The 88,270-nt window shown below is 58.2% G+C and carries 68 protein-coding genes and 8 pseudogenes (1 of these 76 cut by a window edge); 34 read left to right on the top strand and 42 right to left on the bottom strand.

Features of this window, described 5'->3' with window-relative positions:
* Nucleotides 1–141 precede the first annotated feature (141 nt).
* Nucleotides 142–513, bottom strand: coding sequence for a YajD family HNH nuclease (locus ACYZTS_RS26030; RefSeq protein ID WP_028624492.1), 372 nt, complete (start codon nucleotides 511–513; stop codon nucleotides 142–144).
* Between the two features lie 60 nt (nucleotides 514–573).
* Nucleotides 574–1,260 (bottom strand): spermidine synthase, encoded by a 687-nt coding sequence (locus ACYZTS_RS26025; protein WP_092271720.1) that lies wholly within the window; start codon nucleotides 1,258–1,260, stop codon nucleotides 574–576.
* Between the two features lie 93 nt (nucleotides 1,261–1,353).
* Here ACYZTS_RS26025 and ACYZTS_RS26020 point away from each other — a divergent pair, with 93 nt between their 5' ends.
* Nucleotides 1,354–1,644, top strand: coding sequence for a hypothetical protein (locus ACYZTS_RS26020; RefSeq protein WP_461993071.1), 291 nt, complete (start codon nucleotides 1,354–1,356; stop codon nucleotides 1,642–1,644).
* On the opposite strand, the gene ACYZTS_RS26015 is transcribed toward ACYZTS_RS26020, so the two are convergent.
* Both ACYZTS_RS26015 and ACYZTS_RS26010 read right to left on the bottom strand, forming a co-directional pair.
* Nucleotides 1,641–2,114, bottom strand: coding sequence for a cyclic nucleotide-binding domain-containing protein (locus ACYZTS_RS26015; RefSeq protein WP_028624495.1), 474 nt, complete (start codon nucleotides 2,112–2,114; stop codon nucleotides 1,641–1,643). The two genes, ACYZTS_RS26020 and ACYZTS_RS26015, sit on opposite strands and share 4 nt — an antisense overlap.
* 216 nt (nucleotides 2,115–2,330) lie before the next feature.
* Entirely contained in the window at nucleotides 2,331–4,385 is a 2,055-nt protein-coding gene (locus tag ACYZTS_RS26010; protein WP_461993068.1) for a S9 family peptidase, read from the bottom strand.
* Between the two features lie 260 nt (nucleotides 4,386–4,645).
* On the opposite strand from ACYZTS_RS26010, the gene ACYZTS_RS26005 reads away from it, so the two are divergent.
* From ACYZTS_RS26005 to ACYZTS_RS25995, 3 genes are read left to right on the top strand one after another with little or no spacing between them, the layout of a single operon-like run.
* Nucleotides 4,646–5,143 (top strand): hypothetical protein, encoded by a 498-nt coding sequence (locus tag ACYZTS_RS26005; RefSeq protein WP_028620806.1) that lies wholly within the window; start codon nucleotides 4,646–4,648, stop codon nucleotides 5,141–5,143.
* 26 nt (nucleotides 5,144–5,169) lie between these two features.
* Nucleotides 5,170–5,946 carry a class II glutamine amidotransferase gene (locus ACYZTS_RS26000; RefSeq protein ID WP_461993066.1) on the top strand — a complete coding sequence of 259 codons (777 nt, stop codon included), beginning with the start codon at nucleotides 5,170–5,172 and terminating at the stop codon, nucleotides 5,944–5,946.
* A gap of 12 nt (nucleotides 5,947–5,958) precedes the next feature.
* Nucleotides 5,959–6,501 carry a DUF2937 family protein gene (locus ACYZTS_RS25995; RefSeq protein WP_461993064.1) on the top strand — a complete coding sequence of 181 codons (543 nt, stop codon included), beginning with the start codon at nucleotides 5,959–5,961 and terminating at the stop codon, nucleotides 6,499–6,501.
* A gap of 117 nt (nucleotides 6,502–6,618) precedes the next feature.
* Here the strand turns inward: ACYZTS_RS25995 and ACYZTS_RS25990 are convergent, their stop codons facing one another.
* Entirely contained in the window at nucleotides 6,619–7,533 is a 915-nt protein-coding gene (locus tag ACYZTS_RS25990) for a LysR family transcriptional regulator (RefSeq protein ID WP_461993062.1), read from the bottom strand.
* Between the two features lie 158 nt (nucleotides 7,534–7,691).
* Here ACYZTS_RS25990 and ACYZTS_RS25985 point away from each other — a divergent pair, with 158 nt between their 5' ends.
* The 4 genes from ACYZTS_RS25985 to ACYZTS_RS25970 are packed head-to-tail and all read left to right on the top strand — an operon-like array spanning nucleotide 7,692 to nucleotide 11,399.
* Complete coding sequence (locus tag ACYZTS_RS25985) at nucleotides 7,692–8,978, top strand: MFS transporter (protein WP_461993060.1); 1,287 nt, start codon at nucleotides 7,692–7,694, stop codon at nucleotides 8,976–8,978.
* A 44-nt stretch (nucleotides 8,979–9,022) separates the two neighbouring features.
* Nucleotides 9,023–9,775 (top strand): 5-oxoprolinase subunit PxpA, encoded by a 753-nt coding sequence (locus tag ACYZTS_RS25980; protein ID WP_461993058.1) that lies wholly within the window; start codon nucleotides 9,023–9,025, stop codon nucleotides 9,773–9,775.
* The gene (gene pxpB, locus ACYZTS_RS25975; protein WP_461993056.1) at nucleotides 9,772–10,476 is read left to right on the top strand and encodes a 5-oxoprolinase subunit PxpB; all 705 of its coding nucleotides are present in this window, start codon (nucleotides 9,772–9,774) and stop codon (nucleotides 10,474–10,476) included. The genes ACYZTS_RS25980 and pxpB overlap by 4 nt, the downstream gene beginning before the upstream one ends.
* Nucleotides 10,473–11,399, top strand: coding sequence for a 5-oxoprolinase subunit C family protein (locus ACYZTS_RS25970; RefSeq protein ID WP_461993054.1), 927 nt, complete (start codon nucleotides 10,473–10,475; stop codon nucleotides 11,397–11,399). The genes pxpB and ACYZTS_RS25970 overlap by 4 nt, the downstream gene beginning before the upstream one ends.
* Before the next feature lie 124 nt (nucleotides 11,400–11,523).
* Here the strand turns inward: ACYZTS_RS25970 and ACYZTS_RS25965 are convergent, their stop codons facing one another.
* On the bottom strand, nucleotides 11,524–12,702 hold the full coding sequence (locus tag ACYZTS_RS25965) for a vWA domain-containing protein (RefSeq protein WP_028620814.1): 1,179 nt from the start codon (nucleotides 12,700–12,702) through the stop codon (nucleotides 11,524–11,526).
* 18 nt (nucleotides 12,703–12,720) lie between these two features.
* A complete protein-coding gene (locus ACYZTS_RS25960) occupies nucleotides 12,721–13,566 on the bottom strand; it encodes an AAA family ATPase (protein ID WP_028620815.1) in 846 nt (281 codons plus the stop codon).
* A gap of 238 nt (nucleotides 13,567–13,804) precedes the next feature.
* On the opposite strand from ACYZTS_RS25960, the gene ACYZTS_RS25955 reads away from it, so the two are divergent.
* Together ACYZTS_RS25955 and ACYZTS_RS25950 are read left to right on the top strand one after the other, a co-directional pair.
* Nucleotides 13,805–13,999 carry a DUF4160 domain-containing protein gene (locus tag ACYZTS_RS25955; RefSeq protein WP_461996551.1) on the top strand — a complete coding sequence of 65 codons (195 nt, stop codon included), beginning with the start codon at nucleotides 13,805–13,807 and terminating at the stop codon, nucleotides 13,997–13,999.
* Complete coding sequence (locus tag ACYZTS_RS25950; RefSeq protein ID WP_461993051.1) at nucleotides 13,987–14,490, top strand: DUF2442 domain-containing protein; 504 nt, start codon at nucleotides 13,987–13,989, stop codon at nucleotides 14,488–14,490. Before ACYZTS_RS25955 ends, ACYZTS_RS25950 begins: the two co-directional genes overlap by 13 nt.
* Here the strand turns inward: ACYZTS_RS25950 and ACYZTS_RS25945 are convergent.
* Complete coding sequence (locus ACYZTS_RS25945; RefSeq protein ID WP_461993049.1) at nucleotides 14,487–15,563, bottom strand: DUF748 domain-containing protein; 1,077 nt, start codon at nucleotides 15,561–15,563, stop codon at nucleotides 14,487–14,489. The genes ACYZTS_RS25950 and ACYZTS_RS25945 overlap by 4 nt on opposite strands.
* Before the next feature lie 126 nt (nucleotides 15,564–15,689).
* Here ACYZTS_RS25945 and cysK point away from each other — a divergent pair, with 126 nt between their 5' ends.
* Both cysK and ACYZTS_RS25935 read left to right on the top strand, forming a co-directional pair.
* On the top strand, nucleotides 15,690–16,667 hold the full coding sequence (gene cysK, locus ACYZTS_RS25940; protein WP_028620819.1) for a cysteine synthase A: 978 nt from the start codon (nucleotides 15,690–15,692) through the stop codon (nucleotides 16,665–16,667).
* A gap of 207 nt (nucleotides 16,668–16,874) precedes the next feature.
* On the top strand, nucleotides 16,875–17,813 hold the full coding sequence (locus tag ACYZTS_RS25935) for an aspartyl/asparaginyl beta-hydroxylase domain-containing protein (RefSeq protein WP_461993047.1): 939 nt from the start codon (nucleotides 16,875–16,877) through the stop codon (nucleotides 17,811–17,813).
* Between the two features lie 82 nt (nucleotides 17,814–17,895).
* Here ACYZTS_RS25935 and ACYZTS_RS25930 read toward each other — a convergent pair whose 3' ends face one another.
* The 5 genes and pseudogenes from ACYZTS_RS25930 to ACYZTS_RS25910 form a co-directional block, all read right to left on the bottom strand.
* Nucleotides 17,896–18,372, bottom strand: a complete 477-nt coding sequence (locus ACYZTS_RS25930) for a hypothetical protein (RefSeq protein ID WP_461993045.1) — start codon at nucleotides 18,370–18,372, stop codon at nucleotides 17,896–17,898.
* Between the two features lie 19 nt (nucleotides 18,373–18,391).
* Entirely contained in the window at nucleotides 18,392–18,643 is a 252-nt protein-coding gene (locus ACYZTS_RS25925; RefSeq protein WP_028620822.1) for a bacteriocin immunity protein, read from the bottom strand.
* Between the two features lie 7 nt (nucleotides 18,644–18,650).
* Nucleotides 18,651–19,997, bottom strand: a pseudogene (locus ACYZTS_RS25920) (S-type pyocin domain-containing protein).
* Between the two features lie 179 nt (nucleotides 19,998–20,176).
* A pseudogene (locus tag ACYZTS_RS25915) lies at nucleotides 20,177–21,004 on the bottom strand (LysR family transcriptional regulator); the annotation flags it as partial.
* A pseudogene (locus tag ACYZTS_RS25910) lies at nucleotides 20,995–21,078 on the bottom strand (hypothetical protein); the annotation flags it as partial. The pseudogenes ACYZTS_RS25910 and ACYZTS_RS25915, both read right to left, overlap by 10 nt.
* Before the next feature lie 2 nt (nucleotides 21,079–21,080).
* Between ACYZTS_RS25910 and ACYZTS_RS25905 the strand changes: the two are divergent.
* Nucleotides 21,081–21,269, top strand: a pseudogene (locus tag ACYZTS_RS25905) (aldehyde dehydrogenase (NADP(+))); the annotation flags it as partial.
* 128 nt (nucleotides 21,270–21,397) lie between these two features.
* On the opposite strand, the gene ACYZTS_RS25900 reads toward ACYZTS_RS25905, so the two are convergent.
* Nucleotides 21,398–22,303: a DMT family transporter gene (locus ACYZTS_RS25900; protein WP_461993043.1), complete on the bottom strand. Its 906-nt coding sequence runs from the start codon at nucleotides 22,301–22,303 to the stop codon at nucleotides 21,398–21,400.
* Between the two features lie 179 nt (nucleotides 22,304–22,482).
* Here ACYZTS_RS25900 and aceK point away from each other — a divergent pair, with 179 nt between their 5' ends.
* From aceK to ACYZTS_RS25885, 3 genes are all read left to right on the top strand, one after another.
* Nucleotides 22,483–24,204 carry a bifunctional isocitrate dehydrogenase kinase/phosphatase gene (gene aceK / locus ACYZTS_RS25895; RefSeq protein WP_461993041.1) on the top strand — a complete coding sequence of 574 codons (1,722 nt, stop codon included), beginning with the start codon at nucleotides 22,483–22,485 and terminating at the stop codon, nucleotides 24,202–24,204.
* A 190-nt stretch (nucleotides 24,205–24,394) separates the two neighbouring features.
* Nucleotides 24,395–28,306, top strand: a complete 3,912-nt coding sequence (gene hrpA / locus ACYZTS_RS25890) for an ATP-dependent RNA helicase HrpA (protein WP_461993039.1) — start codon at nucleotides 24,395–24,397, stop codon at nucleotides 28,304–28,306.
* 340 nt (nucleotides 28,307–28,646) lie between these two features.
* Nucleotides 28,647–29,768 carry a beta-ketoacyl-ACP synthase III gene (locus ACYZTS_RS25885; RefSeq protein WP_028624404.1) on the top strand — a complete coding sequence of 374 codons (1,122 nt, stop codon included), beginning with the start codon at nucleotides 28,647–28,649 and terminating at the stop codon, nucleotides 29,766–29,768.
* A 368-nt stretch (nucleotides 29,769–30,136) separates the two neighbouring features.
* Here ACYZTS_RS25885 and ACYZTS_RS25880 read toward each other — a convergent pair whose 3' ends face one another.
* Nucleotides 30,137–31,453 carry a putative porin gene (locus ACYZTS_RS25880; RefSeq protein ID WP_028621588.1) on the bottom strand — a complete coding sequence of 439 codons (1,317 nt, stop codon included), beginning with the start codon at nucleotides 31,451–31,453 and terminating at the stop codon, nucleotides 30,137–30,139.
* A 279-nt stretch (nucleotides 31,454–31,732) separates the two neighbouring features.
* Between ACYZTS_RS25880 and ACYZTS_RS25875 the strand changes: the two genes are divergently transcribed.
* Nucleotides 31,733–32,857 carry a GNAT family N-acetyltransferase gene (locus tag ACYZTS_RS25875; protein WP_461993036.1) on the top strand — a complete coding sequence of 375 codons (1,125 nt, stop codon included), beginning with the start codon at nucleotides 31,733–31,735 and terminating at the stop codon, nucleotides 32,855–32,857.
* Nucleotides 32,858–32,871: 14 nt separating this feature from the next.
* Here ACYZTS_RS25875 and aqpZ read toward each other — a convergent pair whose 3' ends face one another.
* From aqpZ to ACYZTS_RS25850, 5 genes and pseudogenes are all read right to left on the bottom strand, one after another.
* Nucleotides 32,872–33,567 (bottom strand): aquaporin Z, encoded by a 696-nt coding sequence (gene aqpZ, locus ACYZTS_RS25870; RefSeq protein ID WP_028621590.1) that lies wholly within the window; start codon nucleotides 33,565–33,567, stop codon nucleotides 32,872–32,874.
* A 161-nt stretch (nucleotides 33,568–33,728) separates the two neighbouring features.
* Nucleotides 33,729–35,561: an ABC transporter ATP-binding protein gene (locus ACYZTS_RS25865; protein WP_461993034.1), complete on the bottom strand. Its 1,833-nt coding sequence runs from the start codon at nucleotides 35,559–35,561 to the stop codon at nucleotides 33,729–33,731.
* Between the two features lie 84 nt (nucleotides 35,562–35,645).
* Nucleotides 35,646–36,203 (bottom strand): peptidylprolyl isomerase, encoded by a 558-nt coding sequence (locus tag ACYZTS_RS25860; RefSeq protein WP_461993032.1) that lies wholly within the window; start codon nucleotides 36,201–36,203, stop codon nucleotides 35,646–35,648.
* Nucleotides 36,204–36,206: 3 nt separating this feature from the next.
* A pseudogene (locus tag ACYZTS_RS25855) lies at nucleotides 36,207–37,012 on the bottom strand (alpha/beta fold hydrolase).
* A gap of 14 nt (nucleotides 37,013–37,026) precedes the next feature.
* Complete coding sequence (locus tag ACYZTS_RS25850; protein WP_028621594.1) at nucleotides 37,027–37,950, bottom strand: LysR family transcriptional regulator; 924 nt, start codon at nucleotides 37,948–37,950, stop codon at nucleotides 37,027–37,029.
* Nucleotides 37,951–37,998: 48 nt separating this feature from the next.
* On the opposite strand from ACYZTS_RS25850, the gene ACYZTS_RS25845 reads away from it, so the two are divergent.
* The 3 genes from ACYZTS_RS25845 to ACYZTS_RS25835 all read left to right on the top strand — a co-directional run bounded on the left by ACYZTS_RS25845 (nucleotide 37,999) and on the right by ACYZTS_RS25835 (nucleotide 40,341).
* Complete coding sequence (locus ACYZTS_RS25845; protein ID WP_461993030.1) at nucleotides 37,999–38,313, top strand: 3-phosphoglycerate kinase; 315 nt, start codon at nucleotides 37,999–38,001, stop codon at nucleotides 38,311–38,313.
* Nucleotides 38,314–38,542: 229 nt separating this feature from the next.
* Nucleotides 38,543–39,142, top strand: coding sequence for an FMN-dependent NADH-azoreductase (locus ACYZTS_RS25840; protein WP_028621596.1), 600 nt, complete (start codon nucleotides 38,543–38,545; stop codon nucleotides 39,140–39,142).
* A 332-nt stretch (nucleotides 39,143–39,474) separates the two neighbouring features.
* Nucleotides 39,475–40,341, top strand: coding sequence for a carboxylate/amino acid/amine transporter (locus ACYZTS_RS25835; protein ID WP_461993028.1), 867 nt, complete (start codon nucleotides 39,475–39,477; stop codon nucleotides 40,339–40,341).
* Between the two features lie 109 nt (nucleotides 40,342–40,450).
* On the opposite strand, the gene ACYZTS_RS25830 is transcribed toward ACYZTS_RS25835, so the two are convergent.
* Nucleotides 40,451–41,749 carry a mechanosensitive ion channel family protein gene (locus ACYZTS_RS25830; protein ID WP_461993026.1) on the bottom strand — a complete coding sequence of 433 codons (1,299 nt, stop codon included), beginning with the start codon at nucleotides 41,747–41,749 and terminating at the stop codon, nucleotides 40,451–40,453.
* Between the two features lie 192 nt (nucleotides 41,750–41,941).
* Between ACYZTS_RS25830 and ACYZTS_RS25825 the strand changes: the two genes are divergently transcribed.
* On the top strand, nucleotides 41,942–43,288 hold the full coding sequence (locus ACYZTS_RS25825; protein WP_028621599.1) for a DEAD/DEAH box helicase: 1,347 nt from the start codon (nucleotides 41,942–41,944) through the stop codon (nucleotides 43,286–43,288).
* A 190-nt stretch (nucleotides 43,289–43,478) separates the two neighbouring features.
* On the opposite strand, the gene ACYZTS_RS25820 is transcribed toward ACYZTS_RS25825, so the two are convergent.
* Complete coding sequence (locus tag ACYZTS_RS25820; protein WP_461993024.1) at nucleotides 43,479–43,754, bottom strand: hypothetical protein; 276 nt, start codon at nucleotides 43,752–43,754, stop codon at nucleotides 43,479–43,481.
* A 198-nt stretch (nucleotides 43,755–43,952) separates the two neighbouring features.
* On the opposite strand from ACYZTS_RS25820, the pseudogene ACYZTS_RS25815 reads away from it, so the two are divergent.
* Both ACYZTS_RS25815 and ACYZTS_RS25810 read left to right on the top strand, forming a co-directional pair.
* Nucleotides 43,953–46,778, top strand: a pseudogene (locus ACYZTS_RS25815) (DUF637 domain-containing protein); the annotation flags it as partial.
* The gene (locus ACYZTS_RS25810) at nucleotides 46,771–47,049 is read left to right on the top strand and encodes a hypothetical protein (RefSeq protein WP_461993023.1); all 279 of its coding nucleotides are present in this window, start codon (nucleotides 46,771–46,773) and stop codon (nucleotides 47,047–47,049) included. The pseudogene ACYZTS_RS25815 and the gene ACYZTS_RS25810, both read left to right, overlap by 8 nt.
* Before the next feature lie 146 nt (nucleotides 47,050–47,195).
* Here the strand turns inward: ACYZTS_RS25810 and ACYZTS_RS25805 are convergent, their stop codons facing one another.
* The gene (locus ACYZTS_RS25805; RefSeq protein ID WP_461993021.1) at nucleotides 47,196–47,936 is read right to left on the bottom strand and encodes a DUF899 domain-containing protein; all 741 of its coding nucleotides are present in this window, start codon (nucleotides 47,934–47,936) and stop codon (nucleotides 47,196–47,198) included.
* Between the two features lie 177 nt (nucleotides 47,937–48,113).
* On the opposite strand from ACYZTS_RS25805, the gene ACYZTS_RS25800 reads away from it, so the two are divergent.
* A complete protein-coding gene (locus ACYZTS_RS25800) occupies nucleotides 48,114–48,503 on the top strand; it encodes a transcriptional regulator (RefSeq protein ID WP_150579919.1) in 390 nt (129 codons plus the stop codon).
* Nucleotides 48,504–48,627: 124 nt separating this feature from the next.
* On the opposite strand, the gene ACYZTS_RS25795 is transcribed toward ACYZTS_RS25800, so the two are convergent.
* The 3 genes from ACYZTS_RS25795 to ACYZTS_RS25785 form a co-directional block, all read right to left on the bottom strand.
* Nucleotides 48,628–49,497, bottom strand: coding sequence for a DUF6279 family lipoprotein (locus ACYZTS_RS25795; protein ID WP_461993019.1), 870 nt, complete (start codon nucleotides 49,495–49,497; stop codon nucleotides 48,628–48,630).
* A 65-nt stretch (nucleotides 49,498–49,562) separates the two neighbouring features.
* Complete coding sequence (locus ACYZTS_RS25790) at nucleotides 49,563–50,279, bottom strand: TorF family putative porin (protein ID WP_028621607.1); 717 nt, start codon at nucleotides 50,277–50,279, stop codon at nucleotides 49,563–49,565.
* A gap of 216 nt (nucleotides 50,280–50,495) precedes the next feature.
* Nucleotides 50,496–50,684, bottom strand: coding sequence for a hypothetical protein (locus ACYZTS_RS25785; protein WP_028621608.1), 189 nt, complete (start codon nucleotides 50,682–50,684; stop codon nucleotides 50,496–50,498).
* 350 nt (nucleotides 50,685–51,034) lie between these two features.
* On the opposite strand from ACYZTS_RS25785, the gene ACYZTS_RS25780 reads away from it, so the two are divergent.
* Nucleotides 51,035–51,871 (top strand): CvfB family protein, encoded by an 837-nt coding sequence (locus tag ACYZTS_RS25780; protein ID WP_461993016.1) that lies wholly within the window; start codon nucleotides 51,035–51,037, stop codon nucleotides 51,869–51,871.
* A gap of 86 nt (nucleotides 51,872–51,957) precedes the next feature.
* Here ACYZTS_RS25780 and ACYZTS_RS25775 read toward each other — a convergent pair whose 3' ends face one another.
* Nucleotides 51,958–52,092 (bottom strand): transposase, encoded by a 135-nt coding sequence (locus ACYZTS_RS25775; protein WP_461993014.1) that lies wholly within the window; start codon nucleotides 52,090–52,092, stop codon nucleotides 51,958–51,960.
* Between the two features lie 112 nt (nucleotides 52,093–52,204).
* On the opposite strand from ACYZTS_RS25775, the pseudogene ACYZTS_RS25770 reads away from it, so the two are divergent.
* A pseudogene (locus ACYZTS_RS25770) lies at nucleotides 52,205–52,385 on the top strand (serine/threonine protein kinase); the annotation flags it as partial.
* Nucleotides 52,386–52,432: 47 nt separating this feature from the next.
* Here ACYZTS_RS25770 and ACYZTS_RS25765 read toward each other — a convergent pair.
* From ACYZTS_RS25765 to ACYZTS_RS25750, 4 genes are all read right to left on the bottom strand, one after another.
* The gene (locus tag ACYZTS_RS25765) at nucleotides 52,433–52,690 is read right to left on the bottom strand and encodes a hypothetical protein (RefSeq protein ID WP_461993012.1); all 258 of its coding nucleotides are present in this window, start codon (nucleotides 52,688–52,690) and stop codon (nucleotides 52,433–52,435) included.
* Complete coding sequence (locus ACYZTS_RS25760) at nucleotides 52,690–54,534, bottom strand: S-type pyocin domain-containing protein (protein WP_461993010.1); 1,845 nt, start codon at nucleotides 54,532–54,534, stop codon at nucleotides 52,690–52,692. The genes ACYZTS_RS25765 and ACYZTS_RS25760 overlap by 1 nt, the downstream gene beginning before the upstream one ends.
* Nucleotides 54,535–54,754: 220 nt before the next feature.
* Nucleotides 54,755–55,917 (bottom strand): IS3 family transposase gene (locus tag ACYZTS_RS25755; RefSeq protein ID WP_461991109.1). Its coding sequence is split into 2 segments (ribosomal slippage): nucleotides 54,755–55,662 and nucleotides 55,662–55,917, totalling 1,164 coding nucleotides; the frame shifts between segments, so codons are not numbered across the junction.
* The gene (locus tag ACYZTS_RS25750) at nucleotides 55,886–56,413 is read right to left on the bottom strand and encodes a hypothetical protein (RefSeq protein WP_461993008.1); all 528 of its coding nucleotides are present in this window, start codon (nucleotides 56,411–56,413) and stop codon (nucleotides 55,886–55,888) included. The genes ACYZTS_RS25755 and ACYZTS_RS25750 overlap by 32 nt, the downstream gene beginning before the upstream one ends.
* 688 nt (nucleotides 56,414–57,101) lie before the next feature.
* On the opposite strand from ACYZTS_RS25750, the pseudogene ACYZTS_RS25745 reads away from it, so the two are divergent.
* Together ACYZTS_RS25745 and ACYZTS_RS25740 are read left to right on the top strand one after the other, a co-directional pair.
* Nucleotides 57,102–57,251 (top strand): annotated as a pseudogene (locus ACYZTS_RS25745) (EamA/RhaT family transporter); the annotation flags it as partial.
* A gap of 181 nt (nucleotides 57,252–57,432) precedes the next feature.
* The gene (locus tag ACYZTS_RS25740) at nucleotides 57,433–57,561 is read left to right on the top strand and encodes a PA1414 family protein (protein ID WP_257737111.1); all 129 of its coding nucleotides are present in this window, start codon (nucleotides 57,433–57,435) and stop codon (nucleotides 57,559–57,561) included.
* A gap of 88 nt (nucleotides 57,562–57,649) precedes the next feature.
* Here ACYZTS_RS25740 and ACYZTS_RS25735 read toward each other — a convergent pair whose 3' ends face one another.
* The 5 genes from ACYZTS_RS25735 to speB form a co-directional block, all read right to left on the bottom strand.
* Nucleotides 57,650–57,901 (bottom strand): phosphopantetheine-containing protein, encoded by a 252-nt coding sequence (locus ACYZTS_RS25735; protein WP_028624251.1) that lies wholly within the window; start codon nucleotides 57,899–57,901, stop codon nucleotides 57,650–57,652.
* Between the two features lie 155 nt (nucleotides 57,902–58,056).
* Nucleotides 58,057–59,436, bottom strand: a complete 1,380-nt coding sequence (locus ACYZTS_RS25730) for a sodium:solute symporter family protein (protein WP_461993006.1) — start codon at nucleotides 59,434–59,436, stop codon at nucleotides 58,057–58,059.
* A 101-nt stretch (nucleotides 59,437–59,537) separates the two neighbouring features.
* Nucleotides 59,538–61,049, bottom strand: a complete 1,512-nt coding sequence (locus ACYZTS_RS25725) for a purine-cytosine permease family protein (RefSeq protein ID WP_461996550.1) — start codon at nucleotides 61,047–61,049, stop codon at nucleotides 59,538–59,540.
* 51 nt (nucleotides 61,050–61,100) lie between these two features.
* Nucleotides 61,101–61,508, bottom strand: a complete 408-nt coding sequence (locus ACYZTS_RS25720; RefSeq protein ID WP_461993004.1) for a YybH family protein — start codon at nucleotides 61,506–61,508, stop codon at nucleotides 61,101–61,103.
* A gap of 9 nt (nucleotides 61,509–61,517) precedes the next feature.
* Complete coding sequence (gene speB / locus ACYZTS_RS25715; RefSeq protein WP_028624255.1) at nucleotides 61,518–62,468, bottom strand: agmatinase; 951 nt, start codon at nucleotides 62,466–62,468, stop codon at nucleotides 61,518–61,520.
* Nucleotides 62,469–62,830: 362 nt separating this feature from the next.
* Between speB and ACYZTS_RS25710 the strand changes: the two genes are divergently transcribed.
* A complete protein-coding gene (locus ACYZTS_RS25710) occupies nucleotides 62,831–63,727 on the top strand; it encodes a LysR family transcriptional regulator (protein ID WP_028624256.1) in 897 nt (298 codons plus the stop codon).
* A gap of 13 nt (nucleotides 63,728–63,740) precedes the next feature.
* Nucleotides 63,741–64,337, top strand: coding sequence for a tRNA-uridine aminocarboxypropyltransferase (locus ACYZTS_RS25705; protein ID WP_461993001.1), 597 nt, complete (start codon nucleotides 63,741–63,743; stop codon nucleotides 64,335–64,337).
* 137 nt (nucleotides 64,338–64,474) lie between these two features.
* Here the strand turns inward: ACYZTS_RS25705 and ACYZTS_RS25700 are convergent, their stop codons facing one another.
* The 3 genes from ACYZTS_RS25700 to ACYZTS_RS25690 all read right to left on the bottom strand — a co-directional run bounded on the left by ACYZTS_RS25700 (nucleotide 64,475) and on the right by ACYZTS_RS25690 (nucleotide 69,491).
* Nucleotides 64,475–65,842: an HlyD family type I secretion periplasmic adaptor subunit gene (locus ACYZTS_RS25700; protein WP_028624258.1), complete on the bottom strand. Its 1,368-nt coding sequence runs from the start codon at nucleotides 65,840–65,842 to the stop codon at nucleotides 64,475–64,477.
* Nucleotides 65,843–65,851: 9 nt separating this feature from the next.
* Complete coding sequence (locus ACYZTS_RS25695; RefSeq protein ID WP_461992999.1) at nucleotides 65,852–68,011, bottom strand: type I secretion system permease/ATPase; 2,160 nt, start codon at nucleotides 68,009–68,011, stop codon at nucleotides 65,852–65,854.
* A gap of 121 nt (nucleotides 68,012–68,132) precedes the next feature.
* Nucleotides 68,133–69,491: a TolC family outer membrane protein gene (locus ACYZTS_RS25690; RefSeq protein ID WP_028621784.1), complete on the bottom strand. Its 1,359-nt coding sequence runs from the start codon at nucleotides 69,489–69,491 to the stop codon at nucleotides 68,133–68,135.
* 576 nt (nucleotides 69,492–70,067) lie between these two features.
* Between ACYZTS_RS25690 and ACYZTS_RS25685 the strand changes: the two genes are divergently transcribed.
* From ACYZTS_RS25685 to ACYZTS_RS25675, 3 genes are all read left to right on the top strand, one after another.
* On the top strand, nucleotides 70,068–78,011 hold the full coding sequence (locus ACYZTS_RS25685; RefSeq protein WP_461992997.1) for a retention module-containing protein: 7,944 nt from the start codon (nucleotides 70,068–70,070) through the stop codon (nucleotides 78,009–78,011).
* Nucleotides 78,012–78,341: 330 nt separating this feature from the next.
* Nucleotides 78,342–80,333 carry a hypothetical protein gene (locus ACYZTS_RS25680; protein WP_461992995.1) on the top strand — a complete coding sequence of 664 codons (1,992 nt, stop codon included), beginning with the start codon at nucleotides 78,342–78,344 and terminating at the stop codon, nucleotides 80,331–80,333.
* Between the two features lie 264 nt (nucleotides 80,334–80,597).
* Nucleotides 80,598–82,805, top strand: coding sequence for an autotransporter outer membrane beta-barrel domain-containing protein (locus ACYZTS_RS25675; protein ID WP_461992993.1), 2,208 nt, complete (start codon nucleotides 80,598–80,600; stop codon nucleotides 82,803–82,805).
* A gap of 54 nt (nucleotides 82,806–82,859) precedes the next feature.
* On the opposite strand, the gene ACYZTS_RS25670 is transcribed toward ACYZTS_RS25675, so the two are convergent.
* From ACYZTS_RS25670 to ACYZTS_RS25660, 3 genes are all read right to left on the bottom strand, one after another.
* On the bottom strand, nucleotides 82,860–84,923 hold the full coding sequence (locus ACYZTS_RS25670) for a hypothetical protein (protein WP_461992991.1): 2,064 nt from the start codon (nucleotides 84,921–84,923) through the stop codon (nucleotides 82,860–82,862).
* A gap of 142 nt (nucleotides 84,924–85,065) precedes the next feature.
* Entirely contained in the window at nucleotides 85,066–85,461 is a 396-nt protein-coding gene (locus ACYZTS_RS25665; RefSeq protein WP_028621788.1) for a YbaN family protein, read from the bottom strand.
* Between the two features lie 10 nt (nucleotides 85,462–85,471).
* Nucleotides 85,472–86,059, bottom strand: a complete 588-nt coding sequence (locus ACYZTS_RS25660) for a UPF0149 family protein (RefSeq protein WP_461992989.1) — start codon at nucleotides 86,057–86,059, stop codon at nucleotides 85,472–85,474.
* 400 nt (nucleotides 86,060–86,459) lie between these two features.
* Between ACYZTS_RS25660 and recQ the strand changes: the two genes are divergently transcribed.
* Nucleotides 86,460–88,270, top strand: partial view of a DNA helicase RecQ gene (gene recQ, locus ACYZTS_RS25655; protein ID WP_461992987.1) — the 5' portion only. Its footprint extends 316 nt past the window's final position; the window shows 1,811 of its 2,127 coding nt (coding positions 1–1,811); its start codon is at nucleotides 86,460–86,462; its stop codon lies off the right edge, out of view.

The raw sequence follows: 88,270 nt of genomic DNA, 5'->3' as shown, positions 1-88,270 counted from the left end.
ACCGGCGGCGCCTGTACCACCGCTATCGCCATCAGGCTCGCTCCCACGTTGGATTACCACCAGACGCAAACTACCTTCTCGCCACTTACCCCGGTGGGAGCGAGCCTGCTCGCGATGAGGCCGGATCAGGCAGCGAAAACCTCAGTCCTCCTTCTTCATCAAGCCCGCCAACGCCGCGAACGGGTTGTGCGTCGCCTTGGCGATCTTCGGCGTGCTCAGCGAGCCTTCGTGGAAATACTGCTGATCGGTGTAGCGCGAGTGCTCGTTGTCATGGCAATACAGGCACAACAACTCCCAGTTCGAGCCGTCCTGTGGGTTGTTGTCGTGGTTGTGATCGCGGTGATGCACGGTCAACTCGCTCAGACGCTTGCCGGAAAATTCCCGGGCGCAGCGGCCGCAAACGTGCGGGTACATCTTCAGGGCCTTGTCGCGGTAACCCATTTCCTTGTCGCGCTGGTTGTCGGCGAGGATGCGGTCCAGTTTCGACGTGTTGGTCGGCGTTGACGAACTCATGGGTTCACCTTTGTAAAAGACTAATGACGGTTATGAACACATTACCCGTAGGAGTTTAGCTCAGCCCTTGAGCTTCTCGGCAATCCAGATGGTGTGGCGGGTGCCTTTGTTGCCGTGGGCAAACACCTGCACTTCCTCGGCCTTGAAGCCGGCCTTCTTCAGTTTTTCAGAAAACTGCTTGTCGGCGCTGGCTGACCACACCGCCAGAACACCCTTGGGCCGCAGCGCTTTGGCGCAGGCACTCAGCCCACCTGCGGAGTAGAGCCAGCTGTTGGCCCGTTGCGTCAGGCCTTCAGGGCCGTTGTCGACGTCGAGCATGATTGCATCAAAACCTTGTGGCTCGGCCTGCAGGACTTTCGCCACGTCTTCCATGCGGATCACCGTGCGCGGGTCGAGCAACGGATTGCCGGATTTCTCCCCCAGCGGCCCGCGGTTCCATTCCACGACGCCAGGCACCAGTTCGGCGACCACCACTTCGGCCGTTTTACCCAAGTGCTTGAGGGCCGAGGCGAGGGTGAAGCCCATGCCCAGGCCACCGATCAACACCCGCGAGTTCGGGCGTCCGGCAACCTTGCGACAAGGGATTTCCGCCAAGGCATCTTCCGAGCCGTGCATGCGTGTATTCATCAGTTGCCCGCCGTCGCCACCCTGGATCTTGATGACGAAATCCTCACCGTATTCGAACAGGCAAAGGGCACCGCCGTTTTCAGGAATGGGCGCGGTGTCGAGCAGAACGAAACGTTTCATGGGGCTCACTTGAGAAGAATGGGCATTGGGTAGGGCAAACGAACGTAGTTGGGAGTAGCCTGCAAACAGACAACAAGGCCAACGGAGCCATTGATGAAGCGCACTATTCTAACGGTCATTGCCTTGGCCGCGCTCTCGATAACTGCAGTGCAGGCTGCGGATCTCCAAACCATCCCGACCACACCTGCACCGTCGCCCGGCTCGCCTGGCACGGCAACGCCCACGCCATACCCGCAAATCACGCCCAACAGCGTGCCCAAGGCTGGGCCGGGAAGCGGTGGACCGCCGCTGTTGCCGCCGATCAGCGTGCCCAATCCACCCAAGGATCAGCCGTTGCCGGGCCTTGAGCAGGACGGCACGAAGATCAAATCGCCGGGCGGTTAAACCTGTTGAGAAAGCAACTGGCCGTCAGCCATGCGCAGGCGTTTGGACAGCGAGACCGCCAGCGCACGGATAATCTTGGCGGCAATTTTGGGCGCATCGTTGAGCATTTTTTCCAGCGAATCCTTGCCCAGATTAAGCAGCTGGCAATTGCTCGCCGCCACGCAAGTGGCCGAGCGCCGTTCACCGTCGAGCACGGCCATTTCGCCGAACGCGCGACCGCTGCGCAACGTGGCCATGGTCACTGCTTGCCCTTCGCTGTTGGTTTTTTGCACGGCCACCTGGCCGGTGTGGATGATGCACATGAAGCTGCCGGCATCGCCCTCATGGAAAATCTCTTCGCCTTCAGGCACGGCGCTGATGCTGAAATAGCCCGAGGCCGCTGCAAAGTCAGCAGGCAGCAGCTGATCGAACAGGCCGCAGTCCATGAGCCAGTAGCGGATTTCGTTGTTCAGTAAGGTCGGTTCTGACATGTCGTCACGTTCTGGTTTTTGTGGTTTGTCGCGGTTCAGGCGTTGGTGCTCACTGCCAGTCCCTTGTGGGAGCGGGCTTGCTCGCGATGGCGGTGTACCAGACAACAATGATGTCGACTGACACGCCCTCATCGCGAGCAGGCTCGCTCCCACAGGGTCTGTGTTTTATCGCGCCAAGCGTTCTGGTGTTGAGACCAGACCACCCGCCCAAGTTCCTCAGGCAATACCCAAAACCTTGAAAACAAATGCGTATTCGAGTGCTACGTCACGCAATCCCTGATAACGCCCGCTCATCCCGCCATGTCCGGCGCCCAATTCGGTCTTGAGCAGCAAAGGATTCGTGTCGGTTTTGGTGGCGCGCAATTTCGCCACCCATTTTGCCGCTTCCCAGTACTGCACGCGACTGTCGTTGTAGCCGGCAATCACCAACGTCGGCGGATATGCCTGCGCGGTGACGTTTTCGTACGGCGCGTAGGCCTTGATCCGATCATAAACGTCCGGCTCTTCAGGATTGCCCCATTCGTCGTATTCCGTGACGGTCAATGGCAGGTCCGGGTCGAGCATGGTGTTGAGCACATCCACGAACGGCACTTCGGCGATCGCTGCGCCGAACAATTCCGGACGCATATTGAGCACTGCGCCGATCAGCAAACCGCCGGCGCTGCCGCCGCTGACCGCCAGTTGTTTTGGGGTGGTGTAGCCATTGTCGATCAGGTGCTCGGCGCAAGCGATAAAGTCGCTGAACGTATTGTGCTTGTGTTCCTGCTTGCCGGCGCGATACCAGGCTTCACCCAGTTCGCCGCCGCCGCGCACGTGCGCGATCGCAAAAGCGACACCGCGATCCAGCAGACTCAGGCGGGCGTGGGAAAACCACGGGTCGAGGCTTTCGCCATAGGCGCCGTAGCCGTACAGATATAGCGGCGTTGGCTGACCGAGTGCTTCACGTTTGACCACCAGGCTGATCGGCACTTGCGTCCCGTCCGGCGCGGTTGCCCACAAGCGCTGGCTGACGTAGGCATCCGCATCGAAAAGGCCGAGCACCGGCGTTTGCTTGAGCACAACCTGCTCACCGCTGGCCAATGCCAATTGACGGATCTGCGCCGGACGGTTCAACGCCTCGTAGCGCAAACGAATCCTCTCGCTGACGAATTCCAGGCTGTTTTGCACGTGCAGACTGTAGGCGGCATCCGGCAACTGAACGCGATAACTCGGCAGATCCTGCGGGTGGACTTCGATGATCGGCAAGCCGCCTTCGCGCAGGCTGAGGGTCATGGCGCCGGCATTGAGGCTCATGCCGTCGATCATTGTCGAATCGCGATGGGGGATCAGGTTTTGCCATTCAGCCTCGGTCGGCGCGATGCCGGTATCGACCGCCGTGTACAGCGCGAAATTGATGCCGTCGCGGTTGGTGCGGATGAACCAGGTCCATTCGCCATCCCGTACGCCGTGATCGACATCGTATTCGTGGTCCTCAACCCTTGGCGCAATGCAGGTAAACGGCTGATGCGGCTGGAAGGCGTCGAGCACCCAAACTTCGCTGGTGGTCTTGCTGCCCAGGGCCAGCAGCAATTGCTGCTCGGAGCTTGAACGGTAGCAGTGCAGAAAGAAGCGACCGTCCGGCTCGTGGAACACTTCTTCGGCCGCCGTGCCGTCCAGCCGATAGCGGAACAGCTTGTGCGGGCGATGGGTCTCGTCGAGGACACCGAAGAACAGGGTCAGGCTGTCGTTGGCCCAGGTCATGCTGCCGTCGCAATCCTCGAACTCCAGTTCGCTGACGCGGCCGCTGGATAATTCCTTCACGAACAGCGTGTAAATCTCATCGCCCGCCGCGTCGATGCTGTAGGCCAGGCGCTGATGGTCCGGGCTGATGCTGAACGCGCCGAGGGAGAAGAAGCCGCCGTTGGCCAGTTCATTCGGGTCCAGCAGCAGTTGCTCGCGACTTTCGTCGAGCTGCAGGCTGTCATCGGCAGGTCGCGGGCAACGGTAGTGACGGGCGTATTCATCGCCGGCGGTGGTCCGCGTGTAATACAGGTACGGACCCCAAGGGGAGGGCAGCGACAGATCGGTCTCGAGAATGCGCCCCTTGATTTCTTCGAAGAGGGTTTCACGCAACGCTGCCTGATCGGCGGTCTGCGCGTGTTGATAGCTGTTTTCCGCTTTCAGGTAATCGAGCACCGCAGGGGTGTCGCGCTCCTGCAGCCAGGCGTACGGATCAGAACCGTCAGCCTTGTGGGCAATGGGCGCGCTGGTGACGTTGGCGGGTACGGGCATGAATGGCTCTCGAACAATGAACGGAATATGGGTTTTGCACCGTGCTAATGCGGGCTTGTGGCGATGGGGCTTGCCCCCGCTCGGCTGCGAAGCAGTCGTTAACCGGTCACCGCCATTGGACGATAGGTTGAGGTGACTGTTTCAGGGCCGCTTCGCGACCCAGCGGGGGCAAGCCCCCTCGCCACATTGCCCGACTGGCATTGGGACAAGCCGGGCAGGCGAAAAGTCGTTACTATAAGCGCCTCTTTGCCTGCCTTGCCATGGACACCATGACCGAGAACGACTATCTGATCGCTTGGGGCCTCTACGCCTTTGCCGCTTTAGGCTGCCTGCTGGTGTGGATGCGCATTACCCGCTGGACGTGGCGCTGGCTGCGTGAGCCGCTGCGGCTGCTGGTTGCCGTGTTGCTGTTCACCCCGACCATCATCGACCCGGTGAAAGAAAAGATCGCGCCGGCCATCGCCATTACGGCGCTCGACCTGATGTTCAAGGTCGGCAACAACGCCTGGCGGGCGATCTCCGATCTGTTCATGTACGGCATGATCGCCTTCGGCATCTACCTGGTTTTCGTCGCGATCCGTTTCCCGATCGAGCGCGCCTCCAACGCTCGCAAGGAACAGGCCGCCGCTAACCAGGCGGCCGCGCGCGTCGACGAATCCGAAGACGATCAACCCTTCGGCGGTGCCGGCGATGATCGCTACGGTCGCCCACCGGTGCCGAGCAACCCCCAACGCATGCGGGTCGAACCCCGTTTGTAAGCCGGCCCTGAAGCGAGAGTCCGAACATGTGTGAGTTATTGGGCATGAGCGCCAACGTGCCGACCGATATCGTGTTCAGCTTCACCGGGCTGATGCAGCGCGGCGGCCGCACCGGGCCACACCGCGACGGTTGGGGCATCGCCTTCTACGAAGGGCGTGGCCTGCGCTTGTTCCAGGACCCGGCCGCCAGTTGCGAATCCGAAGTGGCCAACCTGGTGCAGCGGTATCCGATCAAGAGCGAAGTGGTGATCGGGCACATCCGCCAGGCCAATGTCGGCAAAGTCTGCCTCTCCAATACCCATCCATTCGTCCGCGAATTGTGGGGACGCAGTTGGTGTTTCGCGCACAACGGTCAGCTCGCCGGTTTTGAACCGATCAAGAGTTTCTACCGTCCGGTCGGCGACACCGACAGCGAAGCGGCATTCTGCGACCTGCTCAATCGGGTGCGCGGTGCGTTCCCGGAGCCGGTGGACATCGAAGCGTTGCTACCGGACCTGGTAAACGCCTGCGCCGAATACCGTGGCAAAGGCGTCTTCAATTGTCTGCTCAGCGATGGTGACTGGCTGTTCTGTTATTGCTCGACCAAACTGGTTCAGATAACCCGCCGCGCACCGTTCGGCCCGGCCCGCTTGAAGGATGTCGATGTGATCGTCGACTTCCAGGCCGAGACCACGCCCAATGATGTGGTGACGGTGATCGCCACCGAACCGTTGACCGAAAATGAAACCTGGACCCGTTACGAACCGGGCCAATGGAGCCTGTGGCGACGCGGTGAATGCGTCAGCCAGGGCAAGACCGAATAAGGACTCTGCCTCATGTTGCTCAGTTATGTACGGCTGGTGTTGTTTGCGGCGGGCCTGTTGATCGGTGTCCAGGTGCCGGGTTTCACCAGCGACTACGCCAAGCGGGTTGAAGCGCATCTGCTCGAAGCGCAGACCAGTCTCAGTGGTTTCCAGGGGACGGCCAATCAGTTTTTCAAAGGTGACATGCAGGCGTTGGTCGCGCATTACCGCGCCAGCGAAGACCCGATCTTTCGTAGCGATGCTGACAGCCTGAGCAATATGCTCAACCGTCAGTTGGCGCTGGATAAGCAGTTCCAGGCCATGCAGGGTCCGTGGTACATCCGCTTTCTGCAGGTGGTGTTGGCCGCTGATCCGGATATTCGCAAGGAAACCTGGAACGGCTACAGCTACCAGATCCTGCTCACCCCGGAAGCGATGATCTGGGGCATGAGCGGCGCGTTGTTGCTGTCGTTCGGCATTGAATGCCTGTTCCGGCTTATCGACTGGGTTGTACTGGGCGGCAGGCGTTTGCGTCAGAGCCGGCCGATTGAAGATCGGGATGTGCGGGGGTTGTAACGCTCGACGCGGTCTATGTGGCGAGGGGATTTATCCCCGTTGGGCAGCGAAGCGGCCCCAAAAAATGGGACTGCTTCGCAGCCCAACGGGGATAAATCCCCTCGCCACAGGATGCGATCAGTCAGCGAGGACGATGTAATCCTCACCCACCTTGGCCGCATACCCCTCCAACACCTGCTGACACAACGCGACAATCTCCTCGACCCATTCCACCCCGGTCCGCCACGACACCACCACCTGCAAGTCCGGTGGTCGCTGGTCGATATCGAGTAACGTCAACTCCCCACGCGCCAGTTCCTCAGCCACCAACACCGGCGGTAACGCGCCGATACCGAAGCCATCACGCAGCAACCGGGTAATCGCCGACACCGAATTCACGCAGTTCAACCGTGGCGTCATCACGCCGTTCGCCTGCATCAGGCTCAAGATGTCCTGATGCGGGTGGGAGTTTTTCGAATAGGTAATGATCCGCTCACGCGCCAGATCGGCGATGCCAGCATACGTGCGGTTATAGATGGATTGACTGGCGACGATCCAGCCCATCGGATGGCTGGCCAATTCCAGGCTGCGCACACTTTCCTGGCGCAGCAGATCGGTTTGCAGAATCAGATCCAGGAAACCTTTTTGCAGCTGATCACAGAGGTTAAGTGAGGTATCGGCGACCAGCTCGATCTCTACCAGAGGATAGTGATCCATCATCTGCGCCACCAGTGGGCTCAGCCAGGTATGAATGACTGTGTCCATTACGCCGATCCGCACCCGACCGACCTTGCTTGAACGGGTCTCGATCGACTGCTTGAGCGCCTGCATGGTGTCCATCATCTGCTCGGCGTAGTCGAGCACTTTCAAACCTTCCGGCGTCAGGCTCACACCGCGCGAATCACGCAGAAACAGCTTCACCCCGAGCTCGCCTTCGAGCACCGCGATGCGGCTGGAAATCGAGGCCTGGGTGGTGAAGAGTTTGTCTGCCGTGAGGCGGAAACTCTTCAGCCGGGCGACCCAGACAAAGGTCTCAAGAAACTTCAGATTCATCGGTCAGGCCTGCGAGATAAATTTTTCTTATGTCTGGAGCGCGGTTTTATTAGTTGGACGCGACAGGGGCGGGCGCCCAAAAATCAGGCTATCCGGTTCCCACGATAGGCGTCGTCGGGGCTCAGAACAATACCAATAAAATTGCGCGGAGATTTGCCATGAGTGCGCCCGACACGCTCGACATCCCCAAGGTCACGGCCCGCCCGGGACCTTTCGACTGGTATCGCAACATCAATCAGCAGGAGCGTCGCACGTTCTGGAGCTGCAAGATCGGCTACGGTCTGGACGGCATGGACACCCAGATGCTCAGCTTCGTGGTGCCGACCCTGATTGCAATGTGGGGCATCACCACCGGCGAGGCCGGGCTGATTCACACCAGCACCTTGATCGCCTCGGCCATCGGCGGCTGGGTCGCGGGGATTCTCTCTGACCGCATCGGTCGCGTGCGCACCTTGCAACTGACGGTACTCTGGTTCGCGTTCTTCACGTTCCTTTGCGGCTTCGCACAAAACTACGAACAACTGCTGATCAGCCGGACTTTGATGGGCTTCGGTTTCGGCGGCGAGTGGACCGCCGGCGCGGTGTTGATGGGCGAAGTGATTCGCGCCAAAGATCGTGGCAAAGCGGTGGGCATGGTGCAATCGGGCTGGGCACTGGGCTGGGGTTTGACCGCCATTCTGTACGCGCTGCTGTTCTCGGTGTTGCCTCCGGAAGACGCCTGGCGTGCGCTCTTCATCCTCGGCATCGTCCCGGCGATTTTTGTGATTTTTGTCCGTCGTCTGGTCAAGGACCCGGAAATCTATCGCGAGGCCAAGGCCAGGCAGGAGCCGAGCAACCCGGCAAAATTTTATGAGATTTTCGCCCCGGGCATACTTTCCACCACCATTCGCGCGTCGATCCTGACCACCGGCGCACTCGGCGGTTATTACGCGATCACCTCCTGGCTGCCGACGTTCCTGAAAAACGAGCGTGGTTTGAGCGTACTCGGCACGGGCGGATATCTGGCGATGGTGATCGTCGGTTCCTACGTCGGATATGTCATCAGCGCATATTTGACTGACATTCTCGGTCGCAAGAAAAACTTCATTTTGTTTGCGGTCGGCTCGTTCACCATCGTGCTGCTCTATACGCAGCTGCCGGTCAGCAACGGCGTGATGCTGTGGCTGGGCTTTCCGCTGGGCTTTTTTGCTTCGGGGATTTTCAGCGGCATGGGTTCCTTCCTGACGGAACTGTTCCCGACGCGCATTCGCGGTTCAGGCCAGGGCTTTTGCTACAACATCGGGCGGGCACTGGCGGCGTTGTTTCCGCTGCTGATCGGTTTGCTTAGCCAGACGGTACCTTTGAGCGTAGGCATCGGGGCGTTTGCGGCGGTTTCCTACGGCGTGGTGATCCTGGCGGCGCTGAGCCTGCCGGAAACTCGTGGCAAAGAACTCGACGCGCAGTAATCTGCCTGCATCGAAAAGAAATAAAACCTACAGGAGTGTTCACCGTGAGCCGCCTGCTATTGAACTGCGACATCGGCGAGAGTTTCGGCAACTGGACCATGGGTCTGGACGCCGAAGTGATGCCCTTCATCGACTGCGCCAATGTCGCCTGCGGTTTTCACGCCGGCGACCCGAGCATCATGCGCAAAACCGTCGGCCTGGCCTTGAGTCACGGCGTGCAGATCGGCGCGCATCCGGCTTATCAGGATCTGGTCGGTTTCGGCCGGCGTTCCATGGCCTACAGCACCCAGGAACTTCAGGACATTATGCATTACCAGATCGGCGCCCTCGACGGGATCTGCCGGGCCCAGGGCGGACGTGTCAGTTACGTTAAACCCCACGGCGCGATGTACAACGACATGATGGCCAACCCGGCGCAATTGCGCGCTGTTCTGCAAGCCGTAGCGTCTTATGACCGGACGTTGCCATTGATGCTGATGGCCACCCGCGACAACAGCGCTGCGCAACAACTGGGTGATGAATACGGCGTAACGCTGTGGTTCGAAGCGTTCGCCGATCGCGCCTACGACAGCGGTGGGCGGCTGGTTTCGCGTGCGCTGCCGGGCGCGGTGCATCACGAGTCAGAGGTGATCATCAAGCAGGCGCTGACGATTGCCCGTGGCGACAACCTCACGGCCAGCGATGGCAGTGCCTTGCACCTGCAAGCCAACACCCTGTGCGTACACGGCGATAACGCCAGTTCCGTGGCAGCGGTGCGGCGTATTCGCGAAGCCCTCGACCAGCAGAGCGCACCATGAAACTGCGCGTGGAAGTGGTGGCGCTGGATTGCCTGATGGTGCGGCTGTTCGATGAGATCAGCGAAGACAACATGCCGTGGATGCTCGCGGCCAGTGAAAACCTGCGGACGGCGTTCGCGGCGCATTTGATCGATCTGGTCCCGTCTTATACGACGCTGATGGTGCATTACGACCTGACCGCGCTGAACCCCACACAGGCGCGGGAATTGATCGCCGCCGCCTTGATCGACCTGTCACCCAATGCGCGCATTCGCGGCAAATCTCACGTATTGCCGGTCTGGTATGACCTCAGCGTCGGCCCGGAATTGAGCCTGTTGGCGCAGCGCAGCGGGCTGGCGGTGGCTGAGGTGATTCGCCGTCACAGCGAGCGTGAATACCAGGTATTCGCTTTAGGCTTTGCGCCGGGTTTTGCCTTCATGGGCCTGGTGGAAGAAGTGTTGGCCGCACCGCGTTTGAATACACCACGGAAAAAAGTCGCGGCTGGCAGCGTCGGCATCGCCGAGAGGCAAACCGCTGCCTATCCAGTGGTGTCGCCGGGTGGCTGGAACCTGATCGGCCGCACGCCGACGAAATTGTTCGACCGCGAACGCGACGGTTACAGCCTGATGCAACCAGGCGATACCGTGCGCTTCGCGGCGGTCAGTCATGCCGAATTCATCAATCTGGGCGGTGATGACACGCCGCTGGAGGTGCAGGCATGAGTCAACTGACGATTGAAGCGAGTACGCCGTTATGCCTGTTGCAGGACGCCGGTCGCTTCGGAGTTCGCCATTTGGGGGTTACCCAAGGCGGTGCGCTGGATTGGCCATCGATGGCATGGGCGAACTGGTTGCTGGGCAATGCTCTGAATGTGCCGGTGATTGAAATCACTCTCGGCGGATTTGCCGTGGTGGCCCAGGAAGACTGCATGCTCGCGCTGGCCGGCGCGGACCTTGGCGCGCAACTGGACGGCCAGGCACTGGCACCGTGGCGCAGCTTCAAATTGAATAAAGGTCAGCGTTTGCACTTCACTCAACCGCTGCTGGGAGCGCGGGCTTACCTTGCCGCACCGGGCGGGTTTGATGCGCCGAAGGTGTTGGGCAGCAGTGCAACAGTGGTTCGTGAAGAACTCGGAGGTCCGGATGGTCTGGGCCGGGCGCTGACCAAGGGAGCCTCGCTTAGTTACTCGATGGCAGCGCCGTTGCTGATGCGTGAAATACCCCGTGATCGGCTGCCTGATTTCAAGTCCGACGCGCCGTTGGACGTCGTGCTCGGGGCGCAGATTGGTCATTTCAGTGGGCAGAGTCTGTTCGATGCATTCAACAGTGTGTGGACCCTCGACAGTCGAGCGGACCGGATGGGCATTCGTTTACTGGGTGCTGCGCTGGAATATCAGGGTCAACCGATGATTTCCGAAGGCATCCCGTTGGGCGCGGTGCAGGTTCCGCCGGACGGGCAACCGATCGTGTTACTCAATGATCGGCAGACGATTGGCGGTTATCCGCGGCTGGGCGCGTTGACACCGTTGGCGCTGGCGCGGTTGGCGCAGTGCCTGCCGGGGGCGACGGTGCGGTTGCGGCCGGTGGTGCAGGAAATGGCGCATCGGGAGCATGTCGAGTATCTGCGTTGCTATTTGGATCGCTAGAAGCTTCGCGGGCAAGCCTCGCTCCTACAGGTCCCGGGCTAGTTCACAAAGTTTGTGACCGGCATCAATAACCTGTGGGAGCGAGGCTTGCGCGCGAAGGCGGCTTTCCAGACAAGGAAAATCTCTATTTGGAAAGAAACCGCATCCCTTCCTCCAACCCTCGCAACGTCAACGGATACATCTGATCATCAATCAAATCCCGCACAATGTTGGTTGACGCTGTATAGCCCCACGTATCTTTCGGGTACGGATTGATCCAGATGAGCTTCTTGTATTTCTCCTTGAACCGCTGCATCCACATATAGCCGGCTTCTTCGTTCCAGTGCTCGACACTGCCACCCGCCTGGGTGATTTCATAAGGCGCCATCGCCGCGTCGCCGATGAAAATCACTTTGTAATCAGCGCCGTACTTGTGCAGCAAATCCTGGGTAGAAGTGCGTTCCGACGTGCGACGCATGTTGTTCTTCCACACCGACTCATAAACGAAGTTGTGGAAGTAGAAATACTCAAGATGCTTGAACTCGGTCTTGCACGCCGAGAACAACTCCTCGCAGATCTTCACATGCGCGTCCATCGAGCCACCGATGTCGAACAACAGCAACAACTTGACCGTGTTGCGGCGCTCGGGTCGCATCTGGATGTTGAGCAGGCCGGCATCTTTGGCGGTGTGATCGATGGTGCCATCGATGTCGAGCTCTTCCGCCGCGCCTTGGCGAGCGAATTTGCGCAGACGACGCAAGGCCACCTTGATGTTGCGCGTGCCGAGTTCCACCGAGTCGTCGAGGTTCTTGTACTCGCGCTGATCCCAGACCTTGACCGCTTTGCCCTGGCGTTTGCCGGCATCGCCGACCCGGATGCCTTCCGGGTTGAAACCGCCGGAACCGAACGGGCTGGTGCCACCGGTGCCGATCCATTTGTTGCCGCCAGCATGGCGTTCTTTCTGTTCTTCAAGACGCTTTTTGAATTCTTCGATCAACTTGTCCAGTCCGCCAAGAGACTGAATCGCCGCACGCTCTTCATCGGTCAGTGAACGCTCGAATTCCTTGCGCAGCCAGTCTTCAGGAATCAATGCTTGAAGGTGATCGTCGAGTTTTTCCAGACCGTTGAAATAGGCCCCGAACGCCCGATCGAACTTGTCGAAATGCTTTTCGTCCTTCACCAGAATCGCTCGCGACAAGTAATAAAACTCGTCCATGTCGGCAAAGGTCACGCGCTGTTTCAGCGCGTTGATCAGGTCCAGTAGCTCGCGCACCGAGACGGGCACCTTGGCTGCGCGCATTTCATTGAACAGGTTGAGCAGCATGGCTATCTTCTCAAATGATCAGCGAGTGCCGCGACGGCTCATGAATGCCAGACGCTCAAGCAATTGCACGTCCTGTTCGTTCTTCACCAACGCACCGGCCAACGGCGGAATCGCTTTGGTCGGATCGCGTTCACGCAGCACCGCTTCGCCAATGTTGTCGGCCATCAGCAACTTCAGCCAGTCCACCAGTTCCGACGTCGATGGCTTCTTCTTAAGGCCCGGTACTTTGCGCACGTCGAAGAACACGTCGAGCGCTTCGCTGACCAGGTCCTTCTTGATGTCCGGGTAGTGCACGTCGACAATCTTCTGCAACGTGGTGCGATCCGGGAACGCGATGTAGTGGAAGAAACAACGGCGCAGGAAAGCGTCCGGCAATTCCTTTTCGTTGTTCGAGGTAATGATGATGATCGGGCGTTTTTTCGCCTTGATCGTCTCGTCGATCTCGTAAACGTAGAACTCCATCTTGTCGAGTTCTTGCAGCAGGTCGTTGGGGAACTCGATGTCGGCCTTGTCAATTTCATCGATCAGCAGAATCACCCGTTCTTCCGATTCGAAGGCCTCCCAGAGTTTGCCCTTTTTCAGGTAGTTGCGAACATCGTGGACCTTCTCCGTGCCGAGCTGCGAATCGCGCAGGCGGCTGACGGCGTCGTACTCGTACAGGCCCTGATGCGCCTTGGTGGTGGATTTGATGTGCCAGGTGATCAGCTTCGCGCCAAAGGACTCGGCCAGTTGTTCGGCGAGCATGGTCTTGCCCGTTCCCGGCTCACCCTTGACCAGCAACGGACGCTCCAGGGTGATGGCGGCGTTGACCGCAAGCTTCAGGTCATCGGTGGCGACGTAGGCCTGGGTGCCTTCGAACTTCATCTGCTAATCCTCGAACGGTGATGCCGACCTGAGCGAGGCAGGGCGGGGCGCAATAAAATGGAGTACCCGACTATAACGCGCCGCCCCGTCGACTGTGAACGCAGACGGCCTATTCAGTCTCTGAATGGCGCGTCACATCTTGACTTGATCTCGAGCCATTGCCAGTATTGAGATATCGCCATTTTGGCGATAGCTTGCACGGCATGTCTACCAATACAGATTTCGCGATACCTACCGCATTCAATTGCGCGAGAAAGGCCACCCGCCGCCCCATGTTCATCTGACCGGGGGAGGCGTGGATGTAATGCTTAGCCTGGAAACGGTGCAGGTCATTATTGGCAAGGCGCCGCCGTTGATCATCAAGGAAGCGCTGGCATGGGTCAGAGACCATCAGGCGCAATTGCTCGAGGACTGGAAACGATGCTACCCATGAAGAGACCGCGGTTGTCTGCGGTAGAGGCATTGCCGGACTATCGTCTGGCCCTGACGTTTATCGACGGTCAAAAGCTAATGCTCGATCTGAGGCGGGATCTGGAAGCTTATTCCGGATTACGACCGTTGCTGGACGAACATGTCTTCGAGGCGGCGATTTTGGGTGATGACGGCTGGAGCGTCGAATGGCCTCAGCAGGATATTCAGATCGGCGCCGACACCCTTTACCTGGACGCGCTCGCGCAAAACGCTGCAGATGACAACACCCGGATCTTCATTGACTGGCGCGCGAGAACCGGGTTGCCGCTGAACCAGGCGGCAGAGGCATTGGGCGTCAGCGCTCGGAGTATCACGCGTTACAGCAGCGGTCGGGAAGCCGTACCTCGTTCATTGGCGCTGGCTTGCCTGGGTTGGGACTGGTTGCAGCAGCAAGCTCAGCCGGCAAAAGCGGCCGAGGACACCGGCCGCTACACCGTCACCCGCAAACGTTAACCGGCATCCGGTTTCGGCCGCTCATAACGGGCATTGAATGCCTGCACAAAACCATTACGCAGAATCTGCAAAAACGCCTCAAACGCGTTGACGTCTTGCTGGTGCACATTGCCGCTCAGTTCAACGCGAGTGGCGAACTGGTTTTTCTGTTGGTTTTTGAGCACGGTTTCGGTGCCACCGACCAACGCTTCCCAGACAGAGCGGAACAAGCCTTTATTCTTGTTTTCGACATCCTGCTGCCAGTTGAAGACGTCTACATCACGCAACAGCGGTTTGATATAGCCCTTCAGTTGGGCATTGTTGGCTTCGGCTTCAATGACCACATCACCGTGGCCGGCATTAAAGTCGAATTTGCCATAGGCAGAAGCAAAGTCGTTCATGCGCTTGAGCTCAATGCCTCTGGCACGCAAGCGGAAATCGAAGTCTTCAAAGTCGCTCAACGGGTCGAATGTTGCCGTGGCTTCCAGCGGCGCATGTCCCAACAGCAAGGCCTTGCCTTCGAAGCGGGCATCGCGCTTGCCTTCGGTGTCGACGACGTTGGTCAGGTTGAAAATGCTCGCGTTGATCTGCGTCGCGTTCATGTTCACCGGGGGCTTGGAATTGAAATTGCGGAAGCTGACCTTGCCGTCGTTGATGCGCACCTCGTTCAGGGTGATCGGCGCCAGCTTGGCCAATTGTTCACGCCAGTCTGTGCCTTGACCCGTCTGGGAGTTCTGCTTGTTGGCGCCGCCGTCGACGAAGTTCACTTCAGGGTTAAAGAACTCTACTTCGGCCACCACAGCATGGTCATACCAGAGCGAGTGCCAGCTCACGGCCAGTTCGATCACTGGCGCATTGACGAAGGGCACCGGCACCTTGCCGTCGACTTTGACGATCTTCAGACCGTTGATCCTGTAAGCGCCGCGCCACAGGGCCAGATCGACGTCCGTCACCTGGCCACGGTAATCGCCCATGTCGGCCAGCTTGTCGTTCAGGTAATCCCGAACCAGATAAGGTAACGCGATATGCAGTGCGATCAGCAGCACGACGAGGCCGGCGAGGACCCACAGGGGCCAACTGTATCTACGTTTCATAATTGCAATTCTCCAGCGGTGTAAAAGCATTGACTGCGCTGTCGGCCGGACGTTCGACTGACTGGACGCCCACGGGCAACAGGCATACCGTTATGGGCTTCTCCAACGCTGTACAAGGACCCAGCCATGAGCCGTATCTTTGCTGACAATGCCCACTCCATCGGCAACACGCCGCTGGTCCAGATCAACCGTATCGCCCCGCGCGGTGTGACCATTCTGGCCAAGATCGAGGGGCGTAACCCCGGTTATTCGGTCAAGTGCCGGATCGGCGCCAACATGATCTGGGACGCCGAAAGTACCGGCAAACTCAAGCCTGGCATGACCATCGTCGAGCCGACCTCGGGCAACACCGGCATCGGCCTGGCGTTCGTCGCAGCCGCGCGCGGTTACAAATTGATGCTGACCATGCCAGCGTCCATGAGCATCGAACGGCGCAAGGTGCTTAAGGCCTTGGGCGCCGAACTGGTGCTGACCGAGCCGGCCAAGGGCATGAAGGGCGCCATCGAAAAGGCCGCCGAAATCGTCGCGAGCGACCCGTCCAGCTACTTCATGCCGGGCCAGTTCGATAACCCTGCAAACCCGGCGATCCACGAGAAAACCACCGGCCCTGAAATCTGGAACGATACCGACGGTGCCGTCGATGTATTGGTGGCGGGCGTGGGAACCGGCGGAACCATCACCGGTGTGTCGCGGTACATCAAGAATACGCAGGGCAAGCCGATTCTGTCGGTCGCGGTTGAGCCGGTGTCTTCCCCCGTTATCACCCAGGCGCGGGCGGGTGAGGAAATCAAGCCCATCGCACCGCACAAGGTCCAGGGCATCGGCGCCGGGTTTGTGCCGAAAAACCTCGATCTGTCGATGGTTGACCGGGTTGAGCTGGTCACTGATGAGGAGTCGAAGGCGATGGCCCTGCGCTTGATGCAGGAAGAAGGAATTCTGTGCGGCATCTCTTGCGGCGCTGCGATGGCAGTAGCCGTTCGATTGGCGGAAACGCCGGAAATGCAGGGCAAGACAATCGTAGTGATCCTGCCCGACTCGGGTGAGCGCTACCTGTCGAGCATGCTCTTCAGCGATCTGTTCACCGAGCAGGAGAACCAACAGTAACCGCGAACAGACGGTATTCGATGGGGGATTGATTTCACGTCAGCCCCCGTTCAGCCAGCCTGTGTTATCAAGAGCTTTATTGCGCTTTCATCAATACAGAATATGAAAAGAGCAGGTTATTCCGCCGGCCTTGAATGTCTATCATGGCCGGCTGCCGCGTCGGGTAAATGGCGTTGAGTAAAGTTGTAATTGATCAAGGAGTTGTTGATGAACGTTTCCCTTGCCGCGAAGGCGTCCGTGTTGCTGCTGTTTCTGGGCAGCACGCTGTATGTGCATTTGCGTGGCAAGGCGCGCTTACCGGTCCTGCGTCAGTTTGTTAACCATTCAGCGCTGTTTGCCCCCTACAACGCCTTGATGTATCTGTTCTCCCGTGTGCCCTCTGATCCCTATCTAGACCGCAGCAAATTCCCCGAACTTGATCTGCTCAAGGACAACTGGGAAGTGATCCGCGACGAGGCCATGCACCTGTTCGACGAGGGCTACATTCGCGCCGCCGAGAACAACAATGACGCCGGGTTCGGCTCATTCTTCAAAAAAGGCTGGAAGCGTTTTTATCTCAAGTGGTATGACAAACCGCTGCCGTCGGCCGAGGCGCTCTGCCCGAAAACCGTGGCATTGGTCAGCAGCATCCCCAACGTCAAGGGCGCCATGTTCGCCTTGCTCCCGGGCGGCAGCCATCTCAATCCGCATCGTGATCCGTTCGCCGGTTCACTGCGTTATCACCTGGGCCTGTCCACGCCGAACTCGGAAAACTGCCGCATCTTTGTCGATGGCCAGGAATACGCCTGGCGCGATGGCGAAGATGTGATGTTCGACGAGACTTACGTGCACTGGGTCAAGAACGAAACCGGGACAACCCGGGTGATCCTGTTTTGCGATGTGGAACGGCCGCTGAACACTCGTGTCATGACCCGCATCAACCGCTCGATCAGCACCTTCCTCGGCCGCGCCACCGCGCCGCAAAATGTCGAAGAAGAGCGGGTTGGCAGAATCAATCAGGTTTACGCGTGGAGTAAACGCTTCAGTGACACCTTCAGCGGCGCGGTCAAGCAGTGGAAACGTCGCCATTCCAAGGCGTACCGCGTGATGCGGCCGGTGCTCGCAGTGGTGGTGCTTACGTTGTTGGGGTATTGGTTGTTTGGGTAACGATTTTGCACAAAAAAACCGCTCGAATTGAGCGGTTTTTTATGTCTGGATTCTAGCGCCGTCCGGCACGCACGTTGACTTGTTAAAGCAACACATCTCTATCATTCAACGCAATTTCTATTACCTGCTCTGGCGATAATCTCTGCGAGTAATCCGCATCACCGAAGTATTCGTCTGGCCAGAAAATCAAATCGGATACGCGTTCATTGGGTATGTTGATTGCCAGCATGTTTAACCAAAAATCGATGTCATGCTCGGACCCATCGCACTCCATCACCCTTCGAGCGAGCTCTATCAGCTCATGCTTGGTTACATCTGCCACGCGCCGTTCATACGGTGTTGCTAAGACCTTGCGAACCCAAGTGTCGTGGTCCTGGCCTCCATAAATACCTTGAAAGTCGATGTACTCAAGCTGGGTCATGGCCTCTCGATTGAACGCGGCCAACTGCTCCCGAGTTTGTTCGGGATGTCCGCAATCAATTTGCTCAGACAATATCGTCAGCCGAGCGACTAAGGATTCATCCAGCAGCGGGGGCATCAAATCAGGGCGAAGTTCCATATGTTTTCTCACGATCCATTTAGTCTTTGAATCCCGGCAGGCCTTGGTCAGCACGCCAGTCTTTTACTGTTTTAGTAACGCCCTCGGCGGAGTTGTCCGCACCGGGTTCCGGATGGAAAATTAGGTCGTAGCCATCAGGATGGCCTGCAAGCCGACTGAATTTCTCAAGTAACTCGCCAAGCTCTTCGTCCGTACCGCCTTTGTTAACGATACGTATGTTCTTGATGAAGGCAATGAATGCGGCTTCGGTAAAATCAGAAATATTGTCCATGTTGTGTCTATTTCCTTCTGTGAAGATCAATGTGATTTCGTGGGGTGTTAACCCTCAAGTTATCCACGTCATATACCGCGCCGCCGTCTTTAATTAGTTCGACGTGGTGTATTTCATAGGTGACGCGTTTCCCCACCGAGTCCCTGAATCCAACAGTAGGGGCGTTCCCATTTAGAGCACGCGCCTGATCGTCCTCACTCAGCTGGCTAAATAGCTCAGGATCGTTGCTTACTGCCCTCCAGAACGCACCCCTGAAAGAATCGAAGCTGCTAAAGCCTTTGCCGCTGAGTTGGCTGGCAATTCTTGTTGGTATCGGGGCACCGAGTCCAGAACTCGCCCCAGCTAACCAGATGCCGGTCACGTCTTTTCCTTGCCCCGTCACGGTGCCGGGATCAAGGCGAACATTCATCACGATGTACAACGGCTGCACACCAGACCCAGCCGGGAACACCAGAATGAAATCTTTGTAAGCGTCTGGTTAAATCGGGCTGACGATGATGTTATCAGCCTGTTCGGTGGGCGGATAAATCCAGATCTGTGGCGCCTGTGGTGCGCCTTCTAATGCTGGAATCCCTGGGGTGCTGGACGGGTCGGTGGCGGGTGTCCATATCAAGGTTACGCCGTCACCAAAGTCAGCCACTTGCTGGGAGCCTCGGGCAGCGAACTGCACTACGGGGATCATTTCCCAATCACGCCGCTTCTGGGTGTTGTACCCGTAGCCCTTTAAGGTGCCATCGGCCTGCTGCTCAACGGTTAGTCGGACACGTGTGCGTCCTACTTTGAGCGACTGGAGCTGTTCTTCTGTGTATAGGCTGCTGTCGCCCAAACTGGATGGCCACAGCAATGCAACCACTCCCGCCAATGCACCAGCAGCAACACCCGTGATAGCACCGGACGCCACAGCACCGGCCGTATACAAACCGCTACAAGACACACCGCCAGCGGTGGCAGTAGCAGCGCCGCCTAATAAAAGTGTTCCCAAAGAGGCAGGTAGGGTGCCACTGATTTTCTTGAGAGGAATGTTTCCTTGTGCATCGGTTTCAAACCCACCCAGCAAGGCAAACTCGCCATATCGGCTAATCGCATCGGTGGGAATAGCTGCGCTGGGGCTGGTGTAGTTAATGGCCCCGTCTGGCAGCGTGCAACTCTTGGCGAAGACGCATCCGTGTGGGGCCACTTCATCTCGCTTCTTGATCGCACTCCTACGTGCGTCGGCTTCTCGCTCGTTTCTTTCGTTCGCCGCCAGTGTTCTGTTCCAAGCCGCCTGCGCTGCCTGAGTCGCCTCGGCATGTAGCCGGTTGCCGTCTCGCCCATTACATCCCAGATAATTCGGAAACAGGTTTTCAACCGCCATAGCACCCCCTGTGCAAACTGACGATCCATGTCTCGCCGTTTAGATGCCGGAGGACACTACGCCATGCTGGTTTGGGGTGTATGTAGGACGGTTCCCAAGTTTATGAAAAGTTGATCCGGATAACATCGACAGGACTCACGGTGCACGCCTTCCTTGATGGGAACGCGAGTGTTGAACCCTCATTTGCTCAACGCATGCTCCGCGCGCACCGAATTCATGAACGCCTGCATCGCCGACGACTGAATGCGATGGCGCCGGGTGATCAGGCCGAACGGTGGCAGACGCGCTTCGAATTTGATCGGCAACACCGCGAGCAACTCGCGCCCGGGATAATCCTCGACCACCGACACCGGCGTGACGCCCAGCATGTCGGTCTGCTGCACCAACGACAGCAAGGTCATGATCGAAGTGGTTTCGACGATGCTGCTAGGGATGTCGACCCGCGCATTGTGGAACACCTGATTGATGATCGCGCGCATTGGGCTTGGGTGTTGTTGCAGCACCCAGGTCATGTTCTGCAACTCTGCCCAGCTCAGGTGTGTTTCCTTAGTCAGCGGATTTTGCGCACCGGCGATCACGCACAAGGCTTCTTCGCCGAGGCTGTCGAACAGCAGTTCTTCGGCCCGAGCACCAGCAGGAATTCGTCCCAGCACAATGTCCAGCTGATCTTGCAGTAAGGCTTGCACCAGCACGTCGCTGGTGTCGACCTGGATGCTCATCGACAGGCGTGGATGACTTTGCTTCAGGGTGGCGATGGTGCGCGTCAACAAGCCCGAGGCGAGGGCCGGGATGGCGCCGACCGCGACCCGGCCAAGGTTGCCGGATTCGAGCGCCACCAGCTCTTCGCGCATGCCACTGAGTTCGGCGAAGACCATGCGGGCGTAGTACGTGACGGTTTCCCCGAACGGGGTAGGGCGCATGCCACGGGGCAGACGCTCGAAGAGTTCAACGCCGAGCAGGTCCTCGGCTTCATGCAGCATCTTGGTGGCGGCCGGTTCAAAATCACCATCGGCGTGATGCGCGCATGCTCGCCGCGAAACACCAGGCCTTCCTCGATAGTGCAGAGGATTTCACCGATGCCGCGGGCCCTATCCGGCGACGTCGGATGCGCGCGGGACGTCAGTGGGGACGCTGGCGATCGATCGATTCCTGCGGCCGGTGTGCTTCCAGAATTATCCGGATGGGTTGCTGCCGCAGGCTTTGCAGAATGCCAATCCGCTGGGGATTCGGCGGTTGGTGGACGGGGAGGTGAGTGCTTCGGCCTTGTTGTGACTGGGCTGACGCCATCGCTGGCAAGCCAGCTCCTACAGTGTTTCAGGTGTATCAGGATTTTGTGAGCACTTCCGATCCCCTGTGGGAGCTGGCTTGCCAGCGATGGCGTCTAGAGCCTCACCGCATGATTAACCGGCCACCCCAACCGGCTTCACCACCGCAGGCTTCAACACCAGCCACAACGCCGCCCCGATCAACACCCCGCCATAGATATGCGCCATCGATAACGGCTCATCCAGCAGCAGCGCGCCCCACAACACGCCGAACGGCGGAATCAGGAAAGTCGTGGTCATTGACTTCACCGGCCCGATCGAACTGAGCAGACGGAAATAAATGATGTACGCCAGCGCGGTACACATCAGCCCCAACCCCAGCAGCGACAGCCAGACACTCCAGCCGCCCCAGCTCGCTGGCGGCTGAGTGATCACGCTGTAGCCGAACAGCGGCAACAGGAACAGCGTTGCTCCGAGCATGCTGCCCACCGCCGAAAGTCGACTGTCCAGACCACCGGCCTGATCCAGCCAGCGCCGCGCAAGAAAACCGGCAAAACCGTAGCAAGTGGTCGCGAGCAGGCAGGCGAGGGCGCCCATCAGCAGTTCCATGTCGAACGCCACCGGCCCGGCGCGCGTCAGGATGCCCACCCCGAACAGTCCCAGACTCACCCCGCCAAGTTTGGCTGCAGTGAGTTTTTCATGGAAGAACAGGCCGCCGATCAACACGCCCATCAGCGGCGTCGTCGCATTGAAAATCGCCGAGTAACCGGCGGGCAGCACTTGCGCTGCCACGGAGTACAGGGTCGCCGGGATGCCGGAGTTGATCACCCCCAGCAACATCACGGTCTTGAGTTTGCCTTTGAAATCCCAACTGATGCGCATCAGGCCGAGGATCACCAGCAAGCCGGCCGCCGCAATCGACACGCGGAAAAACGCGGTTGGCACTGTGCCGATGACCGGCGCGATGATGCGCATGAACAGGAAGCTCGCGCCCCAGATCGCTGCCAGCGACAGTAATCGGACAATATCGACAGGGCTCACAGTGCACTCCTTCCTTGATGGGGACGAGAGTGTTGCTGAGTGTGTCTTCTATCGCAACCGAAAAACGAGCATTCAACTTCCCAGGACCGCGCCTGTAACGCGCCGCAAAAATTCCCCTTCTCCTGCACCCGGTTCACTGGCTAAGCTCAGGGCTCAAGAATTCCCGCAGAGGTCTCACCATGCCGCAGCAATGGCCAGCCACCGACATCGCCCGCAGGATCCTCGATGGCTTTGACGATTACCGCGAGCATTTCCGGCAGATCACCGACGGCGCCCGGGCGCGGTTCGAGCAAGCGCAATGGCAGGAGGCGCAAACGGCCTCGGCAGCGCGCATAAGCCTGTACGAAGAAAAAGTCGGCGAGACCGTTGGACGGCTGCGCGAAGCTTTTGAAACCGACACGTTGATGGACGTCAGTTGCTGGCCATTGGTCAAAAGCGCCTATATCAGCCTGATCGATCTGCGCTTCGACGATGAGTTGTCCGAGACCTGGTACAACTCGATCTTCTGCGTGCTGTTCAGCCACGACCTGATCAGCGACGGCTGCATGTTCATCCACACCACCCGGCCGAGCCTGCGCCGGGCCCGCGCTGCGCAAACCCGAACCTACAAGCCTCAGGGTCAATTGTCGGTGATGCTGGCAAGCATTTTTGCCGACTACCGTTTCAGCGAGGACTACGCCGACTTGCCAGGCGACCTCAGCCGCCTCGAAACGCAACTGCGCGAGAACCTGCCGGACTGGGTCTGCAAAGACCCTGAGCTGAGCGTCGAACTGTTTTCCTCGGTGCTCTACCGCAACAAAGGCGCGTACCTGGTCGGGCGGATTTACACCCGGGACGAACAGTGGCCGCTGGTAATACCGCTGCTGCACCGTGAAGGGCGCGGGATTCAGATCGATGCGCTGATCACCGATGAAGCGGACGTGTCGATCATTTTCTCGTTCACGCGCTCCTATTTCATGGTCGACGTGCCGGTGCCGGCAGAGTTCATCGGTTTCCTGCGGCGCATCCTGCCGGGCAAGCACATTGCCGAGCTGTACACCTCGATCGGTTTCTACAAGCACGGTAAATCGGAGTTTTATCGCGCGCTGATCAATCATCTGGCCAATACCGACGACCAGTTCATCATGGCCCCCGGCGTGCGCGGCATGGTCATGAGCGTGTTCACCCTGCCGGGTTTCAACACCGTGTTCAAAATCATCAAGGACCGTTTCTCTCCGTCGAAAAACGTCGACCGCGCCACGGTGATCGAGAAGTACCGGTTGGTGAAAAGCGTTGATCGGGTGGGGCGCATGGCCGATACCCAGGAGTTCGCCGATTTTCGATTTCCGCTGAGCAAGTTCCAACCGGCGTGTCTGGAGGAGTTGCTGGAAGTCGCCGCGTCCACGGTGTCGGTTGAAGGCGACACGGTGTTGATCCGCCACTGCTGGACCGAGCGGCGGATGACACCGCTCAACCTTTATCTGGAAAACGCCAACGAAGCGCAGGTGCGCGAGGCGCTGGAGGATTATGGACTGGCGATCAAGCAGCTGGCCGCGGCGAATATTTTTCCCGGCGACATGCTGCTGAAGAATTTCGGCGTAACCCGTCACGGCCGCGTGGTGTTTTACGACTACGACGAAATCTGTTTCCTGACCGAAGCCAACTTCCGCCACATCCCGCAGCCGCGCACGCCGGAGGATGAGATGGCGTCGGAGCCGTGGTATTCGATCGGGCCGCTGGATGTGTTCCCTGAGGAGTTTCCGCCGTTTTTGTTTGCCGACTCGGGGCAGCGCAAGTTGTTTGATCAGTTGCATGGCGAGTTGTACAACGCCGATTACTGGAAAAGCCTGCAGGCGGCGATCCGAGAGGGGAAGGTGATCGACGTATTCCCGTATCGGCGCAAGGGCCGGGATACCGAGTAGGAATTTGCGTCCGCTGCGCGGCCGAATCGCGAGCAGGCTCTCTCCCACAGTGGATCTACAGAGAGCCGGTAAACTGGCGGCGTCGCAGTCAAGTGTGGGAGCGAGCCTGCTCGCGATTCGGCCGCGCAGCGGTCGTAAAATCTGCGACAATCGCACCTCTGCGCCACTAGACGACTGAATTGCGTACCCGATGACCGACGAATCGCCCTCCATCGACACACTGCTGAAAAACCTCGATCACGCCATGCTCGCCGACCGCCACCGGCTGCGGCGGCAGTTGCTTGAGCTGCGCAAGAAACCCGATGAGGCCAGGCTGGCCCAGTGGGTCGCGCGCATGCAGGCATCCTGTGATCAGGTGTTGGCGCGGCGGGCCAGCCTGCCGGTGGTGCGTTATGACGACAGCCTGCCGATCGCCGCCAAGCGCGACGAGATCAAAGCGGCGCTGCTCAAGCATCAGGTGCTGATCATCGCCGGCGAAACCGGTTCGGGTAAAACGACTCAGTTGCCGAAGATCTGCCTGGAAATCGGTCGCGGCCAGCATGGCCTGATCGGCCACACCCAGCCGCGTCGAATTGCAGCGCGCAGTGTCGCCAGCCGGGTCGCCGAAGAACTTGGCACGCCGCTGGGCGCGCTGGTCGGTTATCAGGTGCGGTTCGAGGATCAGAGCGATTCCAACACCCTGATCAAACTGATGACCGACGGCATTCTGCTCGCGGAAACCCAGAATGATCGCTACCTCGAACGCTACGACACGATCATCGTCGACGAAGCCCACGAACGCAGCCTCAACATCGACTTCCTGCTCGGTTACCTGAAAACCCTGCTGCCGCGTCGCCCGGACCTGAAAGTCATCATCACCTCGGCCACCATCGACCTGGAGCGCTTTTCCAGGCATTTCGACGATGCGCCGATTGTCGAAGTCTCCGGCCGCACTTTCCCGGTGGAAACCTGGTACCGCCCGTTGACGCTGGAGCAGGACGAAGAGGGCAACCGCGTCGAGGATGACCTGACCGTGGATCAGGCTATCCTTGCCACCCTCGACGAAATCGCCGCGTTCGAACGCAGCGAGCGCAAGAGCCCCGGCGACGTGCTGGTGTTCCTGCCCGGCGAGCGCGAAATTCGCGACGCCGCTGACATGCTGCGCAAGGCCCAGCTCAAACACACCGAAATTCTGCCGCTGTACGCGCGTTTGTCGCCGGCCGAACAGCAGCGAATTTTCCAGTCGCACCCGGGCCGTCGTGTCGTGTTGGCGACCAACGTCGCGGAAACCTCGCTGACCGTGCCCGGCATTCGCTACGTGATCGACAGCGGCACCGCGCGCATCAGCCGTTACAGCTACCGCGCCAAGGTCCAGCGTCTGCCGATCGAAGCCATTTCCCAGGCCAGCGCCAATCAGCGTAAAGGTCGCTGCGGCCGGGTTGAACCGGGCATTTGCGTGCGCCTGTTCAGTGAAGAAGATTTCCTCGGGCGCCCGGAATTTACCGATCCGGAAATTCTGCGCACCAACCTCGCTGCGGTGATCCTGCAAATGCTGCATTTGCGTCTCGGCGAGATTACTGATTTCCCGTTCATCGAGCCGCCGGACGGCAAAGCGATCAGCGACGGATTTAACCTGCTGCAAGAGCTGTCGGCAGTGGACCGCAACAGCCAACTGACCCCGCTCGGTCGTCAGTTGGCGCGGCTGCCGGTCGACCCGCGCATGGGTCGCATGCTGCTGGAGGCGGCCAAGCTCGGCAGCCTGCAGGAAGTGCTGATCGTCGCCAGTGCCATGTCGATTCAGGACCCGCGCGAGCGTCCGCCGGAGCGTCAGCAAGCGGCGGATCAGGCGCACGCACAATGGAAAGACATCGATTCGGACTTCGCCGGGCTGGTCAATTTGTGGCGCGGTTTCGAAGAGCAGCGCCAGGCGCTGACCGCGAGCCCGCTGCGTAATTGGTGCCGCAAGAATTTCCTCAATTACCTGCGGCTGCGCGAATGGCGCGACTCGCACCGTCAACTGAGCCTGATCTGCCGCGACATGCAGTTGAGCCTGAATAAAGAACCGGCGGATTACCCGAAACTGCACAAAGCCGTGCTGTCCGGATTGCTCAGCCAGATCGGGCAGAAAACCGAGGATGGCGATTACCTCGGTGCTCGGCAGCGGCGCTTCTGGATTCATCCGTCATCGGGCCTGGGCAAAAAGCGCCCGCAATGGCTGATGACTGCGGAACTGGTGGAAACCACCAAGCTCTATGCGCGCATGGTTGCCAAGATCGATGCCGACTGGATCGAGCCACTGGCCGGGCACCTGATCAAGAAAAACCACTTTGAACCGCATTGGGAGAAGAAGCGCGGCCAGGTCGTCGCGTTCGAGCAAATCACTCTGTTCGGGCTGATCGTGGTCGGTCGGCGGCCGGTGCATTACGGCCCGATCGACCCGGTGGTGTCGCGCGAGTTTTTCATTCGCGAAGGCCTGGTGCGCGGTGAAATTCAGTCCAGGGCCAAATGCCTGACGGCCAACAAACAGTTGCTCGAACAGCTCGACGAACTGGAAGCCAAGGCCCGTCGCCGTGACATTCTGGCGGACGAAGAAACCCTGTTCGCGTTTTACGACGCGCGCCTGCCGGCGGAGATTCACCAGACCGCGACGTTCGACAGCTGGTATCGGGTCAACAGCCAGAAAGATCCGCAACTGCTGATCATGCGCGAAGAAGACGTGCTGGCCCGCGAGGCCAGTGAAGTCACCGCGCAGCATTATCCGGACACCTTGCACATCGGTGATCTGGAACTGGCGCTCAGTTACCATTTCGAACCGAACCACCCGCGTGACGGCGTGACTCTGCGCGTGCCGGCGCCATTGCTGCCGATGCTGCCGCCGGAACGTCTGGACTGGCTGGTGCCCGGCGTCATCGAAGCCAAGTGCATTGCACTGGTGCGCAACCTGCCGAAGGCACTGCGCAAAAACTTTGTGCCGGTGCCGGATTTCGTCAAAGCCGCGTTGCAGCGCATGACATTCGCCGAGGGTTCGCTGCCGCAAGCGTTGGGCCGTGAACTGCTGCGCATGACCGGTGCACGGGTCAGCGATGAAGCCTGGGCCGAAGCAGCGCAACAGGTGGACAGCCATTTGCGGATGAACCTGGAAATCGTCGACGGCCAGGGCAAGTTTCTCGGTGAAGGTCGCGATCTGGCCGAGTTGACCGCGCGTTTCGCCGAGGCCAGTCAAGCTGCGCTGGCAGTGCCGCAAACCGCGAAAAGTCAGCAGCCGGTGGAGGCGAAAGTCTTCGCGGCGGTGGCGGAAAAAACCCAGCAGAAGATCGCCGGGCTGTCGATGACGGTGTATCCGGCGCTGGTGGAAGAAGCAGGCACGGTCAAGGAAGGGCGTTTTTCTACTCCGGCCGAAGCCGAGTTCCAGCACCGTCGCGCCTTGCAACGTTTGCTCATGCAGCAATTGGCGGAACCGGCAAAATTCCTCCGTGGCAAGCTGCCGGGTCTGACGGAACTGGGCCTGATGTACCGCGAGTTGGGCCGCATCGACAGCCTGGTGGAAGACATTTTGCTGGCCAGCCTCGACAGCTGCATCCTTGAGGGCGAAGACCCGCTGCCGCGTGACGGCGCCGGTTTGGCGGCGCTGGCCGAACGCAAGCGCGGCGGCTGGACGGAGCACGCCGAGCGGCTGGCGAAGCTGACGCTGGAGATTCTCAAGCTGTGGCACGGCCTGCAAAAACGCTTCAAGGGCAAGATCGACCTGGCGCAAGCCGTTGCTCTGAACGACATCAAGCAGCAGCTGAGCCATTTGGTGTACCCGGGTTTTGTCCGGGAAACGCCAATGCAGTGGCTCAAGGAGCTGCCGCGTTATCTCAAAGCCATCGAGCAGCGTTTCGAAAAACTCGGCGCGCAGGTGCAGAAGGACCGGGTCTGGAGCGGCGAATTGTCCGGTCTGTGGGCGCAATACCAGGCTCGCGCGAGCAAACATGCGCAGGAAGGCAAACGCGATCCGCAGCTTGAGTTGTATCGCTGGTGGCTGGAAGAATACCGGGTATCGCTGTTTGCCCAGCAGTTGGGAACCAAGGTGCCGATCTCGGATAAGCGGTTGAGCAAGCAGTGGAGTCAGGTAGAGCCGTAGGCCCGAGGCTTGCGCAAAACCTGTGGGAGTGAGCCTGCTCGCGATGGGGCCATCACATTCAACATCTGTGTTGCATGTCAGGGCGCCATCGCGAGCAGGCTCGCTCCCACAGGTTTTTGTTTCGCCTGTTGATGGGATTCAGCCAGCAAATAGGGCGAAAACCCAACGTTTATGGCAAACTTCGCGCCTATAAACGCCGGTCCCGCTGTTTTGAGCCTTCGGCGGTTCGGACGGATCGGAATAAGCGATGCCTTGCGTGCTTCCGCCACGGGAGCAGCCCATTTGTGTGTTGGTACGTCGGTGCCAGCGCTTTCTGCCTGAACAGATTAGAGAAACGACCATGCATAACGTCGTCATCAGCGGCACCGGCCTCTACACCCCGGCCAATAGCATCTCCAATGAAGAGCTGGTGCAGTCTTTCAACGCCTATGTCGCGCTGTTCAATGCCGACAATGCTGACGCCATCGCGCGTGGCGAAGTGGAAGCATTGACCGAGTCCAGCGCGGCGTTTATCGAAAAAGCCTCCGGCATCAAAAGCCGCTTCGTCATGGACAAGGACGGCATTCTGGATCCGCAGCGCATGGCGCCGCGTCTGCCGGAGCGCTCCAATGACGAATGGTCGGTGCTCTGCCAGATGGCCATCGGCGCCGCCGAGCAAGCCTTGCAGCGTGCCGGCAAGACCGCCGCTGATATCGATGGCGTGATCGTCGCCTGCTCCAATCTGCAACGCGCCTACCCGGCCATCGCCATCGAAGTCCAGGAAGCGCTGGGCATCGAAGGTTTCGGTTTCGACATGAACGTCGCCTGCTCCTCGGCGACCTTCGGCATTCAGGCTGCGGCCAACAGCGTGCAACTTGGCCAGGCCCGGGCAGTGCTCATGGTCAACCCGGAAGTCTGCACCGGCCACCTGAACTTTCGTGACCGCGACAGCCACTTCATCTTCGGCGACGCTGCCACCGCAGTGATCATCGAACGCGCCGACCTGGCGACGTCCGCTTACCAGTTCGACGTGGTCAGCACCAAATTGCTGACCAAGTTCTCCAACAACATCCGCAACAACTTCGGCTTCCTCAACCGCGCGGCGGAAGAGGGCATCGGCTCGAAGGACAAACTGTTCGTGCAGGAAGGTCGCAAGGTGTTCAAGGAAGTCTGCCCGATGGTTGCCGAGCTGATCGCTGCGCACCTGGAAGAGAATCAGCTGAACGTCGGCGACGTGAAACGCTTCTGGCTGCACCAGGCTAACCTGAGCATGAACCACCTGATCGTGAAGAAGCTGTTGGGGCGCGAAGCCACCGAAGAAGAAGCGCCGGTGATTCTCGACACCTACGCCAACACCAGTTCTGCGGGTTCGGTGATCGCGTTTCACAAAAACCAGGATGACCTGGCCGCCGGTTCGCTGGCAGTGCTCAGCTCGTTCGGCGCCGGTTATTCGATTGGTAGCGTGATTCTGCGTAAGCGTTGATTTAATGGGCGCTTCATTGCCACAGATGTCTCTGTGGCGAGGGGGCTTGCCTGTGGCGAGGGGGCTTGCCCCCGTTGGACTGCGAAGCAGTCCCAGAATATGCCATTCAAAACATCTGTAACTTCCTGTTTACCAGTATTGGGACCGCTCCGCGCTCCAACGGGGGCAAGCCCCCTCGCCACAGATCATCCCCTGTCACAGATCATCCCCTGCCACAGATAAATCCCCTGCCACAGAATCTCACCGCAGGGGTTTTACAAGCACAAAAAAACTCGCGCTGCTGCATCGGTCAGATCAAGGACCGTCACACCAGCGCGAGTTTGTGAAAGCAGCCCAGGCATCCTTACCCAGGCTGTATTACCGCTAAATCAGAACTTGGCTTCAGCATCCAGTTGCAGGGTGTTGATTTTCGAGTCCCGCAGCGTGGCGTTGGTGTAGTCGGATTTTGCCATCAGGTAAGTCGCGCCCAGCGAGAAGTTCTTGTCCAGCTCGTAGCTGACTTTGAACTTGCTGCCACGCGAACCGGTGAAACCGTTGGCGAAGTCAGAGTCGGTGAACGCGCCGACCACAGCGTTACGCTGCACGTCGCGATAGTTGTAGTCCAGACCGAAGCCGTAGATCTTGGACTTCACACCGGCCAGCCAGCCCATGTCCTGATCGTTGCTGGCATCGTCGTTATTGACCACCTGACCGTACAACGACAGAGGCATTGGCAGACCGCCGATGTCGAGCTGGCCGAAGCCTTCGTACAATTTGAATTCTTCGTTCGGGCTGTTGCCGTTGATTGCCAGTGCGGCAGGGATGGTGGTGCCACCAGCGGTGATGTCGTCGTCGTTGTCGTAGCCGTAAACGCTGCCGCCCACGGTCAGCTTCAGGCTGTCAGTGATCGCGAAGCGAGCGCCCAACTGGCCTGCGTACAGACGCAGGTCGTGCTTGAACTGCACGCCGTCGCCGTCGACGTTGTCCTTGAGGGTGTAGTGACCGGCGCTGCCGAACAGCTCGGTGCTGCCGCCCAGTGGATATTTATAGGTGACCGCCAGGCCTTCCGGGCTGATGTCTGTGTCCCAGATGATGTCGCCCATGCTCACCCATTGCTGAGGCATCTTGCCGCCAACGATGTGCAGGTTTTTGATCGCATCCGGGTGGTAGTCGACGTAACCCTGGTCGAGCCAGATGGTCTTCTTGTCGAAGTAGTTGTCCAGGCTCTGGTTGGTGGAACGCGCGTCGTCGTTGTTACCGGTGGCAATACGGATGCCGGTGTCGACTTGCGGATTGATCTCGGTGTAAGCACCCAGACGGGCACGAACGCGTTGACGATCCTGGTCGCGGTTGTTCGACACGCCATCGTTCTTGACCGTCTCCTGACGGAAGCGCACGTCACCCTTGAACTGGGTCTTGGCGGCCCACGCCAGTTTCTGGTCGAAGTTGCTCAGTTCATTGGTCTTCTTCGCAGTGGCGGCTATTTGCTCGTTGGTCTCTTGCTGAGCCTGGCGGGCAATCTGCTGCTCTTTCTGATCGCGAGCGAGCTCGGCTTGCAGTTCGCTGTGCTGAGCGGCGCTGATCGAGCCGTTCGCCCGGAGCATGTCGAGCAGTTTGGCGTCGACTGCGGCGCTGGCCGGAACGCTAAGGGCCAGGAGCAGACCGCCACACAGGACCGCCGCAGTTTTCGTGGAAGCAAGACGCATATCAATCTCCGAAGATGAAGAGGATGAGGAATCATCCAAGGCACAACCGACCGTTGTCGGACGGAAAACAGTGGCCGGGTTAGAACCCGACGCTCTAAAAACTGGCGTCAGTATCGCGATGGTTTATGACAAAGCGGTGGCAAACTGATGGCGTCTCGATGACGATGTTGCGCGTCGGTGAACTTTTGCCCAGGGGCTCTGTCGCCGGAAGGGAGGTGTCTAAACAGCGCTGATAGGCGATACTCGCCGGGCTGCCATATGATGAAACGGAAGGTATCGATGCCATTGCAACGTCTGGAAAACATGTCCGATATCGGCGCGCACACATGGGACGCCCTGGTGCCAGAGGCTCAGCCGTTCCTGCGGCATGCTTTTTTGAGTTCGCTGGAAGACAGTGGCAGCGTGGGTCCGCACTCCGGCTGGCAGCCTGAACATCTGCTGCACATGGAAGGCGGGCGCCTGATTGCGGCGTTGCCCAGCTACCGCAAATGGCATTCCTATGGCGAGTACGTGTTCGACCACGCCTGGGCCGACGCCTGCGAACGTGCCGGCATTGACTACTACCCCAAATTGCTGGCGGCAGTGCCGTTCAGCCCGGTCAGCGGGCCGCGCCTGCTGGCGGCTACGGTTGAGGACGGGTTCGAGCTGCTGAAGAGCATCCCGGGGTACCTGGAAATCGAAGAGCTCTCCAGCGCCCACATCAATTTCACCGACCCGTTCACCGACGCCGCACTCGCCGAGCAATCGGGTTGGTTGCAGCGCATCGGCTGTCAATACCATTGGCACAATCGCGGTTACCGGGACTTTCAGGATTTCCTCGACGTGCTCAGCTCGCGCAAGCGCAAACAAATGCGTAAAGAACGTGAGCAAGTGGCGGGGCAGGGGATTGAGTTCGAATGGCTCGAAGGCCGGCAGCTGGATCAGGCGCAGTGGGATTTCGTTTACGCCTGTTACGCCAATACTTACGCGATACGTCGGCAACGGCCGTACCTGACGCGAGAATTTTTCAGCCTGTTGGCCGAGCGCATGCCCGAAGCGATTCGCGTTGTGTTGGCCAAACAAGGCTCACGCCCGGTGGCCATGGCCTTCAGTCTGGTGGGTGGCGACAATTTTTATGGCCGGTATTGGGGTTGCCTGGCCGAATTCGATCGCTTGCATTTCGAGACGTGTTTTTATCAGGGAATGGATTACGCCATCGCCAACGGTTTTCAGCGCTTCGATGCCGGAGCGCAAGGCGAGCACAAATTGATTCGCGGATTCGAGCCGGTGATCACCCATTCCTGGCATTACCTGCGCCATCCCGGACTGAAAGGGGCGGTAAAGGATTTCCTGCAGGAGGAGCGGATCGGGGTGCTGGCGTACGCCGAAGAGGCGCGGACGGCCTTGCCCTATCGGCAAGGCTGAGCCGCGTCTTCGTATCAGGTGCCTTCTTTGCCCAGCCATCGATACGTGACGCCACCGATTACCGCTCCGATGAGCGGCGCGACCCAGAACATCCACAGCTGTGCAATGGCCCAGCCCCCGACGATGACGGCCGGGCCCGTGCTGCGTGCCGGGTTGACCGAAGTGTTGGTGATCGGAATCGAGATCAGGTGGATCAGCGTCAAAGCCAAACCGATGGCAATGGGTGCCAGACCCGCGGGGGCTCGCTTGTCGGTGGCGCCAAGGATGATCAGCACAAACATCGCGGTCATCACCAGCTCACAGACGAAGCCTGTTGCCAGCGAATACTTGCCTGGCGAGTGTTCACCATAACCATTGGACGCGAGACCTGCGGAGAGATCAAAGCCTTCCTTGCCGCTGGCGATGAAGTAGATCAATGCAGCAGCAACGATGCCGCCAATGATCTGGGCAATGATGTAAGCGGGCAACTCCCTTGCCGGGAAGCGCCCCCCGACGGACAAACCGACCGAGACAGCCGGGTTGAGATGGCAACCGGAAATGTGCCCAATGGCAAATGCCATCGTCAGCACTGTAAGACCGAATGCCAAAGATACGCCTAACACACCGATACCCAACGGAGAGGACGCGGCCAGCACCGCACTGCCGCAACCTCCCAACACCAACCAGAACGTACCTAACAACTCAGTAACTGAACGTTTGAACAGCGACATGAGAGCGTCCTTGACAGGCTTCCCTGTCCCGACCGTAGCGAATAATGCATCCTGCAGACTTACTACAAGCTCATATCCAGAACCTTGGCTCAGTACAGCAGGCTTTTTGCAAAATTCTAGCGAGTAATCGACGTGCAATCGATGTTCACGCTGCTGTGCAGTCAATCAATACCCACAAACCCGCCTGTCTGGTGCTGCCACAACCGCGCATACAATCCGCCATGCGCCAGCAGCTCGGCGTGGGTGCCGGATTCGGCGATGCGGCCTTTTTCCAGAACCACAAGGCGGTCCATGCGGGCGATGGTTGAAAGACGGTGGGCAATTGCGATCACGGTTTTGCCCTGCATCAGGGTCTCCAGACTTTCCTGAATCGCGGCTTCCACTTCCGAGTCCAGCGCCGAGGTGGCTTCGTCCATGATCAGGATCGGCGCATCCTTGAGCAGCACTCGCGCAATGGCGATGCGCTGGCGCTGACCGCCGGAAAGTTTCACTCCGCGCTCACCCACGTGCGCGTCAAAACCGGTGCGACCTTCGGCGTCCGACAGCAACGGGATGAACTCGTCGGCGCGAGCCTTGTGCACCGCCTCCCAGAGTTCTGCGTCGGTGGCGTCGGGTTTGCCGTACAAGAGATTGTCGCGAATCGAGCGATGCAGCAGCGACGTGTCCTGAGTGATCATGCCGATGCGCTCGCGCAGGCTTTCCTGGCTCACCTCGGCGATGTTCTGTCCATCAATGACGATCTGCCCGCCTTGCACGTCATAGAGGCGTAGCAGCAGATTGACCAAAGTCGATTTGCCGGCACCGGACGGGCCGATCAAGCCGATTTTTTCACCGGGTTTGATCGTCAGATTGAGGTCGCCGATGATCCCGCTCTTCTTGCCGTAGTGGAAATCCACCTGCTCGAAACGCACTTCGCCGCGGGCCACGGCCAGCGGTTTGGCCTGCTCGCGATCGGTGACGCTGACCGGTTGCGAAATGGTCTGCAAACCGTCCTGCACCATGCCGATGTTTTCAAAGATGCCGGTCACCACCCACATGATCCAGCCGGACATGTTGACTATGCGAATCACCAGACCGGTCGCCAGCGCGATGGCACCGACGGTGATCAGCGACTGCGTCCACAGCCATAACGCCAGGCCCGTGGTGCCGACGATCAGCAAGCCGTTCATGCTGGTGACCACGAAGTCCATGCTGGTGACGACGCGGCCGGCGAGTTGCGCCTTGACCGTCTGCTCTTCGATGGCTTCCTTGGCGTACTGCTGCTCGAAATTGGTGTGCGCGAACAGCTTCAGCGTGGTGATGTTGGTGTAGCCGTCGACGATTCGCCCCATCAATTTGGAGCGCGCTTCCGAGGACACCACCGAACGTTCCTTGACCCGCGGCACGAAGTAGCAGAGGGCGCCGATGTAGGCGGCGATCCAGGTCAGCAGCGGGATAATCAGGCGCCAGTCGGCTTCAGCAAACAACACCAGTGCACTGATCGCGTAGATCAATACGTGCCACAGCGCATCCACGGCCTGCACGGCGGAATCGCGCAACGAGTTGCCGGTCTGCATGATGCGTTGGGCGATGCGCCCGGCGAAATCGTTCTGGAAAAAATTCAGGCTCTGCTTGAGCACGTAACTGTGGTTTTGCCAGCGGATCATGCTGGTCATGCTGGGGCTCAGAGTCTGGTGCACCAGCAAGTCATGCAGGCCGACGAAGACCGGGCGCAAGATCAACGCCACCACCGCCATCCACGCCAGTTCCAGGCCATGGACCTTGAAGAAGTCAGCGTTCGGCGTGCCTTGGGTCAGGTCGATGATGCGGCTCAGGTAACTGAACAGCGCGACTTCGATCAATGCACCGAACAGGCCGACGGTGAGCAGGACGGCGAAGCTCGGCCAGACCTGCTTCAGGTAGTAGGTGTAGAAGGGGAAAACCCGATCGGGTGGCGCGGCGGTAGGGGCGTCGCGGAAGATGTCGATCAGTTTTTCGAAACGGCGATAAAGCATCAGTTCTCCGCCCGCGTACGGGCTCTCCATTGAACAATTGAGCGGCGGCGCCACGCGCCTGCCGCTCAGAACATCCTGCGTAACTTAGTCGATGCGCTTGGCCGACTTGATGAACACAGGATCAGCCGGTACGTCTTTCATGCCGCCACGGGTGGTGGTCGGCGAGTTGACGATGATGTCGACCACGTCCATGCCTTTGACCACTTTGCCGAATACCGCGTAGCCATCACCCTGGTCGAGGAAATCGTTGTCCTTGACGTTGATGAAGAACTGGCTGGTGGCCGAATCCGGCGCCGAGGTGCGAGCCATGGAGAGCGTGCCACGGACGTTATGCAGGCCATTTTTCGATTCGTTCTTGATCGCAGATTTGGTTTCTTTCTGCTGCATCTCCTTGGTGAAACCACCGCCCTGAACCATGAAGCCAGGAATCACACGGTGAAAAATCGTGTTGTTGTAAAAGCCTTTATCGACGTACTCCAGGAAGTTCTTGGTACTGATCGGTGCCTTGACTGCATCCAGTTCGATTTCGATCTGGCCGTTGGTGGTTTCCAGCAACACGTGCGGCGCTTTGGCGGGCGTGGCGGCCATCAGGTTGGCGGCGAACAGAACGGAGCCGGCGACGAAGGCGATTTTTTTCAGCATGGGTCAGTGATCCTGATTGAGGTTTTATCGACTGCGGTGAGGAACTCGAGCAGTGTCTGGTTGAAGCGTTCGGGTTGATCCAGCGGGGTGGCATGGCGCGAATCGGCGATGACCACCAGCCGCGCATCGGGCAGCAGTTTTACATAGGTTTCTTTCAGCGACACCGGGGTGTAGTCCTGGTCTGCGCAGATAATGAGGGTTGGACAGGACACCTTGGAAAGTCGTTCCTGAACACCCCAGCCGACGATCGCATCGAAGCTGGAGAGATAAGCATGTTTGTCATTTTTTGCCCAGCGCTCGGTCATCTTTTGCCGCAAATCCGCCTGCTCGGGTTTGGGGAATAGCTTGCCAGCCAGTGCTTTGCCGACCGTGTGCAGGCTGAGCACGCGCATCAGGCTCCAGCGCTTGAACCACTGCCAGTAATCATCGCGGCTGCGCAGTTTGACTTCGGGTCCGCTGTTTACAATGCACAGGCTCTTGAGCATTTGCGGCTGATCCACGGCCAGTTGAAAACCGATCATTCCGCCCATCGAAAGCCCGACGTAATGCACCGGGCCCAGGTTCAAATGTTCGATCAGGGCGATCAGGTCGGCGCTGAAACCGGCGATGCTGTAGCGCTCGCGGGGTTTGTCCGAACGGCCATGGCCGCGTACATCCGGCACGATCACCCGATAATGGGCGGCCAGCGCCGGGATCTGCATTTCCCAGTCCAGGGTGCTGGAACCCAGCCCATGAACCAGCAGCAACGGCGTACCGTGGCCGTATTCCTCGTAGTGCAGGTTGCAACCTTCGTGTTCGAAATAGGCCATGCATTCACTCCATGTCAGGCTTGTTCAGGGGCGGCAAAAGGCGCATCCAGCGGCGCAGTGTCGAAGGTGCGCAGCAGTTCGATCAGGATCTGCGTCGCCGGGCCCAGCGGTTTGTCCTTGTTCGAATAAAGATAGAAGCTCGGATTACGGCTGCCGCCCTGATCCAACGGTAGCAGCTTGAGCGTGCCTTCCCGCAGTTCCCGTTCGATCATGTGCCGCGGCAACCAGGCAAACCCCAGGCCGCTGCTGACAAATGTCGCGGCGGTGGCCAGGCTGCCGACGGTCCAGCGCTGTTCCGCTCCGAGCCAGCCGACATCGCGCGGTTGCTGGCGGCCGGAGTCGCGAATCACCACCTGCATCTGACTTTCCAGGTCCTGGAAATTCAGCTCCCGGTTCAAGCGATGCAGGGCGTGTTCGGGGTGCGCAACGGCGACGAATTCGACATCGCTCAGTTCCGCGCCCAAGTAACCGGGAATGCTGAAGCCGGTGATCGCCAGGTCCGCGACACCTTCGAGCAGAACTTCTTCGACGCCCGACAACACTTCCTCGCGCAACCGCACGCGACAGCCGCGGCTCTGCGGCATGAAAGCGGTCAGGGCCCGTACCAGCCGCGCGCTTGGGTAGGCGGCGTCGACCACCAGCCGCACTTCCGCTTCCCAACCTTGTTCCATGTGATGGGCCAGGTCCTCCAGTTGACTGGCCTGTTTCACCAGTTGCCGGGAGCGGCGCAGCAGCACGCCGCCCGCTTCGGTGAGCACGGCTTTGCGCCCGTCGATGCGCAGCAATGGCACACCGAGTTGATCCTGCATGCGCGCAACGGTGTAGCTGACCGATGACTGCGAGCGATGCAGCGCTTCGGCCGCCTGGGCGAAACCGCCATGATCGACCACGGCTTGCAACGTTCGCCATTGATCGAGGGTCACGCGGGGCGCTTTCATGAATAGCTCCTCTTGTCTAAGCTGGCAGTCCTTATTGGAGACTGCCGAATGAGAAAATTTTGTTGTGTGGTTTTGGCGATGCTGCCGCTGACTGCGTTTGCCTATCCGATCGATGTTCAAAAACAGCTGAATGGCCTGAGCATCGATTACAACGCGTATGACACGGATGCCGACATCGCTTCCATTCAGGTGAACAACTACGGCAGCACCGATGCAATCTGTAGGGTGGTTTTCAGCAACGGTCCGGAAGCTCCGCGCAACCGCACCATTGAAGTGGCAGCCGGCAAACATAAAAACGCCACCGCCAAGTTCAACCGCACGATCATCAAGATGCGCATCAATCTGACCTGCACCCCGAAATGACTGCAAAACCTTGTAGGAGCGAGCCTGCTCGCGATAGCGGCTCGTCAGTCGATATCGATGCTCGGTGCCACCGCGATCGCGAGCAGGCTCGCTCCCACATAGAGTATGCGTAGCTTATAAACGAATTTATCGATGGGTTGCAGCAGTTATTTGCGCTTTTTCATCGATATGACACTGTTTAACCTTCACTCCATCGCCCTACAGCATTCTCAGATGGAGGCTACATCCCATGTCCCACGTTCTGATCATCGAAAGCAGTGCCCGTCAGCAAGACTCGGTTTCCCGTCAACTGACGCAAACCTTCATCAACCAGTGGAAAGCTGCGCACCCGGACGATCAGATCACTGTGCGAGACCTGGCTGCCAATCCGGTGCCGCATCTGGACATCAATCTGTTGGGCGGCTGGATGAAGCCTGCCGAGCAGCGCAGTGACATCGAGCAGATTTCGCTGGAGCGCTCCAACCAGTTGACCGATGAATTGCTGGCCGCCGACGTGCTGGTGATGGCCGCGCCGATGTACAACTTTGCAATTCCCAGCACCCTCAAAGCCTGGCTCGACCACGTACTGCGCGCCGGTGTGACCTTCAAATACACCGAAACGGGGCCACAGGGTTTGCTCACTGGCAAGCGCGCCTTCGTGCTTACCGCTCGCGGCGGCATTCATGCCGGCGGTTTGACGGATCACCAGGAACCGTACCTGCGTCAGGTCATGGGCTTCATCGGGATTCACGACGTGACCTTTATTCACGCAGAGGGCCTGAACCTGGGCGGCGACTTTCAGGAGAAAGGCTTGAACCAGGCCAATGCCCGACTTTCGCAAGTCGCCTGACCGTTAATCGCCAGATAATCGCCGATTGTTTTAGTGACCCGGCGCAACCCTTCAAGCCTGTACGCGCATCGACCTCCCTTTGCACTTGTTGCATCTGAGTGCTGTAGCCCGATTGAACGCATTAGCGAGATCGGGCTTTTTTTTGCCCGGGATTTGTCGGGTGTACTCACCTTTGTAGGAGCCGGCTTGCTGGCGATGTCGGTGTCATCTGCGACATTGGTGTCTGCTGATACACCGCGATCGCCAGCAAGCCGGCTCCTACACGGAATTGTGCGTCTCGCGATAACCGGCAAAACCCGCTATCGTCGCCGCCCATTCAGAACGAGGCGAGCATGGGCTATCTACTTTTTGTCACGCTGATCCAGGCATTTTCCTTCAGCCTGATCGGTGAATACCTGGCCGGTCATGTCGACAGCTATTTCGCCGTGCTAATCCGGGTAGTGCTGGCGGGGCTCGTGTTCATTCCGCTGACTCGCTGGCGCTCGGTCGAACCGGCGTTCATGCGCGGCATGCTGCTGATAGGCGCGTTGCAGTTCGGCGTCACCTACGTTTGTCTGTACCTGAGCTTCCGGGTGCTGACGGTTCCGGAAGTGTTGCTGTTCACCATACTTACACCGCTGCACGTGACGCTGATCGAAGATGCGCTGAACCGACGATTCAATCCATGGGCACTGATTGCAGCGCTGGTGGCGGTGATGGGCGCGGCGCTGATTCGCTACGACCGCATCAATCCGGATTTCTTTATGGGTTTCCTGTTGTTGCAACTGGCCAACTTTACCTACGCCGCCGGGCAGGTACTTTATAAACATCTGGTGGCGCGCCATCCGAGTGATCTGCCGCATTACCGACGCTTCGGTTATTTCTACCTCGGCGCTCTGGCGGTAGCGTTGCCGGCGTTTCTGCTGTTCGGCAAATCGGACTTCCTGCCCGAAGCTCCGCTGCAATGGGGCGTGCTGCTGTTTCTCGGCCTGGTCTCGACGGCGTTGGGCTTGTACTGGTGGAACAAAGGCGCGTGCCTGGTGCACGGCGGGACGCTGGCGGTGATGAATAACCTGCATGTGCCCGTGGGGTTGCTGATCAATTTGCTGATCTGGAATCAGCATGAAGAGCTCGGCCGGTTGTTCCTCGGTGGGTCAGTGATTTTGATGGCGGTGTGGATCAGTCGGCTGGGTGTGCGCCAGTCGTTAACTGCACCATGAACCCCTGTAGGAGTGAGCCTGCTCGCGAAAGCGGTGTGTCAGTTGATATTGATATCGTCTGACACACCGCTTTCGCGAGCAGGCTCACTCCTACAAGGGAAAAGCTGTGCTATATCACATGTTTTTCGGGTTCGGAAATGTGGCTTGCGCCCAGCATGGCCGGCAGCAGCCCCGCCCGCAAATCCCCGCCGCTCGGCTGCTGATACAGGCTCAAGCCAAACTCCGGCAGCACCGCCAGCAGGTAATCGAAAATATCCCCCTGAATCCGTTCGTAATCCGCCCACTCCGTGGTGCGGGTGAAGCAGTAGATTTCCAGCGGAACGCCCTGCGCAGTGGTTTGCATCTGCCGGACCATGCAGGTCATGTTCGGCTGGATGTCCGGGTGGCTCTTCAGATACGCCAGCGCATAGGCGCGGAAGGTGCCGATGTTGGTCATCCGCCGCCGGTTCGCCGACATCGCCGCGACGTTGCCCTGCGCTTCATTCCAGGCCTTGAGCTCGGCCTGTTTGCGGCTGATGTAGTCGGTCAGCAGATGGACCTGAGACAGGTTTTGCTCTTCTTCATCGCGGATAAATCGCACGCCGCTGGCGTCAATGAACAGGCTGCGCTTGATCCGCCGTCCGCCGGACTGCTGCATGCCGCGCCAGTTCTTGAACGACTCGGACATCAATCGCCACGTTGGAATCGAGACAATCGTCTTGTCGAAATTCTGCACCTTCACCGTGTGCAACGTGATGTCGACCACATCGCCATCGGCGCCGACCTGCGGCATCTCGATCCAGTCGCCGACCCGCAACATGTCGTTGCTGGTCAACTGCACGCTGGCAACGAATGACAGCAGCGTGTCCTTATAGACCAACAGAATCACCGCCGACATGGCGCCCAGACCTGACAGCAGCAACAGCGGTGAGCGATCGATCAACGTTGCAACGATGATGATTGCGCCGAACACGTACAAGACCATTTTCGCCAGTTGCACGTAGCCTTTGATCGAACGCGTGCGGGCATGTTCGGTACGTGCATAAATGTCGAGCAAGGCACTGAGCAACGCGCTGATCGCGAGCACCATAAACAGAATGGTGAACGCCATGGCCGCATTGCCAAGGAAAATCACGCTGGTCTTGCCCAGCGCCGGTACCAGTTGCAGACCGAACTGGATCACCAGCGACGGCGTCATCTGTGCCAGGCGGTGAAACACCTTGTTATGCCGAAAGTCGTTGATCCAGTGCAGCGCCGGTTGGCGACCGAGCAGTTTGGTCGCATGCAGAATCAGGTAGCGCGCCACTCGTCCGAGCACCAGCGCCACCACCAGCAACATCAGCAGTCCCAGACTGGAATGCAGGAGCGGGTGCTGATCGAGCGCACCCCAGAGGTCTTGGGCGTTGAGCCAGAGCTGTTTTATATCCATGGGTAAAACCGGTTCTTCTGTTGGACGCGACGGTCGATTAGAGCATTTAAGACGCTTTGCGTGACGGTTGAGGACAAATCAGGCAACAAAATCACCATTGTTTGCTGCCGTTTGCACAAAGAAACTCGGCCTGCGCGCTCGAAACCGGTACCCTATGCAGCTGTTTTTTTGTATTTCTTCGAGGTAGCACCCGTGTTTTCCCAATTCGCCCTGCACGAACGCCTGCTCAAAGCCGTGGCCGAGCTTAAATTTGTCGAGCCAACGCCTGTGCAAGCAGCGGCCATCCCGCTGGCGCTGCAAGGGCGTGACCTGCGGGTGACAGCGCAAACCGGTAGCGGCAAAACCGCTGCGTTCGTTTTGCCTATCCTCAACCGCTTGATCGGCCCGGCGAAAGTCCGCGTCAGCATCAAGACCCTGATTCTGCTGCCGACCCGCGAGCTGGCCCAGCAGACCATCAAGGAAGTCGAGCGTTTTGCCCAGTTCACCTTCATCAAATCCGGCCTGATCACCGGCGGTGAAGATTTCAAGGTTCAGGCCGCCATGCTGCGCAAGGTGCCGGACATCCTGATCGGTACGCCGGGGCGGATGATCGAGCAACTGAACGCCGGCAACCTCGACCTGAAAGAAGTCGAAGTGCTGGTCCTCGACGAAGCCGACCGCATGCTCGACATGGGTTTTGCCGAAGACGTCCAGCGTCTGGTGCAAGAGTGCACCAATCGCCAGCAGACCATGCTGTTCTCGGCCACCACCGGTGGTTCGGGCCTGCGTGAAATGGTTGCCAAGGTGCTCAACAACCCTGAGCACCTGCAACTGAACAACGTCAGTGACCTGAACGCGACCACTCGCCAACAGGTCATCACCGCTGACCACAACCAGCACAAAGAGCAGATCGTCAATTGGCTGCTGGCCAATGAGACCTACCAGAAGGCCATCGTCTTCACCAACACCCGCGCCATGGCTGACCGTATCTACGGCCGCCTGGTGGCCCAGGAATACAAAGCGTTCGTGCTGCACGGTGACAAGGACCAGAAAGACCGCAAACTGGCCATTGATCGCCTGAAGCAGGGCGGCGTGAAGATCCTGGTTGCCACCGACGTTGCCGCTCGCGGTCTGGACGTCGACGGCCTCGACCTGGTGATCAACTTCGACATGCCACGCAGCGGCGACGAATACGTCCACCGTATCGGCCGTACCGGTCGCGCCGGCAACGATGGCCTGGCCATCTCGCTGATCTGCCACGGCGACTGGAACCTGATGTCGAGCGTCGAGCGCTACCTCAAGCAGAGCTTCGAGCGCCGCACCATCAAGGAAGTCAAAGGCACCTACGGCGGACCGAAAAAGGTCAAGGCCTCGGGCAAAGCCGTCGGCGTGAAGAAGAAAAAAGTCGACGCCAAAGGCGACAAGAAGAAAACCGGCGCCAAGGCACCGACCAAGCGCAAGATCGCCAACCGCCCGAAGACCGACGCCCTGTCGCTGGTCAGCAAGGACGGCATGGCGCCACTCAAGCGCCGCAAGCCGGAAGCGCCGGCTGCTGAGTAACGCTTTCTTCGCGCAATAAAAAACCCGGGCAGTGATTGTCCGGGTTTTTTTATGTCTGGAGTTTGACCATGACATCCCCCGCAAGAGCTGGCGATACTTAGGCCGTCGGCTTTTCGTAGGCTCTGGCGAGCTTCAGGCCATCTCCGCTCCGTAGGAGCTGGCGAAGCCTGCGATTTTTTGATTAATCGACTCAGCTATCAGCCTTCTTCTCCGCCGTGTCCAGTTCCTTCAAACGCTGATCAATCAACTGGCACTTGTCCGGCACGTCCGCGCTGGCAGTGTCCAGGTTCATTTGCTGCAGTTCATCGTTGATCTCTTTGGCCTTGTCCGGATTCTGCTGCGTAAGTTCAGACACTCTCTTGGCCAGTTGATCGCGCTTGATCGTGGCTTCTTCGGGTGTGCATCCCCAAACGGGAAGGGCGAACGCAAAGGTGGCAGCGAGGGTGAGCTTCATAAGAGTTTTCATGGAATGGCCTCTGATCCGTATCGGGCGGTTAAGCGGTTGAGGCTGATGGTGGGGTGAAAGTTCCGTCGGTGGAGACGTGACTGGCGAAACCGCTGTCACTGCGGTTGAGCACATTGTGCAGGTCCAAACGGGCGTCACTCCCGTCGGTAATGCGGCTGGCATGCCGGAGCGGGCCTGCTGCTGTTACCAGCGTGAGGTGACCACCGTCTTGGACCGAACGGCGCCCTGATTGCCGGTAAAGACGTCAGCCTGATCGCTGGCCAAAACCTCCGCAACGTCGGCACCCTGCGCGCCACCAACAACCTGTCGGCCCAAGCCGGCATTGACCTGGTCAACAGCGGACTGATCGAGGCGGGCAATCGCCTCGACCTGCTGGCCAGCAACGACATCAACAACCTCGGCAGCGTCCTGCAAAGCGGTCGCGACCTGACCCTGAAGGCCGGGCGCGACGTCAATATCGTCCCCACCCAACTCAGCAACAGCGTGGTCCTGGACAGCAGGCACACCAGCAGCGATATCACTCAACTCGGCAGCACCGTTACCGCTGGCCGTGATCTGTACGTCGAGGCAGGGCGCGACATCAACGTCATCGCCAGCCAGATCGATGCAAAGCGCGACATTGCCATGGCTGCCACGGAAAACCTGACTATCGGCTCAGCCGCGGACGAGGAGCATTCCCTGTCCAAGAGCAAACGGTTGACGGTACAGGAAGACCACGTCGGCCAGGTCATGTCGGGCGTCACCGCCGGCGGCGATGTGGCATTGAGTGCCGGGCAAAACCTCGCGGTCATCTCCAGCCGCATCACGGCAGGCGACGAAGCGTATCTGGTGGCGGGCGATCGGCTCGACATTCTTGCAGCGCAAGACAGCGATTACTCGCTATACGACAAGAAGAAAAAAGGCTCTTTCGGCGCGGTGAAGACCAAGCGTGACGAAGTGACCGATGTGAAAAACATCGGCAGTGAAATTACCGCGGGTGGGGACCTGACGCTGGTTAGCGGTGGGGATCAGCGGTATCAGGTGGCGAAGCTCGACAGTGGCAAGGACATCGTTATCGACAGTGGGGGCTCGATACTTTTCGAAGGTGTCAAAGACCTTCATGACGAAAGCCATACCAAGAGTGATAACGACGCGTTCTGGAACTCATCCAAGGGCAAAGGCAATACCGATGAGACCTTGCGCCAGACCCAGATGAACGCCAAAGGCGACATCGTGATTAAAGCGGTCGACGGTCTGCAGATCGACATCAAGGAGGTCAACCAGCAAACCGTCAGCCAGACCATCGATGCGATGGTCCAGGCCGACCCGCAACTGGCCTGGCTCAAAGAGGCCGAAGCGCGCGGCGATGTGGATTGGCGCCAGGTCAAGGAAATTCACGAGTCGTTCAAGTACAGCAACTCGGGATTAGGCCCGGCGGCGCAGTTGATTGTTGCGATTGCAATGGCGGCCATTGTCGGACCCGCGGCACTAAGCGCTTTGAGTGCCAGCATGGGCGCGGGATGGGCCGCCGGTTTTGCAGCCGTAGCGTCCAGTGCAGCGACGAATGCGGCCACTAGTTTTATTAATAACGGAGGGGATCTGGGCGCGGTATTCCAAGATGTGACGTCTTCCGATGCGCTTAAAGGTTACGTCATTTCGGGGGTGTCGGCCGGTTTGACAACAGGTTATTTCAACGAATGGACAGGCACTACGAGGAATCCGCTCACAGGGAATATTAGCAGCCCGCCGCTCAACACAATGACGGGTGTCAACCAGTTCGCTCAAAATCACTTGCTCCAAGGTGGTACGTCCGCTTTGCTGGGTAAAGTGCTTGGGCAGGATGTGCACATGAGTGACGTGTTGAAAACGGCCGTGTTCAACACATTGGCGGCGGCCAGTTTCAATGCGGTTGGTGATTACACCGTAGGTATAGAGGACGGCTCGATGCGCAAAATCGCCATCCATGCAATGGTCGGTGGCCTGCTCGCCGAAGTCACGGGTGGCGATTTCAGAACGGGCGCTCTGGCTGCTGGAGCGAACGAGGCATTGATCAGTTATCTGGACACAAAGCTTAAGGGTGATGACAACCTGCTGACGATGAGTTCACAGATTGTGGGTGTATTGACGGCCACAACCGGGAAAGATGTCGATGCAGCAACAATGGAAAAGGCGGCCTGGGTGACGAAAAACGCTTCACAATACAACAGGCAGTTGCACAGAGAAGAGAGGGAATTGGCCAAGCAACTTGCGGCTCGAAGTAATGGGAAATTTACCGCTGAGCAAATTGAAACGCAGCTTCGTTTATCCTCAGTCAACGGAACAGGGATTACGGGTGTGACGGATATGGTCGCCAGTGGTACAGGTATTTACGATACGGGCGGCAACTGGATCGCTCTGGGCAATGGTCAATACGTTCAAAATTTCCAACCCGCGGACAGGGAGGTAATCGCGTACATAAGCTCTGCTACGGATGCATATTCATGGACGATAACAGCACAGACAGGATTCACGTCTATCAGCGATAACGCCGACTGGTCGAAAACTCCCAGCGGGCCTGGTACTAGAGACTCTTTGAGCGGTTATCCATCCGACGAAAGTGGACGTTACCGTGTGCCCGTCATTATCGATGGGGCAGCCTACGCTCCGCGGTATATGCCGTGCGCAAATGCAGAGTGCCTGGCAACGGGAGCGAATATTGACTTTGGTGATTCAGAGACGCTCAAATGGCTGAGAGCGGCAGACGTAAAGACCGTTAACGACATCGGATGGATAATGGGCGTCGCCGCCATTCCCGCGGGTGGTGTCACATCTGCGATATTATCGAACGGGTCGGTTGCAGCTTCATTACTGTCCGGCTATTTAAAAGATGAAACCCTTTCGAGCCTTGCAACCAACTTGTTGAGTGACTCTTTCGAGATGTTCGCTGTGCGCGGCGGCCTGTCTGAAGAAGCCGCTAGCAAGTTAGCGAACGGCATGGGAGCAGCAGGGGTCTGGGACGCCATTGCGGGAAAGTCAGTGGACATATTAGAGAAAGCGAATGATTGAAGCACTTAAAAAACACAGACACTGGATAGGACTGCTGCTGCTCGTCGTCGCTATAGGTGCGGGATTCATAAGGTTCGACGGCAGCTGGAAACGTTTTTTTTCGATGGTGCTGCTCCAGCTCTGGTTTGCACGGGCTGTTTACAATTATCTGTGCGGTGGGTGGGTCGGTCTGGGATTGGGGGGAATGGGCCCCAGCGGAGACCCTAAAATACGGGCTGGGACGGCGGCATTTGCGTTGCTTTTGTACTTCACCGTGTTTTTTCTATTCTGACTATGTGGACCGAACTGCTTTTCCTTGGCTCTCACCTGCAATAAGCCTGACTAAGGCAGTGCGGGTGAGCCCGCTCCCACAGATTCTCGCCTATGCACAGAGCCGCTCCGGCAGGAGCCGGTGGGAGCACGCTTGCAGATGTTCACTCACCGGCTATTCCCATGACAGCAACTGCTCGGCGCCGCCTCCTCATACCGATCGTGATAAGTCATCCAATCCATAATCTCCCGTTCATTGCGCCCCTTAGGCATCAAATCCAGGTAGTTATAAGCACCCACCAACATATCCAGCCCCCGCGCGTAAGCGGAATAAGTATGGAAAATTTCCCCATCCTCTCTGCGGTAAAACACACTCAACCCAGGAAGCTCTTCCTCGGTGGCGTCAGACTTTTCGTAGTTGTAGGTGGCTTTACCAGCAGCGACGTCCTCCGCTCGGAACGACACCCCAAAGTCATAGTTGAAATCGCAGCCTTCGGACGACACCCAATCAAACTTCCAGCCCATACGATGCTTGAACGGCTGAAACTCCAGATAAGGCGCATGGGAAACCACCACCACCGCGACGTCGTGATGTGCCAGATGCAAATTGGCACCATCGATGTGATCGGCCAGAAACGAGCAACCGGGACAGCCTTCATCCCAGCCTTTGCCGTACATGAAATGGTAGATGACCAGTTGGCTGCGGCCACCAAACAGGTCGGCCAGTTTCAGCTCGCCATTGGGGCCTTGGAAATGGTAGTCCTTGTCGATCTTCACCCAGGGCAGCGCGCGACGCTCAGCGCTGAGTTTGTCGCGCTCTTTGGTAAACGCCTTTTCACGGGCCAGATGTTGTTTGCGGGCGGCGAGCCATTCTTCCCGGGAAACCACGGGATGGTTCTGAATGTTCATCGGGATTTCTCCTGCGTGAGGCTGGGAGGTGACTTACACCTATAGTCGCGCGACCACCGGGTCATTCGACATACCGCCGGTCAGCGCCTGCTAAAAGCAGAGCTGAACGGCTAACGAGCGCACCGGTCACAACCTAGGAAGGCCATCTCACTCACAGGCTTTGGAGGTTGAATCAGGATGACGACTTACAACTGGGATTTAATAGAACGCTTGTTGCACGAAGTGCAGAACGGTGAACCCAGCTTCACGCCTCGGCCGTATGCTGAACAGTACGTGGCAGAGAAGGCATCCGAAGGTGTGCAGACTGAAAACGTCGACCATCTGAAAGCTGTGGCTGGCGAGTATGAAAGTCTGCTGGTTGAGCGCGGTTATATCGAAGCGCGCCCGGAGGAGCAGGGCGGCACGGGATCCAATTACATTCTGACGCCAAGGGGCTCGAGTCTGTTGAGCCTGATCGATAGCAGCATTCCGGGTAATGACCATCCACGTCAGGTGCTGGATGAGCAGGAAGATGCGCTGGATGAAGTGACGTTTGATGAAGTGGCATCGAAGGCGCAGATCGCCTGATTTGAGCCATGACCCATGTGGGAGCGGGCTTGCCCGCGATTGCGGTTAGTCAGCTGATAAATAAAGTGACTCAACCACCGCATTCACGAGCAAGCCCGCTTCCACATTGCATTTGCGCTCGAATTTAGCCTTGCTTGGCGCCCTTCAAACACTTCAAATCATTGAAGTCCTTACGCACCCCTTCGATTTTCTGAAGCAACCGCTGCCGTTGCTCCGGCGTGCTCTCCGCCATCAAATCCACGAACAGGGCGCGCGCCTGAGCTTCGGTATTGGCGAAAGCCTGGCGGTAAGCCGGCGTCCATAAACTCTCGCGGTTCACCAGAAGCGTCTCGATTCGCTGTGGGAATTCTGCACTTTGACGCTGCGCAACGGCTGCACTGAACTGATTCTGCCAATGTGCACGGTTGGCGATCCACTGCTTATTCTGATCGCCTAATGCGGAGGACCAGGCAGCGACTCGTTTCTGCTGGGTCGGACTCAACGGACCAAGCCAGTCGTTCATGCGTTTTTCCATGCGCTCGCTGCGATCCTCGATCTGGTCAGCCAGCGACGGTTTCACGTATTCCTGCTGACGCTTGCGCTGGTCCTTGGCGAAGGCTTCATTCATCTCCGCCACTTGCTTGTCATCCAGCCCTTTCAACAACTGGATCGCCGACGGTGTGATTTCGCGGGCGGTCTGCGCGATCGCCTGTTTGGCTTCGCGAGTGCGCTCTTGCAGCGCGGCGTCGGTGACCTGATTGGTCTCGACCATCGTTTGCAAGCGATCCAGCCAGTCCAGATAACCGGGCAATTGCGTGGAGCAATGCCAGCTCAAATGCTCCTTGAGACGATCATCGAACCAGTCTTTCTGGTCACCGCTTATGCTCAGGTAATCACTGAGCGTCCACGGAATGATCACATCGAGATTGCGATAAGCCAGGCCGACGCGGCTGCATCCACCGAGGGCGAGGCTGAGGGTGAGGAAGATAGCAAGACATTTTAACCAGCGCGACATGGGCGAGTCCTTGCGAAAGCGTAGGTTGTCATGTGATCGCAGGATGAGGCTGGCAGTTCAGCCAATCAATAAAAAGCGCGTTCTGCCTTGATGGTCACCAGGCCGTCACACCGGCTGTTGTGCCCGGAGTACGCGGAGCAATCACTACCGCTAAGGCTCGAGTCACTGTAGATCAGGTTGAGGTCGACGCCCATGAACGCCCGGGAAAGTTGCACTGACCAGTCGGTGAAGCTGCCGATATAACCGCCGTCTACCGACACCGGTGCATTGAGCTGATGGGTGGTGTATTTCATGCTGACCCCGATGCCGAACGGCTGATTGCCGCCAAGGTCGGCGAAAACGGTGCTGTTCTGTTTGTCGGGATCGTTACTGAACGCTGCACCGAAGCGGCTGCCGAGCAAGGTCAGACCACCGAACAGTTCCTGGCTGTCGAGGGTGTCGACTTCCGGGTAGCTGTAATGAATCATGCCGACTTCGTAACCGAGCGTGTGATCGAAAGGCTGTTTGAAGCCGAAGTACGAATCGACTTCAAGGTTGCTGCCGGGGCTCAGGCCCATGCTCGGTGACCATTGACCCACGTAGAAGCCGCTGCCATGGCTGAGGTCCAGGCCACCGTGGAACGAACCGGTGCTGGCCGGTTTGACCAACCCTTGGGCCATGCTGCGCGAGGGTGTTGTGCCGAGTTTGAGGTCGAAGTCGCCCAGCTCGCGCTGAAATACCTGTGCGTTGGCGACCGAACACGACAGCAAGGTGCCGAGCAATAAGCAGGAGGGTTTGAGCATGCGTCACTCCATGAACGGCGAGCGCAGGCAACAAACCTGCTGAAACGCTTGATCTAGACGTGTGCAAGGATACCGACGAATGCATGGCGCTGATGGCCGTTCGTCGATTTCTGAGAAATTGGATTAACTGCGGAGGTATTCGGGAGGAGTTCCAGTCCAAGCGCTTCGATGCTCAAAGCGCTTATGGACCAGTGATCGCGGGGATCTTGTAGCGGTTTACTTCTTGCCCAGAGTGATCTGCTTGGACGGGCCGAAAGTCTGGCCGCTGACGCCTTTGGCAATTTGCTGGATCTCGCCGCCAGACTTGAGGAACGCAGCGATCTGGTTGTTGATCGACTCGCTGGTTTCAACGGCTGGAGCTGGCTTTGCTTTGCTGGTGGATGCTTTTACACGCATGGCGGCCATTAACCTGTAGAAATTAACTTGGCCAGGCATAGTACAGGAAATACTTGACAATTGCTTGGCAAATATCCCCCTGAAATACTTATCACAGGAAACGGATTATCCGCGAGTTGTAGTCGGAAAGATAAGGCTAAGCCGCTGTTTTACATCATAAGAATGAGCACGCACATTGCTACGCCGGCCACCTGTAGCAGATAAAAACTGACCCCTTGGTCTGACGAGCGGGCATCACCGTATCTGAAACGATCAGCTAAACCGCGGCTTGCAGAGATTTTCGCCCGCCACCGGCCTGACCCGTCAACGCCGCTCGCAAAACCGGGTAGAATGCCGCCCACGCAATGAGGGTATTGGAAATGGCTTTAGTCGGGCGCTACAACAGTTTGCAAGTGGTTAAACACACGAACTTCGGTTTATATCTGGACGGCGGCGCGGACGGCGAAATTCTTTTGCCGAACCGTTATATCCCCAAAGATATTCCCAGCGAAGATGAGGATTGGCTCAACGTTTTTGTTTATCTGGACAGCGATGACAAACTCATCGCAACAACCGAAAAGCCGAAAGTGCAGGTCGGTGATTTCGCCAGTTTGAAAGTCGTTGAAGTCAACAGCATCGGTGTGTTCCTCGACTGGGGCCTGCCCAAGGATCTGTTGCTGCCGTACTCCGAAGAAAAGCGCCAGATGACCGCCGGCGAGTATGTCGTGGTGCACGTTTATCTGGACAAGCACACCCGCCGCATTACAGCGACTGCGCGCCTGGACCGGTACCTGGACAAAACCCCGGCCAGTTACACACCGGGCCAGGAAGTTGACCTGCTGGTCGCCGAGGCCACCGATATGGGTTTCAAGGCGATCATCAACAACAAGCACTGGGGCCTGATTCACAAGAACGAAATCTTCAAGTTCATGCGCGCCGGTAAAGAAGAGAAGGGCTTCATCAAGGAAGTCCGTGCCGATGGCAAGATCAGCCTGAGCCTGCAACCGGTTGGTGAGGAAGCGGCAACCAGCCTCAATTCAAAAATTCTCGCCAGGTTGCGCGAAAATAATGGTTCGTTGCCGGTGAGCGACAAGAGCGATCCGACCGTCATCACCAGCATGTTTGGCGTCAGCAAGGGCAACTTCAAGAAGGCCATTGGTGCGCTGTACAAGAATGGCCAGATCGTTATCCATGCTGATCGCATTGAACTGAGCTGATCCCCGCAGCGCAACCAGCCCTTGTAGCAGCAGGCTTTGCCAGCTGCTACGGACGCAGGCTTGGTCATGTCACCCAGCCGGACCGTCTACCCGCTGCTGTGCTGGTCAGGCACCATGCCAAAGTACGCGGCAAACTTGCGGGCACTGGGAAACCGCTCAGGCTTGGTTTCCTTGGCCACCAGTGCCGTGGCAATGACTGGGCCGATGCCGCGCACAGTCATCAGTCGCTTCGCCGTCATGTCGGCGTTGGCGGCCACTTCCAAGCGTCCCGTCAGCACGCTGATGCGCTCGCCCAAATGGCGCCACTCGCCGCAACGCTTTAACCGGTACAGTGGCTGGATGGGCAAGGTTCGCTGGGAGCGCAGCCTGGGTGCCGGCTTCGATCCACGGGTGGGTTTCTCGCCGGAAGTGGCGGCGAATTGGGCGCAGATTTGATTTTGAGGGTGCGGCGCATCCGAAAGGCAATGTTGAAGCGTTGAAGGAGATGGGGAATTTGCATAAGTTTTCGATTTAAGGGTAGGGCCACCAAGTCTAGAGACTAGGCTTGGTGGCCCTCAGACTTCAGGTATATCTTTTCTCCATGACGAATGGTGGTGCTTTCCAGTTTGGCCCTTTTGTTGCCAGCCCCTTCTCTCCCTTTGCTAAAACACCTTTCTCGAATAGTCGTGCATAGGCTTGTTGAAGCTCTCCATGTCGAAGAGCCTCAGGCTTATAACGCGCTATCATCAGGTCTAGTTGGGGTGTCGCCTTTACTAAAGCGAAGACAGTAATAATGTCGTCTATGGATTCATTGCGGACGAGCTGCTCAATTGTGTTCATTACAGCATCTCCTTCAGCATACGTTGATAGTCCCGTTCGTCCTGCTTCGCAGCTGCGGCCAGTGCTTCTGACGTGTAAAGCAAGGAGGGATCGTCTTTCATTTTGAAATCTTCCAAGGTCGCAGTATGAACATTGTTCCACACGGCAGATTCCGCATCAGGCATTTCGGTATCTCCATAGCCCAATGATTTAAACCTTTCAAACTCCCTGATTTCATGGATGTAAAAGCGCTTATCCGTGTCGGTTATCAATAGCTCTCCACGGAGAATTTTCTCCAATCGATCGATCATCACTGAGTTTGCGTCGGACGGATTAAATTTGGAAAGATGCAATTTCACGATATTGACTCCTTCTTGTGATGCCACGTCAGATATCCATTCCAGGTCTAATATCGGTCCACCTGTATTTTCTGGATTGAAATCGCGACCGCTGTGTTCCCCTGTCACCGTTGCCCCTTCATAAGGACTGTTGAATACGACAAGCAGCGGAGGGATTCCGGATGCAGCCGGAAATATCGTGATATAACCACCAAATTCATAGCTGTCCAGACTTGGAAATGGGTCAGTTCGCCCTTCAATCGGCGTGACTGTGGCTCCTTGGTAAATAGGCAGGTCGGGTTCGGCAAGAGGAAAACTGGTCGACGGGTTTTGCTTGTGTGCGACTGGCGTCCAAGTGACGACAGGACCATTAGGGAAGGTGCTGGCAGAAATATAGACATTCTTAGTCGAGTCGAAGTGCGCGAGTCTCACCGGCACATTGGCGGGTACTGCCCTCTCACTTGTTGACGCGACGATGATCTCAACTCTATTGCCTGATGTTTTTGCGCCCAAACGCAGCGGCAGATCGATTTCTCCTATTGTAGTCGCGACCTCGAATAGGGCGTCATCCGAGACGATTAGGAGTTCCGATAAGGGGACACTTACGGAATAGAGATCTCCATTGCCAAGACGTGATGGTGCAAGTAATGCCGCGAAGCCGACCAGCAGCGGTGCACCTAGGGTCGCGATTGCGCCGGTAATGGCAGATATCGCTGCGCGCAGCGAGGCTCTTAGCGCCAATGCTGCACCTGGCCCGATGTTTCTTGCACCAGTGGTTCCTGAAAAGGCAAATCCTGATGCTGCAAGGTGACCAACGTTGATAAATATCGGCGCCGAGGCCTGTCCCCGCTCCGCGTTCTTCAGTTTGATAAGTCTGGTCGCAAGTTGGGCTTGCCGTTTCGCTACAGCAATGGCGGTATCTACGATTTTTCGGCGAAGCTCCAAAATCTCGCCTTCGCGCTGAAGCTTTTGGTGTATCGCCTCAATCTGCCGTTCCATTTCACTTTCGAGACGAGATTGTTCCGCTGCGAACTGATCGGCAGCCTCTAACGAATTCGCCTCGACTTCGGCTATGGCAGCGTTTAGCTTGGCGATGCGAGCTTGATCTTCGGCAGCAATCTTCAACTGCAGGCGTCTGAGTTCTTCAGCGCTTTTGATTTGGCTCTTCTTAAACTCTTCCTGCGCTCGTTGATGCTCTTCCATATTACGGCGATTCGCGTCCACCACCGCGCGTTGAGTTTCTTCCTCCTTCAAGCGGGCCAATTCCGCTAAGACACGCTGGGCCTCCTCTGAGCTGATGCGGGCAAAGTCCGCCGCGGCCTGCTCCGCCGCCGCATGCGCGGCAACTCGGGCGTGCTCGGCTGCTATTCGTTCGCCTTCGGCCAGCGCCGCGATTCGGGCTTGCTCCGCCGCTATTCGTTCAGCTTCGGCCAGCGCCGCAATTCGGGCTTGCTCGGCTGCTACTCGCATAGCTTCGGCCAGTGCTGCAACACGCGCTTGCTCAGCCGCAGCGATCTGTTCTTGCACGTGTGCAGCGGCAAGCAGGTTTTGTACGTGTGCTTGCTGATTGTTTAATAGCTGAATCTGCTCAGTTAGCAGCTTAGCCGTGTGGGCAGACTGGTAAGAGTTTGCCCATTTTGAATAAGCAGGCCCATAGGGAGTGACTGATCTGTCCAGAGCTTGAGCTCGGATTAGATAATCCCAATAGTTGCATTGAGCGGACTGTGCCCATAGAAATCTGTAGTGGTCAACTAATCCCGGACACGACGTTAAGTTTTTCTTCGGCCCGAGCTGGCGCCAGTCCACCGTTGAATTGATGGGGTCGAATCCAGTTGTAGCGATGCATTAAGAAATGGCTGATATCGCGCTGGGCTTCTTGAGCAGTTCTGTAGCCCACGGTCGGTATCCATTCAGTTTTCAAGCTGCGGAACACCCGCTCCATCGGCGCGTTGTCCCAGCAATTTCCTCGACGACTCATGCTCTGACGCATGCGATAACGCCAGAGCCGCTGGCGAAACAGGCGGCTCGCATATTGCGACCCTTGATCCGAGTGAAACATTAGCCCTTGAGGCCTTCCACGCTGTTCGTAGGCCATGTCCAGCGCCTTGATCACCAACCCAGCATCTGGTTTTTCTGACAATGCCCAGCCCACTATCCGGCGCGTAAAAAGATCCAGCACGACTGCCAGATAGTGCCATTTCCCCTGGGCCCAAATGTAAGTGATGTCGCCGCACCACACCTGGTTGGGTGCCGGGACATCGAACTCCCGATTCAAGATGTTCGGGATATCCAACCGTTCAACCGTTGCTCGTTTATAGGCATGAGAACCAGGTTGTTTACTGACGAGATCAAGCTCGCGCATCAAGCTGCGCACTTTGAACCGACCGAGTTGCTCACCATCATCACGCATCAGCGAGAGAAGGCTACGGCTGCCGGCAGCACTGCGACTTTGTGAAAACAACTCGCTCACCCGGCTGCGCAACCGAAGCCGTTCGACATCAGGCGTTCGCCGCTTGAGGCGGTGGGCGTAGTAACTTGAGCGGTTGATTTCAAACACTTGGCACAGCCAATCAACCGGCTCGTGGACGCTCAGCTGATTGATCAGCGCGTACGCTCGTGATCTTCCGACATCAAGAGCGCGGTAGCCTTTTTTAATATCGATTTTTCCCGTTCAAGACGGGCGATCCGGGCTTCCAGCTCCTGGATTTTCTGCTGCTCCGGTGTCAGCGCTTTGCTCTGCGGAGTGACGCCTTGGCGTTCCTTCTGAACCTGGTCAACCCAACGGCGCAGGGCCGACTCGCCGACGCCGAGTGAACGGCTGGCTTCGATGTAGCTGTAGTTTTGCTTGAGCACGAGGTCGGCAGCCTCGCGTTTGAACTCAGCGGAAAAGGAACGGCGTTGTTTGGTCATCTGACACCTCGATCTGGCGAGCATTCTCGCCTAAATGGGTGTCCGGTTTCATTAGACCACTACAATCATTAGCCTGCACCGTATAAGCGTAAAGTGCGGTCGTCTTTTGCTGTATTAATATGTTTCTGATATTGACTTCGTGCTGATATGACTGTGCAGGTGTAGCCACATGCGCCGGATGTAACTCTCTTGCAGTAGCGAGCTCAACTTCGGTTAGCCTCGGCAAATCCTGAGACTTCGCCGAGTAATCGTTTTTTACCCATGCTTGCGTGACTTTTATTTTATCTCTTGTTTCACGTCTAAGGCCTTCGGTATGGGTGATGCCTGAGCCCATTCCGCCAGGGCGGGTTGGCGGAACACGAAAACCTCCACCTACTGGATTTGTTCCGGGCTTTGGATGCTTTCCGACGTAGGTGGTGTCCAGGTGGACGGTATTGTTTTCTCCGTTAACAATTGTCTGTGCCAGGTCCAGCGGAGGACCTTGTTTCTCGGTCATGATTTATCTTCCTTGAGCAACAAGTGGGTAATGCTCAATCAGATTACTTCAAGGCACATCAGGCTGGGTCTGAACTGGTTGTGAGTAGTTCGATGTAGAAGTTGACTGAAAATTCACGGATTAGGTATGCAAGTAGAATTCTCCTACGCATTAACAGATATTTCTTATGTAGTTACAGGTAGGTTCTTGTGGGATGTGTTTTAAGCACTAAGTGGAATTTTCGCTCTGCAACAAAACCATCACCCATAAAAAAGGCCGCTGCAAACGCAGCGGCCAAAGTAAGACGTGGATCAAGGAGTAACAAATCAACGTCAGGGAACATGGGGTGATGATTCGAAAGGCTTCAAATCATCTGAATCTTCGCGGTGGCGTGCGCTGAGCAGCTTCCGTCGCTTCGTGCTGGCCGCCCGGTTGGCGTGAAAGCCCGGCGAGAATAAGCCATTGTTCTTGCAGGAAAAATAGCGATTCCGACATGCACTGTTGCAGTCTCGGCAACAGTCCAGACTGTGAAATCTGCCTCTCCCGTGTAGCAGCCTGCGTCCGGCTGCGCACCAGTCGCCAATCAATCGTTTGAAAGTACACATCGCGGGTGATGCGCTGCCGGACGCAGGCTGCGCCAGCTGCTATGACCGGGTATTGCTTCTACTGAGAGTCTTACTGCCATGGATTGTGCAGTCGTGGTCTTCCAGTGAGCATCACCCGCCGCAGCGCCGACGGATTTGCACTGCAGGTGATGATCGGCCTGTGCCTGATCTGGGGCGTTCAGCAGGTCATGATCAAATGGGCAGCGCCGGACATTGCACCGGTGATGCAGGCGGCCGCTCGGTCAGGTATTTCGGTCTATCCACCACCGGTGATCGCGGTGCAGGCGATTGCTTGAACTTACACTGCGGGATTCAGATCAATTCAGTAACAGATCATTGCTTCATTTGCCGAGCATTGCGTAGGACTTCGGACTATTATCAGTGCGAAGGGGCTTCAGAATTTCAGCCGCTCAGCACTACCCTGAAGGGGGCACCATGAAAGAGAAAATCCAAAACTGGCTGCACGATCTGGGTGTTGCACTCGGTTTGATCGAACCACCTATGCAACCTGTACCTATTCGTACGGACGACGAACAGCGTCGACGCCAGCAACGCCGGCGGTAAATAGCTTCGGGTAGATGATGGGCACCGCCGAACGCAGCCTCGCGGTGCTCGACAGCTGCTACAGGGCGTTCTTCGCAAGGGGGCGGTTTTAATGCCGCCCAATCTCGATCAAAAACCGACTCAAGTCATTCGCCGTCCTGGCGGTCTTGAGCATTTGGTCCTCTTCGGCGGTAAATGCCGTCAGGCCCAACTCATCTTCCAGATGGAAGATCAATTCCTCAATATCCTCTTTGTCCAATCCCAAATCCTGCAGACTGGCGTTGTCGGCGAAGTCTTGCTGATTTTCCAGCAAGCGGCTGATGAAGCGGTGGACGGCGGCGCGAACGGCTGCTTTTTTCATGATTGTTCTTCACGAACGTTGACGTAGCTCTTCCCGCGCTCGAGTACAGCAGGCTCGATCTCGGGGGCTCTTCACAACAGCATTCTGCAGACGAAAAAAACGGGTGTGGCAACCGACGCCACACCCGTCAAAGAAAGCATCAAGTCGAGTACAGTTTAGATCGCAGTCGCCACCCCTGCCGGACGACGGGACAGCAGGCTCACCGCGACGAAGCTCACGAGGCTGACCCCCAGGCTGTAATAGATTGGCGTATTGGCGTCCATGCCATCGGTGTACATGAACACCAGAGCAGTCACGAAGCCAAGCGCCATGCTGGTGATCGCCCCGGCCGTGGTTGCACGTTTCCAGTAAATGGCGCCCATCAGCGGGATCAGCATGCCGCCGACCAGCAGGTTGTAGGCGAGGGTCAAGGCGCTGATCACATCGTTCACGACCAACGCAATGCCCAGCACCACGATGCCGGTGAGGAGGGTGAACAGCCGGTTGCTGTTGACGTTCGACGGCTTGCCGCCACGCAGTTTCGGCAGCAGGTCTTCAGACAGCGTGGTCGATGCCGCGAGCAGGCCGGCGCTGGCGGTGGACATCATCGCAGCCAGTGCTGCGGCAATGACCAGGCCGCGGATACCGTCCGGCAAAGACACTTTGACGATGGCTGCGAAAGCGTTGTTGACGTTGTCCAGATCCGGGATCAGTACGTGCGCCGCCATGCCGATCAAAGCGCAGACCAGGCCGTAGATGATGCAGTAGATCCCGGCGGAGGTACCGGCCACTTTCGCGACCTTCTCGCTGCGTGCAGTGAACACGCGCTGCCAGATGTCCTGGCCGATCAGGATGCCGAAAAAGTAGATCAGGAAGTAAGTGATGATGGTGTCCCAGCCGATGCTCGTGAAGCTGAAACTGGCCGCCGGCAACTGCGCCACCAGTTGGTCCCAGCCACCTACGCGATACATGCAGATCGGCAGCAACAGGAACATCAGGCCGACGGTCTGGATGCCGAACTGGACGATGTCGGTCAAGGTCAGGGACCACATGCCGCCGATGGTGGAGTAGATCACCACGATGCCGCCGCCAAGCAGCACCGAAACCCAGAACGGAATGTCAAACAGCACTTGCAGCACGGTGCCGATGGCCAGGATAGACGTCACCCCGATCATCAGTGCGTACGCGAGCATGATGGTCGCGCTGGCCGTCCGCGCCATTGGGTTGTAGCGCTTTTCCAGCACTTGGGTAACGGTGAATATCTTCAGTTTCAGCAACGGTTTGGCGAGGAACAGGTTGATCGCGATGATCCCGCAACCCAGTGCAGCACACAGCCAGAAACCGGAAATGCCATGAACGTAGCCCAGGCGCACGGTGCCCACGGTCGACGCACCGCCCAGAACCGTGGCGGCCATGGTGCCCATGTATAGGCCAGGGCCGAGGTTGCGACCTGCGACCAGATAATCTTCGTGGGTTTTTGCCTTGCGCATGCCGTAGTAACCCAGCACCAGCATTGCCACGGCGTAAATGATGACGACCAATAAATCCAAAGCCATGATGGCGTGTCTCCGATTGTCTTTTTTATGGTGAGGCTGAAATCAATTTCTGTGGGGAAACCCATTCCTGTGGGAGCGTTGACCACAGGTGATGCGTTTGATCAGGCGGCTTGTCGCATTGCCGGTTTAGCGAGCGTATCCGTGCCCTTGCTGCGTGGATCGTTCGGCCCGAACACGGCGGCCGGTTCCGGGAACAGACCCAGCAAGATGAGGTACAGCACCGACGCCAGGCCCAGTGTGATGGGCAGGCTGATGTCGATGCCGCCCGCCAGTTCGCCCAATGGGCCAACGAATTGCCCCGGCAGGTTGACAAAGCACAGACCGACCAGCGCGCTAGGGATCCATGCGCCCAGCCCGCGCCAGTTCCAGCCATGGGTAAACCAGTAGCGACCGCCTTTTTCGCCGCGAGTGAACACTTGCAGGTCATCCGGGCAATAGAAGCCGCGACGCACCAGCAGACCGATGATCATGATCACCATCCACGGGGTGGTGCAGGTGATGATCAGTACGGCGAAGGTCGACACGCTCTGCACCAGGTTTGCCGCAAACCGTCCGATGAAGATGAAGGCAATCGACATCACCCCGATCAGCAGCGTCGCTTTGACCCGTGACAGCACACGCGGGAACACGCTCGACATGTCCAGCCCGGTGCCGTATAGCGCTGTGGTGCCCGTGGACATGCCGCCGATTACTGCGATCAGGCATACCGGCAGGAAAAACCAGCTCGGCGACACGGCCAGCAAACCGCCGACGTAATTGTTGGCGGCGATGTAGTCCGGCGCTTTGATCGCGACGATGGTGGCGGTGGCGAGGCCGAACAGGAACGGGATCAAGGTAGCGATCTGTGCCGCAATCACCGCCAGCATGATCTGGCTTTTCGGGGTTTCTCGTGGAATGTAGCGAGACCAGTCACCGAGGAACGCGCCGAAGGAAATCGGATTGCTCATGGCCACCAGTGCCGCGCCGATGAACGCCGCCCAGAAGCCGGCCTGACCCATCGCGACAGTGCCGCTGAACTGGCTGTCGAACGTCGGCGCGAAGGCGAAGGCCCCGAGCAGGAACAGTGCACTGGCCGCCCACACCGCAATGCGGTTGACCCATAACATGAAGCGGAAACCATAGATGCAGACGATCAGCACCAGTATCGCGAACAGCCCGTAAGCCAGGCCCAGTGACAGGTCGGTTTCCGGTAGGCCGATCAGGCGTTTTGCGCCACCGATCAACGCATCACCCGAGCTCCACACCGACAGCGAGAAGAAAGCAATCGCGGTCAACAATGACAGAAACGAGCCGACGATCCGCCCGTGCACGCCGAAGTGCGCACCGGAAGACACGGCGTTGTTGGTGCCATTGAGCGGACCGAACAGGCCCATGGGTGCAAGAATCAGCGCGCCGAGCAACACGCCCAGAACAATCGCCCAGACACCCGCCTGGAACGACAGCCCGAACAGCACCGGGAAACTGCCGAGTACAGCGGTGGCAAAGGTATTGGCGCCGCCGAAGATCAGGCGAAACAAGTCGCTGGGGCGGGCGTCACGCTCGTGGTCCGGGATCTGTTCGACCCCGTTTGTTTCGATGCTGCTAAGGCTTTTGTCGTTGTTATTATTCATGATCTGCTCCGATCATAAAGGCGCGCTCATCGTGTGTGAGCGTCACCTGTTTGGCTAAGGGGGTGGCAGCCCTTCCGGCATTGCGGATAAATGTTCGTGGCAGGCCAGCCATAGGCCTTGTTGTTGTCGGCGAAACACAATGGTTTCGCGCTCCTGGCTGAAGTGATGCTCCCCTTGCATGCGCAGCTCGGTGGCCACGTCATGGATGAAAATCGCCACGTCACCCTGCAGGCTGACGTAAGCGTTGCTCGAGGTGCACGACAGCACCTCGAAGCCATCCTCGGCGCGCCAGCTGTCCCACAGCGCCTGGTAGGCATCGCGCGACAGTAGAGGCTGTTCGAGGGTGTAGAACACGAAGCTGGCATCGGCGCTGAACGCACCGAAGTAGGCTTCGCGATCGTTACGGGCAAAGGCTTTCACCAGTGCAGCGGCAGCACTTAAGACCTGATCGAGTCCGTTCATGACCGATCCTCAGCGATGGGCCACGCCCGGCAGTACGCAGAGCATTTCGTACAGCAGGTTAGCGGCCAGCAGCGAGGTATTACCGGTGGTGTCGTAAGCCGGCGAGACTTCTACCAGATCGCAACCGATCAGGTCGAGACCCTGGCAGCCGCGAATGATCTCGATTGCCTGAATAGTCGTCAGACCGCCGATTTCCGGGGTGCCGGTACCGGGTGCCCAGGCTGGATCGATGCCGTCGATGTCAAAACTCAGGTACACCGGACCGTTGCCGACTTTTTCGCGCACTTCAGCCATCAGCGGCGCCAGGGATTTGTGCCAGCACTCTTCGGCCTGCACCACGCGGAAGCCTTGTTTGCGGCTCCAGTTGAAATCTTCCGAGGTGTAGCCTTGAGCGCGCAGACCGATTTGAACGACACGATCGCAATCGATCAGGCCTTCTTCGGCCGCGCGACGGAAGGTCGTGCCGTGGGCGATTTTCTCGCCGAACATGTGGTCGTTCACATCCGCGTGGGCGTCGATGTGCACCAGGCCGACCTTGCCGTGCTTCTTATGAATCGCACGCAGGATCGGCAGCGTGATGGTGTGGTCACCGCCCAGCGTCAACGGGATCACGTTGTGTTCAAGGATGGCGTCGTAGGATTCTTCGATGATCCGCACGGCGTCCAACAGGTTGAAGGTGTTGATCGCCACGTCACCGATATCGGCGACCGACAGGGAATCGAACGGTGCGGCGCCGGTGGCCATGTTGTACGGGCGAATCATTACGGATTCGGCGCGGATTTCGCGAGGTCCGAAGCGGGTGCCGGGGCGCAGGGACGTGCCGATGTCCAGCGGTACGCCAACGAAGGCAGCATCCAGGCCGGCAGCGGTAGGCACATGGGGAAGTCGCATCATGGTGGCGATGCCGCCGAAGCGCGGCATTTCGTTGCCGCCCAGTGGTTGGTGAAGAATCTTGTCCACGGGTAGGGCCTCATCGTCGTTGTTTTATTTATGTCGGTGCACGCCTTAGAGAGAGACGGGCACCGGAGTGGGGCCGATTCTGCAAAATGTAGTGGCCGGGAAGAATCGCTACGGGCAAATACTTAGTTCAGATTTTTCTAAACTAATGGGCGTGGCGGCGATAGACTCGCAGTGCTCATGTAGCAGTTGCCGAGCCTGCGAGGCTGCGTTCGGCTGCGCAGCAGTCGTAAAACCTGAGCATGAGGTTTCCTGAAACTCCGTTTCGCCTGATGGCACGACTGCTGCGCAGCCGAACGCAGCCTCGCAGGCTCGGCAGCTGCTACAGGACCTCATCGTCTATATGTGCTTTTGCTGGAGGCCCCATGGCCAACGCTTTACCCGACCTGAAACTCCTGCGCATTTTCGTCAGCGTGGTCCGGCATCAAGGCTTTGCCACCGCGCAGCAAGAGCTCAACCTCTCGACATCGGCGATCAGTACCTACATGAGTCAGCTCGAAGCGGCGCTCGGTCTGGTGCTGTGCCATCGCGGGCGGGGCGGTTTCAGCCTGACCAGCAAAGGCGAATTGTTCCATCAGGAAACCCTGCGCCTGCTCGGTGAGCTGGAAGGGTTCGAGCAATATGCCGCTGCGCTGAAAGGCGAGTTGCGCGGTACGCTCAACCTCGGCGTGATCGATTCCACTGTTAGCGACAAGGCCCTGCCATTCGCCGAAGCCATTGGCGCCTACAGCCAGGAACACCCGGCCGTGCATTTGCACCTGTCGGTGATGAGCCCGTACGAACTGCAACTGGGCGTGCAGGACAACCGTCTAGACCTGGCCATCGGCGCGTTTTCCACGCGAATGAGCGGCCTGGTCTACATGCCGCTTTACCGCGAACAACACTGGCTGTATTGCAGCAGTCGCCATCCGCTGTTCAGCGAACGGCGCATCCCCGAGCAAGTGATCACACAGCAGCGCATGGTCGGTCGTGGTTACTGGAGTCAGGCCGAACTGGCCCGTCACGGCTTCAAGCACAGCGCCGCGACCGTCGAAAGTATGGAAGCGCAGCTGATTCTGGTGCTGTCCGGCGCCTACATCGGATACCTGCCGGAGCACTATGCCCAGGCCTGGGCTGACAAGGGCGATCTTCGCGTTCTGCTGCCGGCGACCTTCGGTTATCAGGCGCCGTTTTCGATGATCGTGCGCCGTGGCCGCAGCCGTGAACCGTTGATCCAGACGTTCCGCGACTTGCTCAAAGCGCAGCTCAATCCGGTTGCCTGAAGGAAGCCAAGCCATGCCCAGAATCCACTGCCCGCGCTGCCTGCGCCCCGACAGCCATTGCCTGTGTGCGCTGATCCCCCACCTCGACAGTCGCACCCGCGTGCTGCTGTTGCAGCATCCGAGTGAAGTGAATCATGCGCTGAACACGGCGCGTTTGGCGGCGTTGGGCCTGAGCAATGCCGAGCTGATCGTCGGGGAGGTATTCGGGAATTTGCCAGCGCTGCTGAATCAGCCCGGTTATCGCGCACGGCTGCTGTTTCCGGCGGATGATGCGCAGACGTTGCAGACTTACGCCGTGAACGATGAGCCGATGCTGCTGGTGGTGCCGGACGGGACCTGGCGAAAGGTGAGTAAAATGTTGCACCTCAATCCGCTGCTGGCAGCATTGCCGAGAGTGACGCTGGCGGCGGGCGCGGTGTCGCGTTATCGCTTGCGCAAGGCCCCGGGGCCGGGCGCGTTGTCGACGATCGAAGCGATTGTGCAGGCGTTGCAGACACTCGAAGCGCCAGCGGAATTTGACGCGTTATTGAAGCCTTTCGATGCGTTGATCGAAGGGCAGATTGCGGCGATGGGGCAGGAGACTTACCAGCGTAATCACGTGCCGCAATAGCCATGGTTCATAAGGGCCTCATCGCGAGCAGGCTCGCTCCCACAGGGATTGAGTTCCCCCAGAAAAACTGCGATCCACTGTAGGAGCGAGCCTGCTCGCGATGGCGGGAGAACAATCACCGCAACCCGAGCCAGAGATTATCTTTCCCGCATCGCCTCAGTCCGCGCTTTCAACACCGGTTTCAACAAGTAATCCAGCACACTTTTCTCGCCAGTAATGATATCGACGGTCGCTACCATCCCCGGGATGATCAGCAGCGGCTTCGCATCACCGCCCAAGTGATTTTTATCGGTGCGCACCTGAATCAGATAAAAGCTGTTGCCCTTGTCATCCGTGATCGTGTCCGCACCAATCAGCTCAAGCTTGGCGCTCAGTCCGCCATAGATCGTGTAGTCGTAAGCGCTGAACTTGACCATCGCTTTCTGGCCCGGGTGCAGGAAGGCAACATCCTGCGGTCGCACCTTGGCTTCGATCAGCAGATTCTCTTCGATCGGCACAATCTCCACCATATCGTTGCCTGGCTGAACCACGCCGCCGATGGTATTGACCTTCAACATCTTGATAATTCCGTGCACCGGCGATACCACGGTGGTGCGGGATACACGGTCGTCGATGGCAATGCTCGACGCAGTGATCTTCGACAGGTCCGTGCGTTTCTCATTGAGCTCTTTGGCGGCTTCCGAGCGAAACGCTTGCTCGGATTCGTCCATCTTGCTTTTGATCTCGTTGATCGCCGATTCCGCACGCGGTATCGCCAGCGTCGTGGCATTCAGCGAGCCACGGATTTCCACCGCACTGCGCTTGAGTCGCAGAATCTCCACCGGCGATACCGCGCCCGTGCCGACCAGCGGCGCCGACATGTTCATTTCCTGTTGCAACAATGCCAGGCTGGAGCTGAACTGACCCTGTTTGGAGCGAAACTCTGCCAGCTCCTGGGTTTTTTGCCGCAGTTGCTCGCTAAGCGTGCGTTGTTCACTGGCCAGTTGACGCTGCCGTTGATCGAACAGCGAGCGTTCGTCAGCGGCCACTTGCGGCGCCTTGGCGATCACTTCCGGCGACAGCTTGAACGGTCTGCCTTCGGCCTCGGCGGAGAGGCGTTCGACTTGCGCCGTCAGCGCGTAGCGATCCGCTTCACTTTCGCCCTTGTTCGACAAAAACCGCGTGTCATCCAGCCGCAGCAACGTGTCGCCCTTGTTTACCATCTGCCCTTCACGGACGAAAATCTCGGTGACGATGCCGCCCTCAAGGTTCTGGATCACCTGAACCTTGCTCGACGGAATCGCCTTGCCTTCGCCCATGGTGACTTCTTCAAGCACGGCGAATTTGGCCCAGACCACGGCGGTGATGATCAGCCCGGCGGCCAGCCACACGGTAATCCGCGACCAGCGAGGGGAATCCTGCAAGGCGGCGCCGGCCGTTTCCGGCATGAATTCGCTTTCGGCGGTTTTGCCGAAACTGCCGAAGTAGCCCCTGTCTTTCGATGACGCTGCGGGTGAATCAGACATGGACAACTCCTAAACCGCCGCAGAGCCGACGCGGCCCTTGCGTAGTGCATCGATGACCGCTTCTTTCGGACCGTCGGCGACGATCCGCCCATTGTCCAGCACCACCAGCCGGTCCACCAGGCTGAGCATCGAAGTGCGGTGGGTGACCAGCAACAAGGTCTTGCCTTGCATCCAGCCGTGGAGTTTCTGCCGCAGAACATCTTCGCTGCTGTTGTCCATGGCGCTGGTGGGTTCGTCGAGCAGCATGATCGGCGGATCGAGCAGCAGAGCCCGCGCCAGCAACACGGCCTGACGCTGACCGCCGGATAACAGCTGACCGCGTTCCCCCACCGGCCGGTCAAACCCTTGCGGGTGCTGACGCGCCAGTTCGGTAACGCCGGTCAATTCGGCCACTTCGAGCATGCGCGCATCGCTGATGTAGCGCGCGCCCAAGGTGAGGTTGTCGCGCAGACTACCGGCCAGCAATGGCAAGTCGTGGGCGACGTAACCGATTTGCTGGCGCAGGTCGGCGACGTCCAGTTGCCGCAGGTCCAGGCCATCGAGCAGCAACTGGCCTTCTTCCGGCGCATAAAAACCCATCACCAGCCGGGCCAGGGTACTTTTGCCGGAGCCGCTGCGACCGATGATGCCGATGCGCTCGCCAGGTTTCATGCTGAAGCTGACGTTACCCAGCGCCGGCGTGCTCTGGCCATTGTAGTGAAAGGTCACGCCGATCACGTCGAGTGCACCTTGCAACTGGGTGCGCTCCAGCGGACGTTGCTTGGCATCGCGCTCCTGCGGCAGGGTCATCAGCGCGTCGGTGCTTTTCATGGTCAGTTGCGCCTGTTGATAGCGCGTGATCAGACCGGCGATTTGCCCGAGCGGCGCCAGAACGCGACTGCCGAGCATGTAAGTCGCCACCAGTGCGCCGACGCTGAGGTTGCCGGCGATGATGCTGTACACCCCGGCGACAATGGTCGCCATGCCGGCGAATTGCTGAATGAACAGCGTGCCGTTGGTGGCCATTGCCGAGAGGTTGCGCGCGTGGCTGTCGAGGCGGGTGAGGGCGCCGTGGGTGCTCTCCCATTTGTGCTGGCGTTCACTTTCGGCGCTGCAGGCCTTGAGGGTCTCCAGACCGCCGAGGGTTTCGATCAGCAAGGCCTGGCGTTCTGCGCCGAGGGTCAGGCTTTTCTGCACGGTGTCGCGCAGGCGCGACTGAATCACCATGGCAAAGATGATCGTGATCGGGAACGCCAGCAGCGGAATCACTACCAGCCAGCCGCCGAGCAAGCCGATCACCACCAGCATCAGCACGGCGAACGGCAGGTCGATCAAACTGGTCAGGGTCACGGCGGTGAGGAATTCGCGCAGCCCCTGGAAGTCGTGGATGCTCTGGGCGAAACCTCCGATGGTGGCCGGTCGCGCTTTCATCGACATGCCGGTGATACGCTCGAACAACGTCGCGGAGAGGATCACATCGGTTTTCTTCCCGGCGGTGTCGAGCAAGTGCGCACGCACCAGGCGCAGCACCAGTTCAAAACCGGTGCCGATCAACAGCCCGATCGACAATACCCACAAGGTCGACGTGGCCTGGTTCGGCACCACGCGGTCGTAGGTCTGCATGACGAACAGCGGCACCATCAAACCCAGCAGGTTAATCAGGAAGCTGGCAAGAATCGCATCGCTGTACAGCCATTTCGATAATTTCAGGGTGTCGCGAAACCACGCATCCACCCTCGGTACCAGCGGCGCGCGCAGGTCTTCGAGCTCGTGGCGCGGGCGCGCGAACAAGGCTTGCCCCGTGTAGTCGGCCGTCAGTTCTTCACGGCTGACCCATTGCTCGCCGCCGTCGGCTTCGCTGGGCAGAATCAACAGGCGCCCGTCATCGCCGACGCGTCGCAGCACGGCGGTGCGTCCGTTGGTGAGCATCAGCATGACCGGCAGATTGAGCGGCGAGATGTCCGCCAGCTCGCGCCGCAACAGGCGCGCCTGCAAACCGGCCCGGGCCGCTGCACGAGGCAGCAGGTCCAGGCTCAAGCGTTGGTGTGCCATAGGCAGCCCGGCACTGAGGCTGGCGCGACTGACAGTCGCGCCATGAAGTTTGCAGAGAATCAACAGACCATCCAGAAGCGGGTCGTCGAAGCTCAGCCGCGGATCGACGCCGGTATTGCCGGTTTCCATGCTGGTCACACTGATTGTTCCTGTAGATCTGTAGTAATGCAGCTGAGCGCAGGCGTCACCGAAGGCTTGAATATTTTGATCTTAAGGACAGCAAGATCAAAGGATCGCAGCCTCCGGTAGCTCCCACGGCTTATCTGAGTTCAGGCAAACGGGCTTCGCTTTTCACTTCAGTCTGAGCGACTGCATCGGCCGGCAGCACCACTCGTTGCTTGCTCAACAGCTGGCCCATGTTCGCCAGCACACGGTACATGGAATATTCCTCGGTGTAGCGAACTTCTGTGTAGCGACGGTTGGCGTTGTAAAGTTCGTTTTCGCTGTCCAGCACGTCGAGCAGGGTCCGTTGGCCGAGACCAAACTGATCCTGATAAGCGGCGCGCACGCGAGTGGTCGTCTCGGCGTATTCGCGAGCGGTCGGGGTTTGCTTGCGCGCGTTGACCATGGCGTTCCAGGCCAGGTGAATGTTTTCGTTGAGCTGACGCAGGGCGTTGTTGCGAATGTCCATCGCCTGGTTGATCAGGTGTGCGTTGGAAGCCAGACGAGCCTTGTCGCTGCCGCCGCGGAACAGGTTGTAGTTCATCACCACACCGACGCGCCACTCGTTGTCGTGACCTTCCTCGCCTTGCACGTTGTTGTTCGCGCCCACTGCAGCTTCAGCGTCGAAGCGTGGGTAGAACGGCGACTTGGCAACTTCGTACTGGCTCTCGGCCGACTGCACATCAGCCTGGGCGGATTTCAGGTACGGGTTGTTGTCGACCATGCTGGTCTGCGCGTCTTGCAGATTGGCGGGCATTTCACCGCGGATCGACGGCAGGGTTTCCAGTTCGTCTGGCATACGTCCGGTGACGGCGAAGAAGTTCGACTCGGCATCGGCCAGATCGACTTGCGCGGTGTCGAGGTTGTTCTCAGCCAGCGCGCGACGGGCAGTGGATTGATCGGCGTCAGCATTGCTGCCGATGCCGCGCTGCGTGCGCAGGCCGATCTGGTCGTTGACCCGCAGGTGCGCCTGCAGATTGTTGGTGGCCAGTGTCACCAGCTCGCGACGCTTGAGCACTTCAAGGTAGACCTCGATGGTGCGCAGGGCCAGATCCTGGGCGGTGCCCTGAGCGTAATAGGCCCGGGAATTGACCACGCCTTTGGTGCGCTCGACTTCGTTGGCAGTGTTGAAACCATCGAAGAGCATCTGCCGCAGACGCAGTTCCGATTGGGTGTAGGTGAGGATTTTGGTGTTGTGGTTGCCGAACGCCCGGGTGTTGGTGTTATCGCTGTACCCGCGCCCGTACGCGGCATTCAGATCCACCGACGGATAAAACCCGCCTTTGGCAACTTTTACATCTTCGTCAGCGGACAAACGGCTGTCTACGCGCGAAGCCAGTTCCGGGTGTGTGGCGAGGGTACTTTGGATGGCCTCTGTCAACGACATGGCCTGAGCCTGAGTTGTGCAGGCCATGGCCAGTAATATCGCGCTGCAGAGGGGTGTTAAAAGGCGCATGGATGCATCTCCCTGGATTCTGATGGTGCTTTATCAGTCGCCAAATATTTGACGACATTTATAGGTAAAACCGTTTCATGCTTGTAACAACAGAGCTAAGAACATTCCAGCAAAAAGTTAAGAAGAATTTCTCATAAACCTTATTCTAAAAAAAACTTATGCGCTATGCTGATTCCACGACATTGTTCACTCGTAAAACCCTTGAAGCAAGAGACTTGTAGCGCGATCAAGGGAACGTACAAAAAGTTCCATCCACTTATCGACATAGAGCGAAGAAGTGCTGGAGAGGAGGAAAAGTGTAACGGTTTGAGCGACATTTTTTTGTCACTCTGTGTGGTTCGACCGTTACAGATCGTTGACAGGGCTGCATTGCACGGTGAGTTGGATGCCACAGATGGCGAAGATTTTCACTGTTGCGGGCTTAACTGAAAACGAAGCGCTGGACGTAATTGAGGACTGACTTGCGGCTTGTTTTATCGTGCCCGCAGTCTTCAGCTACCAGCCACCTGCTCGAGCCAGTGCACCTTCTTCGCTGACAACAGGTGCCGACAGCGGTTGGCAGCGGAGGAAATGTTAATGGCTACGCTCATCGGTACCGTCACTCAAATCATTGGCCAGGTGTTCGCGGTTGCGGGCGATGGCGCGCGTCGGGTCTTGACCGAGGGCGACAAGCTGTACGCTGGCGATCAGTTGATGACCGGAGCCGACGGAGCGGTAGCGGTGCGCTTGCAAAACGGCCAGGAGCTGACGTTAGGGCGTGGCAGCAGCCTTCAGATGAATGCGCAGCTGCTTGCCAATCAGGCGCCGCACGTGGATACCGCTGACGCGACCACGCCGACCCAGGCGCAACTGACCGATGTCGAACAGCTGCAGAAGGCCATCGCTGCGGGCGCTGACCCGACTCAAACCGGCGAAGCCACGGCGGCCGGCCCGGGCAATCCGGGGGCACCAGGTGGTCCGCTGGGTGGCGGCCACAGTTTCGTATTGCTGGAAGAAGTGGCAGGGCGCGTCGATCCTACCGTCGGCTTCCCGACCGAAGGCTTCAACGGCATTCCCGAGTTCCCGCTGGGGCGTCTGGCCGGTGACCCGGATAACGGGGATGATGGCCTGGGCGATCCTGGCGACCTCCCGGTTAATCCGATTGATCCAGTGGACCCGGTTGACCCGGTTGATCCAGTGGTCCCCGGTGACCCGCAGGTTCCCAACACGCCAAACAACCCTGTCACCCTGACGGGCCTCTCGGTGGCCGGTGGCGAACTGACGGTCAACGAAGCCAACCTCGCTGACGGTTCCGCACGCGACGCTGGCGCGTTGACCCAGAACAGCACCTTCAGCATTTCCGCACCGGATGGTCTGACCAGCCTGAGCATCGGCGGGATCAACGTGATCAGCGGTGGCGTGGCTGCCGGTTTCCCGCAATCGATCACTACCCAGTTGGGCAATACCCTGACAGTGACCGGCTACAACCCGGCCACTGGCGTGGTGAGCTACAGCTACACCCTCACCGGCAACGAAACCCATTCGCCCGGTGACGGCATCAACAACCTCAGCGAACAGTTCACCGTCGTTGCCGGCGACAACAACGGCGATACCGCTACCGGTACGCTGGACGTCAACATCAGCGATGACGTGCCGCAGGCAGTCGATGACAGCAACGACAGCACGGCTTCGGAAAACCTCGTCACGCTGACCGGCAGTGTCCTGCCGAATGACGCGCAGGGCGCCGACCGGATTCCGGTTGGCCCCGACAGCGGCCCTATCATCGGCGGCACGTTCACCGGTACCTACGGCACGCTGGTGCTCAACCCCAACGGCACGTACACCTACACCCTCAATACCAGCGATGCGGATTTCAAAGCGTTGACCGGTGGCGGCAATGGCACTGAGACGTTCACCTACACCCTCACCGATGCCGACGGCGACACCAGCACCGCCAACCTGGTCCTGGAAATCAATAACAACGATGACCCGGTGGTTATCGATGGGCTGACACTTGCGGGCGGCGAGTTGACGGTCCGTGAACAGAACCTCGGCGACGGCACCAGCCCGGACGCGGCGGCACTGACCCAGAGCGGCACGTCCACCATCACCGCTCAGGACGGCGTGCAAACCCTCACCGTCGGTGGTATCGCCGTGGTCACCGCGGGCGTGGCAGCAGGCTTCCCGCAATCGGTCGTCACACCGCTCGGCAGCACGCTGACCATCACCGGTTTCGACAGCGTTACCGGCGTCGTCAGCTACAGCTACACCCTGGCCGACAACGAAGCTCATCCAAGTGCCAATGGCAGCAACAGCATCGCCGAACAATTCGCTGTGACCGTGGTGGATGACAACGGCACCACCGCCAATGGCAGCCTCGACGTCAACATCGTCGACGACGTGCCGCAAGCGATCAACGACAGCAACACCGGCACCGGGTCCGAAGCCCTGCCGGCGCTCGAAGGCAATGTCCTGACCAATGACGTGCAAGGCGCCGACCGTGTCGCGACCGGGCCGATCACTGCCGGTACGTTCACCGGCACCTACGGTACGTTGGTGCTCAACGCCAACGGCACGTACACCTACACCCTCGACGTCAGCGACGCCGATTTCAAAGCCTTGAATGGCGGCGGCAACGGCACGGAAAGCTTCGTCTACACGCTCACCGACGCGGACGGCGACACCAGCACCGCAACGCTGGTGCTGAACATCAACAACAACAACGATGACGTGATCCTTAACGGCCTCGACGTCAACGGTGGCGAGCTGACCGTTTCCGAACAGAATCTCAGCGACGGCACCAGCCCTAACACCCCGGCGCTGACCCAAAGCGGCACCTTCACCGTCACCGCGCTGGACGGCCTGCAAACCCTGACCGTTGGCGGCATCGCCCTGGTCACCGGTGGCGTCGCCGCAGGTTTCCCGCAGTCGACCGTGACGCCGCTGGGCAGCACGCTGACTATCAACGGGTACAACCCGATCACCGGCGTGGTCAGCTACACCTACACGCTGGTCGACAATGAAACCCACCCGAATGCCGACGGTGCCAACAGCATCAGCGAGAGCTTCGACGTGGTCGCGACCGACACTGACGGCAGCACCGCGTCGGGCCAGATTAACGTCAACATCGTCGATGACCTGCCGACCGCCAACCCGGATGCCGACACTGTGCAGGAAGGCGGCACGGTCAGCGGCAACGTGCTTAACAACGACATCGGCGGTGCCGATGGTCCGGCGCTCAGCGGTGCCGTGGTGGGCGTGCGCGCGGGTAGCGACACCGCAAGCTCGGCCATCGGCGGGCTGAACTCGCAGATCAACGGCACCTACGGTTACCTGACGCTCGACGCCAGTGGCAACGCGGTTTACCACAGTAATCCGAACGCAGTCAGCGCACCGGGTGCGACTGACGTGTTCACCTACACCGTGCGCGATGCGGACGGTGATGAAAGCACCACGACCATCACCATCAACGTGGCGGACTGCACTTTGGTTGCGGCCGTCGATACTGATGTCACAGTCAAAGAAAATGCGCTGGATCTGACCAAGGATGGCCAGGACCTCGCGCCTGGCACCGTCACTGGCAGCCAGTCTGGCAACACTGGCGAAACTGCGTCCGGCACCCTGGTCGGTTCGGTCACCGGCACGACCGGTGCGCTGACGTACACCCTGGTCGGCAACGCCACCGGGACGTATGGCCAGATTCAGATCAACCCGGATGGTACTTACACCTACACCCTGACTTCACCACCGACTACCACGCCGAATGCCAACGACGGGCCGAACACCCTGAGCGAAAGCTTCACCTATCAGGCCACCGATCCGCTGGGCAACAGCGTTACCAGTACGATTGTGATCAACATCGTCGATGACGTGCCTACCGCCTTTGTCGACCTCACCTCGGTGGCGGAAGGCGGGACTGTCAGCGGTAATGTGCTGGTCAATGACGTATTCGGCGCTGATGGCCCGGCCGCAGGCGGCGCAGTGGTTGGCGTGCGCGGCGGCAGCGACACCTCGAGTTCGGCCATTGGCGGTCTGAATTCGCAGATCAACGGCACTTACGGCTACCTGACTCTGGATGCCAACGGCAACGCCGTTTACCACAGCAACCCGAACACAGTTGGCGCTCCGGGTGCGACTGATGTATTCACGTACACCATCCGCGATGCCGATGGCGACGAAAGCACCACGACCATCACCATCGACGTCTCTAACAGTCGCCTCTTGGCGGCGACAGACAGCGACGTGAAAGTCTACGAAAAAGCCCTCGACCTGACTCGCGACGGCCAGGACCTGGCGCCGGGCGTCGTCGAAGGCAGCCGTCCAAACAGCACCGCTGAAACAGCGACTGGGACGCTGGTCGGTTCAGTCACCGGTGCGGTTGGCGCGATTACCTATTCGCTGGTCAGCAATGCCACCGGTAACTACGGGCAGATTTTGCTCAATGCCGATGGCAGCTACACCTACACCCTCACGTCGCCCGCCACGACCACGCCGGGCGTGGATGATGGCCCGAATCGGCTGACCGAAAGCTTCACCTATCAGGCCACCGACTCGCTCGGCAACACGGTCACCAGCCAGATCGTGGTTAACATTGTTGATGACGTGCCGATCGCCCACTGCGATTTTGTCTCGGTCGTGGAAGGCGGCACCGTCACCGGCAACGTGCTGGGCAACGATATTCTCGGTGCCGACGGCGCTGCAGCAGGCGGCGCAGTGATCGGCGTGCGCGCAGGCGACGACAATTCGAGCTCGGCCATTGGCGGTTTGAACACTCAGATTCAGGGCACCTACGGTTACCTGACGCTGGATGCCCAGGGCAATGCGGTTTATCACAGCAATCCGAACAGCGTGAAACCCGCTGGCGCGACCGATGTGTTTTCTTACACCGTTCGCGATGGCGACGGCGATGAAGCCACCACGACCATCACCGTCGACGTATCCAATAGCGCCCTCGTGGCCGCGACAGACAAAGATGTGAAGGTCTCGGAAAAAGCCCTCGACCTGACCCGCGACGGCCAGGACCTGGCCCCGGGCACAGTCATTGGCAGCCAGCCGGGTAGCACTGCCGAGACAGCGAGCGGCACGCTGGTCGGCTCCGTCACCGGCGCAGTGGGCGCGATCACTTATTCGCTGGTTGGCAACCCCACCGGGACTTACGGGCAGATTTTGCTCAACGCCGATGGCAGCTACACCTACACCCTCACGTCGCCAGCCACGACCACGCCGGGCGTGGATGATGGCCCGAATCGGCTGACCGAAAGCTTCACCTATCAGGCCACCGACTCGCTCGGCAACACGGTCACCAGCCAGATCGTGGTTAACATTGTTGATGACGTGCCGATCGCCCACTGCGATTTTGTCTCGGTCGTTGAAGGCGGCACCGTCACCGGCAACGTGCTCGGCAACGACAAACTCGGGGCTGACGGCGCTGCAGCGGGTGGCGCGGTCATCGGCGTGCGTGCTGGCGACGACAATTCGAGCTCGGCCATTGGCGGGCTGAATACCAAGATTCAGGGCAACTACGGTTACCTGACGCTGGATGCCCAGGGCAATGCGGTTTACCACAGCAATCCGAACAGCGTTAACCCTGCTGGCGCCACTGATGTGTTCTCTTACACCGTGCGCGATGGTGACGGCGATGAAGCCACCACGACCATCACCATTGATGTCAACAACAGCGGTATCGTAGCCGCCAAAGACACCGACGTTACCGTCTACGAAAAAGCGCTGGACCTGAACAAGGGCGGTCTGGATCTGGCGCCTGGCACGGTCACTGGCAGCGAACCCGGCAACGCCGGCGAAACCGCCAGCGGCACTTTGGTCGGTTCGGTCAGCGGCGCCAGCGGTGCGGTCACTTACACCCTGGTTGGCAACGCCACCGGTGCGTTCGGGCAACTGTTGCTGAACCCCAACGGCACCTACACCTACACCCTGACCTCGGCCCCGAAAACCTCGCCGGGCGCCAACGATGGCGCGAACAGCGTCAGCGAGAGTTTCACCTACAAGGCCACTGATGCGCTGGGCAACAGCACCACCAGCACCATCCAGATCAACATTGTCGATGACGTGCCAAAAGCCGTCGCGTCTGATCGTTCGGTGGCTGCGGTGGAGATCGATTCCAACCTGCTGCTGGTGATCGACGTCTCCGGCAGTATGAAGGACGCATCCGGTGTCGCCGGTCTGTCGCGCATGGCGCTGGCCAAACAGGCAATCAGCGCCTTGCTCGACAAGTACGATGACCTCGGCGACGTTAAAGTGCAGATCGTCACGTTCAGCAGCGATGCCGCCGACAAGACCTCGATCTGGGTTGATGTGGCCACCGCCAAGTCGATCATCTCCGGCCTGGTGGCGCACGGGGACACCAACTACGACGCAGCCATCAAAGTGGCGCAAACTGCGTTCAGCAACGACGGCAAACTGGCCGGCGCGCAGAACGTTGGCTACTTCTTCTCCGACGGTAAACCCACTGTGGGCAACCTCGATAAAACGGAAGAAGCTGGCTGGAAAAACTTCCTCGAAGCAAACAACATCAACAACTATGCGATCGGCCTGGGCAATGGCGCTCGCAATCTCAACCTTGATCCGCTGGCGTTTGACGGTACCGCCGGTACGGGCCAAGGCACCGACACCAACTCCGTGGTGGTGACGGATCTCAACCAACTCAACTCGGTGCTTTCCGGTACCGTGGTCGGCGCGCCGGTCACCGGTACGTTGTTGGGCGAGGGCGGTACCTTTGGCGCCGATGGCGGTTTCATTAAAGCCATCACGGTCGATGGCACCACTTACAGCTTCGATCCGAAAGGCAACAGCAACCAGGGTTCGCTGACGGTCAGCGGGGCGGCCAACCATGGCACCTTTAACACGGTCAACAACACCCTGAGCATCGCCACCGACAACAAAGGCACGCTGGTGGTCAACCTCGATACCGGCGAATACACCTACACCTCGCAGAAAACCACGACGGTTGTGTTGACGGAAAACGTTGGTTTCACCGTCAGCGACAACGACGGCGACCTCTCCAGCGCCAAACTGGTGATCAAGGTCATCCCGAACGGGGCACCGGTGGCAGTGGACGATCACGTCATCACCAACGTGCTCGCGCCTAACATCGTCGTGCCCGGTGAGCTGTTGCTGGCCAACGACAAGGATCCAAATGGCGATCAGATGACCGCCTCGCCGACCACGTTCAAGACCGGCTGGGCCGCGAAAGGCGCAGACTTTATCGGCACCAAATCGAATTTCGTTTTCACCGGCAGCAATGAGCAGGCAGTGACGATTGCTCGCAGCCAGTTCGTTGCCAACACGGCGGCGATGACCGCTGTGCTGGTAGTAGGCGGTGCGTTGGGCGCGGTCAGCAACCTCAATGCCAATGACGAGGACCGCATCACCGTCAACCTGAAACAGGGTGAAACCCTCAACCTGGATCACAACCTGGCGGCGGGCAACATCGGCATGCAGTACTCGGTCAACGGTGGCGCGTTCATGGCGCTTGCGGACGGCCAGACCCTTACGGCGAACTCGGACGGCACCTACCAAATCCGTGTCATCAATACGCTGGATACCCCGGGCAACGGCGGAACTGATTCCGAAGCGTATAAATTGACCATGACTGTCAATTACGCCAACGCCAAGGATGTCACTCCCGACGCACATGGCACCTACGCGGCCAACGACAGTCACGGCGGCAGTGACAGCGCGGCAGTGTCCATCAGCTATCAGGCTGGTCACACCATCGCCGGTACTGCAGGCGATGACGTGCTGGTGGCGGGCGCCGGCGATAACATCCTCAATGCCGGCAACGGCAACGATGTGCTTAGCGCTGGCGCCGGCAACAACGAGCTGCACGGTGGCGCCGGCAATGACTTGCTCTACAGTGGCGCAGGCAACGATTTGCTCGACGGTGGCACAGGCGTCGACACCGCCAACTACGCCAACGCCACGGCCGGGGTCAAAGTCGACCAGGGTCTGACAAATGCGCAGAACACCGGCGGTGCAGGCACCGATACGTTGACCGCGATCGAAAACCTCACGGGCTCCAGCTTCAACGACCAGCTTACCGGTGACAGCCGTAGCAACGTCATCACCGGCGGGTTGGGCAATGACATCCTCAACGGCGGCGACGGCGACGACTTCCTGATCGGCGGCCTCGGTAACAACACCCTGACGGGTGGTGCTGGTGCGGACACCTTCCAGTGGCTGAAAGGCAACAGCGGGCATGACGTGGTGACGGATTTCACCCCGGGTACCGACAAGCTCGACCTGTCACAACTGCTGCAGGGGGAAAACGCTACCGTCAGCTCGCTGGACGATTACCTGCACTTCAAAGTAATCGGCAGCGGCTCCGAAGTGATCACCAGTATCGATGTCAGCGCCATGGCCGGCGCTGCGCCGAACCAGACCATCGATCTGGCCGGTGTCAACCTCGCCAGCCATTACGGCGTGACGCCGGGTGCGGGTGGGATGGTCGCAGGCGGGCATGACACCGCGACGATCATCACTGGCATGTTGAATGACCACTCGCTGAAGGTTGATACCGTTTGATCTGATAACTGCAACAACGAAGCCCGCCATTCCCTTGTAAGGGATGGCGGGCTTTTTAATGCGCGTGATTTGGGGATGTCGCCCCCCGACCAGCGGTTCTAAAACCTGTGATTTATGACAGTAGCCGGCACATCGAGTCTGCCTTTAAATCATCTCGTCAGGCGCGCGAAGCACGGTGGGAGTTCACCGGTTAATGACGATTCCACTTCGCTTCCACCGTCGAGCATTTGTATCGGGAAGGTTTTCAAATCGCCGTCGACTGCCGTCGGTAGCACAGATTCGCTACACCCCTTGGGCTACTCGAGCCCGGCCAATGGAAGGAACTGCGAAATGACCGTATATGAAAGATTCAAGACGCTGACTGCACAACAACAGCGGCTGTACAACAATAGGGTGATGCTGGGCAACCTTCCCAAACGCAAAAACTCTGCGCCGACCCTGAAAAGCGCCGTGCTGCTTGCTGCGACCGCAGATGACCCAGGCAACCAGCTGCAGCGCAAGGACCGAAACTTTGCCATGGATGTGAGCATTGCCGAGTTCCCGGATGCCAGTTCCCAACAAAGGCAACGTATAAGGGTTCAGCTGATTTGGGATGGGTCTCCGATCGGAGCAGAGCAGACTTTTATCACTCCTTTGACGCCTGCCGAAATTACAGCGAAATTCCCGATGACATTTCAAGTTGACGCGGCGCGCCTGAATGTTCCTGGGCCGCATTCGTTGGGTTTTAAACAGTGGTATGGCATCAACGATGACGACTCCGATGAGCTTAGTATCAATATCGATATGGACCCGCCTACTCCTGTCGGTAAAGTAAATGTTCCTGCCGAAATTGAAGCGGAACAAATGATAACCAAGCAGTACCTCAAAACTCACGGGTTTGTTCTATTGAGCTGCAATGAGTGGGGCGGGGCAAAATTGCATGACAAAGTTCAATTTCGCTATGGCAAGTCATTGCCTCTGTCTCGTTTGATCGACGAAGTCGAACGCACGGATATGTCCATACTTCCGGAGACCCGTAAGCTGACAGAGGCATTTATTGGTGAGGAGGAGGGTGACCATTCGCTTTTTTATGTGCTTGTAGATCGTAAGGGTAATGAGAGCCTTCCATCAGAGTCCAGAGTACTGAGTGTAATTCTGTCAGATCCTCCGGAAAACTTGAATTTAAAAATTGAACTGCACGACGACGACGGAAAAATCCTGGTTGACGATGCACGGACCCCGGTTACTGTAATTATTACATACGATATCCCGTTGGATGGGGACAGGGCGCTAGTGAGCGTTGACGGGCAGATACCCATCAATGTTTCGGTTACGCAATCTCCGTGTGTGATTTCACTGCCGTATAAATATCTGCAAAACGGTAATAATGGTTTGAAAACGGTACCGCTTGTGTATCAGATCAGCCGCGGCAAGTTACTGTTTCCGAAAGTCCCTACGCCTAAGGATTTGACCATTGATCTGCGGTCACCGGTAACCGTTGATCCGGAGAATCCGGGTTTGCCGGGTTCTCCGCATCCGGATCTTTTACCCGTTAATGTGCAAGGCTCCGTCACAACTGAGGCTAACACGATCAGGGCAGGGGACCTCGTTGCCCCGGTTGATGCCACTGTGGACATTTATAAAGGGCATGAGGCCGGACAAGTGGTGTCTCTATTTGTCAACGGAGTCGCTGTTCCAGCGGACCCTGCCAACGCCAGAGGCAAGGGTGGCGTGTGGACGATGGACGGTTCTGAAACAGATGCGACGGTACTGGCATTTACGATTGAGCCAGGAATTTTCCAAGCCAGCGGAAACGATCCAGCCACATTGTGTCACTACAATGTATCGCACACTTTGAACGAAAATCTCAACCGTTCCCAGAATCAGCATGTTGACGTGTACATTGTGCCAATTAATTTACCAGTGCCAAAATTTTTGCACACGATCGATGATCTTGATGGGCCAACGTTAGGTTGCAGGTCCATTCGGGACGACTCGTTGCTGGGTAAGGTTATCGAAGTGGAAGTTCCTGGTGGTGAACCAAAACTGGCAAACCAAGACCTCGAATTTGTCTATCAGGGCTATTTAAACGACTTTACCGGCGGGGGTAATGATCCGGGTGCGGAGATCCCGGGCAATACGGTGACAGTTAGAAAAACCCCATCACCGGAAGAAGCAAGAGATGGTTTCCTGGTGAAAGTGCCCTACGCGCAATTTGCAATTACTAATGACGGTTGGGGCAAGGTTGCTTATAGCGCATCTATTGATGGTCAGACGATATCGGCCACCTCTGACCCCACCAAGGTGACGATGCGGATCAGCGGAGGTACTTGCCCAATCTGATGGGTTCACGGAGGCACGAAAGTGCCTCTTTTTTGTACTGTCAGGTAATTATCTAAGCCAGCCATGGCAGGCGAGAACTTTCCTTACTTTAAGAGAGATAAATCCTACATTTTTGCGTAGGAAGATTCTGTATTGTCCGCACCCTTTGGCGTCCCTGAACATTTAGCCGAAGGGACCGATTTTTTTAAAAGGTGCAGGCGCATGATATTGGGTAAAAAAATTTCAGGCGTACCTGATTCCACAGGTGCGTTCACAGTATTGTCATTGTCCGCTTTCTTTTTTATGAGCTGCCCGGCGTGGGCAGCGACCATCGTCGATAACGGCGCAACGCTGGACGTCGATTCGGCTACAACGCCAGTCACGGATTACCTGGTACGCAACAACAGCACTCTGAATGTCCAAGGGGCGTTAACCGAGAGCATCCGCGTGACATCCGGCTCTGCCCTCAACCTCAATGATGCGATGGTCAACGGACAAAATGGTGGCATTGGTGTCGCCATTAATAGCAGTAGCGCGGCCATCAATCGGGCGACAGTCAACAGTGATTCGACGGCCCTGTTGGTCAATCGCCCTAATGCGTCGACGCAGGGGTCCACCGTAACGGCTGCCGACAGTGAGTTCAACGGCGGTGAAACCGGTGCCGCCGTCTCCGGCTTGAGTACCCTCGAACTCATCAATAGCCAAGCGACCGGGACAACCGCGGGTAGTCACGGTGTGGACATTTTCGGCGGTGCAGTTCGCGCAACGGCGCGTACACACATCAGCGGTGATGTTGCGGGTGTAGTGATGGTCAATGATCCTGCACAACAGGGCAACGCTTCTCTGTTCCTGGACAACTCCACCGTGGAAGGCCGCAATGGCGCGGCAATTATCATTGATCAAGGCGTTGACGCCACCATCACTGTATCGAACAACTCCACGCTGATTGGCAGTAACGGAAACTTGCTCGAGGTACAGGGCGCTTCGGCGGCAGACATGGACATTGTGAACAGTCGCCTGCAAGGAAACGTGCAAATCACCGGGAACAGCACGGCCAGCCTGATGTTCGACCGGGCGGCGATGGCTGGCGATATCGTTCGTGAGGAAGGCTCTCTGGCCAATGTTGTCTTGAACAATGGATCATCATTCACCGGTCGTTTGAACGGCAGCAACCTTGCCCTCAACGAGTCGGATCTGACCATGGTGGACAACGACCGCATCGATACGTTGTCGTTGAACGACGGCACGGTCAACTTCGGTGTCCCTGGAGAACAGCGCGCCGCGCGCCAACTTGACGTCGTTACGCTTTCCGGCTCTGGCACCATTGCCATGCAGGGTAATTTTGCCACTGGGGAAAGGGACTTGCTAACAGCCGCAACGGCCACAGGCAGCTTTGATCTGGAGGTTAATGCGTCAGGCAAGGATGCCGCAGATCCACAGCCACTGACGCTGGTGCAGATCGAGCGTAACCAGGCCACTTTCTCGTTGCTGGGCGGCCGGGTTAATGTCGGCACCTGGGACTATGAACTGGCTGAAAGGACCAATACCGACGGCGGTACCGAGTATTACCTCAATCCCACCACGCGACTCAGCCCTGGTGCCCAATCGGTCGTGGCCTTGTTTCAAACGGCACTCACAGTCTCTTACGGCGAATTGAAGTCGCTGGAAAACCGCATGGGCGAGTTGCAATCGGACGCCAATCTGAACGGATTGTGGATTCGGCCTTACGGCAACGAGTACAAAGTTGCGGACGGTTCGGGCGTTGGCTACAGCCAACAACAGCAGGGATTATCCCTGGGTGTCGACACCCGACTGGGCCACAGTCAATGGCGGGTCGGCTTGATGGGCGGTTACAGCCAGTCGGATCTGTCGCTCGACGGCGGTACTTCGGCCGATGTCGACAGCTACTACTTCGGACCTTATTTCAGCTGGTCTAATCCGGACAATGGCGACTTCCTGGACGGCGCTCTGAAATTCAACCATCTGCGTAATGAATCCAAAGTCAGCATGAGTGATGGGCAGCGGGCCAAAGGTGACTATAGCAATTCAGCGGTGAGTGCATTGCTGGAGGGTGGTCGTCTGATCGATCTGGGCAATGACTGGTTTGCCAAGCCTTCGGTTCAGTTATCCGCTGCGGTTATCCAGGGCGGGAACTATCGGCTGGATAACGATATGCAAGCAGACAGTGATCGCACCCATTCATTGCGGACCAAGCTCGGTGTTTCGGCGGGTCGCTCTGTCAATCTGGGCAGTATGCGAGTGAGGCCTTACGGGCGGGTGGCCATGGTTCACGAATTTGCCTCGAACGATAACGTGCGGGTCAACGGCAACACCCTCAATACCGATTTGTCGGGTTCCGGTTTTGAAGTGGGCACCGGCATGACAGTTTCGGTGTCGGACAACATGCGCTTCGATGCGGGTGTGGATTATGCCAAGGGTAAAAACATTGAACAGCCTGTCGCGGTAACACTGGGGATGAGTTATCAGTGGTAGAAAAGAAGTAAAAAAACCGCTTTTAAGCGGTTTTTTTGTTGATGGTTCCCAAGCTCAGTTGCTTTCGGTTGGGTCCGCGGCTGCGACATGGGTGAATGTCCACGTATTGGACTCAGCGCTGTCGTCGTCGGATGAGACGGCGCTCACGACGTACGTACCGTTTTGCAGGCCTACGATTAACCCTGCCCATTTTCCGTCGTTGTTGGCAGGCTCAAGTTTGGGGCTGATGACGTCATTAACCTTGATTTTTACCGACTTCAACGCTTGAGTGACGCCGCGCACAACGACATAGGTGTCTGAGGTGGTGCCGTTGTCGGGAATCAGGCCTGACAGTTGGTGGACCCGCGTTTCCGACGGCGAGGGTCTCACCTCGAATGAGTACCGATCGGAAATACCGCCCTCCGGGTACTGTGGTCTGGCTTCGAGGCTATAACTTTTGACTGATAATCCGCTGATGGTTTTTTCGTAAAGTTGGTTGTCCTGGACAATTGCATCACCCAATGAAACTTCACCATCAAAGAGCTCGATAGTTTCGCCTGGTTCGGCGGAGCCTTTGACAATCAGCGTCGTCTCGTAGGTAAAACCTTCTTTCTCGATGACCGTGCCGCCGGTAGTAACCACGCTGTCGAGTGTCGCCGAAAGGATTGCCCTTACAGTGAATGTGCGTGGATCGCTGGACACCTCTCCACTGGTCATTTCTTTCGCAGTAAGGCTATACGTACCTATGGACACGCGTAAGCGGATTTCCCAATATCCATCATCGTCGACGGAGCCTGTAGCACTGGTTGGACTCCCATTATTGTAAAGGACAATGGTTTCAAGAGGTGTGGCGTAACCACTGACGGTCACGCTGTCGTCGCGGATTGTGGCGTCTGGTTCAACCGTTTGTCCGTTGGAATCCTTAACGTCATCCAGGGACAGATCAACGTCTGTCAGAACGGTGAAATTCCATGGGGGAGTTGATTCGTTATCGGTGTCGACTTCTTTGGCGGTGAGTTTGTATGGACCTTTGGCGACGGTTAGTTCGACTGTCCAGATACCACCGTCCGTAGCAGGAATTGATGGACTACCGATCGCTTGCGCATCGTTGAGTAACTGGACGCGCTCATGAGGCGTGACTTTGCCCCGCACGGTGAGCGCGTTGTCATAGGTTACGGTATCGGGAGCGACGGGATTACCTTGGGAGTCTTCAACGGAGTCGAGAGCAATATCGGCGCGTTGCAGGACGGTGAAAGTCCGGGGTGGGGTGGTTACAGCATTGTCGCCGTACATCTTTTTGGCAGTGAGTGCATAAGCACCCGGTATCACATCGATGATGGTTTCCCAGTCGCCGCTGTCTCCAACGGATACCGGCGGGCCCAGTACATTGCCCTTATCAAATAACTGAATGGTCGCCAGTGGCCGGGCTTTGCCTTTGATGGTTAACGTGTCATCGAAGGTTACAGTACCTTCTCCAACAGGAGCGCCAACGGAATCTTCGACAGCATCGAGCGTTAACCCGACATCATCGCGTACTGTGAAACTGCGCGGCTCGGATTCGTAGTCACCGTAAAGTGCCTTGACGGTAAGGTTATAGGTGGCATCAGTTTCGAGGTTTTCCAGGACGATTTTATAATCGCCCTTGCTTTCTACCGGCCCCTCGTCAAGTGGTATAGCGCCGTTGAAGGCCTGTACTTTTTCATTCGGCCGGGCTTTGCCTGTGATCGTCACCGACGTGAAATAGGTATTGCCAGCGTCTTCAACGTCCCCTTCTTCATCGATCACTCCCTCAATGCTCGGCTTTGCCCGCGCAACTATCAAATTCCGTGGCGGCGTGGAAACCGATTTACCATCCCAAACTGTCAGGGCATACCCTTTGAGTTTATTCAGTTCAAACAGACCGGTTGCCCATTTCCCTAGGCTGTCACTGTTTGCATTCGTCAGAATGTCAAATCCATCCCGTATCGACAGTGACCTGGACGGCTCGGCATTACCACTGATGATGATCTTGGTATCGAACGTCACGCCATTGTTAGGAATGAGATTCGCATTGGAATCCCTGACTTCCCGAATGCTCAAGACGGTCTCTGTTTCCTTGTTTTCAGTATCCGAAAAAATGTTCGTTGTTTTTGCGGTCATGGCGATTGCTCCGATCCTTGAAAGAGGGATAACGGAGGAATTTAAGGGGGGATTGGTAAATATTGGCTACTGTCAGAAATCACAGGGTGTACTGCATTTCAGATGAGTGGCTAGAGTGAAGTTATGCAGGCGACTTCAAGGTTTACTCTTTGCGAACGGTTTTTTGCCGCAGGATGTACACCGTCACGAGCACTGCACTGGTCAGCATGAAACCACGAGCCCACATCAGAGGCACCAGATAGCAGGAAAACAGAATGCTTATCCACATCATGCCAATGGCGTAAACCTTGCCTTTGAGTGGAATGCCGTTGCCTTCAAGATAATCACCAATCCACGGTCCGAGCCGTGGATGCTCGACCAGCCAATGATAAAAACGCGGAGAACTGCGGGCGAAACAGGCGGCCGCCAGCAGCAGGAAGGGCGTAGTGGGCAATACCGGCAGGAAAATGCCGATCACCCCCAGCGCCACGCTCAGCCAGCCGACGGCTAGCAGCACGTAGCGCAACATCGGGGAGCGGTTGCCTATGGGTTTGTCCATAGGCGGCACCTTAGTGGTGACGTGGCTTGAGGATCGCCGGTTTTTCGTCGGGTGCATTGCACAGCAGGTACAGCGCCGTCAGGGCTTCCGGGATCTGCACGATCATGTCATCCATCAGGTTGGCATCGGCCGCGATGTCGGAGAACTCCGGCTGTTCGTCGAACAGGCCCGAACCGACCATGATTGGCAGGAGCATTTCGCTGACTTCGTCTTCAGCAGTTTCGAACCAGGCAGCTTCACGCAGAAACACACCTTCCATGAAACCAATGCACCAGCCGCGCAGGTCGGAATCGTCCGGCTCTTCGCCAAGGTCAAGATCGCAAGGCAACTCGAATTCTTCATCAGCGGCCAGTTGGCGGGCGATGTGCGCCTTGAGCAGAATCAGCGTGGATTCGATCGCTTCGCGCTCGGTTTCGTCGGCGTAATGTGGTTCTTCTGCGAAGAGCGCGTCGATCCACTCACGCTCCGGAACCTCTTCCGAACAGATCGACAGGGCGGTGAGGTAGCCGTGGGCGGCCACATAGTCCAGCGCCTCGTCATGCAGTTCATCGGCGTCGAGGAAGACTTGCAGGCGGGTTAATTGCTCAGCGAAGGACATTAAAGGGCTACCTTGGGAATTAAACAGATGCGCGAATTCTAGGCCTTCTTGAGCACTCAGGCCAGCCGCGCGGCATATTTGCAACCCGAAACACCGCAATTCCTGTGGGAGCGTGCTTGCTCGCGAAGACGTCATCACCGGCGACAACGGTGATGACTGACCACCGCTTTGGCGAGCAAGCCCGCTCCCACAGGGGCCGTGTCGCATTTGCATTCATGTGTCTTCTCAGCGGCGCCCTCTGCCGGACAGCCCTCGGGTATACTCCCGCGTTTTGTGAATGCCCTGCCAGCGTCGCGGCTGATGTGAAGTGTCATGCAACGCGCACTTACGATTTGTCAGTGCAGCACGCGTGTTTCTGAACCAGCCTTGCAGGGATGTTTCGGTGATTTTTGGAGTTTTTATGCTCGAACAGGCTCAACGCGTTCTCAAGGACATCTTCGGCTACGACAGTTTCCGTGGCCGGCAGGGTGCGATCATTGAGCGCGTTGCCAGTGGCGGCGACGCCCTGGTGCTGATGCCTACCGGTGGCGGCAAATCCTTGTGCTTCCAGGTGCCGGCGCTGCTGCGTGAAGGGCTGGCGGTGGTGGTTTCGCCACTGATCGCGTTGATGGACGACCAGGTCGCGACCCTCGAAGAACTGGGCGTCGCCGCCGCAGCCCTCAACTCCACGCTGAGCGCCGAGCAGCAACGCGATCTGGCCGCGCGGATCAAGCGTGGCGAAGTGAAGATGCTGTACCTCGCGCCTGAACGTCTGGTCCAGCCGCGCATGCTGGCGTTTTTGCAAAGTCTCGAGATCGCCCTGTTCGCGATCGACGAAGCGCATTGCGTGTCGCAATGGGGTCACGATTTCCGCCGCGAATACCTGCAACTTGGCCAGTTGGCGGAGTTGTTCCCCAACGTCCCGCGCATTGCCCTGACCGCCACCGCCGATAAACGCACGCGGGAAGAAATCGTCGACCGCCTGCACTTGCAGAATGCCGAGCGCTTTCTGTCGAGTTTCGACCGCCCCAACATTTTTTATCGCATCGTGCCCAAGGAGCAGCCGCGCAAGCAGTTGCTCGCGTTCCTCGCCGAGCGCCGCAGCGATGCCGGCATCGTCTACTGCCTGTCGCGCAAGAAAGTCGACGAAGTTGCCGTGTTCCTCAGCGAGCAGGGTTTCCCCGCGCTGCCGTACCACGCAGGCCTGCCCAACGAAACACGCTCCCACCACCAGAAACGCTTCCTCAACGAAGAAGGCTTGATCATGGTGGCCACCGTGGCCTTCGGCATGGGCATCGACAAACCCAACGTGCGTTTTGTCGCGCACCTGGACCTGCCGAAATCCCTTGAAGCTTATTATCAGGAAACCGGTCGCGGTGGCCGTGACGGTCTGCCGGCGGATGCCTGGATGGCGTACGGCCTGCAAGACGTGGTGATGCTCAAGCAGATGCTGCAAAACTCCGAAGGCGACGAGCGCCACAAACGTCTGGAGCATCACAAGCTCGACGCGATGCTCTCGTTGTGCGAAGAAACCCGCTGCCGGCGCCAGACCCTGCTGGCCTATTTCGACGAAGACATGCCTGAGCCGTGCGGCCACTGCGACAATTGCGTCGATGGCGTGCAAACCTGGGATGCCACCGAGCCGGCGCGTCAGGCGCTCTCGGCGATCTACCGAACTGGCCAGCGCTACGGCGTTGGTCATCTGGTCGATGTGTTGCTGGGCAAGGACAACGAAAAAGTGCGCAGCTTCGGCCATCAGCATTTGTCGGTGTTCGGCGTCGGCAAGTCGATGGGCGAAAGCGAATGGCGCTCGCTGTTCCGCCAGCTGGTTGCGCGGGGCCTTGCCGACATTGACCTCGAAGGCTACGGCGGCTTGCGCCTCAGCGATAAGTGCCGGCCGCTGCTCAAGGGTGAAGTCACCCTGGAATTACGCCGCGACCTCAAGCCGCAAACCACCGCTAAGAGCAGCAAGAGTCAGGCAAGCCAACTGGTCCGCGGCGAAGAGCGCGAACAATGGGAAGCCTTGCGTGCGTTGCGGCGCAAACTGGCCGAAGAACACGGCGTGCCACCGTACGTCATTTTCCCCGATTCGACCCTGCTGGAAATGCTCCGCAGCCAGCCGTCTTCGCTGGCGGAAATGGGCACGGTCAGTGGCGTCGGTGCGCGCAAACTCGAGCGCTACGGCGAAGCCTTCCTCGAAGTGCTCGGTGGCCAGGCCGAGGTGCCGAAAGT

This window comes from Pseudomonas sp. TMB3-21, from assembly GCF_054898145.1.
The sequence above is the reverse complement of the archived record's forward strand: the minus strand, read 5'-3'. Positions and strand labels throughout refer to the sequence as shown.

Coding starts and splice junctions, on each gene's coding strand:
- ACYZTS_RS26030 (WP_028624492.1), bottom strand. CDS start 513: ATGAGTTCGTCAACGCCGACCAACACGTCGAAACTGGACCGCATCCTC.
- ACYZTS_RS26020 (WP_461993071.1), top strand. CDS start 1,354: ATGAAGCGCACTATTCTAACGGTCATTGCCTTGGCCGCGCTCTCGATA.
- ACYZTS_RS25705 (WP_461993001.1), top strand. CDS start 63,741: ATGCCCAGAATCCACTGCCCGCGCTGCCTGCGCCCCGACAGCCATTGC.
- ACYZTS_RS25795 (WP_461993019.1), bottom strand. CDS start 49,497: ATGTCGCGCTGGTTAAAATGTCTTGCTATCTTCCTCACCCTCAGCCTC.
- ACYZTS_RS25680 (WP_461992995.1), top strand. CDS start 78,342: ATGACCGTATATGAAAGATTCAAGACGCTGACTGCACAACAACAGCGG.
- ACYZTS_RS25780 (WP_461993016.1), top strand. CDS start 51,035: ATGGCTTTAGTCGGGCGCTACAACAGTTTGCAAGTGGTTAAACACACG.
- ACYZTS_RS25765 (WP_461993012.1), bottom strand. CDS start 52,690: ATGAACACAATTGAGCAGCTCGTCCGCAATGAATCCATAGACGACATT.
- ACYZTS_RS25990 (WP_461993062.1), bottom strand. CDS start 7,533: ATGAATCTGAAGTTTCTTGAGACCTTTGTCTGGGTCGCCCGGCTGAAG.
- ACYZTS_RS25950 (WP_461993051.1), top strand. CDS start 13,987: ATGCTACCCATGAAGAGACCGCGGTTGTCTGCGGTAGAGGCATTGCCG.
- ACYZTS_RS25810 (WP_461993023.1), top strand. CDS start 46,771: ATGATTGAAGCACTTAAAAAACACAGACACTGGATAGGACTGCTGCTG.
- ACYZTS_RS25960 (WP_028620815.1), bottom strand. CDS start 13,566: ATGAAGTTCGAAGGCACCCAGGCCTACGTCGCCACCGATGACCTGAAG.
- ACYZTS_RS25865 (WP_461993034.1), bottom strand. CDS start 35,561: ATGCTTTATCGCCGTTTCGAAAAACTGATCGACATCTTCCGCGACGCC.
- ACYZTS_RS25805 (WP_461993021.1), bottom strand. CDS start 47,936: ATGAACATTCAGAACCATCCCGTGGTTTCCCGGGAAGAATGGCTCGCC.
- ACYZTS_RS25880 (WP_028621588.1), bottom strand. CDS start 31,453: ATGCGTCTTGCTTCCACGAAAACTGCGGCGGTCCTGTGTGGCGGTCTG.
- ACYZTS_RS26015 (WP_028624495.1), bottom strand. CDS start 2,114: ATGTCAGAACCGACCTTACTGAACAACGAAATCCGCTACTGGCTCATG.
- ACYZTS_RS25690 (WP_028621784.1), bottom strand. CDS start 69,491: ATGCGCCTTTTAACACCCCTCTGCAGCGCGATATTACTGGCCATGGCC.
- ACYZTS_RS25775 (WP_461993014.1), bottom strand. CDS start 52,092: ATGACTGTGCGCGGCATCGGCCCAGTCATTGCCACGGCACTGGTGGCC.
- ACYZTS_RS25835 (WP_461993028.1), top strand. CDS start 39,475: ATGGGCTATCTACTTTTTGTCACGCTGATCCAGGCATTTTCCTTCAGC.
- ACYZTS_RS26025 (WP_092271720.1), bottom strand. CDS start 1,260: ATGAAACGTTTCGTTCTGCTCGACACCGCGCCCATTCCTGAAAACGGC.
- aceK (WP_461993041.1), top strand. CDS start 22,483: ATGCCGCAGCAATGGCCAGCCACCGACATCGCCCGCAGGATCCTCGAT.
- ACYZTS_RS25710 (WP_028624256.1), top strand. CDS start 62,831: ATGGCCAACGCTTTACCCGACCTGAAACTCCTGCGCATTTTCGTCAGC.
- ACYZTS_RS26000 (WP_461993066.1), top strand. CDS start 5,170: ATGTGTGAGTTATTGGGCATGAGCGCCAACGTGCCGACCGATATCGTG.
- ACYZTS_RS25995 (WP_461993064.1), top strand. CDS start 5,959: ATGTTGCTCAGTTATGTACGGCTGGTGTTGTTTGCGGCGGGCCTGTTG.
- ACYZTS_RS25685 (WP_461992997.1), top strand. CDS start 70,068: ATGGCTACGCTCATCGGTACCGTCACTCAAATCATTGGCCAGGTGTTC.
- aqpZ (WP_028621590.1), bottom strand. CDS start 33,567: ATGTCGCTGTTCAAACGTTCAGTTACTGAGTTGTTAGGTACGTTCTGG.
- ACYZTS_RS25845 (WP_461993030.1), top strand. CDS start 37,999: ATGAGAAAATTTTGTTGTGTGGTTTTGGCGATGCTGCCGCTGACTGCG.
- ACYZTS_RS25790 (WP_028621607.1), bottom strand. CDS start 50,279: ATGCTCAAACCCTCCTGCTTATTGCTCGGCACCTTGCTGTCGTGTTCG.
- ACYZTS_RS25730 (WP_461993006.1), bottom strand. CDS start 59,436: ATGGCTTTGGATTTATTGGTCGTCATCATTTACGCCGTGGCAATGCTG.
- ACYZTS_RS25965 (WP_028620814.1), bottom strand. CDS start 12,702: ATGCTGCTCAACCTGTTCAATGAAATGCGCGCAGCCAAGGTGCCCGTC.
- ACYZTS_RS25925 (WP_028620822.1), bottom strand. CDS start 18,643: ATGGACAATATTTCTGATTTTACCGAAGCCGCATTCATTGCCTTCATC.
- ACYZTS_RS25875 (WP_461993036.1), top strand. CDS start 31,733: ATGCCATTGCAACGTCTGGAAAACATGTCCGATATCGGCGCGCACACA.
- ACYZTS_RS25750 (WP_461993008.1), bottom strand. CDS start 56,413: ATGACCGAGAAACAAGGTCCTCCGCTGGACCTGGCACAGACAATTGTT.
- ACYZTS_RS25720 (WP_461993004.1), bottom strand. CDS start 61,508: ATGAACGGACTCGATCAGGTCTTAAGTGCTGCCGCTGCACTGGTGAAA.
- ACYZTS_RS25670 (WP_461992991.1), bottom strand. CDS start 84,923: ATGACCGCAAAAACAACGAACATTTTTTCGGATACTGAAAACAAGGAA.
- ACYZTS_RS25850 (WP_028621594.1), bottom strand. CDS start 37,950: ATGAAAGCGCCCCGCGTGACCCTCGATCAATGGCGAACGTTGCAAGCC.
- ACYZTS_RS25660 (WP_461992989.1), bottom strand. CDS start 86,059: ATGTCCTTCGCTGAGCAATTAACCCGCCTGCAAGTCTTCCTCGACGCC.
- ACYZTS_RS25735 (WP_028624251.1), bottom strand. CDS start 57,901: ATGAAAAAAGCAGCCGTTCGCGCCGCCGTCCACCGCTTCATCAGCCGC.
- hrpA (WP_461993039.1), top strand. CDS start 24,395: ATGACCGACGAATCGCCCTCCATCGACACACTGCTGAAAAACCTCGAT.
- ACYZTS_RS25970 (WP_461993054.1), top strand. CDS start 10,473: ATGAGTCAACTGACGATTGAAGCGAGTACGCCGTTATGCCTGTTGCAG.
- ACYZTS_RS25800 (WP_150579919.1), top strand. CDS start 48,114: ATGACGACTTACAACTGGGATTTAATAGAACGCTTGTTGCACGAAGTG.
- cysK (WP_028620819.1), top strand. CDS start 15,690: ATGAGCCGTATCTTTGCTGACAATGCCCACTCCATCGGCAACACGCCG.
- ACYZTS_RS26010 (WP_461993068.1), bottom strand. CDS start 4,385: ATGCCCGTACCCGCCAACGTCACCAGCGCGCCCATTGCCCACAAGGCT.
- ACYZTS_RS25785 (WP_028621608.1), bottom strand. CDS start 50,684: ATGGCCGCCATGCGTGTAAAAGCATCCACCAGCAAAGCAAAGCCAGCT.
- ACYZTS_RS25945 (WP_461993049.1), bottom strand. CDS start 15,563: ATGAAACGTAGATACAGTTGGCCCCTGTGGGTCCTCGCCGGCCTCGTC.
- ACYZTS_RS25840 (WP_028621596.1), top strand. CDS start 38,543: ATGTCCCACGTTCTGATCATCGAAAGCAGTGCCCGTCAGCAAGACTCG.
- ACYZTS_RS25930 (WP_461993045.1), bottom strand. CDS start 18,372: ATGGAACTTCGCCCTGATTTGATGCCCCCGCTGCTGGATGAATCCTTA.
- ACYZTS_RS25740 (WP_257737111.1), top strand. CDS start 57,433: ATGAAAGAGAAAATCCAAAACTGGCTGCACGATCTGGGTGTTGCACTC.
- ACYZTS_RS25885 (WP_028624404.1), top strand. CDS start 28,647: ATGCATAACGTCGTCATCAGCGGCACCGGCCTCTACACCCCGGCCAAT.
- ACYZTS_RS26005 (WP_028620806.1), top strand. CDS start 4,646: ATGGACACCATGACCGAGAACGACTATCTGATCGCTTGGGGCCTCTAC.
- ACYZTS_RS25665 (WP_028621788.1), bottom strand. CDS start 85,461: ATGGACAAACCCATAGGCAACCGCTCCCCGATGTTGCGCTACGTGCTG.
- ACYZTS_RS25820 (WP_461993024.1), bottom strand. CDS start 43,754: ATGAAAACTCTTATGAAGCTCACCCTCGCTGCCACCTTTGCGTTCGCC.
- ACYZTS_RS25700 (WP_028624258.1), bottom strand. CDS start 65,842: ATGTCTGATTCACCCGCAGCGTCATCGAAAGACAGGGGCTACTTCGGC.
- ACYZTS_RS25860 (WP_461993032.1), bottom strand. CDS start 36,203: ATGCTGAAAAAAATCGCCTTCGTCGCCGGCTCCGTTCTGTTCGCCGCC.
- pxpB (WP_461993056.1), top strand. CDS start 9,772: ATGAAACTGCGCGTGGAAGTGGTGGCGCTGGATTGCCTGATGGTGCGG.
- ACYZTS_RS25935 (WP_461993047.1), top strand. CDS start 16,875: ATGAACGTTTCCCTTGCCGCGAAGGCGTCCGTGTTGCTGCTGTTTCTG.
- ACYZTS_RS25985 (WP_461993060.1), top strand. CDS start 7,692: ATGAGTGCGCCCGACACGCTCGACATCCCCAAGGTCACGGCCCGCCCG.
- ACYZTS_RS25830 (WP_461993026.1), bottom strand. CDS start 41,749: ATGGATATAAAACAGCTCTGGCTCAACGCCCAAGACCTCTGGGGTGCG.